This window comes from Dyella sp. SG609, assembly GCF_012275375.1.
GTDB classification, from domain to species: Bacteria; Pseudomonadota; Gammaproteobacteria; order Xanthomonadales; family Rhodanobacteraceae; genus Dyella_D; species Dyella_D marensis.
Map to the genome: position 1 here is coordinate 57,672 of NZ_JAAZQJ010000002.1, position 115,343 is coordinate 173,014.

Sequence of the window (115,343 nt, forward strand, 5' to 3'; positions counted from 1 at the left end):
ATCAAGATCAAGAACGGCGAGCAGCCGTGGACCAAGTGGTGGCAGAAACTGTGCGCCTCCGGCGACACCTCATTGACGGCCAAGCCCAATCCCCAGCCGGCGTGCTATCGCCAGGATGGAACGAAGTGGGCCCTGTACAGGGATACCCAGCGGGCATTCTGCCTTGCCTTGCGCTGGAAGATTTCCGGTGAGGAGGCTTACGCCAAGTCGGCCGTGGAAACGCTCGATGCGTGGTCATCGACCTTGAAGATCATCGGGACCGTTCCGCCAGGTTCCACCGCGCACGACGACCACACGTTCTACCTGATGTGCGGCATGCAAGGCCGCCAGTTTGCCAACGCCGCGGAAATCATGCGCACCTACTCGGGCTGGTCGGCGGCGGGCGTGGCGCGCTTCCAGGACATGCTGCGCAACGTATTCGTGGGCCCGATTTCCAAGGGACTGCACGGGCACCTGACCGACGGCGGCCTGTGGAGCTTCGCCAACTGGGACTATGCCGCACTCGTCGGCACGCTGGCCATCGGCGTGTTCTGCGACGACATCGACCTGTACCGGCAGGCGATCGACTACTACACCGGCAACAATCACGGTGACGTGCACACGCAGTTCGGCAACGGCATGGCCATGCACAGCGTGTATTTCATGCATCCGGGCCACCTCGGCCAGTGGCAGGAAAGCGGGCGCGATCAGGGCCATTCCACGCTCGGCATGTCGCTGGGCGGCGATTTTCTCGAAATGGCGTGGAAGCAGGGCGACGATCTGTATTCCGCCTTCAACAACCGCTTCCTGGCCGGCGCGGAATACGTGGCAAAGTCCAATGTGCTGGACAAGAACGGCAAGCAATACGTAATGCCGTTCGCGCGCCAGTCCAGTCCCACCGGCCTGTTCACTGCCGCGGCCAACCAGTCCGGCCCTTCGTTGCGTGGTTGCTGGGAAACCATCTACAACCATTACGTCAACCGCATGGGCATCGACGCGCCTTACATCGCGCAGATGACGCACGACACCGAGTTCAGGAACCCCGATGGCGGCAGCGACGACATGCCGTACACCACGCTGTGGAGCCGGCTGGACGACTACGCCGGATCGCTGCGCGCGCCGTTCGGCGTGTCGGGTTTCTGCAGCGAAGGCAAGGTGACGCTTTCGTGGTGGGGCGGCAAGGGTACGTTGTCCTATCTGGTCCAGCGCGGCAGCAGCGCGAACGGGCCGTTCAGCGTGATCGGCTCGGTCCCTGGGGATGCAACGCGCACCTTCAGCGACACGCCTGCACCAGGCGTGTGGTACTACCGGATCCAGGCCAGCAACGGCCTCAACCTCGTATCGCGTGCGGTACGCGTCGCGGTTCCCGGTGAATTGCGCTGCTCGATCGAGCTTACCGACGGCAGCGGCAACACGGCCATGGGCTGGGTCACCTCGCCCGAAGGCGAGCGGCTGCGCGGCGACGGCACGCTGATGAACGGTGCGAGCTGGGGCGCGGGCCGCCTGCCGGGCAGTGCTTCGCTGCTGTTCGACGGCAAGCAGTCGTACGTGCAGCTTCCGGCTGGAATGATGACGGACGTCGCCGATTTCACGCTGTCGATGTGGACCTTCGCCAATGCGCCGCTGCATTGGGATACCTGCCTGCTGTTCATGGGACTGGATGGCGGCGCCTGCATGTTTCTTGCGCCGCTGTCGGGCCGCAACGGCGGCAGGTTGCGCTTTGGCATCACCGCCTCGGGCGTCAACGGGACTCAGGCGGTCGAAGCCGATCAGGCCTTGCCGTTCCGCCGCTGGGTGCACGTTGCGGTGACCTTGCGTGGCGGCACGGCCAAGATCTATATCGATGGCCGGCTTGCTGGCCGTGACGATTCCTTCGAGTTGTCGCCGCGCCAGCTGATCGATCAGAAAAGGCTGCTCGGCTGGGATGGGGGACATGCGTCCTTCGATGGACGCATCGAGGATTTCCGTTTCTATTCCATGGCCTTGAGCGACGCCCAGATCGCGGCGCTGGCCAAGTAACCGCACGCAACACGTACAGGCGATCCCAGGGATCGCCTCTCCGCCCGGCAACGCGCCGGGCGGAGCAGGGGAACGCATGAGCAAGTTGAAGCATTCGCCGATCTGGTGCGCCCTGGCGTGCCTGTTCGGGCACGGCCACGCAGCGGCATCGGATATTCCGCTGGACCTCGTCCAGCAGCCTGGCGGCGGCACCGCGCCGGCCTATCGCCTGGGCATCCAGGTCGGGCTCAATGGCGGCGCGCCGCGGGAATACCTGTTCGACACGGGCTCCGATTCGTTCAATATCGCCGTCGGTCACGATGGCGGCGCGGTGTCATGGTTCCCCGGCTGGAAGGCGTCCGCGAGCAACTCGCCCTACGTCTTCAGCTATGGCGACGGCACCACCGGCTATTGGCAGCAGAACACCACGGCCGCAAGCGTCCAGTTCTACAACCCGGGCACGGGAAAGCAGGTGTTCGGTGCGGCGCCGCCACAGGGATTGCCGGTAGCCGCGGTGCTCGATGCGGTGATGACCTCCGACCACTTCGCGCCGAACGTGCCCGGCGGTGACACCCAGGGCGTGCCCATCGCCACCGGCATGAACGCATCGGGCCAGCCGGTGACGATGTACCAGGACCTGACCTGGCAGCAGCAACTCGACCGGGACGCGGCACCGGAACAAGGACGCTTCCACGGCAGGTTCGGCGCGGGCGACTTCCTGTATGCGGGAGACAACGGCGGCGTGCCGGGCATGCTCACCACCACGGGCTACATCGTCGAGGCCAACGGCAAACCCGGCGCGCCCGGCGGCTGCGGGCAGGCATGCTTCGTGGTTGGCCTCACGCCCGCCTTGCGTGCGCAGTTCCTGAGCGTGGTGCCATGGGTGCCGGGGACGCAGCAGGGCACGTACCAGGAAACGTTCAATGTCTCCGGCGCGCACGCGGCGCAGCAGTTCGATACCTATTTCACGTACAGCTTGAACCATGGCGCCTACACGGCGAAGTTGCAGACGGTGCTCGATTCCGGCACGTCCGGGATCTACCTCAATGACAGCGGGCTGATCGCCAGCGAAACCGCGGCAGGGCATATCAACGCCAACGGCAACGAGGTCGCCGGAGTGGCGCTCGGCGCGGCCGGCGCGGCGCCCGGCGCCAAGACGGTGGCGATCACCACCGCGGATGACGGCAACGGCAATCCGCTCCATGTGGTGGGCACGGGCAACGCGGGCGCGCAGATTCCGTCCGGCACGGCGCTGTATGGCGTGTCGTTCTTCATGAACAACGCCGTGATGTACGACCTGGAGAACCAGGCCACGGCCTATACGCCGTTCTATGTGACGGATGCGCCGCTCTCGACCGGGCTGACGGTGACGCAGGCCATGGGGCCGCTCGGACTCGCCGGCGTGATCTCCGGCTCCGGCGCGCTCACGGTGGCCAATGGCGGCATCGCCAACCTGAGCGGCGCCAACACCTATACCGGCAACACGGTGATCGAGCAGGGCGGATGGCTGGGGCTGGCCGGGCCCGTGAGCATCGCCGCGTCGGCGGGCGTGCAGGCCGATGGCGCGTTCGACGTGTCGCGCGCTGCCGGCAGCGTCAATGTCCGATCGCTCTCCGGCAACGGCACCGTCTATCTGGGCGGCAATACGCTGGTACTGACCCAGGCCGGCGGCACGTTCGGTGGCCAACTCGCGGATGGCGGCCTCGGCGGCGGCACGGGAGCGGCGCTGAGCATCGTGAGCGGCGAGGAAGTGCTGGCCGGCGACAATCTCTACAGCGGCCCCACCAGCATCGGGCCGCAGGCCTTGCTCCATCTGCAGGGCGCCGTCAGCGGCTCGGTGCTCGATGCGGGCACGCTGATCGGCCATGGCCTGGTGCGCGGCGACCTGCGGGTCTCCGGCACGGTGGCGCCGGGCAACGCCGGCGGGACGTACCAATTGCTGACGGTCGGCGGCGCTTACACGCAGGCAGCAGGGGCCACCTATGTCGCGCAGTGGAACATGGCGCAGGATGGCGTATCCAGCCAGCTGCGCATCGGCGGCAGCGCGCTGCTGCAGCCCGGCGCAGTGCTCAGCCTGGTGCCTTCGGCGACATCGGTCGCGGCGTTTCAGGGTGTCAGGCGCTATACCTTGCTGACGGCCAATGGCGGCTTGAGCGGCACCTATACGGTTGTGGGCAATGCCGGCCTGAACGCGAATCTGAAAGTGGTGCCGGTCTATGACGGCGAGCACGTCTATCTGGATGTGTCGTACGCGGATGCCGCTGCACCGGCTCCCGCTCCTGCGCCCGCACCGCCACCGCCACCGCCCGCCTTCGCCGCGGCGGCGCATACACCCAATCAGGCGGCCGTGCTGGCGGCCATCCAGGACATGCCGACCGGCAGTGCGCCGTTCATGGCGCTGAGCAGCCTGCAGGGCGATGCGCCGTTGCGCATGGCCGCGGACCGGCTCTCCGGCGAGATCTACGCCAGCGCGCAAAGCGCCTATCTGGACGACACGCGCATCATGCGCGATGCCGTGAGCCATCGGCTTGGCCAGGCCGATCCGGACGCCGATGTCGCAGGCGCCGTTTCCGGCCAGCGGGTCAGAACCCAATCGAATGGCCTGGCCTGGTGGGGGCAGTCCGTTGGCTCGTGGGGGCGCATGGACGGGACGGCCAACAGCGCGCCGATGTCGCGCACGACCGGCGGTCTCCTTGTCGGCGCGGACATGCCGCTGGGCGAGGGCGGTCGCTTGGGGATCGTCGGCGGCCGTACGCGAACCGCGCTCGGCGTGCCGCAGCGCGGCTCCTCGCTGTCCAGCAATGACGACTACGCCGGTCTTTACGCGGGCGGCTCGGTCGGCGCGCTGGCCTTGGGCGCCGGCGCCGATTACACGCGGCATCGCGCGGACACCACCCGTCGCGTGGCGGTGGCCGATGCCGGCGGCAGCCTGTACAGCAGGGCGGCAGCGCATACCGCGGAGTTCTATGGCAACGCCGCTTATCGGATAGCCGTGAACGACGCGGTCGTCGAGCCGTTCGCCCAGGCGGCCTATGTCAAGCTGGCCACGGATTCGTTCCGGGAGCGCGGCGGCTCCGTGGCGCTGGCGGTCAGGAGCAACCAGCGCGCGGTGGTCTACACCACGCTGGGTACGCGCGCGGCCACGCACTTCGTGTTCCAGGGCGATGCGTTCAACGCCTATGCCAGTGCCGGATGGCGCCATGTCTCCGGTGACCTGAAGGCGCGCAGCTCGCTGGCTTTTGCCGATACCGGTGCGTTTGCCGTGTATGGATTGCCGATCGCGCGCAACGCTCTTGCGTTGAGCGCAGGCGTCGACGTGGCGGTAAACAGGAGCGTCAGGCTTGGCGTTTCGTACGATGCGCAGCTCGCCTCGCATACGAAGGATGCGTCGCTCAGGGCACAGTTGAGCTGGCGATTCTAGAGCCGGCGCGCAGCCGCGGCACACCGAGGAGCCGCGGAGCGCGGACGAAGCCCGCACTCCGCGGCCTGGTCAGTCAGGCCGGGTCAGATCAGTTGCACAGATCGCGCTGGAAATCCGAGAGCGAACTGCTCCACTGCGAGTGGTTCATGTCGCCCATGATGTCGATGATGACGTAGTCGGGATTGGCGCTGTTGACGAAGTTCTGCTTGGCCTGGCGTGCGTTGAAGTTGAATCCGGCAGCGCGCGGATCGGTGGACTGCCAGGTGTAGTACTTGCAGGAGCCGCCCTCGCGCCGGCCCGCATCGGGGTTCGGCACGATGGACATGGTCTGGCGGCCGTTGTGCCGCGCCCAGTTGATCGCTTCCCACGCGGCCTTGGTGGCATTGGAGTCGTTCCACGGCACGCTGGCGCTGACGATCGGCATCTGGGCGGCGTTGTCGTTGTGCTGCGCCTGGGCGCCGGCCCAGCAGCCCAGGAAGTCCGGGATGCTCAGCCAGGTCTGGAACGCGGCGATGCCGCGGTCGTCGTTTTCGGCCTCGGGGTCGTTCGAGTAGGCGGTCAGCTCGCCATCGTTGATCTGCGGAATGATCTTCAGCCCGTTCAGATGGTTATGCCAGGCGTATTGGTAGCAGGTGTCCGCGCCGTTATAGCGAGTGTCGTTGAACAGCGCCTTGCTGGCGAAGAACTTCAGGTAGACCGAATTCCTGGCGCCGCGGGATGCCCAGTTCTGGACGATCTGGCCGGCCTTTTGCAGGATGTTCGGGTCCTGGATGTCGAGGATGATCATGAAGTCCCTGCTGCGCAGGATGTCGCCTCGATTGGCATTCAAGTAGCCCAGCAGGCCGTCCAGCGTCTGCATGTACGAGCTGAAGTCGCCGTCCGCGCCCCAGTTCACGATCTGGCCGTTCTTGCCGTAGACCTTGAGCTTGGTGTTCTGCCAATGATGCGCGTTGTCCTTGTCCACCCAGTGGGCGCCCGGCGGCCTGCCGCTCAGCGCACCGTCGATCGGGTTGTAGTTGCCGCCGGCGAAATCGTCGCGGGTGGTGCGATTGGCGATCTGGTCGTGCGTCACCATGACCTGGCCATCGGAGGAAAGCCGCAGATCGAGCTCGACGCCCTTGAGCCCCATGTCGTAGGCGCGCTGAATGGCGAAAAAGGAGTTTTCCGGCAGATTCCAGCGATCGGTGGCGTCGTGAAAGATGCCGCGATGGGCCACCAGATGCGAGGCCGAGGCCAGGCTGGGCGCGAGCAGCGCCGTGGCAACGGCGGCCATCAGGCATTTGCTGAACTTATTGAGCGAAAGCTTCATAAACGAACGAACTCCAGTCGGTGGATAACGGTTGAAGGTTGGTTTTCGGTCGGGCATCGGTAAAACCAGGCACGCGGACGCCCGCAACGGCGCGAAGCGTCGAAGTTCGATTTCGATAAGCGGGTGGACATCCTTGTCCTAATGTTTTGTGGCGGCCGTCATGCCCGTTCGGGCCGCTTTGCGGTACTCGATTTACGTGAGGCGGCTAGAAGCCTCGCGATTAATTCGGGTGGCGATTCCTTTAATTGTGACGAGCTTTACTGCGCAGCTATTGAGCGTTTGGAAGGTGGCTTAATTACGCGGCCGGCGACATGTCCAATCAGGTCAATATCTGCTTTGAAGCGGAAATTGCGGAGAGATGCTCAAGCGCTGTTTCTGGTCCGCGCCGTCGCTGGAAAATGTCATAATCGCGCCGCGTTGAATTCCTGGTGCAATGTCTTCTTCCGGGCCATCAATGGCCTGATGGAATATCGGTAAAACAAAAAACCTCAAGCCCGTCATTCCGGCCTGCGCCGGAATGACGCCTTGTAGCAAGTGGCCGGCCACCGCGCCATGCGCGATGGCAGCCATCGGCTCTACGTATTCACTCGAACAGCCGCTCCTTCAGCGGCACCAGCGCGGCACCGATCGCCGACGCATCGCCATTGGTTTCGGCCAGCACCAGCCTGGGGCGGTCGGGCCCCATGCCATAGCGATGGATCTCCAGAAAACAGGCGCGTTCGATCAGCATGCGGCCCAGCGGCAACGGCAACTGGCCGCCGAACACGATGGCTTCCGGATCGAACAGCCCGGCCAGCGCATTGATGGTGCGGTTGAGCGCGGGCAGGCTGCGCTGGATCCAGCGCTCCACGCCGGGCCAGGTGGGATCGAAGCGCTGGCGCAGATCCTCCACCGAATCCACCATCACGCCGTGGGCCCGCAGCTCGTCCATCAGCGAGCGCAGGGTAGGGCGGTGCATGGCTTCCTCGGTGGTGAACAAGGTGAGCTCGCCGGCATTGCCATGCGTGCCGAACAGGGGCTTGCCGTCGAGCACGATGCCCGCGCCGAAACCGTAGTTGAAGGCGAGGTAGGCGAAGTTGCGCGCCCACAAGCCGGCACCCAGCAGGCTTTCGCCGATGGCGGCGGTGGTGGCGTTGTTTTCCAGCCATACCGGCAGGCGCAAGGCCTCTTCCAGGATCGGCGCCAGCTCGATCAGCGACCAGTCCTGCAGCGGCTCGGAGGCATTGACCTGGCTGCGGCCGGCGATAAAGAAACCGGCGATCGCCACACCGGCGCCGATCAGGCGCTCGCGCGCCACGCCGTTGCGCGCCAGCATGCGCTCCAGCGCATCGACGATGGCGGCCAGCGAGGCCTTTCGATGCGTGGGCGGCGTGCGGATATGCACCTCTTCCAGCACGCGGCAGCCCAGGTCGGCCAGGCACAGCGTGATCGAATCGGTATTGATCGAGATGCCCACGCTGCAGGCCGCCTCGCGCACCAGTTCGATGCGCGGGCTGGGCTGGCCGCGCCCGTTGGGGATGGCGGCGCCGGCGCGCAGCAGGCCGCGCTCGATCAGCTGTTCGACCAGGCGATGCACCGATTGCTGGGCCAGATCGGTCTCGGCGGCGATAGCCGCGCGCGCGATCGCGTCATGGCGGCGCACGATGTTCAGGATCATGCGTTCGCTCGGCGACAGCGCCAGTTCGCCCGGAGGTTTCGCGCGCGGCGCCTTCGCCGCGGTGCCTGCCGATTTTTTCCTGGTGGTGCTCATGGCCTCAACCGACCTCCGGATGCGATAAACGTGGCGCGCCCTGGGCATGGCCGCCGGCCAGCAGGATAGACCAGCAGGGCATGGCTGCCTGCATCAAGGCCGGCGTGCCCGCGGCGACACTCACCGTGCCCGCCTCGGCGGAAACGGTGGATTCGACCAGCAGCCCGGCTTCGCGGCACAGCGCCATGCCGGCGGCGATGTCCCAGGTGTGGGTGCGATCCTCGAAGTAGCCATCGATATAGCCGAGCGCCGCGAAGCCCAGGCCCACGCTGGCGCAGCGATAGCGGGCGCAGGTCCACTGGTGCTGCCGCAGATGCGCCTCGAGCGCCGCCGTCTGCGCGACATCCCAGCGCGCATTGCCGCCGATCGCCGCCACGCGCACCTCGGGAAACGGCACCGAGCGCCTGGCCGGCTTGCCGCCGACGAACAGGCCCAGGCCCGCGGCGGCGGCCAGGCTCATGCCCAGCGCGGGATAGCAGATGGCGCCGACGACGGGCTCGCCATCGCGCACATATGCCACGGCCACGCCCCACAACGGCGAGCCGCGCAGGAAATGGCTGGTGCCGTCGATGGGGTCCAGCACCCAGCCGCAGGCAGCCGCCTCGCCGCCAAGCTCCTCGCCGACGATGGCTTCGCCGGGGACGTGCAGGGCCAGCTCGTCGCGCAACCGGCGCTCCACCGCCGTGTCCGCCTCGCTGGCGAAATCCATGCGTCCCTTGCTGCTGGCGGCCAGCTGTTCGCGCGCGCCGAAATAGCGGCGGGCGAGCTGGCCGCCGCTTTCGGCCACGCGCATGGCGAGGGTCAGGCGCGCCGGCAGGCCGATCATGCGGCGGTCTCCGCGCCATCGCCGGGGAGGCGTTCGCCGGTGGCCGGATCGAAGCGGCGGATCGCGGCCGGCGGGAAGCCCAGGCACAGCATCTCGCCGGGTCGATACGGGCGCCGGCTGCTGTCGATGGCGAGGACGCGCTGGCCGCCGATGCGCGCATAGACCACCCGATGGCTGCCGAGATCTTCCACCGCTTCCAGCGTGGCGGCGATGCCGCCCGGCACGTCCAGCACGATCGCCTCCGGGCGGATGCCGAGCACCACCGGCATCGCCTGGCCGGCGTGCTGGCGCATGCGCAGCCGGCCGCCGTGCTCGATGACGGCGTGATCGCCTTCGTGCCACGCGTCCAGCATGTTCATCGGCGGCGTGCCGATAAAGCCGGCGACGTACGCCGTGCGCGGCTGGTGATAGAGCGCCATCGGCGTATCGGCCTGCTCGACGCGCCCCTGGTTCAGCAGTACCACGCGGTCGGCCAGGGTCATCGCTTCCACCTGGTCGTGCGTGACGAAGATCGTGGTGGCGCCGATCTCGTCGTGCAGCCGGCGCAGCTCCACGCGCATGTCGTGGCGCAGCTTGGCATCGAGATTGGACAGCGGCTCGTCGAACAGCAGCACGCGCTGGCGGCGCGCGATGGCGCGGCCGATGGCGACGCGCTGGCGCTGGCCGCCGGACAGCTGCGCCGGCTTGCGTTCGAGCAGGTCGCGCAGGCCCAGCAGCTGCGCCGCCTCGCCGATGCGCCGCTCCCGCTCGGCGCGTTCGAGGCCGGCCAGCTTGAGCGCGTAGCCGATGTTGTCGCGCACGCTCATATGCGGATAGAGCGCGTAATTCTGGAAAACCATGGCGCAACCGCGGTCCTGCGGCGCCATCCGCGTCACGTCGGCGCCGCCGATGCTCACCGTGCCGTGCTCGGCTTCCTCCAGGCCGGCAATCACCCGCAGCAGGGTCGACTTGCCGCAGCCGGACGCGCCGAGCACCACGGTGAACGCCCCTGCGGCAAATTCGAGATCGAGCCGGTCGATGACCGCGCGCTGGCCGTAGCGCTTGCACAGGCCGCGCACCTGGATGGCCGCGCCGCTCACTTGCCCGCTCCGGTCACGCCGCGCACGAACCAGCGCTGGGTCAGGCCGATCACCAGCAGCGGCGGCGCCAGCGCGATCAGCGCGGCCGCCATCACCAGGTTCCATTCCGGCGGCTGGCCCGTTTCGGTGGGCAGGAAGCTGGCGATGCCAAGCGCGATGGTGCGCATCTCAGGGCGGCTGGTGGCGACGAGAGGCCACATGTAGTCCTTCCAGGTAGTGAGAAACACGATGGTGCCGAGCGCGGCGAAATTCGCCTTCGACAGGGGCAGCAGGATGTCGACGAAGAAGCGCCATGCGCCGGCGCCGTCCATGCGCGCCGCCTCGGCGAGCTCCGCCGGCACGGTGAGGTAGAACTGGCGGAACAGAAAGGTGCCGGTGGCCGAGGCCATCAGCGGCAGCGACAGGCCGGCATAGCTGTCGAGCAGGTTCAGCGACACGCGCAGGTGCAGTCCGGTGCAGGCCGCGAGCACCGCGCGCAGCGGTTCGAGCAGATCGGAGGCCACGGCGTAAGTGGGCACGATGCGCACTTCCAGCGGCAGCAGCAGCGTGGCGAAGATGCCCCAGAACACCACGTGGCGCATGCGCGAGCGGAAGTACACCACCGCGAATGCGCTGGTCGAAGCCAGCGCCAGTTTGCCGGCCACCACGATCAGCGCCACCACCAGGCTGTTCAGCAGCATGTGCCCGATATCGGCGCGATGCAGCACCGCGGCGAGGTTCTCCAGCAGATGCCCGCCCGGCGCCAGCGCCAGGCCGTGCAGCAGGATCTGCCGGCTGGTCACCGAGGCCGAGCACAGCGCCAGGTAGAGCGGCCCCAGCGCAAACACCAGACTGAGCATCAGCAGCAGCAAGGTGAGCAGCTTCAGTACGGGATGGCGTTCGATCACCGGAAGCCCTCCTGCCGCGCGCGGCGTTCCATGGCCGCGAACTGCGCCGCGATGGCGGCAAGCAGCAGGAGCATCAACAGCATCGACAGCGCCGAGGAGCCGGACAGGTCCAGCCCGACGAAGCCGTCGCGATAGGCCCGGTAGGCCAGGATGCCGGTGGCGCCGCCCGGGCCGCCCTGCGTCATGGTGTCGACGATGGCGAAACTGTTGGTGATGGAATCGACCAGGTTCATGGTCGCGACGAAGAACAGCTGCGGGCGGATCATCGGGATCTGGATATCGAGCAGCCGGCGCAGCGGCCCGGCGCCGTCGATCGCCGCCGCGGCCAGATAGTCGGCGGGAATCGAACGCAGCGCCGCCACCAGCACGATGAAGTCGAACGGAATCTGCGTCCAGGCAAAGGCGGCCACCACCAGGGCCATGGCCTGCGCGCCATCCAGATGCGGCTGCCAGACATGCGGCCACAGCCGGTTGAGGTAAGCCATCGGCCCGATGCCCGGGCTGGCGGCGGCGCGCAGGATCACGCCCAGCACGGAGCCGGCGACGGCGTACGGCCAGATCAGCAGATAGCGGAACAGCTTGCCGCTGCGGCGATGGAATTCCACCATCCATGCCAGCGCCAGCGCGGCCGCCACCGACAAGGCGACACCGCACAGCGAAAACACGGCGGTGCTGAGCAGCGATGCGTAGAGGCTGGCGTCGCCCAGTTCACGCCGGTAGTTGTCCAGGCCGACGAAGCGCGTGCAATGGCCGAACGGGCACTCCAGGTGCAAGGACCACCACAGCCCCTTCCAGCTCGGCCAATAGAAGAACCACGCGATCAGCACCAGCTGGGGCAGGCCGAGCGCCAAGGGCATCCAGCGGCCGTGGAAGCGCGCGCTGGTCTTCATGGCTGGCTCCGTGCCGTGCCGGCATAGGTGGCCTGGAAGCGCGCGAGCAGCAGATTGCCGCGCGCCTGCGCATGCGCAAGGGCGTCGTCCATGCTTTGCCGCCCGGCCAGGGCGCGCTGCACTTCCTCCTGCCAGATCAGCCGGAACAGCGACATGAAGCCCAGCCGCGCGCCGGCGCTGTAGGCATTGCCGGGCAGGGCCATCGAGGCCAGGCCGACGCGGATGGCGGCCGGCTCGCCCAGCGGCGAGGCTTCCAGCTGCCGCTGCGCCTCGCGCGTGAGCGGCAGATAGCCGGTGCGCGCGGAGAACAGCCGTTGCTGCCGCGGCTCGCGCAGATACGCCAGAAACCGCGCCGCCGCCGGATAGACGGCGGCAGGCTTGCCCTTGAATACCCATAGCGACGAGCCGCCGATGGTATTGCCGTAGCGGGCGGCGCCGGCATACGCCGGCAAGGGCCCGACCTCGGCGTCGACGATGCCGGCCTTGAGCACGATGGCATACGAGCCGGTGGAGTCGAGCGACAGCGCGCATTCGCCATCGGCAAAGGCCAGGGGCTGATCGCCGGCATGCGTCAGCACCGCGGGCAGCAGCAGCCCTTGCGCATGCCAGCGCGCCACGTCGCGCATGTAGCGGCGGTGGATGCCGTCGGCAAACGCATAGCGCGCGGCAAGACCGTCGCGCCCATTGCCGGCGCTGGCGATCGGCGCACCGGCCGCGGCATTGACCTGGTCCAGCATCTTCCAGGGCGTGAAGTCGGCGACGGCGGGGCAGCTTTCGCCATGCGCCTTGAGCGCCCGCAGGGCCTGCTCGAACGCTTCCCAGGTCCGCGGCAGCCCGGGAATGCCGGCTGCCGCGAGCTTGCCGCGGTTGCCGTACAGCACCAGGGTGGAGGTGCCGAACGGCTGCGAGAACAGGCGGCCGTCCGCGGCGGCATAGTAGCGGCGGATGCCGTCCAGGTAATCGGCGTCGTCGACGGCCTGGCCGTTGTCCTTCATCAGCGCATCCACCGGGTAGATGGCTTCGCTGTGCAGCATGTCGGCGGTGCCGATGTCGTAGATCTCCACCAGCGCGGGGGGCTGGCCGGCGCGATAGGCCGCCACTGCCTTGCGCAGGGTCTGCTCGTAGGTGCCTTGCGACAGGCAATGCACGTGGTCCTGCGGGTGGGTCGCGTTGAAACCGTCGCAGAGCTCGTCGATGGCCTGCGCGTACAGGCCGCCATGCGCATACCAGAATTCGACCTCCGCGGCCCGGCCGGCCAGCGGCGCCGCGGCGGCGAGCGCCCACAGCGCGCAGGCAAGCCGGCGTGCGGCCGCGCGGCCGATCATGCGCCGTGCTCCTGCCGCCGCAGCAGGAAACGATTGTCGAAAGCCAGCATGTCGTTGAACGTGCAGAACTCCGGGGCGCCAAGCGCGATGACGCCGAGCGGCGCCACCAGCTCGCTGTACAGCTGGCTATGCACCGCCAGGGCCTGCTTCACCGCATCCAGGCTCAGCAGCTTGATGAGATAGGAGTGCGTGATGTGGAACGCATAGCTGTCGTGCCACGGCGTGCGCATGCCCAGGTGCTGCGCCAGGCGATCGCGCAGCCCGCGCAGCTTGTGCGCTTCCGCGGCATCGGCCGGCACCAGGCGCATCGCGCCGATCATCAGCTGCTGGCCGGGTTCGTCGAGCTTCATGCGCAGGGGCAGCTCGCAGCCCAGGTCGAACGCGCGCAGCTTGCCGTCCATATGGCGCGTGCATTGGGCCATCGTCGCATTGAGCGGCAGCGCCGCCGGCCAGCGCTCGCGGGTGCGGGCAAGATCGTTGGCACCCTCGAATACCGTCATGTGGTAGCTCTCCGGCGGCAGCGTCGCCAGGGCGTCGGCATGGGGAGCGGCGCCGATCCGGTCGCGCACGGCGGTCAGCGCATCCGACAGCGGCGTGAACAGCGGCACGTGGCAGAGCAGCGTGTTGCCCGGAAAGCGCAGCACATGGCCGTGCGCATCGAACTTCTGGTCCAGGTGGGTAAGCGGCTGGTGGTACTTGCTGAGCATGATGAGTGTCTGCCGGGGTGGCTGGAGAAGCCGATGGCTTCAGGCGGCGCGGAGCGCGTTCACAGCGAATGCGGGGTGTACTTCACGCCCACCCAGTAGGTACGGCCGATCGAGAAGCTGTCCTTCAGCAGGTCGTGCGCCCGCCCGGTGACGCTGGTCACCGGCGAGCGGGTGAGGTTGGCGATCTCGAAGAAGGTCTGCACATCGCTGCCGACGTTGCGGTACAGGCGCAGGTCGATCTCCTTGCGCGCCTTCCAGTACACGTCCTGGCTGGGCAGGGCGCTGTCGACCAGGCGCAGGCTGCGCGAGGTCCAGTGATAGCCCAGGTCCACGCCGGTGCCGCCGCGGTGGTAGAACACGCTGAAGTTGCGGATCTGGCCGGGCTGGTTCACCAGGCCGTCGATGACGCGCGTGGCGCCCGACGAGGTGACGGCGTCCAGGCGTCCGCGCAGGAAGGTCGCGTTGCCGCTGTAGCCGGCGCCGGCCAGCCAGGGCGCGAGCCACTCCAGGCTGCCGTTGGCGAAGTTGAGTTCCGCGCCATTGAGCTGCGAGCGCGAGGCATTCATCGGCTGCGCAATGGCGGCGATGCGGTCGGCACCGCCGAAGAACACGCTGCCGACGCTGTTGAGGGTGTAGATCTCGTCGCTGATCCGCTTGTGGAACAGCGCCGCCGACAACAGGCTGTCGTGCGGCAGGAACCATTCCGCCGAGCTGTCCAGGTTGAGCGACTGGCGCGGCTTGATCGCCGGATTGCCGCGCGTCACGCCGATGCTGCCGTCGGTGTTCTGGCTATAGGTGGTGTTGGGCGCGTAGGCGTCGTAGGTCGGCCGGCCGATGGTCTTGCTGGCGGCAAGCTTCAGGCGCACGGCGTCGGTGGCGTTGAAGACCAGCGAGGCGGCGGGCAGGGTGAAGCGGTACTGCGAGCGCAGGGTCTGCGGCTGCCATTGCGTCGCGCCGCCCACGATCTGCCGCACGTTGCCGGTGGTCGACAGCCAGGTGTCGTCCTGGCGCAGTCCGGCCAGCACGCTCAGGCGTTCGGTCTTGTAGCTGCCCATGAGGTACGCGGCGGCGGTGTCCTCGGCATGGGAGTAATTGCCCTGCAGGCTGTTGGCGGCATTGCTGGCGTAAGCGGCGGCATGCGTGCTGGCCGCCAGCTGCGCCCAGGACTGGCGCGGGTCGATCTGCAGGAAGGGCAGGTTGCTGCCGGGCAGCGTCCCGCCGATGCTGCCGGCGCCGGCCAGCGTGTCGCCGGGCGACGTGGCGACGAACTGCTGGTAGAACTCGTTGTAGCGATGTTGCAGCCGGCGCGCATCGACGCCGGCGGCGTAACCGAAGCCGCGGGCGTCGCCGTCCAGGTTCTGGCGGAAATCCAGCTTCAGGTCGCCGACGCTGTCGTCGATGCTGATGGTGTCGTGGCGCCAGTACACCGCATTGAAGTTGTTGAGGTCGGCGAAGCCGGCCGGATTGGCCAGGCTGACGCCGGGCAGGAAACCCGAGGTGTCGTAGCTCATGGCCAGGCCGGGCGTGCCAGTGATCGCCACGCCGCCGGCGCCGTTGTACTTGAATGCGCCGTAGGCGTACTTGCTCAGGGCGACGGGATTGCGGTCGCTCGCGGAGGAATACGAGGCGCGCGCGGACAGCAGCTTGTCTTCGCCGATATGCCAGTCGAAACCGCTCTGGGCGAAGCGGTCCTCGCGCTTGAGCGTGCCCTGCATCCGGCCGACCTCCGCTTCGCCGCGCGCGAAGGCGCCGGTGCTGGCGGTCTGGCCGAGCACGGGATTGGGGCCGGTGGAGCGGCTGTCGTCCAGGAACACTTCGTTGCGAGAGGAATGGACTGCCTCGGCGTTGGCGCCGAACGACAGGAAGCCATACAGGTCCGGCGCGAACTGCGCCTCCAGCTTGCCGTCCAGGCCCTTGCGCTGCAGGTTCTCCGGAAAGCGCCAGTACTTGAACTGCTGCGGCACCGGGATCCCGTTGCCGAAGGCGGGGCCGCCGGTGGCCGGATTGTTGGCGTTGGCGCCGTTGGCGCCGTAGTAGTTGTAGAAAATGTTGTCGCTGGTCATGCGGCCCAGCGAATACAGATTGCGGTTTTCGACGTTGGCCGCGAGCACCAGGCCCAGCCTGTGGTCCGGGCCGAACGTGGCGCTGAATACCGCATCGCCTTTCCGCCCCAGGCCCTGGTTCGCCGACAAGGCCTTGCCGGTGCCGGTCGCGTGGCCGAGTGCCGCCGTCACGCTGGCATAGGTGCGCCCCTGATGGTCGAACGCGCTGCGCGTGACGATATTGATCGAGCCGCCGACGGCGTTCGGGTCCTGGTCCGGCTGCCAGGTCTTGTACACGTCCACTTCCTGCACCAGCGAGGCCGGCAGCAGATCGGTCCGCACGCCGCGGCTCACCCGGTCGGTGGTCGCCATGGGCGCGCCATCGAAGCTGATGTTGTTGTAGCTGGCGTCGAGGCCGCGGATGGCGATCTGCTGCGCCTCGTCGCGGCCGTTGACGTTGTCGGAGTTGAAGCTGGCCGAGACGCCCGCCACGCGCTGCACGGCCTGCGGGATATTCAGGCTGGGCAGCGCCTGGATCTGTTCGCTGGTGGCCGCGTCCATGACGCGGTCCTGGGTCTGCTTGGCGGCGATAGCGATGCCGATCGGCGCCAGTTCGCCGCTGACCCGCACATCGGCGAGCGTCTTGGCCTTCGACTGTTCGGGCGCGGTGCCGGGCGCGGCGCCGGTTTCGCCCGCCAGGTTCACGCCCGGCAGGGCCGCCAGAATCGCCATGGCCAGCAGGGACAGCCGGCGGCCATGCGGTCGTTCGGTGTGCTTGAGCATAAGGTTCCCGTGCTTCGGATAAGGGGCGCGGCGGTGCGGTCGCCAGCGCGGACCGGGGAACAATATCACTCATCATGTGTCATATTATTTACAATCCTGGCGGACAAGGAAAAGTCCCGCTTCACCCGCACCGAGGCCTGAAAAGACCTTGAAAAATAGCTGTGTCGATGATGTGCGCAGAACCGCCTCGGAGCGGAGTGTCGCCGTCGGGCGACCGATCGCATCGCGGCCCGGGTAATTAAGTAACTTTATGAGTAATATTGCGTCGCGCAATGTCGCGCACTTCCGGGCAGGCAAGCATGGCGTTTCGCCTCGACGATCGTTGGGTATGGGATTTCTGGTTTGCGCAGGACGGCGGGCGCACGCACCTGTTCTTCCTGCAGGCGCCCAAGTCGCTTGGCGATGCGAACAAGCGCCACTGGCACGTGTCGATCGGGCACGCCGTCTCGGACGACCTGGTGAACTGGGCGGAGCAGGAAACCGCGCTGCGGCCGGCGGCATCCGCCGCGTGGGACGACTACACCACCTGGACCGGCACCGTGCTGCGGGCGCCGCAAGGGCACTGGCTGATGTTCTACACGGGGACCTCCCGCGCAGAACAAGGCCTGATCCAGCGCATCGGCCTGGCCACCTCGCCGGATCTGCGGCGCTGGGAGCGCTCACCGCGCAACCCCGTCCTGCAATTGCCCGACAACCGGCTTTACGAAACGCTGGATCGGGACGCCTGGTACGAACAGGCCTGCCGCGACCCGTGGATCTTCCCCGACCCGGACGGCCGCGGCTGGCACATGGTCTTCACCGCGCGCGAGCCGGACGGCCCGAGCATCGGCCGCGGCGTCATCGGCCACGCCACCTCCGACGACCTGGAACAATGGACGCTGCAGCCGCCACTGTTCCGTTCGCGCGTGTTCGCGCATATGGAAGTGCCGCAGATCTTCTGCTGGCAGGGGCGCTGGTATTGCCTGTTCTGCACGGCCGCGAACCTGATCGACAGCGATTACGCCCGCGGCGCGATGTCCCGGCCGATGACCGGCACGCACTACCTGATGGCGGACCATCCGCTCGGCGAGTGGCGCCTGGTGCCGGGAGATTTCCTGGTGGGCGATCCGGCCGGCAGCCTGTATGCGGGACGGGTGCTGCCGGCGCCCGATGGCGGCCTGCGTTTCATGGCCTTTCGCAAGAACGGCGCAAACGGTGCGTTCATTGGGGAGCTGTGCGATCCCATGCCGGTGACGGTCCGCGCGGACGGAACCTTGCAGGTGGATACAGCGGCCGTTCCCGCCGCTGATAGATTTTGTAATGCCGATCCGCAAATAAGTTAATCGGCTCCTTTGCTATATATCGCCGCTTTCCGGACTGGCGGGAGAGGCGGCATGCGTCATCGGTTTCTGACATGGGCTTTGGGCGCTTCGCTATGCGCGTGCACGGCCGGCGCGCTGGCCGCCGGTTCGAACCATCGCGCCTGGGTCGACGCCTGGTCCGCCGTCCCCGATACCGCCGGCCCCGCGCTGAACGACCAGACCGTGCGCCAGATCGTGCGGATCAGCGCCGGCGGCTCGGAGTTGCGCATCCGGCTGTCCAATCTGCTCGGCAATGCACCCGTTACGCTGGGCCCGGCGCATGTCGCGCTGCATGCAAGCGGCGCGGATACCGTGCCCGGCAGCGATCGCCCGCTGCTGTTTCAGGGCCAGCCCACGGTGACGATCGCCAAGGGCGAAAGCGTCTTGAGCGATCCGGTCAAGCTGGATGTGCGGGCCCTGCAGGAACTGGCGGTAAGCCTCTATGTGCCGGCCGCCGAGCAATATCGCGCTTCGACCGCGCACAATGCCGGCCAGGCCACCGCCTACATCACCGAAAGCGGCGACGCCGGTGCGGCAGCGGCATACCCAAGAGAAGAGGTGAGCGGCATGCGCTTCTTCCTCACCGACGTGGAGGTGTCCGGGCCTGCCGCCAAGTCCACGATCGTCACCTTCGGCGACTCGATCACCGACGGCGCCGGCTCCACCCAGGACGCCAACACGCGCTGGCCGGATGCCCTGGCGGAGCGCCTGCAGGCCGAGCCCAGGCTTGCATCCATCGCCGTGGCGAATGCCGGCATCGGCGGCAACCGCATCCTGCATGACGGCTACGGACCCAGCGCGCCGTCGCGCTTCGATCGCGATGCGCTGGACAAGCCGGGCGTGCGCTGGATCATCCTGCTGGAAGGCATCAACGATATCGGCGGCTCCGGCTATGCATGGGACGCCAAGGACAAGGTCTCGGCGCAGCAGCTGATCGACGGCATGCAAGCCCTGATCGACCGCGCGCACGCCCGGCACGTGAAGATCTATGGCGCCACCCTCACGCCGTATGGCGGCAACGGCTGGCCCTACCACAGCGTTGCCGGCGAGAAGACCCGCCAGGCGGTGAACGAGTGGATCCGCCACGCCGGCGCCTTCGACGGCGTGGTGGATTTCGACCAGGCCATTCGCGATCCGGCGGCTCCGGAAAAAATGCTGCCCGCCTATGACAGCGGCGATCACCTGCATCCCAGCAGCGCGGGCTACAAGGCGATGGCGCAGGCGGTGGACCTGCGCTGGTTCGGCACGCCCTAGAGGCGATAGAGGCGATAGAGGCGAGGGGCGTTCGCCGCGGCTCAAGGCCGCACGGCAATCACTTCGATCTCGACCCGGTAGCCCGGATTGCCCAGCGCCGCGATCTGGAACGCCGAGCGCGCCGGCAGCTTCGGCTGCTGCGGCGTGCCGAAGAACTGGCGGTAGCCGGCCATGAAGCCGGCGAAATCCATGTGTCCGCCATGGGCTTCGTCGCCCACCAGGAACACCTGCATCTTCACCACGTCGCCCAGCCCCAGGCCCATGCCCTTGAGCTGCTTCTCGATCGCGGTGAGCACGCCTACGGTCTGGGTCTTGGTGTCGCCATAGGCGGCCGCCGCATCCTTGGGCGCCTTCGGATCGACCACCGGCGGCACGTTGCCGCTCACGTACACGGTGGCCTTGCCGGCGGGCACTTCGACCGCGGCCGAAATGGGGAAGTCGCTGTCGGGAATCTTGTAGCGCTTCACTTCCTGCGCGGATGCCGCCGTGGCGGCGAGCAGGAGGAGGGGCAGGGTGCAGCGGATGATCTGACGCATGGGGTGCTCCTTGGGGAATGGGGTCAGCGATGCAGCGCGGCGACATCGTCGGCGCTGATGCTGTCGGTGTACCGGTTGCCGAAATGGGTGCGGATGTAATTGATCACGCCGGCGATCTGCGCATCGCTCAAGCCCGCGCCACGCAAGAAACGCTCCTCGCCTTCCGGCGGCGGCTTGAACGAGGGCATGTCGCGCCGGCCATGCAGGATCACCGCGGCCATGTATTGCGGCGACACCAGCCGCGGATTGCCGGTAAGCGCCGGATAGCTGCCGGCACCCCGCGCGCCCTTGGCGTCGGGCATGTGGCAGCCCTGGCAGATGCCGCGGAACACGGCCTCGCCGTCGGCGGCGGCGAGACGTCCGTCCGCATGTCCGGCGTTATCGGAAGACTGTCCGCGCGCCGCGCCCGCGGCGAGCAGCACGGCAGCGCCGGCCAGCGCCATCAATCGATGCCTGGTATGTCGCTTCATCCGCTGGCTCCCGTTGCGCGCGCATGGATGCGTCCGATGGCATCCAGCGCGGAAGTGACCGCCCCCTCCTGCCACGCCGGCAGGTACGAGGCATGTTCGCCGGCCAGCACGATGCGCCCGTCCAGCTGGCACAGGTTGTCGTAGTGGCGTTCGCGCGCCTCGTCGGACCACACGCCGAAGCAGCCCAGGGTGAATGGCGAGCGATGCCAGCCCACGGCGACGCCGTGCTCGAATTCATCGCGGTATTGCGGATGGATCCGGCTGCCGTAATCGACCGCCTTGCGCACCCGTTCTTCGGGCGGCATTGCGGTGAACTGATAGGCGTCCACGCCCCACATGTACGCCCCCAGCAGCACGCCCTTGCCGCCGCTGTGAAAGCCGGTGCTCGGATAGCTGATGTTGGCGATCGGCAGGTCGGTGTAGGTGATGCCGCCGTAAATCTGCTCGTCTTCTTCCCAGAAGCGCCGCTTGAACTGCAGGCCCACTTTCACCGAGGCCGCATAAGGCACCGCGGCGATCGCCTCGGCCATGGCGGCGCCGACCTTGAGCGGCAACTGGCCCAGGATCGACAGCGGGATGGTGCACACGCACCAGTCCGCGCTTGCCGTATGCGTGGCGCCCGGGGCTTCGGCGTCTTCGTAAGCCACGGTGACGCCGCGCTCGTCCTGCTCGATGGCGGTGACCTTGGCGCCGTAGCGGATCACGCTTTTCAGTTCGCGGCCGAACGCCTCGCCGATGCGGCCCATGCCGCCGACCGGCTGGAACAAGGTGGTCTGGAATTCGTAGATCTCGCCGGCCACCAGGTGCTGCCACAGGCGCGAGCCGAGCACGTCCTTCAGTTGCAGTGGCGTGGACGGCTGCGGCCTGGCGGACAGGCCGCCGCCGGCATCGCGGTCGTAGCCGCGCCGGTTGCTGCTGGCTTCGCCGCGCGCGTAGGCGAACTGCTGGTCCAGCGCGCCCCATGCGCGCAGCGATTCCAGCAGGCGTTCCTGGTCCTCCTTGCTCACGCGCTGGTCCAGCTGTCCCTGCTGCGTGCTCTTGGCCAGCAGTTCGGCCACGTGGCCGCGGTAGTCGGCGTTGATCTCGCGATAGCGCCGCGGCTTGCCGCCGAACGCATCCGCGCCGTGCAGATAGGCGTTGTGATTGACCTGGACGAACGGCTCCAATGCCACGCCGAGTCTTTTGCAATACGAGAGGATGCCGTGGTGGTGATAAGGCAGGCGCCATGGCCCGGGATTGATATACAGGCCGTCCTCGAACTGGCAGTGCTGGGTAAAGCCGCCCAGTTCGGTGAAGCGGTCGCCGCCGCGCAGCGACCAGTTGCGGCCGCCGGGACGGCGGTTGTACTCCAGCACCTGCACGCGGTAGCCGGCCTGGCGCAGCTCGTAGGCCGCCACCATGCCGGCGATGCCGGCGCCGAGCACCAGCACGGATGCGCCGCGCGGGGCGCCTTCCAGCCGCGGCGGGCCGCGGTAGGGCGATTCGGCCGCGAGGCCGAGGCTGCTCATCGCCTGGTACATCGCCGCACCGCCGGCGGCGGCGCCGATCATGCGCAGCAGGTCGCGCCGCCTCATCGAGCGCGGGCGCTCGCCGGCGGCGGAAAGATCATCTTGCATGGATCACCTCTGACGTGGATGGGGACATGCCGCGCGCACGCGGTTCGTCTCGCCCCTCCGCGCCGGCCGGGCGCGGAGGGGATGCCGTCAGAAGCGATAGGCGACCTTGCCGTACCAGTAGCGGCCGTTGAAGCCGAACGGCGACAGCGACGAGTACTGCAGGCCGTCGGCGCGGTCCTCGTACACGTTGGCCAGCGAGGCCTTGGTCGGATACTGGTTGGTGAGGTTGTCCACGCCGGCGGTGAAGGTCCACGCGTCCCACGCATAGCTGGCGGAGAGATCCAGCAGCCAGCGCGCGGCGAACTTCTGGTCCTGGCTGCCGTCGTCGGCATCGCCGCGGCGGATCACCGATCCATAGCGCGTGAGGTTGGCATGCAGCCCGAAGCCCTGCAGCTGCCAGTCGCCGCTGAACACGTACTTGGTGCGTGGCGTGGACGCGGTGAGCAGGCCTTCGCTGGCGCGGCCGAACGCGGGCGTGGAGACTTCCAGCACCTTGGTCTTGTTGTAGTTGCCGCTGGCGGTGAGGTTCAGCTTGCCCCAGTCGTCCAGGTCCATGCGGTAGTTGGTGATCAGGTCCGCGCCGCGCGTGCGCGTGGTGGCGCCGTTGACGAAGAACTGCGCGCCGGTGACCTGGCTGTTGGGGATGCTCACCGCGATCTGGTCCGAATACAGGATCGCGTCCGCCACACGGATCTGATACAGGTCCAGGGTCGCGCTGAAATCGCTCCACGGCTGCCACACCGCGCCAAGGCCGTAGTTGGTGGACTTCTCCGGCTTCAGCGCCTTGGCGCCCAGCGCGATCGCCACCGGGTCCGACGTGCGGTAGGTGCCGATCTGCGCCAGCGTGCCGTTCTGGATCAGCGTCACCACCGACTCGTAGTTCTGCTGCGCCAGCGACGGCGCGCGGAAGCCGTTGGAGGCGGTGCCGCGCAAGGCGAACGTATCGGTGAACTGGTAGCGTGCCGACAGCTTGCCCGAGCGCGTGGAACCGGCGTCGCTGTAATGCTCGTAGCGGCCGGCCAGGCCCATGGAAAGCTTGCTGGTCACGTCCGTTTCCAGATCCACGTACGCCGCCTGGCTATGCCGGCCGAACGTGCCGGCGACCTGCGGCGTCAGGCCCGGAAACACCTGCGAGCCGCCCGCGTACGGCGTGGTGGTGCCGGGAATCAGCGTGTTGGGGTCGAAGAAATAGGAATCCGGATCGCCCGCGTCGATGACATAGGTTTCCTTGCGGTATTCCGCGCCGAACGCCAGCGTGACCGGATTGGGCAGGAAGCCGACATGGATGTCCTTGCTCAGATCCAGATTCGCCACGCTCTGCTTGTTGCGGAAAGTGCCTGCGTTGAAATACGTCGGCGAATAGCCGTTGGTGTAGTACAGGTTGGTATTGACGCTGTTGGCGATGTCGAAGGCCAGGTTGTTCTCGCCGTGATCGGCGGAGAAGTCCCAGTGCCAGCCGCCCGCCGTGGTGCCGCGCAGGCCCAGTACCGCGGCGATGTCGTTGCTGTGGTTGACGATCTGCGGCAGGAAGCCGTTCGGGTAGATCGCCGGCACGTTGCGTGCCGAGTTGTAGGCGCGGTAATAGCCGTTGGAGGTGACGTCGCGCTTGCTGCCGTTGATGTAGCCGTACAGCTCGACGCCCGAGGTGATGTCGTAGCCGAAGTTCAGCAGCAGCTGATAGGTCTTTACCGCGGGGTCGCCGTAGCGCTCGTACGGAATGCCGCTGGGATTGGCGGCGCCCGCCAGCGTGGTGGTCTTGTCGCGATTCTCCGCGCGGTTGGTGTTCATGGCGTTCTGGTAGTTCCACGCCACGCGCATCCAGCCCGGCGCCTTGCTGTCGGTACCGCCCAGCGGAATGCCCATGCTGCCCTGCACGCCGTTCTGCGCGCCGTCGCCCTTGTCCATCACGCCGCCGCTGGCGGTGACGCTGTTGCCGCCCGCCGCGCCGCCGCGCTTGAGCACCACGTTGATCACGCCGGCGATGGCGTCGGAGCCGTACTGCGCCGCCGCGCCGTCGCGCAGCACTTCGATGTGATCGATGGCGGCGATGGGAATCGAGTTGAGGTCCACCGGCGCCGAGCCGCGCCCGATCGCCGAGTTGTAATTGACCAGGCTGGTGGTGTGGTACCGCTTGCCATCCACCAGCACGAGCACCTGGTCCGGCGACATGCCGCGCAGGCTGGCCGGCCGGATCGCGTCGTTGCCGTCGTTGATGGCGGGGCGGGGAAAGTCCAGCGAAGGGAGCAGGGTGCTCAGGGCGCTGGCCAGATCGGTACTGCCGGTGGCGTTGAGGTCCGCGGGGGTCAGTACGTCGATCGGTGCGAGGGATTCGGAAGCGGTGCGGTCGGTGCTGCGCGTTCCGGTGACTACGACTTGCTGGAGCTGTTTGGCTTTTTCGGGCGATGCCGCGTCGGCGGCGGGCGTTTCGTCGGCCCAGGCCACCGAGGCGGCGAGGGCATTCATACAGCAAAGAGGTAGCAGCGCGGCCGCCGGCAGGCGCCGCTTAAGTCGTTTGGTCATCAGTGGTTTCCCCGGTCAGGCAGTCAGTAGACAGGCTCCTTGCCTGGATCTTGCGTCGCAGCAATCCTCCCCAGGGCTGCGACGATTCGAGGCTAAGCGCGATTGCTGCGGCGCGTCAATATCTGGTCATTCGCGCGTCATTGCGCTGTAATCGTCGGCCCGGTGCGTTTTTGCAACGCGACAAAATCTTGCGGCCACCGGATCGACAGAGGCCACGGGCGAGGGTTCGCCCATGGCCTCGTTGCCGGCAACAGATCGGCCTCAGCCCGCGGCCGTGATCTCGGCGACGAACTCGCGATAAGAACGCAGCGGGCGTCCCAGCATCCGGGTCAGCCGCTCGGCGTCGCCCGCCTCCGGCAGCATGCCGTCGCTGACGAAGCGTTCGGCCATCAGGCGCATTTCGTAGGCCATCCACTTCGGCAGGAAGCCGGCGGCGTTCCGCTCGAAGCCGGCCGGATCGTCGCCGCCGTACACCACGGGGCGTCCCAGCGCTTCCGACCAGATCGCCGCCGCATCCGCGCCGGTCAGCGCGTCGGGGCCGACCAGGTTGATCGTTTCGGTCGGCAGCGTGGCAGGCGCCTGGTCGCGGCGGATCAGTTCGATCGCGGCGAGCTCGGCGATGTCGCGCGTATCGATCATGGCCAGGCCCTTGCCGCCGATCGGCATCGGATAGACGCCGTGCTGAAGCACCACGTCCTTGATCGTGTGGTCGTTGTCGATGAAGTAGGTCGGACGCAGGATGGTGGCGCTGAAACCCATCTCCCGCAGCATCCGTTCGGCGCCGTACTTCACCGCGAAATGCGGCACGTTGACGAAGCGGTCGGCATGGATCACCGACAGGTACACGACGCGCTCGACGCCCGCCTCGCGGGCCAGGTTGAGGGTAAGGATCGCCTGGGTGAATTCATCGCCGGTGACGGCGTTGAGCAGGAACAGGGTGCGCACGCCGGAGAAGGCGGTGCGCATGGCGTCGAGGTCGAGCAGGTCGCCCTGAACCACCTCCACGCCGGCGGGGAAGCTGGTTTTGGAAGGATCGCGGGTCAACACGCGCACGGCTGCGCCGCGCTGGACGAGCTGGTCGACGACCTGGCGGCCGACGCGGCCGGTGGCACCAGTAACGAGGATAGTCATGGCAGTACTCCGAGTGGGTTGGGAACGTGCCGGCTATGTTATTGATCCAAATTCTGGCGAATAGCCGCTAAAATTAAACGCGCTGTCCCACTGACGAGACACTCATGGACCTTCTCGCACTGGCCGATTTCAACCTGGTCGCCCGCCACGGCGGCTTCGGCAAAGCCGCCCGCGAAGCCGGCCGGCCGAAGGCGACCCTGTCGCGGCGCGTGGCCGAGCTGGAGGCCAGCCTGGAGCTGCGCCTGTTCGAGCGCGGGGCGCGATCGCTCAAGCTCACGGAAGAGGGCCGCGCCCTGTTCGAGCGGACCGCGCTGCTGCTGACCGAGCTCGACGAGACGGCGACCGCCATCGCCTCCGGCGGCCATGCCGCGCGCGGCCGCCTGCGCATCAGCGCGCCGCTGCTTTTTTCGCAGACCGCGATGGGCCGGCTCGCCGCGGGCTTCGCGCTGCGCTACCCGCAGGTGCGGCTGGAAGTCACCGCGGAAGACCGCGCCGTGGACATGATCGAAGAGGCTTATGACCTGGTGATCCGGGTCAACCCGGAACCCGACGCCACCCTGGTCGGGCGCATCTTCCTGCGCGACCGCATGGTCGTCGTGGCCAGCCCGGCGTTGCCGCGGCCCGAGGGCGCCGCACCGGTCCCGGCGGTGACCCGCGGCCCCGTCAAGCAGGCGGAGACCTGGACCATGAAGACAGCTTCCGGGACGTCGGCCATGCTCGCCCATCCCGTGCTCGGCCTGTCATCGCTGGTGATGGTCCGCGACGCGGTGCGCATGGGCGCGGGCGCGGCGCGCCTGCCGTTGTCGCTGGTGAGTCCGGACCTGGCCGACGGAACCTTGGCGCACTGGGGCGACGTGGAAGGACCGGAAACCGCGCTCTGGGCGCTCTATCCGACCCGCCGCCTGCTGAGTGCCCGCGTGTCGGCGTTTCTGGACTATCTCAGGGAAGCTTTTCCACGAGGAACGCCGGACGAACTGGCCGCCTATGTCCGCGGCTGAGCTTGCCGCCCGGCAAGCGATTCGCGCACCCGGCGCATGGCCGAACCAAAATTAAATCGCCTCGAAAAACCCCGCTTGCCAAACGCCTTCCGCTGATTATCTTTACGCCCCGCCGATCGCTGCGGGATCGGCCTGACCACGCCGCAAAGGTGTGGCGAGTGTTCACTCCCATGTTGCTTAAAGAGGATATGGCTATGCGCACTGTGCTTGATTTTTCTTCTCTTCACCGCTCCAGCATCGGCTTCGACCGGATGTTCGAACTGCTGGAAACGGCGGCCAGCACCACGCCGGCGGATAACTGGCCGCCATTCGATTCGATCAAGGTCGCGGACGATCAGTACCGCATCACCATGGCAGTCGCCGGCTTCGGCCGCGACGACCTGCAGATCACGCTGCAGAACAACGTGCTCACCGTCAGCGGCGAGCGCAAGGCCGACCACGTCGGCGAAATCCTGCATCGCGGCATCGCCAACCGGCCGTTCACGCGCCGCTTCGAGCTGGCCGAGCACATGCAGATCGATGGAGCCAGCCTCAAGGACGGCCTGCTGGTGATCGACTTGAAGCGCGAGCTGCCCGAGGCGCTCAAGCCGCGCCGGATTCCCATCGGAAATCCGGATCAGCCCGCCATCGAACCGCGCCGGCTGCAGAACCAGGCGGCGTGATTCGCCCGCAAGAGGCGATGGCGGTTTGAATCCTGAAGTGGTTACTGGCGGCGGCAGACTTGCCGCCGCTTTTTTTATACGTGGGAATGGGCCTGGTAAAAGTGGCATTTTGGCCCCTCAATCCCTTGACTTATCCGTACTGGCAAAAGACGCGCGGGCGACGCGCAAGTCGAGCCCGCTTTTTAAGATTTTCACCAGATGGACTTAATGTTTTTGCGCGAATGTGCCTTTCATCACCATTGCCGGCGCCGCGAAAAAAAGCCAGGAAAATCAGCTGTGATTGCAGTAACGCGATGGCCAAGTCGCCGTCAACTATCGGCGCGCCTTGTGTTACTTAGCATGCACTGAGTGCGCATCAGGAACGCGCACTCGCAACAGGGGCGTCAGTCGTGCTTGCGGCGGCGCGAGTTATCCGCCGGACATCAACACATGCTTTTTGCGTCCGGTCTGCGCGGCCGGCGACGGCGGCGCTTGATCTGCGACAGGGGTACGACAGTGAACAAGCAAGACGAAGCGAGCATCGCGCTCTGGCTGCATTACCGGCGCGAGCCGGAGCTTTTCGCGCAGCTGCCCGAAGCGTGGCGGCACTCCATCGCCGAGCACTACGCGCATGCGCGGCAACGGCAGCAGCTCCGGCAGCGCCGCTCGGTGCTGCCGCTCTCCGTGCTGGCGGGGCTGGCCGCGCTGAGCGCCGCGAAGGCGCGCGCGGCCACCAACTACACCACCGTGCTCACCGGCACCAACGCGGACACCGCCTACTCGAGCAGCACCGACGCCAACGGCAACCTGGTCTATCGCCTGGCCGGCGGCGACAGCATCAGCACGACCACGACCGGCACGGACAGCGTCAGCGCCATCAGCCTGCAAAGCGGCACGCCCAAGGTGGTGCTGCAGGTGGACGCCGACGGCAAGGGCGCACTGGCAGTGTCCGTCGACCGCCCGGAGACACCCTGGCCCGGCGTGCACGGCACCGCCCATGCCATCGACATGGGCGCGGGCGAATACCTGACGGTGAACGGCAACACCTCGCTCACCGCGCAGGCGGATGACCGGGCCCGCGTCGTCAACGGGGTGTGGGTGGGTGGATCGGAGGCGCGGGGTCTGCACCTTGACCGGTCGACGGCCGTCTTCAACGGCAAGCTGGACGTTACGACCAAAGGCGCGGACTGGAGCCAGGGCCTGTGGATCTACCGCGGCTTCCTGACCGTCAACGGCGACACCAACATCGTCACGCACGGACGCGGCACCAATACCGCCGGCATCTATAACTCCGGCGGCGGCACCGGCAACGTGGTGTTCAACGGCAACCTGGGCATCGTCAGCTACGGCGACTGGCCCAACGACACCGTCCAGGGCATTTACAACGACAACGTCAACACGCGGATCACCGTCAATGGCGATCTGAATATCGCCGCCACCTCGAACGGCTCGACGGTGATGGGCATCCGCAACCAGGGCACGATCTATGTGACGGGCAACACCACCGTCACTTCCGACGGACCGCGCTCCGCCCTGGGTATCGTCGCTACCCATGCCTCCGCGCGCTTTCATGCCGGCGGCGACGTGAAAGTGACGGTGGTCAGCCACACCGACTACACGCCGTACGGATCGCCCACCGCGCTGGGCAACTCGTACGGGCACACCTACGGCTCCATGACGCTGGACGGCGCCGTCGACGCGCGCGTCAGCGGCGTCAGCACGAGCTTCGCGGTCACCAACAGTAGCGTGATGACCTTTACCAATGCCGCGAAGACGGCGGTGCTGCGCGCGAGCGTGGACTGCAAAACGTGTGACGTCTACGGCATTTACAACGACGGCGGCACGCTCACCATGGCCGGCGGCCTGGACGTGGCCGTGAGCAACACCGGCAGCGGTGCTCGCTATGCCATATGGAACATAGGGGGTGATTGGTGGCAAACCCAAAGCACGCTAAGCGTCAACCAGGCTGGCGGGCAGTCCGTCAAGTTGGATGGCGACGTGCTGACGCGCAACCTGATCAATGCCGCCGGCAAGCAGTACACCGCCACCACCCAGGTGAACTTCAACGATAGTGCGTCGTTCCTCAAGGGCATGGTGCTCGGCGGCAGCGGCGTGATCCCTGCCAGCGGCAACAGAGGCGTGTACACCTATAACGCAGGCGTGCCCATCCTGAGCTTCGCCAACGGCGCCCGCTGGATGCCCACCGGCACCGGCACGCTCGCCAGCGATTTCGGCGCCGGCAGCCTCTCGCTCGGCAACGGTGGCGCGATCGACCTGGCGGCGAGCTGGGGGGCGTTCGCGCCGGGCAGCGTGCCCGCGCACAGCCTGCGCAGCCTTAGCGTCGACAGCTCCACCGGCGGCGCCACGGTGAATCTCGCGGACGGCGCCACCTTCACGCTGCTGAGCGACATCCGCAACGCGCAGGCGGACAAGGTGAGCTTCGGCGCCGGCATCACGACATTCAACGCCACGGGCACCCAGAAGCTGCGCATCGCCTACGACCCGGTGCTGGACGACGCCTCCTGGGTGAGCGCCGCGGCATTGCAGAACGGCACCACCATCGCGGCGGCCCAGCCCATCGTCGTCGTCGACGCCAGCGCCGCGGCCGGCGGCAAGGCGGCGTTCCAATCGGTCGCCGGCGTGGCGGGGCAGTGGAGCGCCACTTACGAGAACGCGCTGGCGCGTTTTACCTACGTGCCGCGCGTACAGCTCAGCGCGGACGGCAAGCAGCTGCTGCTCACCGGTATCGATATCGCGGGCACGGGTGGTTCCACTCCCGGCGGCTCGACTCCGGGTGGATCGACACCGGGCGGCTCGACTCCAGGCGGCTCGACACCGGGAGGCTCGACCGGCGGCGGCTCCGGTAATTCTGGAACTGGAAGCGGAACCGGCAGCGGCACGCCGCCCGCCTCCGGCAATCCCGCCGGCACACCCGTGCCGCCCGCAGGGACGGGCGCGCCTCCGGCGATCACAGCTTCGACCGGAGTCCTGGTCGCTGCCGACGCCGCACTGGCCATGGCCAACCTGTGGCAGCCCGACGAGCGCGCCATCGCACGCCGCAGCGAGGCCTTGCGCACCGACGGGGCGGCAACGGACGCGACCTTCTGGGCCGATGCCGACGGCGGCGAGCTGAGAGGCGACGACAACCAAGGAAGCACCTATCGGCAGAACGCCACCAGCGCCTCGGCAGGCGTCGAATGGGGCGTGCCGTTCGACGGCGGGCACGGCGCGGTGGGCCTGCTCTACACGCATGCGCAATCGCGCGCCACCTTCCAGAGCGGCAACGCCGACCTGCGCGGCAACGCCGTGGGCGCCTATGGCACCTGGAACACGCGTGACGGCTGGTTTGCCGATGCGGCGGCGCGCGTCGGCCGGCTGCGCGACAGCTACGTATCGAGAGACAGCTTCGGCACCGCCTCCGGCCGCTACGACACGCACGCCGCGAGCGTCAGCGTCCGCGCGGGCCGCCGTTTTCAGTTGGGCGGCGGCGCCTATATCGAGCCGCAGGTCCAGGCCGCATACGGCACGCTCGGCCCCAGCAGCTACACCGCCAGCGATCGCGTGCGCTTCGAGGTGGGACACAACCGCACCTTCCAGTCGCGCGCCGGCGTGCTGGCAGGGCAGGCCTTTACCTGGACGGGCGGCGTCGGCGGCGAGGCCTATGTGCGCCTGGGCGTGGTCCACACCGTCGGCAGCCGGCCCGACTTCACCGCATCGCTGGACGGCGGCTCGCTGCCGGTGGCGCTGCCGACGCGGCACGACACGGCCGGCGAAGCCACCGCGGGCGTGCGGCTGGCGTTCGGCCAGGCATGGAGTGCCTTTGCCGAAGCGGGGCGCTCGTCGCGTACCGACGTGGTCGCCGGCGGATGGCGTGCCGCCGCGGGATTGCGCTGGCGGTTCTGATGTCAGCGCCGTCCCCTTCGCGCCTTTGCTAAATCTCGCAACAGGCGTAACGAATTTACCCAGCCGGCCGGGGCGGGGCGGCTGAACTGCCGCCCCGGCATGTTAGAAACCCGCATTCGGCCGCACGCCAGGCGATGCGGATGCCGGTGCTGACGCTGAGGGAACTTCGTGCGGAACTGCCAACTTGCCGTGCTCGGCCTGTCCTTGTCTTTCGCCGCGGCGTTCACCGCCGCGCACGCGGCGCCCGTCGCCACGCTCGACCGGCATGGCGCCTGGGTCAGCGTCGAAGCGTATGGCCCCAACGCGGTCCACATCACGATCGCCGCCGACAAGGCGCAGGCGCTGCAGCCCCCGGGCTACGGGATTCTTGCCGGCCATGCCGACGCATCGGCGTTCCGGCACATGCAGGATCGAAGCGGCGATACGTTTGCCTCTTCCGCGCTCAGCCTGCACGTGGATGCGGCGCCGCCGCCGCACACCCCCGGCACCATGGAGCGCTACTTCGCGCCCGAACTGGCGCCGGTGCGCCTGCAGGTAAGGAACGCCAGCGGCGCCACCGTCGTCGACATGACCGGTTGGGAAATGTCCCCGCACGAAGTGGCAGGCGAGGCGACCTACCAGGTGGGCGCGAGCTTCGCGGCGCCGGCCGGCGAACACTATTACGGCATGGGCCAGAACCAGGACAGCCTCGGCCCGCTCGACCTGCGCGGCCGCGTCATCGACTGCCGGCACTGGTACGACGCGCCCGCGGGCGAAACCGTCTGCGTGCCGTTCATGGTGTCGTCGAAGGGCTACGGCATCATCTGGGACAACCCTTCGGATACGCGCTTCGTCGCGGGCATCCGCGGCCGCACCAGTTTCCAGTCGAAGGTGGGCGAGCGCGTCAGCTTCTTCGTGGTGACGGGCGACACGCCCGAGGCCATCTACTCCGCCTACGCCCGGGTCACGGGCAAGACGCCGATTCCGCCGAAGGCAGCCTTCGGCCTGATCCAGTCCAAGGCGCGCTACGACAGCCAGGCCGAGATCCTGCGCGTGGCGCGGACGTATCGCGAAAAGAACTATCCGCTCGACGTGATGGTGCTCGACTGGTTCTACTGGACGCGCATGGGCCAGCTGGACATCAATCCGGCGGAGTTCCCCGATCCGGACGCCATGAACCGGCAGCTGCACGACGCGGGGCTGAAATCGATCGTCTCGATCTGGCCGCGCTTCGAGCGCTCCAGCCGCTATTTCGGCGAGCTCGATGCCAAGGGCTACCTGCTGAAGGACCGGAACGGCAGGACGGTCGACGGCCTGGCGTTCCGCTCGGATCGCGCCGGCGCGCTGCTCGATGCCACCCATCCGGCGGCGCGGCAGTGGTTCTGGGAGCATGCGCGCGACAACATCCTCGCGCATGGCTTCGACTATCCATGGCTCGACGAGACCGAGCCGGACCTGGTGCCGGACGGTTACTTCTATTCGATCGGCTCGGGCGATCGCTATCACAACCTGTTCCCGCTGGTGCACGTCGAAGGCGTGGCGCAGGGCATGCGCGCGTGGAAACCGGACGAGCGCGTGCTGATTCTTTCGCGCGCCGCCTATCTCGGCTCGCAGCGTACCGGCGCGCTGTTCTGGTCGTCGGATATCGATCCCAGCTGGGAAGCCTTGCAGCGCCAGATTCCCACCGGCCTCAACATGACCGCGTCCGGCATCGCCTACTGGGGCAACGATATCGGCGGCTGGCAGGCGCTGCCGCAGACCACCCGCGCCAGCAAGGCGCCGCTGCTCGATCCTTCCGACGCGCGCGACACGGTGGGCCGGAACGACGACTACCCCGAGCTGCTCACGCGCTGGTTCGAGTACGGCACCTTCCTGCCGACGCTGCGCCTGCACGGCGACCGCAGGCACACGGAAATCTGGGCCTTCGGCCGCCAGGCCGAAGCGATCATGGCGAAGTACGACCAGCTCCGTTATCGGCTGATCCCCTACATCTACAGCCAGGCCAGGAACACCTACGACACCGGCGCGCCGTTCATGCGTCCGCTGTGGATGGATTTCCCGCACGATGCGCAAGTCGCCGACCTGGGCACGGAATACATGTTCGGCCCCGCCTTCCTGGTGGCGCCGGTCACCGAGCAGGGCCAGACGGAGAAGGATGTATACCTGCCCGCCGGCAGCGACTGGTACAACTTCTGGACCGGCGAAAAGCTGGCCGGCGGGCGCTGGGTCAAGGTGGCCGCTCCCATCGATCAGATCCCGGTTTTCGTCCGCGCCGGCTCCATCGTGCCGCTGGGCTCGGATATCCCGTCGACCGCGACGAAACAGCCGATCGCCGAGATCCGCGTGTATCCGGGCAAGGACGCCGGCTTTGCGCTTTACGACGACGACGGCGGCACGTACGGCTACGAGCGCGGCGCAAGCACCACGACGCAGCTGCATTGGAACCAGGCGTCAGGCACTTTGAGCGCGACCGGCGGCGATGCCGCCTTCAACCGGAAAGTGGCGGGACTGGCCAAGGTCGTCGGGCGGTAAAAGCGCGGCGGCGCGGCATCCGTTTTCCGCCGGGCGCCGTAAGCAAGGGCAGGGCGCGACGGGTCGCGGCGAGCCGGCGCCTTTCCCGCCTGCGCCGCGCTACGCCATGGACCGCGCCATGCCACCCGACGCCGCTCCGACCGGACTGACCCAGGCAGAAGTGGAACTGCTGCTCCAAATCGAGCATGGTCAAATCGAGCGCGGCCAAATCGAGCATGGTCAAATTGAACGCGGTCAAATCGAACACGGCCAAATCGAACACGGCCAAATCGAACACAGCCAGATCGAGCAGGACTCGCCGCTGATCCTGGCGAGCGCGCCAGCAGCGAGCCTGCTCATGCGCGGCTACCTGATGCCCGTGCCGCCGGGCCATACGAGTTATTTTTCATACCGCATGGTGCTGGCGGGTCGCCCGCTGGCCATCCAGCTGAGCTACCGCGCGCACAAGCTCCTGCAGTCCATTCGCGATGGAGAAACCAGCCGCTGGCCATGCCGGGTTCCGCCGCGCCGCTAGAGCTTGAACAAGGGCTGCAGCGTGCGGGCCAGCCAGCCGGAAAAACGCAGCGGAGCATCGGTCGCCGCCACGCAGATGCACGGCACGCCGGGCGAGGTGACGGGCTGGTGCTCGGTGTCGCCATCGAGGTCGGCGGCATCGCCCGGCGCGAAATGCCCAAGCAGGTCGTCGTAGGCGCCGCGCAGCACCACCGTCAGCTCGTTCGCGCCATGGCTGTGCAGCGGCACGCTGCGGCCAGGGGCGATGCGCAACAGCATCAGGTCGCCGCCCTCCATGCGCGGGCCGCGGATGTGGTGCACGCCGGGACCGATGGTGCGCCAGCGCAGCCCGCTGAAGGTTTCGCCGAAATAAGGCCGCAGGGGCAAGGGCAGGCGGTCGTGATCGGACGCAGCGGCAGCCGCGGGCGGGACCGGCGGCTGCGCCGGCGGCAACTGCGCCAGCCGCGCGCGCATGGCCTCGCGCGCACCCGCGGAAAGCGGCGCCGGCTCCTGCTGCTGCATCAGCGCTCCGCCGATGCGGTCGGCCTGGCGCAGGCGCTCGCGGCAGACCTGGCAAAGGCTCAGGTGGGTGGCGGCCACCGCCATGAAAGCCGCCGGCAGGGCGCCGGCCGAATAGCCCAGCAGCGTGGCGGCATCGAGGTGATGATTCGGCCTCACGGCACGCCTCCCAGGCCGGCCTGCAGCTTGGCGAACGCGCGCCGCAGCGAGGACTTTACCGAACCCAGCGGCATGCCAAGCTCGTGCGCGATCTCGCTGTGGCTCTTGGCTTCGAAATACGACATGCGGATAAGCCTGGCCTGCACCGGCGGCAGGCTGTCGATGGCACGCTTCAGGCCGGCGTGATCGGCGAATGCCTCGGCGCTGGAGCCGGCATCGGCGGGCGCCTGCTCGTCCAGCCAATCGAGGCCTTCCTGCATCGGCAGCCAGTGCGGTTCGCCGCGCAGGCTGTCGATGTACAGATTGCGCGCCACGCGGAACAGCCAGGTCGCCAGGCCGGCCCGCGCCGGATCGAACGATTCGGCGCGCCGCCACAGGCGCAGCAGCGCCTCCTGCACCAGTTCCTCGGCGCGCGCCGCGCTCACGCCCATGCCCAGCAGGTAGCGCTGCAGGCGCGGCGCGAAGTGGTCGTAGATGCGCATGAAGCAATCCATATCCCGGCGCAGGGCCACGGCCGCCATCTGTTCGGCCCAGTACTGCGCATCGGCATTGGCTTGGCTGGCTGGCGTGGACAAGGATCGTTGCGCCCTCAGAGGCGTCACCTTCGTGGTTGCCGGATCGCTGCTCATCTTAACCATGGGGCTGGCTGCCTGGAGGCGGCCGCGCGGGCCGCCGTCGCTGGCGGCCCGCGCGCAGGCCGCTTTCTCCTTCTACGCCGCCGCGCCGCTTCTGGATGCAGTCCCTGGCCAGCGCGCTCACTGCGCCGGCCAGCGCTGCGGCACGCGGCGCAGCCTGGAAACGTCGTAACCCATGGCAGCGACGCGCCGCACCAGCGCGGCGTAGCGCGCGTCGTCCAGCGCGGGTGTGCGGGCCATGATCCAGACGTAGTCGCGCTTGCTGCGCGCGACGATCACCTCGCGGTAGCCGGGGTCGAGCCAGGCGATCACGTATTGCGCCTTGACCGGCCAGACGAACTGCATGCCCCATTCGGCCCGGCCGGTTCCGGCCCGCACCGTGCCGACCGGATGCATCGCCTTCGCGGCGCCGCCGAAGCCGCCGGCGCGGTAGCGGAAGGTGGTCTGGATGCGGCCGTCCGGCAGGCGGGCGTACGACTCCACCGCGTTGTATGCATCGCGCTCCAGCCAGGTCGGGATCGAGGCGATCACGTACCAGTCGCCCATGAAGCGGTCCAGGTCGACGTCGGCGGCACGCGGCAGCGGTGGCTGCGCCACGCAGCCGGGCAGAGCGACCGCGGCCACGCAGGCGGCGAACAGGGCGGCGATGGGGATGCGCATCGGATGCTCCGGCGGCGTCAGGCGTCGCGCACGAAGCGGTAATGGGCCACCAGCCAGGCCTGGCCTCCCGCGTAGCCGAACAACTCCGCGCAGGCCATCCAGAACATCCGCCAGCGCTGGAACCACAGCGGCGCGGCCGCCTTGCCGTAAGCGCCCTGCAGGATGCGCAGCACCGGTTCGTGATGCCGGTCCTGGTTGGCCAGCCAGTGCTCGGCGGTGCGCTGGTAATGCGTGCCGTCGAGCAGCCAGCGCCGTTCCAGATGCAGCCCGCGCTGATAGTGCAGCAGCGTGTCCACCGCGGGCATCAGTCCGCCGGTGAAGAAGTGGCGCCCCATCCAGTTGTCCTCGCCCTCGGTATCGAACGGATAGGCCGTGTCCCGGTGCGCGAAGATGTGCACGAACAATTTTCCGCCCGGACGCAGCCAGGAGGCGATGCGGCGCATCAGCAGGCCGTGATTGCGCACGTGCTCGAACATTTCCACCGACACGCAGCGGTCGTAGCTGGCCGCTTCCAGCGCAAGGCGGCTCACGTCGCAGGTCAGCACGCGCACATTGCGCAGGCCGCGCGCCGCGCAGCAGGCTTCGATATGGGCGCGCTGCGAGCTGGAGTTGGATACGGCGGTGATGCGTGCGCGCGGATAGCGCGCGGCCATCCACAAGGTGAGCGAGCCCCAGCCGCAGCCCAGTTCCAGGATGTCCTGGCCGTCGCGCAGCTCGGCGCACTGGCCGTAGCGCTCCAGCATGCAGGTCTCGGCCTGCGCCAGCGTCTCGCTGCCTTCGGGGTAGTAGCAGCTGGAATATTTCAGCTGGGGCCCCAGGCAATACTGAAAGAAAGCCGCGGGCAGCTCGTAATGCTGGGCATTCGCGGCGTCGGCATGGATGGCGATCGGCCCTTCGCGCCAGGTATCCAGCAGCAGCGTCTGCCGTGCGTGCGCCACTTCCACGCTGCCGGCATGCAGTTCGCGCAGGCGCTGCGCGCACAGGCGGCGGATGCCGGCGCGGATCAGCGCGTCCGGCAGCAGGCCGCGCTCGGCCAGTCCCAGCAGGCCGGGGGCGGGGCGGTCGGCGGCCAGTTCGCGGGTATCGAGCACGGAGGCGCTCATGATTCGCTCCTGCGGTCAGGTGAACGGGGAAACCAGGGAATGAGCATGGGCGTGCGGCGCTGGTAGTCGCGATAGTCCTCGCCGCGCGAGCGCAGCGCCTGCGCCTCGGTGAACGGCACGCCGCTGAACCAGCGCAGGAAGACATACATCACGACCGGCCCCAGCCACGCCGCCCAGGCCCAGGGCGAGCCGGCGGCGAGTGCCGGATAGGCGAACCAGTGCAGCCATTCGAAGAAGTAATTCGGATGCCGCGAATATCGCCACAACCCCTCGCGGCAGGTCTTGCCGCGGTGGCGCGGATCGGCGCGGAAGCGGGCCAGCTGGCGGTCGGCCACGCTTTCGCCGAGCACGCCGGCCACCCATAGGGCGACGCCGCCGGCGAACCATGGCGAGAATCCGTCCGCGGGCGCCGCGGCGACCGCCACGAACGGCAGCGCGAACAGCAGCACCAGCAGGGCCTGCGCCTGGAAGAACAGAAAGAACTTGCCCTGGTGCCCCTGCCAGTGCGCGCGCAGATGGCGGTAGCGGCCGTCCTCCGGCTCCTTGCGCACCCGGCGCCACAGATGCCACGCCAGCCGGCAGCCCCAGCTGCCGCCGAGCACGGCCGCGGCCAGGCGAGCGGTCGGCGAGCCGCTGCCGGTCGCTCCGGCCAGCAGCGCCGCGAACGCAAGGCCGCCGGCCCACAGCACGTCGACGATGCCGGCGTTGCGATGGCGCCGCTGCCAGCGCCAGCCCGCGGCCATCAGCAGCGCCATCGCCGCCGCCAGCACGCCCAGCTGCAGCCACGGCGACCACGCCGGCGCGCTCATGGCGCCCCCGCCGCGGCGCGCAGCGACCATTGCCTGGCGCGGCCGGCCAGCAAGGGCAGGGCGATGGCCCAGCCCGCGGCGAGCCAGAGCCAGGCGCGCCAGGACGGCTCCGCTACCGTCAACGCCCGCCCCGACGCGGCGTAATAGGCGGCGGGCGCGCCCAGGCCTCCCAGCACGGCCGCGAGCCAGGCGTGCCGCTTGGCGATGGCCAGCGAGCCGTTGAGGGTCATCGCGAAGGCGGCCCACAAGGCTTCGATCCACAGCGGCGCTCCGGGCGGAAGCGCCGGCGAGGCCGCGGCATAACGCACCCAGACGCAGTACGCCATGACACCGTCCACGGCCAGCCCGCAGGCCATGGCCAGCGCGGCAAGCCGCCATTCGACCAGCGGCTGCGCGGAACCCAGCGCCTGCCACGCCACGAACGCGCACGCGCCGGCCACGCCGGGCCAGGCCCGCCCATGCGCCGCGCCACCCACCGCGAGCAGCCACACCAGTTGGTAGCCGAGCAGATTGCCCCAGAAGCTCATGCCGGCCCGTCCTCCGCGCGCGCGCCCCAGCGCGGCGCCGGCGGCCGCGCGCCGGGCTTGGCCAGCAGCAGGTGGGAGACGCCGATCGAACGCTCCAGGAAACCGCCTTCGCAATAGGCCAGGTAAAACTCCCACAGGCGCAGGAAGCGCTCGTCGAGGCCCAGCGCGCGCGCGTCGGCCAGGCGCGCCATGAAGCGCTCGCGCCATGCGTGCAGGGTCATGGCATACGACAGGCCGAAGTCCTCCTGGTGCACCAGCGCCAGGTCGGCCGCGCGGCTCTTGGCCTGCAGCATGGCGGCCAGCGAGGGAATGAAGCTGCCGGGGAAAATATGCCGCTTGATGAAATCCACCGAGGCCAGCGCCTGTTCGTAGCGGTGGTCTTCGATGGTGATGGCCTGGATCAGCGCCATGCCGTGCGGTTCGAGCAGCGCGCCGAGCCTGGCGAAATAGGTATCCAGATACTCCGCGCCGATCGCCTCGATCATCTCGATCGAAACCAGCTTGTCGTAGCGCCCGGCCAGGTCGCGGTAGTCGTCCAGCCGCAGCGTCACGCGATCCTGCAGGCCGGCCTCGGCGATGCGGGCGGCCGCCAGCGCATGCTGCTCGCGCGAGATCGTGGTGGTGGTGACGTGGCAGCCGTAGTGGCGCGCCGCGTGCAGCGCGAAACCGCCCCAGCCGGTGCCGATCTCGATCACGCGGTCGCCCGGGCGCAGGTCCAGCTTGCGGCAGATCACCTCCAGCTTGCGGGTGGACGCCTGCTCGAGCGTGTCGTCCGGCTGCGTCCACAGCGCCGATGAGTACATCAGGTCCGCCGACAGGAACAGGCCGAAGAAATCGTTGCCCAGGTCGTAATGCGCGGCGATGTTGCGCCGGCTGCCGGCCCGGCTGTTGGCGCGCAGGGCATGCCATGCGCGCAGCAGCAGGCCTCCCAGGCGGGCGGTACCGCTCTCCATGCCGTCGAGCAGGTCGCGGTTGCGCACCAGCAGCCGCACCAGCGCGACCAGATCGTCGCAATGCCATTGCCCGTCGCCGTACGCTTCGCCGGCGCCGACGCTGCCTTGGAAGGCCAGGGCGCGGTAGAAACCCAGGTCGCGCACTTCCACCTGCACGCTGAGCGCGGGACGCTCCGCCACCGGCTCGCCGCACTCGGTGCTGCCCAGCGCGTCGTGCACCACCAGCCGCCCATGCCTCAGCCCGCGCAGCGCATCGAGCAGGCGGCGGCGCAGGAAGCGGTCCGTGGCGGTGGCGCCGTCGGCCGTGGATGCCGGCGCGGTCCTGGCAAGTTCGTTCATGGCGAGTCTCCGTGGACAGGCGTAGCGATGCGCTCGCGCAGGCGCGGGTGGTCGTGCACAGGCATGCGCTTCAGCCACAGGCGCAGCGCCTGCCAATGGATCGCCCCGATCACCTGGGCCGTCATCAGCGGGTAGCGCCACAGCACGCGCGCCAGCGCGCCGCCGTCCAGCGCACGGCGGCGCAGATCCAGCGTGGCGTCGAACTCGCAGGCGGGCCCGCGCCGCACCTTCATGTGCACGCGCAGGTCGTCGGCCGGCGCGGTGAAGCGCCAGTCGTACTCGCGCTCCATCGCCATGAAGGGCGACACGTGAAAACGCTTGTCGAAGGACCAGCCCAGGCTGCGGCCGCGCCGTTCGGCGAGGCGCGCGTCCAGCACGTAGGCATGGCGTTCGCCCCAGGGCGTGTTGGTGATCTCCGCGACGATGCCATCCAGCGTGGCGCCGTCCTCGGCATAGCAGTAGTAGAAGGCGACCGGATTGAACACGTAGCCGGCATAGCGCGGATGGGCCAGCATGCGCACCGGGCCGCGGACCTCGCGCCCGCTGGCCCGGCTCAGCCGCCCGCGCACGGCCTGGGCGAGCGAGGGAACGTCCGGATCGAGGTAATCCTCGCGCCGCCACTCGGCCAGGTTGCGGCGCCCGGCGGACCACAGCCAGCGGCCGCGGAAAGCGGCGTCGATCTCGTCCAGGTCCAGGTAAAGCTGGGCCATGCGGTAGCGGAACATATGGCGCCGCGGCAACAGGCGCCGGTGCGTCACCGCACCCTCGTAGACCGCACTGGCGAGCGCGCCGGCCATGTCAGGCGGGCACCGCGGCGGCGGGCGCCGGAACGGTCCGGCCGCCAAGCGCGCGCGCCACGTCCACCGCGCTGCGCATGCCGTCTTCATGGAAGCCCCAGCCCCAGTACGCGCCGGCGAACCAGGTGCGCCGCTGGCCCTGGATTTCCGGCTTGCGCCGCTGCGCCGCGACCGATGCCGCGGTGTACACCGGATGGTGGTAGCTCATCCGGCGCAGGATCTTGGACGGATCGATGGCGCTGGTGCGATTGAGCGTCACCACGAACGGCTCGCGCGAGCGGATGCCCTGCAGCAGGTTCATGCAATAGCTCACCGTGCATGCCTCGCCGGCCGCGGCCGGCACGTGGGCATTCCACGCGGCCCAGGCCTTCCTGCGGCGGGGCAGCAGCCGCGCATCGGTATGCAGCACGGTGTCGTTGGCCTGGTAGGCGATGGCGCCCAGCACCTCGCGCTCGCGTTCGCTGGAATCTTCCAGCAGCCGCAAGGCCTGGTCGCTGTGGCAGGCCATCACCAGCTGGTCGTAGAGCTCCACGCCATGGCGATGGCGCACCTGCACGCCTTGCTCGAGGCGCCGCACGGCAAGGACCGGGCAGGCGAGGCGCTCGCGCACCGTCCAGCGCCGGCGCAAGGCGTGGACATAGCTGGCGGACCCTCCTTCCACGACGCTCCATGCCGGCCGTCCGCTGGCCTGGAGCATCTGGTGGTTGGCCATGAACTGCACCAGGTAGCGCGCCGGAAAACGCAGGATGTCCTGCGCGGGGGAGGACCACAGCGCGGACGCCATCGGCACCAGGTGATCGTCGCGGAAGGCCGCGCCGTAGCCTTGCCGTGCCAGATAGTCGCCCAGCGCCAGGGCGTCGTCGCCGCCGTCCAGCAGGGCCGGCGCCTCGCGATAGAACCGCAGCAGGTCGCGCAGCATGCCCAGGAAGCGCGGCGACAACAGGTTGCGGCGTTGGCAGAACAATCCGTCGAGGCTGCCCGCGTTGTACTCCAGGCCCGTGCCGGCGTGCTGCACGGAAAAACTCATGGTGGTGGGACGCGCGGCCACTCCCAGTTCGTCGAACAAACCGTGCAGCAGCGGGTAATGCGCGCGGTTGAAGACGATGAAGCCGCTATCCACCCGGTAGCGCTCGCCGTCCTGCTCGACCTCGTGCGTATGCGTGTGGCCGCCGAAGCGGTCGCCGGCCTCGAACAGCGTGACGTCATGCGCGCGCGACAGCAGCCACGCGCTGGCCAGCCCGCTGATGCCCGAACCGATCACCGCGATGCGCACACTCAGTACCTCGCCTTGCGGGCTACCCAGGCGGGCACCGGCTTGAGGTCCCGCACCAGGCCCAGCTGCTCCAGCAGGCACAGGCCGTACCAGGTCAGGTCGATCTCCCACCAGCGGAAACCCTGGCGGGCGGAGCCCGGAAAGTAGTGATGGTTGTTGTGCCACCCTTCGCCGAACGTGAGCAGGGCCAGCCACACGTTGTTGCGGCTGTCGTCGCGCGTGTCGAAACGGCGGCGGCCGAAGCGATGGGCCAGCGAATTGATGGTGACCGTCGCATGAAACAGCACCACGGTGGACACGAAGAAACCCCACACCAGCATCTGCCCGCCGCTGGTGCCGAGTCCTGGCGCCACCGCGTGCAGCAGGGCGCCCAGGCCGTACAGGCCGGCCGCCAGCAGCACCGGCACGACGGTGTCGTAGCGGTCGAGCCAGCGCAGCTCCGGGTAGGCGGCCAGGTCCGGCACGCGCTCCAGCTCCGTGCGGAACGCGCCGCGCGTGAGGAACCAGCCCACGTGGCTCCAGACGAAACCGAACACGCCCGGAGAGTGCGGATCCAGCGCGGTGTCCGCATGGGCGTGATGGCGCCGGTGGTGGGCCGCCCACCACAGCGGCCCGCGCTGTACGCAGGAGGCGCCAATCAGGGCGAACGCGAACTGCACGGCGCGCGAGGCGCGGAACGTGCGGTGCGAGAAATAGCGGTGATAGAAACCGGTCAGCGCGAACATGCGCACGGCGTACAGCAGCGCGGCGGTCCACAGCGCCACCGGGGATACGCCGACCCAGAACACGGCCGCGCAGGCCAGATGCATCGCGATGAAGGGGGCCGCCCGCAGCCAGTCGATACGCGCGGCTTCCTCGTCCGTCACCTGCGCCGAGGTATCGACCCAGCGCCGCAAGGCGGTCGCCCATCGGCCGGCGCGGGCAGGGGCGGCTGCGGAAGATGGCGCGATCGGATGCATGGTCGATCCCTGGTTGGTGACTTCTATACGCCGCGGCGAGGCGTTCGGATGCATGGCTCAGGCGCCGCAGCGCGTCACCAGGGGCACCGTCCGCGCCGCCGCCACCTCGCCCGGCTGCGGCGCGGCGCGTTCGAGCGAACGGGGAAAATCGATGCGCACCCACGCATGGCGCCCCCGCTCGTCGCGGATCGTGCCGATGCCCTCGAAGCGCAGCAGGTGGCCATCCATGGTGTAGGTAAGATCGATCGCCGGGGCGAGCGCGCCGAGCAGGCCGCCAAGGCCCAGCCGGAACCGGCGCACGGCGACGCCGTCCAGCCACGCATCGCGCGCATCGCCCAGGCGCAGGCGCAGATAGTCCTGCCGGCTGGGCATCACGAAGGCGATGTCGCGCCGCGTGGCGCCGGCAAGGCTCGCCCAGTGTTCCCGCACATAGGCATCGAAGCCGGCGTCGACCACCATGTCCGGCATGGCCTGCAGCAGGCGGGTCTGCATGGGGGCGTCGCCGCGCTCGCGGGCATAGACCAGCCAGCGCTCGCCTTCGCGCCGCACGCCTTCGCGGTAGCCGTCGCGTCCGTCCTCGAAATCGAAATCGGGCGCGGCCGGATCGCCGCGCTCGTAGACCAGCTTGCGTGCGAAGGGCTCGCCGGAAGGGCAGCGATACAACACCAGCCGGGTGGCCACGCCGTCGGCGCGGAACAGCCAGTGCTCTTCGCGGTAGCGAACGGCCGAGCCGTTTTCCGCGCTGGCGACGCCAAGGTAGTGCCGGTCCTGCGCATGCGCGCGGAGCGGGCAGGCGCCGAGCACGGCGAGAAGCAGGGCGGCCTCGGCGAAGCGGCATCGCCGATGGGGATTGCGCCAGCTGATCGATGCCATGGACGCCCCGGCGTTCACTGATGGCTATCGATACGCGAACCGGTGGCGATTGGATCCGCGCCGCGGGATCTTCAGCCTGCGACGCCCAAGCCGCGCCCCATGATCCTGAACGCCACGGAAGGGGCGCCGGGCAGGCGCTCCGGAAGTTCGAGCCGCAGGCCCTGTGTGTCGCGCTTGAACCGCAATGGCGCTTGCATGCCAAGCAGCTCTACCCGCTCGACGCTGCCCGGCATGGCCGACCCCAGCGACTTCAGTACCAGCTGCGGCGAAGACGGGCGCCCGAGCGTGATGGCGAACAGCACGTCGCCCTTCACCGTGTAGCGGATGTCGTCGCCGGTGAAGGCGCCCGCCTTGTCCTCCGCGAACATGCCCGCGGCCACCTTGGTGGGCCCTTCGCCGAACGTTCGCCACGGGCGCGTGCCGAAGATGGCTTCGCCATTGACCTTCATCCAGGCCGCCAGCTGCTCGAGCACGTCGCGCTCATCCGCATCGATGGTGCCGTCGCCGCGCAGCGGAATGCTGAGCAGCAGATTGCCGTTCTTCGAGACGATGTCGCACAGGCGCGCGATGACGGTGGCGGCGCTTTTGTAACCGTGCTGCTCGAACAGCCGCCGCGAATAATGCCAGTCGCCGATGCAGGTGTCGGTCTGCCAGGGCAGGGGGCGGATCGCATCGCTGACGCCGCGCTCGATGTCTTCCACCATGGCGGGCACCTGTCCGGGCGCCAGCCCCTTGGCGTTGAGCACGGCCTCGAGCCTGCCGTCGTGCCATTGCCGGTTCGCGTTGTAATAGTAAGCGGCGATGTCCAGGCCCGCCTGCCCGAGCGGCAGTCCGGTGTCGTCGAAATACAGCAGGTCGGGGCGGTACTTGTCGAGCAGCTCCTTGCAGCGCAGGAACCATTGCCGCACGAACCGCGGGTTCTGCGGCGGCGGGTTTTCGTTCCAGGGGCGGTCGTGCTGCTCATGCCATTGCCTGACGGCCGCCGCGCCGCGAATGCCATCGGGGATGACGATGTTGGGGCCGGTATACAGCTCCTGCGGATCCAGGCCCTCCCACCAGGTGCCGCGTCCATCCGCCTTGGCCAGGCGTGCGGCATCGTAGCGCTGTCCCGCGCGCGGGCCTTCGCCGTCGTAGCCATAAGCCGTCTGGAACCAGTGCCAGGCATGCGCGGAGTGATTGCTGACGCCGAACCTCAGCCCATGCTCGCGCGCCGCGCGCGCCCAGCCGCCGACGATGTCCTTGCGCGGCCCGACCTTGACCGAGTTCCAGGCGTGATGGCTGGAATCGTAATTGTCGAAATTGTCGTGGTGATTGGCCAATGCGACGAAATACTTCGCGCCGGCCGCCTTGTACAGGCGCATCAGCGCATCCGGATCCCAGTGCTCGGCTTTCCATCGATGGTCCAGCTCCATGAAGCCGAATTGGGATGGATGGCCATAGGTACGGCAGTGGTATTCGTACTGCGGCTCACCCTGCAGATACATGTTGCGCGCATACCAGTCGCCTTGTTCGGGCACGCATTGCGCGGTCCAGTGCGCCCAGATGCCGAACTTGGCGTCGCGGAACCAGGCGGGCGCGGCATAGCCGCGCAGGGAGTCCCAGTCGGGGTGAAATGGCGCCGGGGCATCGGCTGCGGCACGGCCGAGGCGGGGAGTCCAGCAGGGCGCGGACAATCCGAGCGTCATTCCCAGCAGAAAAGAGCGGCGAGACAGCGGCATGGCGATTCCCTATGGCATGTACGCATGTGCCTGCCGACCGATATCGCCGTGCAGGCTGGTCCGGGCCCTGCAATGAGCGCTCGCGGGGCGGTGGCCGAGTCTAGGGTGGTGCCGATGGCCGTCCAATAAGCAATCGTGACGTTTCGATATGCGCTCGGATATCGCAGCGGAACATCTCCCGCCGCGTCAGCAAGATGCGCGGCGGGATGCGGCAAGCGCAAACGAAGAATCGTTCAATGGATTATCTGATTTCGTAAAAAACAGGCATCGCCTTGTGCCGGACACTGGGTGCTTCGATGAATTCAGTGGATAAGGATGTTGTCTCCGTGACGCGAAAGCCATTTCTCTGCGCCTGCATCGCATTGCTGCTGGTCTGGCGAATCGATACCGCGATCGCCGGTGACGCGCCTTTCGTGCTGGAGCGCCACGGCCGGACGATCGCCATCGAGCCTTATGCGCCGAATATCCTGCGGGTGACGCTGAGCGTCGACCGCGCAGCCGCGACGGCATCGCCGGGCTATGGGTTCGAAGCCAGGCCTTCGTCCCCGGGATGGACTCATGCACGCGATGAGGCCGGCGGCGATGTCTTCCGCTCCTCGAGGATGGTGGTTCGCATTGCGCCGGAGCGCCCGGCCACGCAGGGACTCTCCCTGGGCCTGCCCCTGGACGCCCTGAACCATGCATTGCGCGAGCAATACTTCGGAGGATGGAAAGACCCGAACAAATTCGACGACGCCCTGAGCATCACCACCGCGGAGGGCAAGCCGCTGTTGCGCATGCGTACCTGGAGCATGGTGCCGGGGCAGCCGCCGGCGGACGCGGGAGCAAAGAGCTTCCGCAGCGCCGCCACCTTCGATTCGCCCGGCAACGAGCACTACTACGGACTGGGACAGCAGCAGCAAGGATGGATGGACCTGCGCGATCACGAGGTCCGCTGCTGGCACGACTATGGCGCGCTGGGCGGAGAGAATGTCTGCGTACCCTTCATGGTGTCCAATCTCGGCTACGGCCTGGTCTGGGACAACCCGTCCAAGACCACCGTGCAGCTGGGCTTCAATGGCCAGAACGTGTGGTCATCGGAAGTGGGCGACCGGATCTCTTATTTCGTCATCGCGGGAAACAGCACCGACGAGATCTACCAGGGCTACCGCCTGTTGACCGGCGTCACGCAGATGCTGCCCCGCACGGCCTACGGCTATATCCAGAGCAAGGCGATCTATGCGACGCAGGAGGAGATCCTCGCGGTCGCCGAGGAATACCGCCGGAAGAACCTGCCGCTGGGCGTGATGGTGGTCGATTTCCTCAATATGACCCGGCAGGGCAATCTGGATCTCGATCCCGCGCGCTGGCCGGACCCGGCCGCGATGAATAGCCGGCTGCACGCCATGGGCGTGGACTCGCTGCTGAGCGTGTGGCCGCACTTCTCCGAAGGCTCGCTGTTCTACGACATGCTCGACAGCAAGGGCTGGCTGGTGCGCGGAAGAGACGGCAAGCCCGACAAGGGGTGGTACAAGACGATCATCGGCCCGAACATCGACACCACGAATCCCGAAGCGGCGAAGTGGTTCTGGCAACAGATTCGCGACCGCTACATCAAGCCGCAGGGATTCGATTACCTATGGCTGGACGAGACCGAACCGGATGTCGATCCCGCCAATGACGTGTTCTGGATCGGCCCGGGCTCGCGCTATTACAACGTCTACCCGTTGTTCCATACCGCCGCAGCCTATGAAGGATTCCGGCGCGATTTCGGCGATGCGCGCAGGGTCATGATCCTGGCGCGGGCCGCTTACCTGGGCGCCCAGCGCAACGGCACCGTGTTCTGGTCGAGCGACATCGCCGCGAGCTGGGACATGCTCAAGCGATCCGTTCCGGCGGGACTCAATTTCACCGCCACCGGGCTGCCGTATTGGGACACCGATATCGCGGGCTTCATGTCGCCGGCCATCCCCGCCGACTACAAGGCAACGCGGCAACCGCTGATCGATGGTTCCGATGCGCGCGACACGATCGGCAACTATGAGGATTATCCTGAGCTGTTCGTGCGCTGGTTCGAATGGGCGACCTTTCAACCGGTCATGCGCGCACATGGAGAAAGGAAACACAACGAAGTGTGGTCGTACGGCAAACAGGCCGAGCCGATTCTGGCGAAATACCTGAAGCTGCGCTACCGGCTGCTGCCGTATACGTATTCGGCGGCCTATCGCAGCTACCAGACCGGCGCGCCCTACATGCGCGCGCTGTTCATGGATTTCCCCAACGACCCCAAGGTCGCGGACATTCCCGACGAATATATGTATGGCCCCGCCTTCCTGGTGGCGCCCGTGACCGAGCAGGGCGCGACCCACCGGACGGTGTATTTGCCGGCAGGCTGCGACTGGTACAACTACTGGACGAACGAGCGCCTGCGTGGCGGCCAGACGATCGAGGTGGATGCGCCCATCGATATCCTGCCGCTGTTCGTCAGGGCGGGCAGCATCGTGCCGCTGGGTCCGGACGGGGCAGGGGCGCAGCAAACGCAGAAGGTCGTTGCGGTGCACGTGTATCCGGGAGCGGATGCGAAGTTCACGCTCTTCCAGGATGACGGTACTTCCTATGGCTACGAGCGCGGCAAATACGCCGTTACCACGCTGACATGGGATGAGGCCGGGCATCGATTCGGGCACGATGGCGGAAAGACCTGGCATGGCGCGGATGCCCCGGTCGTGTCCGTGATCGGGGATAAGAGCGCCGGCCGATAAGCTGACATCAGCACCATCGCGATCGAATCGGAAACTTGCAGGGGCGCCGCGCCATCGTGAGGACAGTCATGCGAATCAGGCCGATTTTCCTGGCCATCACTCTGGTGGCCACGCAGGCCGTGGCCGGGTCCTGGCCCGACGGCAAGCGGGCGGCGGTGGTGCTGACCTATGACGATACGCTCGTCTCGCAGCTCGACACCGCGATTCCGGCGCTCGATGCCGCCGGCTTCAAAGGAACATTTTTCCTTATCGGCAGCAGGGTCACCCCTGAGCAGATAGCGCGCTGGCGGTCCGCCGCGGCCGAAGGCCACGAACTCGGCAACCACACCATTCGCCATGCCTGCCCACAGGCCAATTATTCGCCCGCGAAGAAAATCGACACCAGCGAAACCTATGACGTCGACACCATGCTGGCGGAAATCCGCACGATGAACACGATGCTGACGGCGATCGACGGCAAGCCGCAGCACAGCTATGCCACACCGTGTGGCCAGCACCTGGCCGGAGGCGTCGATTATCTTCCGGCGCTGCGCACCAGCGGACTGGCGCTTTATACCCGTGCCGCGGACCCGGCAGAGCGCCCCTTCGATCCGATGGATGTGCCGACCCATTTCTTCCCCTCGAACGCAACCGGCGCCGATCTGATCGCCGCGGTGCGGGAAGCCGAGCGCAAGGGCGGGATGATCGTGCTCGGCTTCCACGGCGTGGGCGGCGACTACCTCGCCGTGTCCGCGCAAGCCCACGCCCAGCTGCTCGCCTATCTCAAGGCGCATGCCGGCACCCTCTGGGTGGCGCCGTTCTCGACGGTGATGGGTTATGCCACCAGCCATCAGGCTCATTGACGGCCAGCCTCGAGCGCTTCTACTGCGAGCAGGGGCAACTCAATGAAAATGAAGGGGCCGGTCACTCATCGGCCGTCACCCTAAATTGCGCATTCTTGGTATATGGGGGCAGGCGTTGCGCCCCTAAGAACCACCTACCACTGATGCAAAGGCTCATCGCCTAAGGACTCATGTTGCGTCATGCGCGACTGCAATCTGTTGCGCATTTAGCAGGTTGATCGCGCAACGCCCTGAGATCCCAATCGACATGGATGACGCCACAGATCGCGCCGGATGCCGCGACCTCGGCCCAGCAGGCTTTGAGAATGGGTACCTTGGACCATCCGCACCTCATCGTTGAGCACCGGTCGGCCAGAAAAGAGCGCCAACCTCGATAAAGTGATTATAAATCCAATACTTATAGAAATGGCCGCGACTCCCTGATATCCGATTGCGCCGTCGCGCTGCGCCCAACCGCCGCGTTCGTAAAACTTGCGAAATTTCGAAATTTCGCTAAGATTCGAACCCATGGATGAGCACAAGACCCCCGGACAACTTATCGAGACCCTTCTAAGCGAGCGCGGTTGGACGCAGCGACTGCTTGCGGCCGTGCTCGACATAAGCGAATCAACCACAAATAAGCTGATTTCAGGTAGCCAAGCAGTAACAGCTGAGATTGCTCTTGCCTTAGAAGAGGTGTTTGACGTTCCCGCCGAACGGTTCCTAAACCTTCAAAAGGATTACGATTTAGCACGAGCTCGTCTTATCGTTCGCCCAGATCAAGGCCGAGCGGCGCGTGCAAAGATCTTTAGCGGTCTGCCTATAGCCGACATGATCAAGCGAGGCTGGCTAGATGCCGCAGACATTAGAAACATGTCCGCAGTGGAGGCGTCGCTCGCCAAATTCTTTGGAGTGCGATCCATTAAAGAGGTCGAATTCTTAAATCATGCCGCTAAAAAGACCGACGTCGGCAATGATGCAACACCATCACAACTGGCCTGGCTATATCGAGTAAAGCAGGTCGCCAAAGAAGTTCTTGCGCCGGCTTACAACGAAGAACGAACAAAGATGGCACTCTCCAAGCTGAAGTCGTACTTGAGCGCACCGGAAGAAGCCAGGCACGTCCCTCGCACGCTTATGGAATGTGGGATCAGATTGATTTTCGTTGAAAGCCTCAAGGGATCGAAGATTGATGGCGCCTGTCTCTGGCTGAACGAAAAATCGCCAGTTATTGGTATGACATTGCGATATGATCGCATGGATAATTTTTGGTTTGTACTTCGCCATGAGCTGGAGCATGTACTTCAAGGCCATGGACAAGCCAAACCGATGCTAGATGTTGATCTAAATGCCGAGCATTCGACAGAGCAAGAAGAGCGCATCGCCAACGCTGCCGCCTCTGAATTCTGCGCTCCCAAAGCCAAGATCGATAGTTTTATTGCCAGGAAAGCCCCCCTTTTTCCAGAGAGAGACTTTCTTGGATTAGTAAAAATCCTCGGCATTCATCCAAGTCTTGTTGCTGGGCAAATTCAGTTCAAAACAGGTCGCTATGAACTGTTCAGAGGACATCTGGCAAAAATTCGCGCGCACGTCTTGCCAAATGCCATTGTCGATGGATGGGGCGACATTGCCCCTATCAGCTGAGTAGGCACTCATGACACGAAACGAGCAATACCAAGCACTAATGCAGCTCTATAAGAAGGAGACTGCAAACAAGGTCGTCGATATGGAGGCCATGGCAGACTGGTGCATCAGTCGCGGCGTCACCCTTCCAAAACCAAAGTCGGCGCGCGACCTTCTTGTCGCCCAACTTTCAGACGCAGCAAGAGCTGAATATCGCCAAGACCCCAAGACCGGCTTGTCATATCGAGCAAATCATGCGCTTCGCATGACTAAAGCCGATGGCAGGCAGCTTACCCTCTGGGTCGACATCGAGGATGCGACGAGACCGCAAATGCTTTTGTCGTTAACCAATCGCCGACAGCAGATGGTCGGGGACGCAGTCCACCTCAAAATCGATGAAATGATCTGGAACAATCACCACCCTGACGAAGAGCCGATCCAGCAGGTAATGGACTTCACGGAAGACGTTGAGGAGCGATTGAATTCGCCCGGCTTCGGTTCTAATGACGCTGCGGCCTAGCAATTTAGTGACGCGACACCCAAATTCGTCGTGATCAGTTTCTGCATCAAAGTTTTCTGCCTCAATCATTGACCGATACAAGCAGCACTTCGGTATGCAGTGACGCGGGACGGAAGAGCGTGCGGCGCTCCCTAAGATCAGTCGGCATGACCCACGATGCCGTGGCTGAGAGACACCATCAGCACCGCGCTGCAGCAGTGATAACGCATCTGAATGCGACCGAACACCTCACACACATTCAATGCCGCAGCAAAGCACCAGGCCGAGTGATAGGCTTCGTCAGCTAAACGCGCCCGATTGCGATCTGCGAAGCAAGCTCTTCAGGAGATCACGGTCGGCCTGGGTGACCATGAATTCAACTGGTCTTCGCCAGCCAATAGCCGGTAGTGGTGCTGCCAACCATTCAGCCACCCACGATTCCGCATCAAAGTGATGCTGATCACCGCTCTCACTGCATGCGACCTACTCTCCAGCGACGTGGATGGAGTTCGACTGATTGGCGACCTGAAAGAGCGCGTCGATTCCAACTGGGAGCCATACCGTTTCGATGAAATAATCCAGCGCTCGGCAGGCCTCTTAATGTGCAGGCATTTGGATCTAATGGAGTTCAGAAAGAGAAACTTAGATGCACTGCGGACGGCAGTTAAACGAGCACCACTGGCGGAGCGGGCAAGGGCGGCCGAACTTGCTGTAGAAGCGAGGCTTCTAGGTGAAGTGGCGAGCACGCTCTCTATGACTGCTTCGGAGATAAACGAAAAGCTTGCCTTTAGATCACCTGAGGGATTGGTCATGTCCTTACTACTACTCCAGAAGATCCCTCCAAACACTGAAACACTTCCGTCATTGCTCGAGCGAGTTGCGAGGGGGTTCGTGCAAACGGATCCGATCTCACCAAGCGGCTCGCTGGACACACCATCCGCCAAAGGCTCATGAGTCGCCGCCACTATCGGCTTGAACATCAAGCATAGACATTGTGTCTATGGATATAGTCAGTCGTGACTAGCAGTCAGCACCCCAGGCCGTTGAATCAATGCCTTCAATCGAGCCGGGCAGGGGAGTGCCCAGATGGCGATCCCGCACCAGACCAGTTAATGCGCATCATGAAGTCGCCTGGCAAGATGGTAAGTAACCAGACCCCCACTTACGCAGAGACCGTCATCCTGAAGGCGGGGCGGGCAGGGCGAGCGAACATCAGGCTTACTCGCAGGCGCCGCGGGCAGCCCCTGCGGCACACCTCAAGGTAAGATCGGCAAAATAACCAAAAAGCGGGCATGGATGAGCGGGCCTGCTCCGCATTCTTACGGCATAGAGGTCCTTCTGGAGCGCACCGTCCACGCATCAAGGATTGAAAATCCAACATGTTTATATCCAGGCTGGTCGTCAGAAATTTTCGCAACCTTCGCTATATCGACACGCCACTCCACTCAGGAGTGAATGGCATTGTCGGCGAGAACAATAGCGGAAAGTCGAACGCGATACTTGCGCTCAGAACCTGCCTGGATGTCGACCTTCCTTCGCGACTTCGCACGCTGGTGCCGTCAGACGTGCACACGTCAGTGGATCTCGCGAAGCCCTTCCAAGTCCTGATTGGCGTGGAATTCGCGGACTATTTGGGGAATCTAAGTGAGCTAGCGCTGCTGCACGCGTGCCAAATTTCTGCCGACCGAGCCCGAATCTTCTACCGATTCCGGCCAAAGAGGCTGGCACGAGAGATGATCGCAAACGGGGAACGGGTCGCAGAAGACCTTCAGCTTGAGGACTATGGATGGGAGATCTGCGGCGGCGGCAATCCCAAGGTCGACCTCAAGGACTTAGAGTGGGATGAGGACACCGGCGAGTCGATCAGGTTCTCCGATCTCCAGTACTTCCAGGTGGTCAGTCTGCACGCGTTGCGGGACGTGGAGCAAGATTTGAGGAATGGACGAATCTCTCCGCTGGTCAAACTTCTCGAGACTAAAAAGGTAACTGCGGAGGAACAGAACGAGTTCATTCGCCTGCTAGTTGCCGCCAACGCCGCCATCGCTTCCGCGGACTCGTTAGGGCAAACGGCCAAGGGCATCGAAAAGGCGCTGCGAGAGGTTACGGGTCCTAGCTATGGCATTAGCACATCCATTGGGGTGGGTGACCCCACGTATGAATCGATCCTTCGGTCACTGAAGATCCTTCTGTCCGAGGAGGAGGGCCTGGCGAATGCCGATCCATCCAAAAACGGACTCGGCCTCAATAACGTTCTCTACATCGCGATTTGGCTTGAGTACCTTCGCGCCCGAACAAAGCGTGCCGGCAGTGCCGGACAGATCATTCTTATTGAGGAGCCGGAAGCGCATCTGCACCCCCAGCTTCAGCTGAGCCTCGTGTCTGCATTGAGCCAGATCGCAATGCAGACCATCTTGACCACACATAGCACACACATCACAGCGCGCCTTCCGCTTTCCTCCCAGGTGGTGATGACAAGGAAAGGTGGCGAGATAACGAGCCACGCGATTTCACGCAACGCCGCCCTTTCTCCTGAAGACCGAAGGGATCTGGAGAGATACCTCGACGCGACCAAATCAACACTTCTCTTTGCCCGCAAAATTATTCTCGTCGAAGGAGCTGCCGAGCTCATTCTTCTACCATGCTTAGTCCGGGAAATGATGGAGATTGACCTCGAAAAGCACGGCATCTCGGTGATTCCGGTAAACGGCAGACACTTCGCCCCCTTCATGAAGCTCCTCGAAGGCGGAAAGCTTGGCAAGCGCTGCGCAGTCGTCGGCGACGCAGACCTCCCTCCCGCGATCGACGAGGAGGAAGACCAAGATGTAAGCGAGACTCGGGCCGATCTAAAGGCGCTGGAGGGATCGGCGGTTAAGGTGTTTTTCGGTCGTACAACGTTCGAGCGCGAACTTGCGGACGTGCACAACGCGAAGATGCTTGTCGCGGCAACCAAGGAGTCAGGCCTGAAGGTGGCCAGTGAGAAGTTGGCCTCGCTAGCCACAAAGGTAAAGGCGCTTCCCGAGGAGGATGCCGGCCGACATCCCTTAGAGGAGGAGTTTCGTGACAAGGTATTAAGGGTGGCCATTCGCATCGGGAAAGCGCGATTCGCTCAGCTGTGCGCAGCCCACATCAACCAGGCCGTCCTTATCCCCGACTACATCTCCGACGCCGTGGATTGGCTGATTGAAGAATGAACCTCACGGATCAACAGCGTCGAGCGACTGCGATTGATGGGCACACGTATATCGAGGCTTGCCCGGGAAGCGGAAAGACGCGTGTACTTACGGCCAAGTCGGTGGCGGAGAGTCTGCTCGTCGCGGACTCCCCGCGAAAGGTCGCTTGCATTACTTTCACGAATGCTGCTGTTGACGAACTTCAGCATCGCTTAGCCACACAGCTCAACGAGAAGCAACTGCAGTCCATCGAAGTGTGTACGATCCACTCGTTCTGCCTAAATCATATCTTCAAGCCCTTCCGCTATCGCTTAGACAGCTACGCAGATCGCTTTGAGCTCGTCGCAGCAGAGGAGGATAGGGCGCGTCAGTTGCTGAGCGAAGTCGCCCACCAATCAGGCTTCTCCGCGCCAAGCCAGAAGATTTTCGAGGCGTTCGCCCAAGTAAATATTGACGCCATGGGAAATCCTGTCGTCAACGGCAATGACCACTTTCTGCTTCGTTGCATGCCGAAATACTGGGATGCCTGCAGAGAACGCGGATGGATCGACTTTTCCCTTCTTGTCTACGAATCACTCAGCATCCTTCAGCACTTCAAGGAAGCACCCAAGAGTCTGTCGGCGAAATTCAGGACCATTCTTGTGGACGAATTCCAAGACACCTCGGAGATACAGCTAGCCGTCTTGAGGCAAATCAAAGGAGCGAATGAGTCGACGTTCTTTTTAGTTGGAGATCCGCACCAATCCATCTACCGTTTCGCGGGTGCCTCACCAGAAGCGGCCGCACAGTTCATAGATGCGATAGGCGCAGACGCGAGCTGCCCGTTGTATGGCAATTTTCGATCCTCCGATGAAATCGTCTCAATGTCAGACCGACTCATGCCGCGCAGGCCGGCCATGAGAGCTATTGGAGACAACGCAAAAAAGGGAATTAGCGCAGACGTCTTCCACTCACCAAGCATGCCGAGGGCGATCGTTGAGCACTTCGTTCCGCAAGCATCGAGCTCCGGCCTGGAACTTGGCTCATGTGCCGTTCTTGCAGCGTGGTGGATAGATTTGCTTCCCATCGCCCGTGCGTGCACGCAAGCAGGCATTCCTGTGGTTGGACCTGGCGCCAGGCCCTATAAACGCGGCCGCCTGATAGTGCCCGTCCTAGAGAACTTGGCAGCGGCCTCTACAAACTCCATAGCGCTTGCGAGTACCCAACGCGCATTAGCACGAGCGCTGGTTGAGCTCGGAAGCCCGGGAGGCGGGGAAGAGGTGCAGGGGTGGGAGGGACGCCTACTGGCGCTGGTGATTCAGAAGAAAGCGCAAGCTCTGCTCGGCAGTAACCCCAGCGCCATCGCATGGATCGGCGCCATGGGCGAGTCCGTTGACCAGATTCTCGGGCAACATGGCATTGATTCGCGGCACGCGTTCCAAATGTCCGCCAACGATGTCATAGCCGACCTTCGGGCACGCGAATCAGGCGGGCACCTTGATTTATCGAAACTTACCGTAAGCGGACTAGGACTTTTCGCCAGCCCGGAGCGTGCCTTGAAGCTGCTGACGGTACATCAGTCAAAGGGGCGAGAATTCGAAGCCGTAGCCATCGTCGGTATGAATGAGGGGCGCTTTCCACACTTCAGTGCCAAGACAGAACCTGAGATTGAAGATGGTCGCAGGTCTGCCTATGTTGCGTTTACTCGAGCCAAGCGCCTTCTGAGCATTTACGTGGACACATCAGACCGTAGAAATCCTGAGTCCCGATTCATCGCCGAGATGAGCAGCACTCGCTAGAAGTAGGCTCCGGAGTACATCCAGCGAAGCCAGCCATCCAGCGCTCCAGTCTTTGGTCGCAGGCAACTGTTGCGCCATGCGCAGGCAATCGGGACATCGCCCCGCAACACCTAAGAATATACCTCTAGTGCGCATAATGTATATTATGTAAAATTACATTTGTACGTAGGAACAGCCCTTTGCCGAGCTGAAGCCAGTTTTAGCCACCGGCGCCCCTAACCCCTCCGCCCCACCGCTGGCCGGTTTTCAGCCACCCATAGCCCTCGATCTCGCCAGCCTTGGCCAACACCCACACAACCGCCCACGAACTGCGCAACCCTCAAAACTGCGACACCCGGTGCGGAACCGTACTCGCGAAGACACCATGATCCATGCCGCTCAGACGACAGCACGTCTGTCGCCGACTGAGCATTCCCCGGGGCTCATCAACGCACGCCCCTTTTTTGGATCACCAATTTAGATCGATCTACATCAATCCCGGATCACCGCCCACGGTCCGGCAACAGATGGATTGGATTCCCCATCGCATTCGTGGGCATCCGATAGGAGCGCTTCTGATCATGAATCTCGAAGCCGTACGCGTACGAGTCCGGACACTGCTGGCCGTGATCGGCCTGACCGTGGCCGCCGCAACGCCTTCCTTTGCAGCCGAGCAGGCATCGCCCGCCAATCCTCGAACCGATGGCCCGACCGCCGTCGCCCGCGCACGCGTGGCGGCGGACGTGCTGATGAATTCGTACGATCCCGGCAAGGCCTGGTTTCCCTCCAGCTGGTGGAATTCCGCGGTCGCCCTGCAAACCATCGCCGATTACATGCAACGCACCGGCGACCGCCGTTATCTCGGCCAGCTGGACAACACCTTCGAAAAAGACAAAGGCGTATTTCCACCGGGAGTGCTGTCGGGCGATCCCTTGCTGGGCAATTTCACCAGCCGGGCCATCGACGATTCGGAATGGTGGGGTTTGACCTGGCTGCAGGCCTACGACCTCACCAGGAATCCCAAATACCTGGATATGGCGGTCACCATCGCCAACTACGTGAATAACTATTGGGATGCCGGTAGCTGTGGCGGCGGCGTCTGGTGGAATGCCGAGCGCACTTATAAGAATGCCGTCACCAATGGATTATGGATCCGGCTTACCGCGGAGCTGCATAACCGCATCCCCGGCGACCAGTTGTGGCTGGGCCGGTCGCGCACCGCATGGGACTGGTTTCAGCACAGCGGCATGATCAACGCCAGCGGCCTGGTCAACGACGGCCTTACCGATGCCTGCACCAACAATGGCCAGAACGTGTGGACGTACAACCAGGGGCTGGCGATCGGCGCCGGCCTGGAATTGTGGCGAGCCACCAGGGACCCAGCCATCCTGGCCAGCGTGCGGCGCCTCGCCGATGCAGCCATTGGCCCGGGTGCGCTGGCCACCGATGGCGTATTGACGGAATCCTGCGACGCCATCACCCAGACCTGCGACGACAACGGCAAGCAGTTCAAAGGCATCTTCATGCGCTATTGGACCGACCTGGTCGACACCACGCGCGACCGCCGCTACGCCGCATTTCTAAGCCAGCAAGCGGAAAACATCTGGAACAACGACCGCGACGCGGCTGGCCGCCTCGGCACACGCTGGTCCGGCGCCACCGATAACGACCACCCCAATGTGTTCGACTGGCGCACCCAGGCCAGTGCGCTCAGCGCACTGATCGGCAATGTGCCGATACCGCCGCCGCTGGAATCGCTGGCCGCGACGATGTCGCCGGCGCAGCCGGTGATCATGCCGTCCGCATCCGGCGCCACGCCTGTCGCCATCGATCTCGGCATCTCGGCCACGGGATTCATTCCGCTCCGCGCACTGGCCTCAATCGATGCACCTGCCGGCTGGAATGTTTCACCGCGAGCCGCCCAGATACCCCTGCAGCCGCACGGCAATGCCATCCCAGTCAACGGCGCGCTTGCGCTGAAAGTTGCCGTGCCGAGTTCGGCCACCGATGGCCATCACCTGGTCACCGCGAACTTGATGGCGGCCGGGTTGCGCTTCACCACCCAGGCCGATGTGCTGGTCGCGCACAAGATCGATTTCGACACCGGCACCGTCGACGAAAATCCCTGGCTGTTCGATCCGGATGGATCGCAGAGCAACGGCGTGCAGAATCGCTTTGCCGACGGCAATGCCCACTTCACCTATCGCCTCCCCTTCCCCGCCGATACCACCGCCGCGAATGTCACCCTGACCATCGACGCCGAATTCCTGGTGCAGGTCAGCAACGACAACCAGCACTGGACGACCGTGCTGCAGGAAACCCGGCGCATTACCGATGGATCGAACAAGGCGGATCGCAGCATCGACCTGACGCCCTATCTCGGCCCCGCCGCGAATGGTGCGCGGCCGATTTACGTAAGGGTGTCGGATGCCTTCCCTGACGATGGCTGGGGCGGGCGCGTCTATCACGTCGCCGCGACTATCGTCGAATAAGCCAGGCGATGCCTCCGCCCTGCTTACCTCGGGGCGGAGGCATCCACCATCGGCGATCAGTCCAGCGCCGGAAACGCCGCGATGCGCAGCTTCGCTCCGGCATAAGGCACCAGCGTAATCGCCTGGACGTCTTCGTCGCCCGATGGCTCCGCCTTGGCCGGCACGGGCTCGGCATTGCCATCGGAGGCTTTCCATGCCGGCACATAACGCCCCTGCATCGCCAGTTGAACCGCGGGCGCCGCGCCGGCGAAGGGCCTCTCCGCCACAGGATGCTCGGTCACAGCGACCTGCACGTCCGGCCTGATGCCGAGATTCCAGCGGGAGCCGGGATAGACCTGCCAATCGCTGGTCATCTCGCGCTTGCGCCAGACCACCCAGTGCTCCTCGATCGGCAAGGCATAGAGCAAGGCGCCCCGGCTGAAACTCAGCGCACCGTTGTAGCCACGCTCGACCTTTACCGCTGCACCAAACGTCAATTCGACCGTGTCGCCCGGCGCCCAGGTGCGCTCGATCGTCGTAAAGCCCGGGGAAACCTTGACCGGCTTTCCATTCACCGAGAGATGCGTGCCTTGCGACCATGCAGGTATGCGCAACTTCAGCGGAAACGCGATGGCGCGCTCCGGTTTCAAGGTCATGCTGACGGCTTGCCGGAATGGATACTCGCTGACCTGCTCGATGACCACGCGTACGCCGCGCACCTCGGTGGTCACCGTGCAAGGCGCATAACTCATCGCCGCCAATCCCCGATCCGCCGTCGCCATCCACAGGCTGTTGGCGAACTTCGGCCAGCCCTGATGGAAATTCGCGGTGCAGCAGCGGAAATTCGGCTCCAGCCCGAACAGATTCGATTCCGGCCCGTCCGTGGTCCAGGGCTCGCGATGCAGGCTGCATTCGACCTGGTTGGGTTGCTGGTTGTATTGGTGCGCCCACATGTCGTCGGTCAATGCGGCAGGCAGCGCATTGAAGGCGATGCGCTCCAGGCGGTCGCCCAGGCCGGCATCCCCGGTAACGGCCAGCGCCACCTCCAGCGAGAACATCGCCTCCACCACGGTGCACAGTTCCGTGCCTTGCGAAGGGCTGCGGCCGGCCAGATGCTCGTCCGCGGAGAACATGCCATTGGGCAGGCCGTGATAGGTATCCAGCATCCGCAGCTGATGATGGATGGCCTCGCGATCGGGCGCACCGCCAGACACGACGGACCACATCGGCGACGCCTTCAACGACTGCGCGATATTGACGCCGTGCACCTGCAGGCCGAGGTCCTGCATGAACGCGTCCGACGCACCGGCCTGCTTGCGCAAGGCTTCGGCATCGGTCTTTTCCTTGAACGGAAAATGCGCATACATGCTCTGCCAGTCGTAACCCTGCTGCCTGAGCAGATGCGCCAGCTCCAGCAGCTTCGCATCCTGCGTGCGCTGATACAGCCACAGCACGGAAAGCAGCTCGTCCTGCCAGCGCATCCGGCCCCAGTCGCGCAGCGGGCGGGCCGGCAATGCCTGCAACTGATAATGGAAATACCGCGTCATCAGCGGCATGACGCGCGCATCGCCGGTCAGCTCGTGATACTGCGTCAGCACCTTGAGCATGACCATGCGCGGCCACCAGTCGTCGTTGCCGCGCGGACCGAACATGCCGTTTTCCCAGGGATGGTCCAGCGTCCAGTCGATAAAGCGCATCGCCTTCGCCTTGAGCTTCGGCGAATCGAGCTGCCACGCGAGCGGCACCAGGCCATCGAGAAAATACGGGCCGTCCTCCCACGACTCGCCCTTCCCTCCCGACCACCCGCTATCCGGACCCACGATCGGCCAGAACTCATCGAGATGACCACCCAGGCCATCGGCCTGGATCTGGAGCTGCCGCAACAGCCATCCGCTCGCCTTGATCGAGCCGGCCGGAAGCAAGGCAAAGGGTTGCTGCGCCAACGGTGCCTGGGGAAACAACGGAGCATGCTGTGCGCGGCCGGCTGTTTCCGCGGGCCGCGCAGCTGCCGCATGAAGCGGACGGAAGGTCAGTGTGCCTGCCACTCCAGCCAGGGCCATCCCTTGCAGAAAGGACCGGCGGCTTATCGAAGACAGCGAAGGCATGCGCGCACTCCCGAACCGTGACGATCCGCAGAGTGTTGTCTAATTGTCAGACAAATTCAAACCAACCAGGAAATCGCCCCTGCCGACACCAGCCCATCAACCCTTCGGATCCTCGAAAGCCAGCTGCGTCTGCAGCATCACCTGGTAGACGCGCCGCCCCATGGGCGTCAAGCCGTGCACCCGAAGGTCGATGGTCCGATAGCCGGAGGCATCGGCGATGATCTCGCAGTGGATCAATCCATGCTTATGCAAGGTACTGAAACCACCCAGCACCTGCGCGCGCGAATCGCTTCCGCCCGCGTCGTACTCGGTGGCGAGCAAGGGCGCGCATAAGGCGGTTGCGTGCAACAGATCGAAGATCAGCGCTATGTCAGCGAAGGACATGAGCACCTCCTGCGCCGGCCGGCGCCCGCATGGACCGCGCGGGCGCCCTGCCATCGCCCATGCGCGCGGCGGCTTCGGACAACGCCGGCGAAATAAGCAGCGTCTCCCGCAAAAACCGATGCATGCCGCGCCCGCATTCGCTGGCGCCCTCATCGAACGAGATGATGCTGTCCTCGCCGGCGGCAAAACTGACCACCGGCGGCTCGATCATCCGCTCTCGCCACAGCATGCAAAGACAGGAAAGGATTTCCGAACGGGTGTATTTGCCATCGCGCCCGTAATGAACGACGTCGAGCCGCCCTCGCGCGATCGCGGCGCCCAATAAATCATAGACGAGAAAAATATCTGCATAAGGCATGCGGAAAACCCCTAATCAGAGGCCGCCAGACTAGGAATGCGACAGGGCCTTACCAACAGGAAATTTCTCGTACTCCCCCCGCACCAATGCGGTACGCGAAAAAGCCCAGCGAACTGGACGATTCTGGACGGAATGCGGAGCCTCACGCGCTGGAATGATGCTGCCCGCGAATCAAATCCGCGGGCCATTCAAACATCACCAGAGAGGTATGCCATGACCTTGCTTCGTTCGATGATATGGATCGTATCCTGCACCCTCGCCTCGGCAGCCGCTTGTGCGGCGGAATCGCGCGCCATCAGCGTGCACGTGCTGGATCAGGTGCGAGGACAGCCCGCCGCCACCGTGGGCGTCACGCTGGAGGAACAGTCAAAGGGAGCGGACAGCTGGAAGATGGTCGCGCACAGCACTACCGACGAGCACGGACGGGTCGCCAGCCTGCTGCCCGCGGACAAGCCCCTGCACAAAGGCGTCTACCGCGTCACCTTCGCCACCGGTGAATGGTTCGCCGCGCATCACCAGGCCACGTTCTTCCCTTCCGTCACGGTGACCTTCAGCGTCGACGATCCCGCCCAGCCATATCACATCCCATTGCTGCTCAGCCCCTTCGGCTATTCCACTTACCGCGGAAACTGAATGCGCACGGGCACCGGAGCCGACGAACGGCTCCGGTGCCCGGCATCGCCGGACATTAAGAAGGTCCCCTCCACCGGCCATCCGCCGCGCCAGGAGCCCAGGGGGTGACAGACCGCTGGCGCCGGATGGAATGTCCATCCGGTGGAGAGGAGAGACGGGAACACCAAAGTCAAGCGCGAAGCACGATCATCGCCTCGATGCAGAACACATTAGCGAGCAAGAGCACCACCGGTTAACCGGATTATTCCAGCGACAAGACCCCACCCTCACGGCGCCCGCCCACGCGATACCGACGCTCCGCCACAGGTCGCCTGCAAATAGGCATAGTCCCTCGCCCCATGCCGCGCCGCATCCACCGCCGGCAATCGATAATGGAAGCTGCACACGCGCCCCTCGTCCATATGCACATCCAGGCGCCCTTCGTCGGCGATGCCGCGCACCAGCGCGCGCCCGCCTTGCGACACCACGCCGACGACCCGGCCTGCATCGTCAAACACATCCGAGCCGAACGGAATCGCCGCGCTGTCCGCGGGACTGAGATCGATCACCGCCACCCGCCCCTTGCGCGTCGCGAACGCCGCCATCACCACGGCGCCGTTGCGTGGCACCACTTCGTGGCTTCCCGTAAGCAGTTCCACTTCGCTGGACAGTCCTTGCGGATTGAGCTCGATCTGGTTGCGCCGATACGGAGTCAGATACGGCACGATCGCGTAGCCGCGTCGGTCGAGCTTGACGCCTGGGTACGAGCTGACAGCAGCACCTGCCGCATCCGGCGCCTTGATCAGCGCCACCGTATCGCCCAGCCCCTGACCGAAAGTCACGCCGCCCGGATGCACCAGCATCGCGCCGGAGGCGCCGAATGCGTATTGCCGATAGCCCGGCCCGAATGCCAGCGAGCCGTTCAGCAACGCATACGGATGGCGATAGGTGCCGCTGCCATTGAATGCGGTACTGCCCTGCGCATCGCGCGAAACCGACGCGCCGTAACTGATGCGGTCACCTCGCGAGCCGCTGTATGCCACCTGTTCGCTATGTCCTTCGCGGCCGAAGCCGATGCTGGTGTCCACGGTGTCGCGGCTCAGCGGAATGGAAAACGTGGCGTAGACCCGGTTATCCGTCCGCCCTGCTCCATCGCGCTGCCTGGCCGCGGAGACCGAGTAATTGAACCAGCGCGTGCTGCCGTTGTAGCTAAGCTGGTACTGCACATCCGAACCGGCACCGCCCCAGTAATTCTGGGTCGAGCCGGTCAGGTTCAAGCTCCCGCTGCCGCCTACCGACTGGCTGAGCGTGATCTGCGCGGAGTTGCGCCGGTGCATGGCGCCGATACCCATCGCGGACGTACTCAGCACCGCATCGCGCAGGCTGTAGTAATCGCGGGTCGAATAGCGATAGGCCGCCACCGATAGATTGGTGCCGGTGGCGTTGAGATTCTTGCTGTAGCTCAGCCGCAGGCTATCTCCTGAAGCAACGCGCCCACCGCCGAATGCACCATCGCCGATGGCAGCATCCTTCGGCACCAGCGCCGGCGCGCGCAGCACGGTGCGCGCATGGGTCAGATCCAGGCCGAACGCGCCATACGGTGTATTCAACGCGGAACCGAACTGCACCGCCTGGTAATGCTTCGATATCACGGCGCCGGCATAGCCGGTGATGCGGTTGGACAATCCGCGCTGCCAAGTGGCCTGCGCCACCCACGGATGCACGTCCACTCCGGCTTCGCGGTAAACACCCGCCGCGGCACTGAAGCGCGTCGACCCTGGGCGCAGCATGCGCGTCACCGCCGCATAAGGCACGGTGAATTTCTGCTCGCGGCCATCGGCCTCCAGCACGCTGACTTCCAGGTCGCCACCATAGCCGGTCGGATACAGATCGTCGATGCGGAATGGGCCGGCCGCCACCGTCGTTTCATAGATGACGTAACCGTTCTGGCGGATGCTCACTTTCGCATTGCTGGCGGCGATGCCGCGCACCACCGGCGCGTAGCCCTGCTGCGAATCCGGCAGCATGCGTTCATCCGTGGAAAGCTGGACGCCACGCAGGGCCACCGTATCGAACAACTCACCGCTGGTGCTGAAATCGCCGGCGACCAGCTGCGACTTCAGCGCGGTGATATCCCGCTGCACATGGTTGCGCAGGTTCTGCCACTGCAAGCCATCGCGCCTGTTCCATTGCAATGACGACTGATGGCGGAAACGCCACGCTCCCGCATTGAAACCGCCGGTAAGCCCCAGATAAGCCTGGCCGTCCTGACTGCCACCGCCCTGTCGCTGAAACCAGTTGAACTGATAATTGAGCAGGCCGGCGGTGATGCCGTTGTCCCAGCGCGAAGGATCGACATAGCCGCGCGCACTGCGCCGCATGGCCGCCTGCGGAATGCTTACATCCAGGCGCTGCTCGCCCAGATCGAAACGCACGCTCGCCGATGGCACCAGCGAGGCCAGATCGACGCAAGGCTGCGCGGCAGCTTCCGGCGGAAGCTTGTCGACCAGGCCGGATACGAAAGCGTAAGGCAGGCATGCCGTGGCATCGCGTTTGTTCGGGCCGGCCTTGAACACAATGCTCTCGCTGCCGTGCAGCAGCTCGTTGACGTAGATATTCACGCGGTACGTGCCCGGCGCCACCTGCTCGCCCTGGCTGAACTTGGCCAGGTCCGCGGAGCCGACGCCGCCCGGCAGGAACACCGGATCGAAATCCACCGCATGCGCGCCTTCGGCGGCCGGCGCTTCCACGGCGCCAGCGAAAACCGGACTGATCACCAGCACGCCGCCAGCCAGCGCGCGCATCATCCATAAATGAAGAATTCTGGGCCGCAATCGTCCAGCCCCGCCTCCTACGAGGCAGGTCGTCGCCTTGCTCATAAGTCGTTCCTGAAGGGTGGTGGGCAGGGATATCAGGGGGCGGGCGTCGCCGTGTACTCGCGGCTTGCGCCGTAGTCGTCGATGGCGACATAACTCACGCGCGGATGCCCAGGCTGCGCATGCAGATCCTTCAGCGCGAAGCGCTTGCGGCCTTGAGGCTCGATCATGCCGTCGCCGCCCTGGATATCCTTCGCGCCGTCCTGCAGCACCACGCTGCTGAGCGACACGTGATACGGGCTGCGGTTTACCGCCTCCAGCAGATAGCCATCGCCATCGCGCACCATCGACCAGGACAGCCCGGCCGCCGCCTCTTCCGGCTTGCCCTGGATGCCGTCGGGACGGAAGAACAGCTTGATGCGCGAACGGATGGCGAATTGCAGCATGTTCTGCTGCGAGTCCTTATTGGCCTTCGGCGGAATCTCCAGCACGTTGAGCCAGAACACCGACTCCTTGTCCGCCGGCAGCGGATCGCCCGTGTACACCAGCCGCACGATCTGGCTGCGTCCGGCATCGAGCCGCGCCATCGGCGGCATCAGCACGAACGGCACGCGGATGGCATCCGGTGCCTGCCGCGGATCGCCCAGGTCGAGCCAGGACTGCACCACCACCGGCTCGGCGCCCTCGTTGCGCAGGCGCACGTCGACTTCCTTGCTCTGTGCCGGATATGCGCTTGCCACCGACATACGCGCCCATGAATCGGCGGACCGGCATCTGCCGATTCTCGCCCTGACCGCCAGCGCCCTGCCCGATGAAGCCGAACGCTGCTCGCAGGCGGGCATGGACGCGCTGCTGGTCAAGCCGACGGGGCTCAGCGAGCTGCAGGAGGCGCTGCATCGATGGATGCCCGCCGCGGCCGGCTTGCGCCGGAGCAAGGAGGCGGCGGAACCGGCGTTCTCGCCCATCGAGGCGCTGACGGAATTGTTTGGCCCATCCGCGCGGCTGGACGAACTGCTGGACGGCTTTCTGGCGACGGCGCGCGACGACCTGGCGGTATTCGACGAGGCCTTGCGGGCGGAGGATATCCAGGCCATCGCCGGCTGCATCCATCGCATCGATGGCGCCATCAAGATCTTCGGCGCGGCCGGCCTGGCCGATACGGGCGAACATATCCGCACCGCCTTGCTCGCGCAGCAGCGGGTCGATGGCCAGGAAGCGCCGCTGCAGCACTATCGGCAGGACCTCGTAAACCTGATCGATACGCTGGCCCGCCATCGGGCCGGGCTTCACATCAGCGCGGATCACGCCACCCGCTGATGGCGGGCGGCTTCCACGCCAAAAAAAAGGCCCCAGCGGGGCCTTGGCGGGAAACGTACGTGAACGATAACGCCCGGAGCATCTGCCATCGACCCTGCATGGCCAGCAAAATCCCGCGCGCAGCCCGCCGAAACAGGGAGATCTCGCAAAGAGAAGGCCCTCATTGCTGAGGGCCTTCGGGGTGACTGCCACAGCTTGTGGCGGTCGGGTGCCAGTGAGAGGAACGTTTTCACGGGCTGGCTCGAGAATGATCCAGTGGCCCAGGGGGAAGAGAGCTTGGAGTCATGTGTGTCGAGCCGTGTACAGATTGCCGGACGGCCTGCCCGATGTGGACTGGAAAATTCTGAAAGCGGCAACCCGCATCAGATTTCCATCAGCTGATCGAACACCGTGCCGCCTTCGACCGGCATCGCGATCACGTTCTGCAGCACGCGGCCGGGGAAGATGTTGTCGCCCTGCCCCAGGATGTTGGCCGGGTTGTACATGTGCGGCGCGTGCGACCAGCAGCGGTAGCCGAGCTCCTTGATCGCGCGCACTTCCGCCAGCGCCTGCTCCGGCTCCAGCCGCGCGTAGATCACCGGCCGATGCTTGCGCACCATCTCGACCGCGCCGTGCAGCAGCGGAATGGTCGAACCCGGCACGTTGATCTTGAGCAGGTCCAGGCCATCCAGGCCCAGGTCGTCGACGGCGACCGGACGCACCACGTCGTCGGTCTCGCAGCGCAGCGATGCGCCGCCCGGCAGCGCGCTCAGCGGCGCCGCCGCGCCGGTGCGGCCCAGCCACTGGTTGAGCGTATAGACATTGGTCAGGCCGTTCAGCGCCGCGGTGGCGCACAGCTGCTGGAAGCCGATGCGCGCCGGCTCCGCCACGTAGACCTTGCCGGCCTCGCCCACCACGCGTGCCAGCCACAAGGTGTGCGCGCCGTATTCGCCGCCGAACTGCAGGACGGTGTGCTGTTCCTGCAGCACGGAGCTGAGCAGATCGATTTCCGCTTCGGCCCATTCGCCGTAGAGCTGCAGCGAGCGCGCGGCCGGATGCTGCGAAGCGGTGGCGCTGACGACGCCGTAGCGCACGGTCCACAGCAGCGGCGGGACGGGTTCTTGAGCGGCGGCATTGAAAACGTTCATGGGTAGTTCCTCTTGGATGGTGATGACAACAGATGGATGGAAAGTGGATGGAGCGAGAAAGCGAGCGGCGAATCCGCTCAGGCGCTCGCCGCCTGCGCCGGGCGAAGCGAAGCCGCCAGCGCCGCGGCTTCCGCGCGCTTGGCCTTGGCGGCCGGACCGAGCAGCGCATCGGCCCATAGATGGAGAAGGCGGATCCTCGCCTCGATCACTTCAGGCGCGCCGTCGCCGGCGCAGGCGTCGTCGAGCGCGCGCAGCTCGAGCAGGCGCCATGCGCCATTCATGGCACCGAGCCGGTCCAGCCGCAGGTCGACCCAATGGGCCTGCCAGGCGCCGCGCGACGCGGCCGGCACGCTGCGCACCATGCGTTCGGCCAGCGCCTCCACGGCATCCAGCCAAGGGGCGCGCGCGGCCGGCGGCAAAGCCGCGGCATGGGCGGACAGGCGGCGCGATGCGCCCCACAGCTCCGCTTCGAGTTCCGGCGCGGGCTGGCTTTCCCAGGCCTTGAGCAAGCTGCCGAGACGAGAGAGCCAGCTTGTGCCGGACTGTTCTTCCTGCGGTGCGGCGGTGATGTCGCAGGCGACCGGCGCCACGGCTTCGACGATGGGCTGGCGGCTTTCCGGCTCGGCATCCATCACCCCGGATGCAGGCGGCTCGTCCGCGACGGGCATGGGCGATGAAATTTCCGCAGGCAGGTCCTGCGCATCGTCATGCTGCACGGCCTGATCCTCCACCGGCACAGCTGCGAGATCGGAAGGAGATACATCGAAGACGATTTCCGCCGGCTGCCCGGGCGCTGGCGCAGGCAACTGCGCGAACGCCTCCACCGGCGCCTCGACCCGTCCGGCGTCCACCTCGAACACCCATTCGAGCTGTCCGCCGACCATCGAAGCCTGCAAGGCATCGCCATGGATGCTCAGGCCCAGCCGGCACCATCTCGCCAGCGTTTCGGCCGCATCGCCCGCAAACGGCAGGTAATGCCAGTCCGGACGGAACGACAGCAACGGCCGCGGCCGCGCCACCGCCCTGCGCCAGCCGGCGAACTGCGCCGCACTCGGCGCGATGCGGCCGGCGATGGCGAGCAGCAGGCGCCAGTCGCCGGAGATGCTCAAGCCGATCGAGTCCCAGCGCTGCAGGAAGGCATCCGAGTCGAACTGGCCTGGGTCGTAGTCCCAGTGCGGACGGATCAGCTTGGGGCCGCCCCAGCGGATCGGCGTCCATGCTTCGCGCCGCCGGCGCCGCTGGCGTTCGCGCCGGCGGCGCCAGAGGATGAAGGCTCCGAGCACGCCGCAGCTGGCCACCACCAGCCACGCCACCGGATTGGCGCCGGCCTCGGCGCCGGGAGGAAGCGAGGGCGCCAGGTTCGGCGTAGCCACTTCCTCGGTCGCGAGCGGATCGACCCATGCGGTGGCAGGCGCCGTCTCCACCGCCGGCGTTTCAGCGGCCTCGGGCGGCGTAAGCTCCGGATCTTCAAGTGCAGGCGTATCGGGCGTGGGCTCTGCCTGCTTTGCGCGCCGCGCCTGCCGCGACGGCAGCGCGGACGCGGCCCGCGCTTTTCTGGCCTTGCGCTCCGCATCGACCGGCTCGATCGGAAAAGTCTGCGCCGGCATCGGCGCCGGCGCCGGCGGCGCATCGCCACCCTCGCGTTGCGCCGAGGCGGCGTCCCGGCCCGACGGCCGCTCCTGCCACGGTTCCACGCCGCAGGCGCCCATCGTCGAGGCGATGAAAACGGCGAGCACGGCCGGATGCAGGCGGCCTGCGCGACGGCGCACCGTCTTGGGCGCCGGCTCTGCCTGCGCATGATCGACGCCGTGCATCGTGGTGGCTGACATCTTGCCGAAGCCCCCTTCCGACACACTCGCCCGGCTTGGACGGATCGTTCCCATGACCGCCAGCGTATGAAAGCGGACCAGTGCGCTGAACCTGAATTTTCCGGAGCTGGGACCTGGCGCCACGCCGCGGTTGCGTTCCGGACTCATCTGCCGAGGCGAAGGAGGAGGAATGTCGGCGAAAAGTCTTATTCCAGTACGCAGGCTTCGGTGACGGCGAAAGCGGGCAAATTTCTGGATAAATCCCATTCAAGCGATCGTGGCGGATCGCTAACTTGATCCGGCACCACTCCACACGAACGGCAGGAACTCGCATGAGCATCAGACTGGGTGTCGGCGTCCTGCTTGCCTGCATGGTCACGGTGGCGCTGGCCTGGCTCGCGGTGGCGCGCCCCTTCGCCGCGCACCCGCCGCACCGTCCGCCCGCGCTGATCGCGCACCGCTGCGGCACCGCGGACGCGCCGGAGAACACGCTCGCCGCCTGCCGCCTGGCCATCTCCTACGGCGTCAAGAAACTCTGGGTCAGCGTGCAGGTCACCCAGGACGGCATTCCGGTGCTGTATCGGCCGCGCGATCTTTCCGCGCTCACCGACGGCACCGGCGAAGTCGCGCAAACGCCCTATGCGGCGCTGGTGAAACTCAATGCCGGATGGCAGTTCAAGGAAACGGGAGCCTCCGGCGCCGTGACCTATCCGTACCGGGATACTCCAGTGCATATACCGGCATTGGAGGACCTGATCGACCAGCTGCCGGAAGACGTCGAGCTTTTCATCGACATCAAGACGCCGGACGCCGCACACGCGGCGCAAGCCATCGCCGGGGTGCTGCAGCGCCGGCATTTCTGGAGCAGGACCTGGCTCTATTCGACCCAGGCGGACAACCTGCAGGCCTTCGGGCCCCATGCGCAGGCCCGCCGCTTCGAGGCGCGCGAAGCCACCCGCCAGCGGCTGCTCAGCCTGCTGCTGGAACAGCGCTGCCCGGGAAGCCCGCCCGCCGGCGCGCAGGTCGGCTTCGAACTGCGCCGCGACCTGGAAGTCACCGAGGCGCTGACTCTGGGCAAGGGCACCAGCAAGGTCTCGGCACTGCTGTGGAACGACCACGCCATCGCCTGCTTCAACGCGGCCGGCGGCACCCGGATCGTCCTGTTCGGCATCAACAGCGAGCCCGATTACCGGCTTGCCGCCGGGCTCGGCGCCGACGCGGTCATGGTGGATTCGCCCAAGGCGGCCTCCGCGTATCGGCTGCGCGACCGCGGCCCGCTGCGGCGCCTGCTCGCCCGCTGGGGCTGGCCCGGATCCTGACCTTTTCCCGCCGTCGATGGCGGCTGTAACTTTCTTGTTATCCCGCCATCGGAAACGATGTTCTGTGCTAATTTCCATCCGGACAATGGGACCAGTCCTATTCGTCCAGCAGTCTCTCGAGCCGCATCGCCCCCTTCGCCGGGCGGCATGTCCAGCCAACTGACGGGAGCAGCACAGCGATGGCACTTACACGTCGCGAGTTCATCAAGATCACCGGCCTCGGCCTGGCAGCATCGGGGTTGGGCGTCCTGGGCTTCGGCGCCTCCGGCGAGGCGCAAGCCGCCGCCGTCAGGCCGTTCAAGCTCACCCACGCCACCGAGACGCGCAACACCTGCACCTACTGCTCGGTGGCCTGCGGCATCCTGATCTACAGCATGGGCGACCGCGCCAAGAACGCGCGCTCGAACATCATCCATATCGAAGGCGACCCGGACCATCCGGTGAACCGCGGCACGCTCTGCCCCAAAGGCTCGGCCCTGCTCGACGTGGTGCATGCGCCCACCCGCCTGAAAGCGCCGCGCTACCGCGCCGCCGGCGGCACCGAGTTCAAGGAAGTCTCCTGGGACTTCGCGCTGGACCGCATCGCCCGGCTGATGAAGGACGACCGCGACAAGAACTTCATCGCCAAGAACCCGGCCGGCACCACGGTGAACCGCTGGACCACCACCGGCATGCTCGCCGCGTCGGCCTCGTCCAGCGAAACCGCCTACCTCACCTGGAAGGTGGCCCGCTCCCTCGGCATGGTGGTGTTCGACAACCAGGCGCGCGTCTGACACGGACCGACGGTGGCCAGTCTGGCCCCATCATTCGGTCGCGGTGCGATGACCAACACCTGGCAGGACATCAAGAACGCCAATGTCGTGGTGGTGATGGGCGGCAATGCCGCCGAAGCGCACCCGTGCGGCTTCAAGTGGGTGATCGAGGCGAAGATCGAGAACGGCGCCAAGCTCGTGGTGGTCGATCCGCGCTTCACGCGCACGGCCTCGGTGGCCGACTACTACGCGCCGATCCGCCCCGGCACCGATATCGCCTTTCTTAATGGCGTGATCCACTACCTGCTGGAAAAGGACGCGATCCAGCACGAGTACGTGCGCGCCTACACCAATGCCAGCCTGATCGTGAAAGACGGCTTCGGCTTCCAGGACGGCCTGTTCAGCGGCTACAACGAGGAAAAGCACAGCTACGACAAGTCCAGCTGGGACTACGAACTGGACAAGGACGGCTACGCCCAGTCCGACGACAGCTGGCAGCACCCGCGCTGCGTGATCAACCTGCTCAGGCAGCACGTGTCGCGCTACACGCCGGAAATGGTCTCGCGCATCTGCGGCACGCCGCAGGACAAGTTCCTGCACGTATGCGAGCTGTTCGCCAGCACCGCCGCGCCGGACAAGGCCATGACCAGCCTGTTCGCGCTGGGCTGGACCCAGCATTCGGTGGGCGCGCAGAACATCCGCAACATGGCCATGGTGCAGCTGCTGCTGGGCAATATCGGCGTGGCCGGCGGCGGCATGAATGCGCTGCGCGGGCATTCCAACATCCAGGGTTTGACCGACGTCGGCCTGCTCTCCAACCAGATGCCCGGCTACCTCACCCTGCCCAACGACCGCGAAACCAGCTTCGACGAATACATGAAGACGAAGCTGTACAAGCCGCTGCGCGCCGGCCAGACCAGCTACTGGCAGAACTACCGCAAGTTCGTGGTGAGCCTGCAGAAGGCGCTGTTCGCCGACGCGGCCACCAAGGACAACGACTGGGCCTACGACTGGCTGCCCAAGCTCGACGTGCCGCTGTACGACATCATTCGCGCGTTCGAGATGATGAACAACGGCCAGATGAACGGCTATATCTGCCAGGGCTTCAATCCGCTGCAGGCCTTCCCCGACCGCGGCAAGATCCGCCGCGGCCTGGGCAAGCTGAAGTTCCTGGTCACCATGGATCCGCTGGACACCGAAACCTCGCGCTTCTGGCAGGACTTCGGCCCGCAGAATCCGGCCAAGTCCGCCGAGATCCAGACCGAAGTGTTCCAGCTGCCCACCACGTGCTTTGCCGAGGAGAACGGTTCGCTGGTCAATTCCGCGCGCTGGCTGCAGTGGCATTGGAAGGCGGCGGATGCGCCGGGCGAGGCGAAATCCGACATCTGGATCATGACCGGCATCTTCCAGCGCCTGCGCGAGCTGTACCGCAAGGAAGGCGGCGCCTTCCCCGATCCGGTGCTCGGCATGAGCTGGAAGTACACCGATCCGCGCGAACCGGATCCGGAAGAACTGGCCAAGGAAATGAACGGCCGCGCGCTCACCGACCTCATCGACCCGGCCACCAATGCGGTGGTTACCAAGGCCGGCACCCTGCTCGACGGCTTCGCCCAGCTGCGCGACGACGGCAGCACGGCTTCGGGCTGCTGGATCTTCAGCGGCTGCTTTACCGAAAAGGGCAACCAGATGGCCCGCCGCGACGCCAGCGACCCGCGCGAGCAAGGCATCGCGCCGAACTGGGCCTGGGCCTGGCCGGCCAATCGCCGCATCCTCTACAACCGCGCCAGCGCGGACCCGGACGGCAAGCCGTGGAATCCGGCCAAGCCGGTGATCTCGTGGAACGGCAGCAAGTGGGTGGGCATCGACGTGCCCGACTATGGCCCCACGGTGAAACCGTCCGACGGCGTCGGCCCGTTCATCATGAATGCCGAAGGCATGGGCCGCCTGTTCGCCCGCGACCTGATGGCCGAAGGGCCGTTCCCCGAGCACTACGAGCCGCTGGAATCGCCGGTGGAGAACGTGCTGCATCCGAAGGTCAGCAGCAATCCGGTCGCGCGCGTGTTTGCCGATGACCGCGCCTCGTTCGGCAGCCCCAAGCAGTTCCCCTATGTGGCGACCACCTATCGGCTGACCGAGCATTTCCACTACTGGACCAAGCACGCACTGATCAACGCCATCCTGCAGCCGGAGGAATTCATCGAGATCGGCGAGGTGCTGGCCAAGGAGAAAGGCATCGAGCAAGGCGGCTGGGTGAAGGTGAGTTCCAAGCGCGGCGAGGTGATCTGCAAGGCCTACGTGACCAAGCGCATCAAGCCGATGACGGTGGACGGCAAGCCCACCCACGTGATCGGCGTGCCGATCCACTGGGGCTTCACCGGGCAGGCCCGCAAGGGTTACGGCGCCAACACGCTGACGCCGTCGGTGGGCGATGCCAATACGCAGACGCCGGAGTTCAAGGCGTTCCTGGTCAATGTCGAGCGCACCACGGCACCCGCGGCCTGAGGACTCCAGTCATGTCAGAACTGCAATCGCAAGACTACGTCCGCATCTCCGCCACCACCATGACGCCGCCGATGGCGCGCAGCCATGAGGACCAGGTCGCCAAGCTGATCGACGTCAGCCGCTGCATCGGCTGCAAGGCCTGCCAGTCCGCCTGCATGGAATGGAACGACCTGCGCCCGGAGATCGGCCACTTCGAAGGCTCGTACGAAAACCCGGCGGACCTGGGCCCCAGCGTATGGACGCTGATGAAGTTCGCCGAGCACGAGAACGAACAGGGCAACCTCGAGTGGCTGATCCGCAAGGACGGCTGCATGCATTGCGAAGACCCGGGCTGCCTGAAGGCCTGCCCTGCCCCGGGTGCGATCGTGCAGTACGCCAACGGCATCGTGGATTTCATCAGCGACAAGTGCATCGGCTGCGGCTATTGCGTGAAGGGTTGCCCGTTCAACATCCCGCGCATCAGCAAGCAGGATCACAAGTCGTACAAGTGCACGCTGTGCTCGGACCGCGTGTCGGTCGGGCTGGAACCGGCCTGCGTCAAGGCCTGCCCCACCGGGGCCATCATGTTCGGCGCCAAGACCGACATGCAGCAGCAGGCGCAGCTGCGCATCGTCGAGCTGAAGACGCGCGGCTTCGAGAACGCCGGCCTGTACGACCCGCAGGAAGTCGGCGGCACTCATGTGATGTACGTGCTGCATCATGCGGACAAGCCTTCGCTGTATTCGGGCCTGCCCGACAAGCCGCGCATCAGCGCCACCGTCGACCTGTGGAAGGGCTTTATCAAGCCGCTGGGCCTGGCCGGCATCGCGCTCGCCGCGCTGGCCGGCTTCTTCCACTGGATCAGCGCCGGCCCCAACGAAGTCACCGAGGAAGACGAGGCCGAGGGCGAGCGCGTGCTGCGCGAAGGCGAGGAGAAGCTGTCATGAGCCGCCCGAAGAACGCCATCGTGCGCTACACCCTGGCCAACCGCGTCAATCACTGGATCACCGCGATCTGCTTCGTGCTGCTGGTGCTGTCGGGCCTGTCGATGTTCCATCCGATGCTGTTCTTCTTGTCCGGCCTGTTCGGCGGCGGGCAATGGACGCGGGCGGTGCATCCGTGGATCGGCGTGGTATTGCTGGTGAGCTATCTGGGCCTGATCGTGCAGTTCTGGCGCGAGAACCTGCTGAACCGGGACGATGCCGCGTGGATGAAGTCGATCGACGCGGTGATCGTCAACGACGAGGAGCACACGCCGCCGGTCGGCCGCAACAATGCCGGCCAGAAGCTGGTGTTCTGGTCGATGACCTTGCTGATTCCGGTACTGTTTTTCAGCGGGCTGACCCTGTGGGAAGTGTACTTCGGCAGCGCCACCTCGATTCCGGTGCAGCGCGCGGCGGCGCTGATCCATAGCCTGGCGGCATTGGCCGCAATCATCATCTGGATCGTGCATGTCTATGCGGCGATCTGGGTGCGCCATTCGGTGCGCGCGATGACCCAGGGCTATGTCACGCCAGGCTGGGCGTGGCGGCACCACCGCAAATGGCTGCTGGAACTGGCGCAGCACGGCAAGCAAGACGGCGCGATCGTCAGCACCAGGAAACCACGCACGTGAGACAGGCCGAAGCGCCGCCCAGCGGCAAATGGACCGGACCTTCGCATGCCGGCGTCAAGGCGCCGGACCCGATCCTGCTACCCGATCCTGCCCGGCGCTTCGCCGCCACCGCGCAACGGCTGGAACAATTATCGGCGGGACATCCGATGGAAGCGTGGCTGCGCTTCGTCGCCGTGCTGGCGCGTGCGCAGCACGAGGTGGCGACCACGCTGGCGCCTGCCGCCACGCTCGATCCACCCAGCGTCGCGCAATCGATCGAAGCACGCTTGCCGCCGCTGGCGGCCGACGGCCATCGCCGCGACGTGTCCTGGCGCGAAGGGTTGGCGCTGCTGCTCGACCGCATCGATCGCAACAGCTTGCCCCCTCCGGCGCTGGCTGTCGTCGATGCCTTGCTGGGCTGCGAAGCCGCGATGCAGGAGCGCCTGGCCGACCAGTTCCTGCGCGGCGGCCTGTCCACCGCCGATGCCGGCGCGGCGATCTATGTCGCCGCCGCGTTGCAGGTCTACTTCACCTGCTCCGCCGCGCGCCTGAAAGCCGATGAGCTGCGACTGCTGGAAGAACGCGGACTGTGCCCCTGCTGCGGTTCGCCGCCGGTCGCCGGCATGGTCGCCGCCAGCGGCAGTACGCCGGGGACGCGCTATCTGTACTGCTCGCTGTGCTCCACGGCATGGAACCACGTGCGCGCCGTCTGCATCACCTGCAGCGGCACGCGGCATCTCGCCCTGCAAGCTATCGAGGGCGATCCCGGCGTGGTGAAGGCCGAGACCTGCGGCGAATGCCAGACCTACGCCAAGCTGCTCTATCAGATTCACGACATGAAGGCGGACCCGTACGCGGACGATCTCGCTTCGATCGGCCTCGACATCCTGGTCGCCGAAGCGGGTTTCTCGCGGCACGCGCCGAATCCCCTGCTGCTGGTCGCCTAGCGCAAGGCCAGCCACGCGGCGACGGCGCCGCCGAGCAGGCCGCAGCCAACCACCGCGGCGGCTACCGCCAGCAACACCCGCCATGGAAACGAGCGCGCCAGCATCGCCAATGACGGCAGGCTCACCGGCGGCAAGGTCAACAGCAAGGCCGCCGCCGGCCCGCTGCCCATGCCCAGCGCCAGCATCGCCTGCACGATGGGCACTTCGCCGGCGGTCGGAATCACGAACAGCATGCCGGCCAGCGCCATCGCGGCGATCCAGTACCACTGGTCGCCGATGGCCGGTCCGATCACGGGAAACATCCAGGCGCGGAACGCGCCCAGCAGCAGCACGATCACCAGGTATTCCGGCAGCAGGCGCAGCGCCATGCGTCCGAAGATCGCGGCCCAGCGCTTGCCGACTTCCGCGAGCGAATGCGGCTCGGGCTCGACGGTTGGCAAATCGGCGGGCGATGACTCATTCGCGGGTGCCGTCATCCGGCCGGCCAGATAGCCCAGGCCGAACACCAGCGGCACGCCGAAGCACAGGCGGAACACGGTCCAATGCCAACCGAGCACGAAGCCGGTGAACACCAGGGTCGCCGGATTGAGCACGGTATTGCCGAGCCAGAACGCCAGCGCCGGCCCCGCCGCGGCCTGGTGCCCGCGCATGCCCACCACCACCGGCGCCGCGCAGCAGGTGCACATCATCCCGGGCAACGCGAGCAGGCCGCCGGCCACCACGCCACCCATACTGCTGCTGCCCAGCACGCGCCGCACCCAGCTCGCCGGCAGCAGGGCCTGGATGCCCGAACCCAGCAGCAGGCCCAGCAGCATCGCCTGCCAGATCGCCTTGCCATAGGCCAGCGCATAGCCGATGGCCGCCTGCCACGACGGCGACGGCGCGCTCGCCGCATCGCCCATCAGGATCGAATGGCCGATCGCATGCCCGGCCGCGGCGACGAAGGCGCGGTCGTAGTACGGATGCCACTTCACGTAGAACAGGCCGGCGACGGCCAGCAACAGGAACACGCACAGGCGCGCAGCACGCGCAGCCGGCAAGGCGGTGGACATCGCTATCCCAACCCATGGCTTGGATGTAGCGGCCCTACAGGGCACGAAGCTGCCGACCGGTGCCGCAGGATGCAGGCGCTGCGGCGGGGGCAAGACATGCGCAAAAGGAGATCTCCTGCGCGCTGCGCAGAATGCTATGGATCTCGCGACTGCGTAAAGCCCCTCTCCCCCTGGGAGAGGGGTTGGGGTGAGGGTACGGGCGGAGCGCAAGAATGATGTGCACCGCTCCGCCCGGACCCTCATCCGGCTGCCGCCACCTTCTCTCCCACGGGGACTACCTTCGGGTCGCCGAAGGGAGAAGGGTTCCAACTTGAAGATTTGAGGAATACCGGAGCGCTGAACCCCTCTCCCATCGGGAGAGGGGTTCCACCTTCACTCACGCCTTGACCCTGCCCCGATCCGCGACGCAGCATAGGTCCCGCTGCGCGGCCTGAACTGTCACGCCAGCTTCGCCAGCGCGCGCTGTAATCGGATACCCGGCAATGCCCATGGACAAGCAATGTGACCGGCCCTGAGGCCACTTCCCTGCGCCACCTCCCCGCGGTTGCCACGGTATTGGCCACCCGCGAGGCCCTAGTCCTGGTCGAGCGCCATGGCCGCGTGGCCACCACGGACGCCATCCGCGCCGCGATCGATGAAGCACGCGACATCATGCGCGCCACGTCTTCGAGCGCACCCGGCGCCGACGAACTGGCGCAACGCGCCGCGGCGCGGCTGGATGCGCAACGGCCCAGCCTGCGCCCGCTGTTCAATCTCACCGGCACCGTGCTGCACACCAACCTCGGCCGCGCGCTGCTGGCCGAAGCCGCCATCGAAGCCGCCACCGCGGCGATGCGCCATGCGGTGGCGCTGGAATACGACCTGGACGAAGGCGAACGCGGCGAACGCGACGACCACATACGCGGCCTGCTGCGCGAACTGACCGGTGCCGAAGACGCCACCGTGGTCAACAACAACGCCGCCGCCGTGCTGCTGTGCCTCAACACCTTTGCGCTGGGCCGCGATGCGGTGGTCTCGCGCGGCGAGCTGATCGAGATCGGCGGCGCCTTCCGCCTGCCCGAGATCATGGCGCGCGCCGGCGCGCGCATGATCGAAGTGGGCACCACCAACCGCACCCATCCCGCCGACTACCGCGAAGCGCTCGGCGAACGCACCGGCCTGGTGCTCAAGGTGCATACCTCCAACTACCGCATCCAGGGCTTCACCGCGGAAGTGGGCGCGCGCGAACTGGCGGGCATCGCCGATGCCGCGGGCGTGCCGCTATTGAACGACCTGGGCTCCGGCATGCTGGTCGACCTGGCGCGCTACGGCCTGGCCAAGGAGCCGACCGTGCGCGAAGCGGTGGCCGAGGGCGCGCGGCTGGTCACCTTCTCCGGCGACAAGTTACTGGGCGGCCCACAGGCCGGCTTTATCGTCGGCGACCGCGCACTGATCGAACGCATCAACCGCAACCCGCTCAAGCGCGCGCTGCGCGTGGACAAGCTGCGCCTCGCGGCGATCGAAGCCACGCTCAAGCTCTATCGCGATCCGGACCGCCTGGCCGAACGCCTGCCGACCTTGCGCTTTCTTGCACGCACGCAAGCGGCGATCGCAGCCCAGGCGCATCGATTGCAACCGGCGGTTGCCGAACGGCTCGGCAACCGCTTCGACGTGGCGGTGGGCGATTGCCTCAGCCAGGTCGGCTCCGGCGCACTGCCCCTGGATACGCTGGCCAGCGCCGCACTGCTGATCCGTCCGCACGGCAGCCAGGCCGTGCTGGAACGCCTGTCCGCCGCCATGCGCGCCTTGCCGCAGCCGGTGCTCGGCCGCATTGCCGACGGCGCGCTGCGCCTGGATCTGCGCTGCCTGGCCGAGGCGGACGAAGCGGACCTGCTGGCCAGCCTGGCCTGGCTCGATCTCGACGGACTCCACGCGGGCACTCCATGATCGTCGGTACCGCGGGCCATATCGATCACGGCAAAACCTCGCTGATCAAGGCCCTGACCGGCGTCGACGGCGACCGCCTGAAGGAAGAAAAAGCCCGCGGCATCACCATCGACCTCGGCTTCGCCTACCTGCCGCTGGGCGACGCCGGCACGCTCGGTTTCGTCGACGTGCCCGGCCACGAGCGCTTCGTGCACACGATGGTGGCCGGCGCCAGCGGCATCGATATCGCCCTGCTGGTGGTGGCGGTCGACGATGGCGTGATGCCGCAGACGCTGGAACATCTGGCGATCCTGGACCTGCTGCAGATCCGCCGCGGCGTGATCGCGCTGACCAAGGTCGACCTGGCGCCACCGGGAAGGCTGGCCGAAGTAGGCGCGCAGATCCGCGCCGCCACCGCGGGCACGGCGCTCGGCGATGCCGACATGTTCCCGGTTTCTTCCGCCACGGGCCTTGGCATCGACGCGCTGCGCGAGCGCCTGGCCACCGAAGCGCGGACGCTGGGCGAACGCGCCGCCGATGGCCGCTTCCGCCTGGCAGTCGACCGCGTATTCACCCTGCCCGGCATCGGCCTGACGGTGACCGGCACGGTGCTGTCCGGCACGGTGCGCGTGAAAGACCAGGTGCTGCTCAGCCCTTCCGGCTTAAGCGCGCGCGTGCGCTCGCTGCACGCACAGAACCGTGCGGTGGAACTTGGGCGCGCCGGCGACCGCTGCGCGCTCAACCTCAGCGGCGAGGACATCGCCAAGGATGCGATCCGCCGCGGCGACATGGTGGTCGATCCGTTCCTGCATGCGCCGGTCGAACGCATCGACGCGCGCCTGCGCCTGCTGCCCGGCGAACCGAAGCCGATGAGCCAGTGGTTTCCCGCGCGCCTGCACCACGGCGCCAGCGAGGTGGGCGTGCGCGTGGTGCTGGTCGAAGGCGAGCAGCTGGCGCCCGGGGAGGCGGCCGACGTGCAACTGGTGCTGAGCCGTCCGATCGCCGCCGCCGCGCTGGACCGCTTCGTGCTGCGCGACGTCTCCGCACAGCGCACCATCGGCGGCGGCCAGTTCCTGGACCTGCGCGGTCCGCCGCGCCAGCGCCGCACCGCCGAGCGCCAGGCGCAGCGCGCAGCGCTGCTGATGAGCGATCCGCTGCAGGCGTTCGCGGCACTGCTCGATGCGCCGCCGTTCGCCTGGGACCTGGCGGCATTCGCAAGAGATCGCGCCTTATCTGCTGCCCGCGCGGACGATATTGCCGCCGCGCTGGCGCCCGTCATCTTCGCCGATGGCGCCGAACGCATCGCCATCGGCCAAGTGCATTGGCAACATTTCGTGGCGCGGCTGCTCGAGTTTCTCGGGGCCTTCCATACGGCCAATCCGGACCTGCAAGGCATCGGCCGCGAACGCCTGCGCCTGGCCCTGCAGCCGCGCCTGCCGGCGTCCGCCTTCGCGCAGGCGCTGCAGCATCCGGATCTGGCCGGGCGCATCGTCCGCGACGGCGCCTTCGTGCGCCTGCCCGGCCATACCCTGCGGCTGAGCCCCGAACGCGAAGCGCTGTGGCAGGCCATCGCCCCGCTGCTGGATGGCGAGGCCCGCTTCCGCCCGCCGCGGGTGCGCGACCTGGCCTGGGCGCTGGGGCGGCAGGAGCCTGAAGTGCGGCAGCTGCTGCGCTTCGCCGCGCGGCTGGGCCGGGTCGACGAGGTGGCGCACGATCATTTCTTCCTGCGCGCGACCATGCACGAGATGGCCCTGATCGCCGCCGCGCTCGCAGCCGAAGGCACGGACGGCCGCTTTACCGCCGCGCAGTTCCGCGACCGGCTGGACAATGGTCGTAAAGTGGCGATCCAGATCCTAGAATTCTTCGACCGGCAAGGCGTGACGCTCAATCGCGGCACCTTGCGCCGGGTGCAGGCGCGGTATCTGGACCTGTTCGCGCCGGCGGCAAACGCAGCGCATGGAAGAGAATCGTCTCCGGTGGGGCGTCCGGACTTCAAATCCGGGTGAGGCAGATCAGACTGTCTCGGGTGGGTTCGACTCCCACTCTCTTCCGCCAACGTCGTTCGGCGTGGCGGTATCGCCAGCGTTGAATTGGCTCGTCATCCCGGCGCAGGCCGGGATGACGAGCATGGGACGACGGCGCACATACCAGCTGCCTCAAACCACGTCGATACCAGGCAGCCCTTTTTCCACTGTTCCGATGATGCTCGCCCGCGGATATCCCGCCGCCTCGATCGTTGCGCGTATTTCCTCGGCCCTGCCGGCCTTGCAAGCCACCAGCAAACCACCGGAAGTCTGTGGATCGGTCAGCAGCGCACGCCACCATTCCGGTACATCGGCAGGCAGCACCACACCGTCGCCATAGCTGCTCCAGTTGCGTTTCGATGCACCCGTTACGTAACCCGCTTCGGCCAGGGCTTCCGCGCGCGCGAACAGCGGCAGGCTTGCCAGCTCGATGCGGATCCGCGCACCGCTGCCGCGCGCCATCTCCAGCGCATGCCCGAGCAGGCCGAAGCCGGTGACATCGGTGAGCGCGTGCACGTCCTCGTCCTGCGCCAGCTCGTGGCCCACGCGGTTGAGCAAGGTGGTGGAAGCGAGCATCTCGTCATACGAATCCATCGGCAGCATCTGCTTCTTGAATGCCGCCGAATAAATGCCGACGCCGATGCCCTTGGTGAGAATCAGCGCATCGCCTGGCCGTGCCCCCGCGTTGCGGCGCACCTGCGCCGGCGTGCACAGGCCGATCGCCGCCAGGCCATAGATCGGCTCGGCCGAATCGATGGAATGGCCACCCGCCACCGGGATGCCGGCCTGCGCGCAGATCGACTCGCCGCCGGCGAGAATGGCGCGCACCGTGTCCACCTCCAGCTTGCCCAGCGGCATGCCCAGAATGGCCAGGGCCATGATCGGCTTGCCGCCCATGGCGTACACGTCGGACAGCGCATTGGCCGCGGCGATGCGGCCGAAATCGTAAGGGTCGTCCACCACCGGCATGAAGAAATCGGTGGTGGCGATCACGCAGGTGCGTTCGTCCACCTGCCATACCGCCGCGTCGTCGCTGGATTCGGTGCCCACCAGCAGTTGCGCGAACGGCTGCAGCGCAGGCTTGCCGGCCAGCAATTCCTGCAGCACCGCGGGCGCCAGCTTGCAGCCGCAACCGCCACCGTGGGCCAGATCGGTCAAACGTTCAGAGGCCATGCCGCATCCCTTGAAGAGCCGCTGGCCCGAGGCCGGGCCGCGGCCAGCATAACGGAACGATTACCCACTTTCCGTCACACGGCGGGGCTATAGTCGGACGTCCATTCCGCCAAGCGCTTACGTCCATGCCGAACTTTTCCCGCCTCGCCTTCGCCCTGGCCCTCGCCGCCTCCGCCCTGTCCGCCTCCGCGGCGGAGCTGAAAGTGATGAGCTTCAATGTCCGCACCCTCGCCGCCCAGGACGGACCCAATGCCTGGGACAAGCGCCGCGAACTGTTCGCCGAAACCATACGCCAGGTGCATCCGGACGTGATCGGCACGCAGGAACTGTTCAAGCAGCAGGGCGACGACACCGTGCAGCGCCTGCCGGAATACACCTGGTTCGGCCGCGACCGCTTCGGCAAGCATGCCGAGGAGCACATGGGCATCTTCTATCGCAAGGATCGGCTGAAGCTGGTGAAGTCCGGCGACTTCTGGCTGTCGGATACGCCCGACAAGGTGGCCAGCATCACCTGGGGCAATGTCTTTCCGCGCATGGTCAACTGGGCGCTGTTCGAGCGCCTGGACGACCACAAGCGCTTCTATCTGCTCGACACCCATTTCCCCTACCGCGACCAGGACGAGGACGCCCGCACCAAGGGCGCGCGCGAAATGGCCGCCTGGATCGCCAAGCTGCCGGCCGACGTACCGGTGATCGTCACCGGCGACTTCAATACCGAGCCGAGCAGCGAAGCGCACAAGGTGCTGACCGCGGAACTGAAAGACGCCTGGGACACCGCGCCCAAGCGCGAAGGCCCGGCCAAGACCTTCCACGACTTCACCGGCCAGCCGACCGTGCAGATCGACTGGATCCTCTATCGCGGCGTGAAGGCCGACGCGGTACGCGTGCTGACCACCTCGAAGGACGGACGCTATCCGTCGGACCATTTCCCGATCGCGGCCGATTTCACCTTGTAAGCCGCGCATCGCAACCATTCGCCGCCGCGGGGCGACTCAGTAGTGATCCAGGGCATCCGGCCCTGGCGAGCGACCGTCGCCCCGCCCATGAACGCACCGCAGCTTCGTCCCGCCGCCGGCCCGGGCCTCCTGGGCGATACCGTCGCCCGCGATTACTCGCACAAGCTACGGCTGTTCAATGCCTACGCCGAACCGGAACTGCGCCAGGCCATCGCCGCCCTGGACCTGCAGCCGGGCATGCGCGTACTGGATGCAGGCTGCGGCACCGGCGAAGCGCTGGGCTGGCTGGCCGCCAGGGTTGGCCATGCGGGCATGGTGGTGGGACTGGACCTGGCCTCGGCGCATACCTCGGCGGCGCGCACCTGTGCGCCGCGCGATGCCTGGATCATGCAGGCCAACCTGCTGATGGCGCCGCTGGCGCGCGAGACCTTCGACCTGGTGTGGTCGGTCAATACGGTCAACCACCTGCGCGATCCCGAACAGGGCGTACGCGCCCTCGCCGCCCTGCTGCGCCCGGGCGGCCGCATCGCGCTGGGCCAGAGTTCGCTGCTGCCGGACATGTATTTCGCCTGGGACTCGCGCCTGGAGCGCGTAACCAACGAAGCCGTGCGCCAGTACTACCGCGACCGCTACGGCCTGCACGAGCGCGATCTCGCCGCGGTGCGCTCGCTGGTCGGACTGCTGCGCCGCAGCGGCCTGCGCAACGTGGCCGTGCGCACCTGCCTGATCGAGCGGGTGGCGCCGGTGAGCGCGGCGGACGAGGCGTATCTGGTCGAAGCGATCTTTCGCGGCAGCTGGGGTGAGCGGCTGCGGCCTTATCTGTCGGATGGGGATTACGCCGCCCTGGTGCGGCTGTGCGACCCCGAACATCCGGACTTCGCCCTGCGCCGTCCGGATTTCCATTTCCTGCAGAGCTTCACCCTCGCCGTCGGCGCGATCTGATCGACAGAATCGGCGGCGGCGCCCCATGCCGCCCGCAGGCCATGTGTTAAGGTCGGCCGCCTAACGGGTACAGGACATTTATATGGCTATCAATCTGAAGTTGCTTTCCGCCGACCAGCTGGCAACCCTGATCTCCAATGCCCGCTCGCAACTGGAACAGTCGCGCAGCCAGCAGATCGGCGAAGTGCGCGGCAAGATCGAAGCGCTGCTGAAGTCCTCCGGCCTGACCCTGGCCGAGGTGTTTCCGCGCCAGGTCGGCAAGGGCAAGGCCAAGGGCACGGTGGCGGCCAAGTACCGCAACCCGGAAGACCCGAGCCAGACCTGGTCGGGCCGCGGCAAGCGCCCGCTGTGGCTGGTGGCCCAGCTGAAGAAGCGCGGCGTCACGCTGGACAGCCTGCTGATCGACGGCACGGCCGCACCGGCCCGCAAGAACGTCGCCGCCAAGCGGGTGGCCAAGAAGGCCGCCGGCAAGAAGACCGGCAAGCGCGCACCGGCGCGTGCCGCGAAGAAGGCCACGAAGAAGACCGTGCGCCGCGCCCGCAAGGGCTGAGATCCTGCCGCATGGCGTGGCGCTTGCCGCGCCGTGCACTGCCGCTCGATGGCTTTCCCTGCTGATTCGGCATGAATCCCCCTTCGACCGGACGGCGCCCCCGCACCGCACCCGATCTCAGCGCACGAGATCACCGGTTTCCGTGACATAACCCGCAGTGGCCGCAGCCACGCAGGTTCCGTAACGCAAAGTGCCCCGCAAAGGCGGGGCACTGGATGCTGCATCGAAGCCGCCGGTGGCGCTTACTGGTGCACCTGCACCGGATTGCAGCTGGGCGAGCTCAGCGTCGGCGGCGAGGCCAGCAGGCCCGGGGTCTGCACCGACGAGCAGTTGAACACGCGACCCTTGGTGGTGGTGGCGGTATAGGTCAGCTGCTGGGCGCCGAGCTTGTCCGGCTCGCCCGCCTTGACGTTGGAGATGGTCAGCTCGTCCGACGAGGCCAGGCCGATCATCTTCGCCGTCTCGGTCTGCAGCGGCACGATCGCCTCATTGACGCTCATGGTGGAGCAGCCGGCCAGCGCCAGCATGGACAACAGGCTCAAAGTCTTCCTCATGATTCCCTTTCCTTTTCCATGGTCGGTGTGGTCCCGCCGCCGTCGCGGACAAACGGAGGAACGCCAGAAGCGCGCGGGGTGGATGGTCTTGCCGGTATCCCCTGAGCAGCGTGGAATCTCCCTTTCGACGCCGTAGCGCTTCGCGGCAAGATCCCTTTTCCGCCGACCGAGACACCGGCAATGCGACCGATCCGACAGGGTGTTCCTGGATCGGACGCATGACCGGCGCGCCTCGCCGCCGAGGATAGCACGCAGGTATTTGCGTACCAGACGCGGATCTCGGCCAGCGGAAATCCGTCACGTAATGCGCCCGTACCGGCAATGCAGGGCAGTGGCGCACGCACCGGCACGGAGCACCATCGGCGCATCGGTCACGTCACGCAAAGCCGATGACGCGGCACCGTCACGCTCGCCGCGGCAACACCCTAGGTATCGAGAGCGTCTTCCTCGCGCCGGCTTGCCGTCGCCGCGACCAGCGACTCCAGCTCGTAGCGAGCCATCCCCGTATCGCCCTGCTCCAGATAACCGAGCGCCTTCTGCAGGCGCTCGCGCAGCACCTGTGCCTGCGCTTCGCGGCGGGCACGGAAACGCGCCTGGCGCTGGGCACCGGTGAGCGGACTTTCCTTGCGCGGACGACCGCGGCTGCGCTTGAACGCCAAGGGCAGCTGCAGGGTGCCGGGATCGCGTGCGTCGACCATGTTCGTGCTCCTGGTGAGATGGCGGGTATTTTAAGTTACGTAACTATAAATAGCAAGCGAAAATCCATCATTTCTGGAAGAAATTTCCAGATAAATAAGTTCTTTAAGAAATTTTCTTAGAGTGATTTGTCTTGCCGTGGCGCGATCTTTTGCCCAGCCGAGGGCGCCGGGCAGACGTCACGTAACGTCGCCTCGCATCGCCAGGAAAAAGGAGCACCCACCCTTCAGGCCGCGCGCATCGGGCCGGCCCGTCTGATTTTGCAAACGCCGGTCGCGGATACCGTAAGCGCGACTTTGTTATACAAACTCCCCCGATCACCCCAGGCAAAGGATCCGGCATGCACCGTCACCTCCTGCAGTTTTTCCTGGCCGGCGCACTGTGCGCCCTGCTCGCCCCGGCCCTCGCCGCCCCCGCAAAAGACGCGCATTGGGTGGCCGCCTGGAGTGCATCCATGGATTCGCCGGGGCCGCGGCTGTCGGACCAGACCGTGCGGCAGATCGCCCGCGTCAGCATCGGCGGCAGCGCGGTGCGCGTGCGGCTATCCAATCTCTATGGCGACGGGCCGGTGACGCTGGGGCCGGTGCATGTCGCCGTGCGCGCCGAGGGTTCTTCGACCGTGGCCGGTTCCGATCGCGAACTTCGCTTCGGCGGCAAATCCACCGTCACCATTGCAAAGGGCGGCAGCGCCCTGAGCGACGCCGTGACGATGGAAGTGAAGCCGCTGCAGGAACTGGCGGTAAGCCTCTATGTTCCCGCCGGCGCCGCGCCGGGCCCGTCGACGTTACATAACGCCGGCCTCGCCACCGCGTATCTGACCGAGCACGGCGACGCCACCGCAGCCACCTCATACCCCGGCACCGAAGTGCACGGCAGCCGCTTCTTTCTCAGCGACATCCAGGTCGCCGGCCCTGCAGAACGCCACGCCGTAGTGGCCTTCGGCGACTCCATCACCGACGGCGTCGGCGGCCAGCAGAACACCTACGAGCGCTGGCCCGACCAGCTCGCCGCACGCCTGCGCGCCGACCCGGCGCTGGCCACGGTGGCGGTGGCGAATGCCGGCATCGGCGGCAATCGTGTCTTGAACGACAACTTCGGCCCCAGCGCGCAGAAGCGCTTCGACCGCGACGCGCTGGACCAGCCCGGCGTGCGCTGGATCGTGCTGCTGGAGGGCATCAACGACATCGGCGGCTCCGGCCAGCCGGCCACGCCGAAGGACGACGTCTCCGCCGAGCAGATCATCGAAGGCATGAAGGCATTGATCGCCCGCGCGCACGCCAGGGGCGTGAAGATCTACGGCGCCACGCTCACCCCGTTCGGCGGCGCGGGCTGGCCGTATCACTCGTCACGTAACGAGCAGAAACGGCAGGCGGTGAATGCGTGGATCCGCAGCGGCGGCGCCTTCGATGGCGTGGCGGATTTCGACCAGGCCACCCAGGACCCGGCCCACCCGGACCGCATGCTGCCGGCCTACGACAGCGGCGATCACCTGCATCCGAACGGGGCGGGGTTCGAGGCGATGGCGAAGGCGGTCGACCTGAAGTGGTTTGCGCACTGATCTGACATCCATCCGATAGCCACCTCTCCATCAAACGTCATCCCGGCGCTGGCCGGGATGACGTAGCGGGCCCTGGTCGATTTCCGGAAACTCCATTCGTCGTTCCCGTACAAGCCGGATGCACCGGCCCGACCTGGAGACCCGATCATGCGACGCCTTATCCTGAAAATGTCCATCTCGCTCGACGGCTTCGTCGCCGGCCCCAACGGCGAAGGCGACTGGATGGTGCCCAGCCGCGACGAAGGCGGCCGCGAGTGGGTCGGGGAGACGCTCGCGCAGGCCGGCCTGCATCTGATGGGGCGCAAGTCGTTTTTCAGCATGGCCGGTTATTGGCCGACCGCCGGCGACGCTCTCGCCGTGCACATGAACGAGATTCCCAAGGCGGTCTTTACCCGGCAGGACGCGCTGGATGTGAGCTCGGCCGGCTCGGGCAACTGGCCACAGGCCGAAGTGATCCGCGGCGACCTGGTGGCCGAGGTCAACCGGCTCAAGCAGCAGCCGGGCAAATACATCCTGGCCCAGGGCGGCGTCGAATTCGCGCAGCACCTGGCGGCGGCCGGGCTGATCGACGAATACCGGCTGGTGGTGCACCCGGTGGCACTGGGCTCGGGCCAGGCGCTGTTCGCCCGGTTACCCAAGCCGCTGCATCTGCAGCTGCGCTCGTCGACGGTGTTCCGCTCCGGCGCCATGGCCCAGGTTTTCCGGCCCGCCTGATGCCGCTCAGCCGGGCGGCGCGAGCTTCCCGGCGGCCGCTTCCAGCGCAAGGCACAGCTCCGCGGCGGCCTGGGTGGTGCTCAAGCCGGATGCTGTTTCCCGCACCCCATGCAACGCCGGTAGCGCCCCCAGCGCCCTTCGCCCACGCCGCCGAGCAGGCAGCCGCAGACATAGCAGACCGCGCCGCGCCCGCGCCGCCAGCGCAGCAGCCGCCCGGCCTGCACCGCATACAAGGCCACGCTCGCCGCGCCGCCGGCGACGATCAGATACGAAGGAAGATCCAGCGCCGACACGCCATGCGCCACGCGCGGAAGGCCGAGCAGGCTTTCCGTGCCCCATGCGAACAGTGCGCCGCACAGGGCCGGCAACAGGCAGGGCGCCATCAGGCGCAGGCACATCCGGTCGACGTACGACATGGCGGGCTTTCCGGGGACGAGTCGGAAAGCGTCGCCCAGGCACATCTCAGGGATTGAGACCGGCCGGCCGGGCGGCCCGGCCAGGCGGTCGGCTAGACGGCATGAATCAGCGGCCGCCCCTCGCCATCGCGCGCGCAGGCGAGGGCCACGCCATAGATCTTCGACAACACCTGCGCATCCAGCACCTGATCGCGGCCGCCATGGCGCACCAGCCGCCCCTGCGCCAGCAGGGCGACATCGTCGGCGTAGCGCGCGGCAAGATTGAGCTCGTGCAGCACGGCGATCACGCCGAAGCCCTGCCCCGCCAGCTGCCGCGCGTGTCCAAGCAATTCGTGCTGGTGGGCGATATCCAGCCCGGCCTCCGGCTCGTCCAGCAACAGCCAGCCCGGCGCCTCGCGGCAATCCCAGATCTGCGCCAGCACGCGCGCCAGCTGCACGCGCTGCTGCTCGCCGCCGGACAGCTCCAGGTAATTGCGCTGGCGCAGCTCCCAGGTACCGGTGGCCCGCAACACCGCCTCGACGATGCGGCGATCGGATGCCTGCGGCGACGCGGCGCCATGCGGACTGCGCCCCAGCATCGCCACTTCCTCCGCGCGAAAACCGAAACCCAGCTGCACGCGCTGCGACAGCATGGCGCGCCGCCGGGCCAGTTCCGGTGCCGGCCAGCGCGCCAGCGACACGCCATCGAGCATGGCCATGCCCAGCGAAGGCCGCAGCAGGCCGGCCAGCACGCCGAGCAGACTGCTCTTGCCGGCGCCATTGGGACCGATCAGCGCCAGCACACGCCCCGGTTGCGCACGCAGGTTGACCGCTTGCAGCACGCGGCGCGAGCCATAGTGCAGATGCACGTCGCGCGCTTCGAGCACGCGTTCGTCCGCGCCGGATACGGCGCGCCAATCCACCGCGAGGTTCATCCCGCCTCTCCCGTGCGCAGCCGCGACAGCAGCCATAAGAAGAACGGCCCGCCCAGCAGCGCGGTGATCACGCCCACCGGCAATTCCGCTGGCGCCACCGCGACACGCGCCACTGCATCCGCGCCAATCATCAGACCGGCCCCGGCCAGCGCCGAACCCGGCAGCAGCAGGCGATGGTCCGGCCCCCACACCAGCCGCAGCAGATGCGGCACCAGCAGGCCGACGAAGCCGATCACGCCGCACATCGCCACCGCCGCACCCGTCGCCAAGGCCACTACCGTCACCAGCCGGCGGCGCAGCTTTCGCGGTTCGAAACCGAGCAGGCTGGCCTCGCGCTCGCCGAGCAGCAGCGCGTTCAGTGCGCGCGCCTGGGTCGGCAACCACAGCAGCGGCAGCAGCAGCAGCGGCGCCACCGCGCCGAGCCGCGCCCAGCTGGTGCCGCCGAGGCTGCCCAGGGTCCAGAAAGTGAGATCGCGCAGCTGGTGCTCGTTCGCCAGATAAGTAAGCACACCCACCCCAGCCATCGCGATCGCATTGATCGCCACGCCGGCGAGCAGCAAGGTGGCGACGCCGGGGCGGCGGCTGCCGAACCGATAGACCAGGAAGGTCGCCAGCAAGCCGCCACCGAACGCGGCACCCGCGATGGCGAACGAACCGAGCAAGGGCGACAGCACCGCGGTCACCGCACCGCCGAGCACGATCATCCCGATCGCACCCAGCGCCGCGCCAGCCGACACGCCCACCAGTCCCGGTTCCACCAGCGGATTGCGGAACAGGCCCTGCATGGTGGCGCCGCTGCACGCCAGGGCCGCGCCGACCAGGCTGGCCATCAGCACGCGTGGCAGGCGCAGCGTCAGCACCACCGCGTCCTGGCCCTGCATCGGCAGGCCATCCAGCCAGCGCAGCAAGGCGCCGAGCACTTGCGTGGCCGACAACGGCATCGCGCCGACCGCCATGCCGCCGATTGCCGCAACCGCCAGCAGCGCCGCCAGTCCGCCCAGCGCCCAGGCGCGAGCGCTCAGGGCATGGCGGCGAGGCAAGGCAATGCTGTTCACGGCTGCACGCCGGCGAAGACGCGCTGCAGCTCCAGTTCGTGTTCGGCGTTGCGCGGACCGAAACCGAGCAAGGCCTGGCCGTCGACGAAGACGATGCGGCGCGCCTTGCCCGCGGGCGTCAATGCCACGCCGGGGAGTTGCAATACGCCACTCACGCCGCCCACCTCATCCGCGCGCTCGCGCATCAGCAGGATCACGTCCGGCGCCAGAGCGACGAGCGCTTCGGCGGAGACCGGCTTGTAGCCGGTGAAGCCGTCCGCGATCTGCGTGCCGCCGGCCAGCACGATGGCGCTGGCGGCGGCGGTCTCGCGGCCGCCGGCCTTGGGACTGCCTTCGGTGGCCATCAGGAACAGCACGCGCGGGTGGCTTTTCATGCCGGCGACGGCTTTCGACAGTTCGGCGTATTGCGTTTCGATCCGGTGCGCGATGGCATCGGCTGCCGCCTCGCGCCCCAGCGCGCGGCCGATCTCCCGTACTTTCGCCACCACGCCTTCGGGCGTGCGCGTGGCCGGCATCAGCTCGATGCGCACGCCCGCCTCGCGCAACTGCGCCATCACCGGCGGCGGACCTGCATCGTGCGTGGCGAGAATCAGGTTCGGCCGCAAGGCCAGCACGCCCTCGGCAGCCAGTTGCCGCACATAGCCCACGTTCGGCAGCTCGCGCGCCGCCGCCGGCCACAGGCTGGTGCTGTCGACGCCGACCAGGCTCTGTTGCGCGTCCAGCGCATACACGGTTTCGGTGATGTCGCCACCGAGTGCAACCACGCGCGGCGCGTCAGCAGCCGCCACCTGCGCGCACAACGCGAGCGCCACCGCGCCCAACCAGCAACGGCTGCGCTCAAACATGCGGCACCTCCGCATCGGCCAGGCCTTCGGCCAGTTCGCGCCAGGCCGCCAGTTCCGGCGTACCGGGTTTGCGCTTGCCAAAGAACTGCACGATCTGGCCACCGCCGCCGTCGTACAGCTCCAGCGAAGTGACCTGCCCTTCCGGGCTGGGCTTGCGCACCATCCAGCTCTCGGCGATGCGGTCCTCGCGCAGATGCAGGTTGAAATCCTCGTCCAGCACGTTGAGCCAGGGTCCGACGGTTTTGATGTTACGTACCGGACCGGTGTGGATCTGCACGACACCGGGCGAACCGACAAACACCATGACCGGCAGGCCGCTGGCCGCGGCACTGTCCAGCACCGTGCGCACCGCGCCGCCATCGACGCGCCGCGCGAATTCGGCGCCGGCCAGGCGCAAGGCCTGGGTGCGCGTCACCTCGTGCTTCTTCAGCAGCGCGAAGAAATCGTGCGGATCGCGCATGCGGCGCCATTGTTCGCGCAGCGAGGCGACGTCCACCGCCTCGTCGTCGCGGCGCAGCGGCAGCGGGTCTTCCACCGCCGCCAGCTCCAGCAAGGGCGACTGCACCGGCGCCGCGAAACGCGCCACCAGGCCGGACCAGGCATCCTGCAGGCTCTGTTCGGTGAGATACACCTTGTGCACCGCGCGCCCGTCGCCATCGAAGAACTGCAGGCTGCGCAGCCAGCGCCCGCGCGATTCCTCGCGCACCGCAAAGCCGAATACCCAGTGGCGCAGGAACAGGCGCAGGTCGATAGCCTCATCCAGCACCACGCCCATGCTGCCGCCGATCTCGATGTTGGCGAACGCGCCCTTCTTCTCGTGCACGCAATGCTCGTTGCGGGTCAGCACCATCACCGGGCCCAGTTCCGGCAAGGCGCGTATCAGTCCGGCCCACGGACCTTGCAGGCGGGTAACGCCGTCGCCGCAGCGGCTGGCGACCAGCTCGGCCTCGCTCACGCCCAGCCGTTCGGCCAGGTCGCGGGCGCGCAGTTGCGGCTGTTCCTCGCGCAGGCGGCGCCAGGCCTCGAGCAGTTCCGGCAGCGAGGGCGCGGCGGAAGCGGAAGTGATTTCGTTCAACATGTGCGGCACTCCTTTCAGAACGCGATGCGCGCGGCCACGCTGAAGCTGCGGCCGGGCATGGAGAGGCGGTCGGCCGGGATGCCGCCGGTGCCGGCGTCGTTGATCCCGTTGCCGGTGACGAGGTTGCCGAGCGCGCCGGTGTTCAAGCCGCCCCAGCCCCAGTACTTGCGGTCGGCCAGGTTGCTGATGCCGGCATACAACTCGACGTTGGCGAGCGGCGAGTAATGCGCGTACAGATCCAGCGTGGCGTAGCCGCCGGGGCGGAAGGCGCCGGGATCGCTCAGCCGGCTGTGCCGGCGCACGCCGGTGCCGATCAGTTCCGCGCCCCACCGGTTGGCGTCGTAGGCGATGCCCACCACCAGCTTGGCCGGATCCACCGTATTGAGCGGGCGGTAGCCGCTCGCACCGGGTTCGATCAGGCGCCCGCTGGCCACCGCCGCGCTGCCGCGCACGGACCAGCCCTGCAAGGCTTCGTTGAAATAAGCCAGCCGCAGCGCGCCGCTGGCTTCGGCACCCTTGATATAGGCCTTGCGCGCATTCACCGCCTGATAGAACAGGTTCATGCCGGGGTTGACCTGCACCCAGTCCGGCACCTGGCTGGCCTTGAGCTGGTAGCCCGACCAGATGAAATCGCGATAGCGGTTGTAGTAAGCGGCGACGTTGAACCAGCCCGCCTCGCCCTTGCCGCGCAGGCCCAGCTCCAGCCCGCGGCTGGTCTCGGCCTTGAGCTTTTCGTTCGGCAGGAAGGCGATATTGAAGCCGGGGAACGGCTGCTCGTTCCAGGCGCCGGCGATCTCGCTGTACAGCGGTGGGCGAAAGCCCTGCGCGTAGTTGGCATACGCACTGAGCACGCCGTTGAAATGCCACAGCACGCCCAGCTTGGGCGAGGCGTGGGTCTTGCTGTAGTCCTGCCGCACGTAGCCGGGGTTGTAGGCGGCGTAGAGCGCGTCGTCCTGCGGCTTGTACGAGTAGCGGTCCACGCGCACGGCCGGCGTGAGTTCCAGCCTGCCGCCGAGCAGGCCGATCTCGTCCTGCGCGAAGGCGGAGTAGCGATCGGTTTCGCTGTCCGGAATCAGATGCAAGGGATAGTTGCCCGGCATGAACGGCTTGCCGCTGCCGCTCGCGCCGGTGCGCTTGTTGACGCCATAGCCGCCGGCGTACGACTGCGCATCGGTGCGCGACAGCTCCACGCCATAGCTGATCGCCTGCGTGACCGGCCCGCCCTCGCCCAGCTGCTTCACCGCCACCAGCTTGCCGCCGAACACCTTCTCCTGCAGCGGCAGGCTCTGGTAGTAGCGCGTGAGCGTGGCGGTTTCGGTCTGCGTGCTGGTGCGGGTGCGGCTCTTCTGCCAATACACGTTCCAGTCCAGCGTGTCGGCCAGCGCGCTGCCCAGTTGCGGAAACCATTGGCCGGCGTTGGCGCGCACGCGCATGTTCTCGTCCTGCGAGCGGTAATAGCCGGCGGCCGGCGTCACGTTCGAGAGCGAATTGGTGCGCGTGCGCGTCTGCGAGCCATCCACGCCGATGCGGTCGGCGCGGCCGCTGTCGGCGGTGTGCACGTATTTGCCGAGGAAACTGTCCAGGCTGTAGCTGCGCGGATCCGGCCGCGTGCGCGCGGCGCCGGTACCGCCGGCCTCGCCCTGGTTGGCAAGCTCGCTGCCCTCGCGGTGGTTGCCGACAAACAGGATGCCGTTGCGCTTGTCGCCACCGGCCAAGGTCACCGTGGAGGTGAGGCTGCGGTCGCTGCTGTCGTACAGCTCTTTCAGCGAGACATAGGTATCGCGCCCGTCGCGCAGATAGTCCGCCGGATCCTTGGTGCGCAGGCTGACCACGCCGCCCAAGGCGTCGGAGGGATACAGCACCGAGGCCGGGCCGCGCACGATCTCCACGGATTTGAGCTGATCCAGGTCGACGAAGTTGCGTCCCGCGCGGAAACTGCCGCCGGCCACGTCGGCGCCGAACGACGCCGGCATCGACACACCGTCGATCTCGATGCGCGTGCGGTTGCCGGACAGGCCGCGGATATTGAAGCTGTCCAGCCCGAAGCGGCCGCCGCTGCCGATCACCGACACGCCGGGCTCGTAGCGCACCAGGTCGCGGATGGACACATTCAGATGCCGGTCCATCTGCGCGCGGTCGATGGTCGACACCGTGCCGGGCACATTGAGCTGGATCGACGGCGCCAGCGCGGTGACCTGCACGCGCGGCAGATCGGTGGCGTCGGCGGGCGCGGCCGACTCGGCGGCCACGGCGGGAACAGCAAGCAGCGCGCCGATCACGGCGGCCAATGGGGCGATGCGAAGCATGGGCGAACCAGTCCTTTGCCTGAGCGTGGAATCACGCGGCGGGCTGGCAAAGGAAACGGAACTGCGGTCCCTGAGGCTGGCGGCCGATCGATGGAAAGCGGCGGGGCGCTGAGGCCGCCGCCAACAAATGAGAATCTATCTCATTTGGAAAACGGATGTCCAGATGAGCCCGCTGGAGCGCGGCGAGTGGGGCCGCCGTGGCTGCAATCTGCCGCCCAACGTCACCTGGAACGAGACAAATGCCATGCCGTTTTCCGCTGACCAGGCATCCGATAAGCCACGAATGCCGGCCCATGGAGGATGCGCATCTCCATACAAACGCGTTTCGACGCAGCCATCAGGCCACTGCAGTTACCCGGAAGAGCGAAATTCACACCGCAACCACATCGCTGAATTTGCCGAGCCAGAAAAACGTGATGCAACTCACACGTGATCTGCGCATCTGGCCCAGCCCCTGCTTACCTGCCATCGAGGCCAGAAGCCTCGGCTTTGCAGGGGAAATCAATATGGAACAGATCGTCGAATGCCTGATCGCCGGAGGTCCGCAGCATGGACTGGTGCGCCGGCAACTGTGGGATCCGGACTACCCGGTAGCGCCGGTGCTGGCCTCCGCCGACGGCGAACTCTGCACCGCCGCGGCACGCCGCCCCGCCGGCCCGTGCAGCAACCGCTATCTGCTGCTGCATCCGCGCGCGACCGGCTCGGAAATCCTGTCCATGATGGCGGTGCTCGCCGGGCAGGCCGACAGCGCCTATATCTGCATCAAGCACTGAGCCGGCGATGCAGCGGCCTCAGGCCAGCATCTGCATCAGCACGGCCTTGTCGATCGCCTGCATCAGTTCGGCGCGGCCATACGGCTTGGCCAGGCGCACCACGTTTCCAGGCAGATCCTTCGGCGTTTCCGAATAGCCCGACGCCAGGATCGCCGGCAGCTGCGGCCACTGCGCACGCACCTGCAGCAGCAATTGATGGCCCTGCACGCCCGGCATCATCTGGTCGGTGATCAAAAGGTCCAGCTCCACGCCGCCGAACAGCGCTTCCAATGCTTCGTTCGCCGAGGACTTCTCATAGGTGAGATGGCCCATGTCCTCCAGCACCGCCGCGGTGGTGGCGAGAATCAGCGGGTCGTCATCCACCAGCATCACGCGCAGCTGGCCGTTGCGCGAAGGCTCGTCCATCGGCGAGGGCGGCGTCTCCATCTGCGTCTCCGTCGGCGCCACCGGCAGCCACACTTCCGCGCGCGTACCCTGCTCCGTTTCGCTGTGCAGCACCAGCCGGCCGCCGGACTGCTCGGCCAGGCCATGCACCATCGACAAGCCCAGTCCGGTGCCCTTGCCCACGCCCTTGGTGGTGAAGAACGGCTCGGTGGCGCGTTCCAGCGTGGCCGCATCCATGCCCTGCCCCTCGTCGGTCACCGACAGGCAGACATAGCGGCCGGGCGCCAGGCCCACCGCATGGCCTTCGTCCACCTGCACCGACTGCGCGCCCAGCGTGATGCGTCCGCCTTCCGGCATCGCATCGCGCGCATTCATCACCAGGTTGAGAATAGCCAGCTCCAGCTGGTTGGCGTCCACCAGCACGCGTTCCAGCGAGATCGGAAACGCCAGGTCGACGCCGATGCGCGGCCCCAGCGAACGCTCCATCAGCCCGACCAGGTTGCGCGCCAGCGGACGCAGATCCAGCGCCGCGGGTTTCAGCTCCTGCCGCCGCGCGAAAGCCAGCATGCGCTTGGTCAGCGTGGCGCCGCGCTCGGCGCCGGACAGCGCGTTGTTGAGCAGGGCGAGGCTGGAAGGATCGTGCTGCAGGCGGCGGGTGAGCAGTTCCAGATTGCCGATGATCGCCATCAGCAGATTGTTGAAATCGTGTGCGACGCCGCCGGTAAGCTGGCCCACGGCTTCCATCTTCTGCGCGTGGAACAGCGCCTCGCGCGTGTTCGCCAGCTCCTGCTCGGCCTCGCGCCGGGCGGTGATGTCGCGGGTGATCTTGGCGTAGCCCACGTGCCGGCCGTGGTCGTCCAGGATACGGTCGATCACGATATGCGCCCAGAAGCGGCTGCCGTCCTTGCGCACGCGCCAGCCTTCGTTCTCGAAGCGGCCGATCCGCGCGGCGGTGGCCAGGCCCTTGGCCGGCAGCCCGCGTTCGCGGTCCTCGTCGGTATAGAAAGTGGAGAAATGCTTGCCGATGATTTCGCGCGGCGCATAGCCCTTGATGCGCTGCGCGCCGGCATTCCAGCTGGACACCTTGCCTTCCGGGTCCAGCAGATAGATGGCGTAGTCGGTCACGCCCTGCACCAGGATGCGGAACTGCTCCTCGCTGCGCCGCAGGGTTTCCTGCGCCTGCTTCGCGGCGGTGAGGTCGCGCGCCAGGATGGCGTAGCCGGCCTGCTCGCCGTCGTCGCCGCAGGCCGGATCCACCGTTACCTGCGCCCAGAAGCGGCTGCCGTCCTTGCGCAGCTGCCAGCATTCCAGGTCGTGGCGTCCTTGTTCCCGCGCCTTGGCGAGAATCTCCGCGGGCAAGCCCAGCGCGCGGTCTTCGGGCACGAAGAAGGTCTCGAAGGGCGCGCCGAGGATCTCCTGCGCACCGTAGCCTTCGCAGCGTTCCGCCCCCCGGTTCCAGCTGCGCACCGCTCCGTCGGTGTCCAGCATGTAGATGGCGTGATCGATGGTGGCGTCCACTAGCAGTCTGTACTTGTTCTCTTCGGTGAGGGGCATAGATCGGCTCTGTCGCATCGGCAGCGCACCGCGGCAGCGCCGCGGCGTCGCATGCCAGAGGTTGGCATCGGACCGATAGTGAAACCTTTGACCGCCCCTTCGCAAGCTTTCGCAAAGCTCGCCCCTGCAATCTGCATGGAACGCGTCAGGCGATTTCGCGCGGCAGCGTAGACAGCGCGAAGTGATGGGGGCGTGACCCGGATTCGCTGCTTGCACTCACTCCTGCGCGGCATCGTCAACGATCTGGTCCATGCGTGTTTCACGGCATGCGTGGCGTGCGCCTGCCGATACTGCGAAGACGAGCCCGACAGCGCGCGATGCACTGCGCGGCACGCGATCGCAGCGCCACGGAGAGTCCATGAGCAGCACTCGTCTTCACGCCATGCAGGGTCGCGCTATACGCGTGCTTGATCGAGGCATGCATAGCCTGTGCCTGCCGGATGCTCCCTCATCCGCGCTCCCCGACCGGCTTCTGCCGCTGCCTGGCCGCACGCATCCCGCGGCCGCGGTGTCCTACGCGAGATAAGTGCCCATGCCCTTCCAGCACAAGGATCCCCTGCCTTCCCACCGCCACGGCGAATCGCTGGCCCGCCGCGTGCTGACGGACCGCCATCGCCATGCGCGCCCCACGCGCATCGCGCCGACGCCGCCCTCGCGCGTACTGTTCGTCACCACCGAGATGACCGACTTCGTCAAGACCGGCGGCCTCGGCGACGTCGCCGCCGCGCTGCCGCGCGCGCTGCGCTCGATGCTCGACGTCCGCGTGCTGCTGCCTGCTTACCCGAGCGTGCTCGACAAGGCGCGCTCGGTGGTATGGGAAGGACGCACGCAAGCGCGCGCCGGCCTGCCCGCCTGCGAGATCGGCCGCATGCAGACCGAAGACGGCCTCACCATCTACGTGCTGAAGCAGCCGGAACTGTTCGAGCGTCCCGGCTCGCCGTACGTCAGCCCCGTCGGCGCCGACTGGAGCGACAACGCGCTGCGCTTCGCCACGCTGTCCATGGCCGCGGCGCAGATCGCCGCGGGCCGGGCGCACCTGCCCTGGCAGCCGGAGCTGCTGCATCTCAACGACTGGCCCACCGCGATGGCCGCCGCCTATGCGCGCTGGGACGGCTGCCGGATACCCACGGTGCTCACCCTGCACAACCTCGCCTATCAAGGCTATTTCCCGCTGGCGCTGCGCAGCCTGCTGGACATTCCGCCGCATGCGGCGGAGGCGGAAGCGCACGGCCAGCTGTGCTTCCTGCGCGCCGGCATGGCGCATGCGGATCACCTCACCACGGTCAGCCCCAGCTACGCCCGCGAGATCACCGAAGGCGCGCACGGCATGGGCCTGCACCAGCTGCTGCGGAAGAAGGCCGCGCTGGGGCAGCTGGCCGGCATTCTCAACGGCATCGACGACAGCTGGGACCCGGCGGTCGATCCGGCCTTGCCGGCGCCGTTCACCGCCCATCGCAGCGAGGCCCGCGCGGAAACCGCCCAGCGCGTGCGGGTGGAACTGGGCCTGCGCGACAGCCGCGGGCCGCTGTTTGCGATGGTCGCGCGGCTGGTGCACCAGAAAGGCATCGACATGGTGTGCGAGGCCGCGCCGCAGATCGTTGCCGCGGGCGGCCAGCTGGCACTGATCGGCTGCGGCGATCCGGGCATGGAGCGCGAAGTCGCGCGGCTGGCGCGGCGCTTTCCCGGCCAGGTGGCCGCGCATGTCGGCTTCCGCGAAGCGCTGGCGCGGCGCATGTTCGCCGGTTCCGATTTCCTGCTGATGCCCTCGCGCTTCGAACCCTGCGGCCTCAGCCAGATGTACGCGCAGGCCTATGGCAGCCTGCCGATCGCCTATGCCACCGGCGGCCTGCTCGACACCGTGGAAGACGGCGTCACCGGCCTGCTGTTCCGCGAGCCGAGCGTGGCCGGCCTGCGCCGCGCGCTGCAGCGCGCGTTCCGCATCCACGAGGAACCGCGCCTGCTGGCCGCGATGCGCCGCGCGGCGATGCTGCAGCGGCACGACTGGAGCCGCTCGGCGCACGCCTATGCCGCGCTGTACGCGTCGCTGCTGCCGCGCCGCTCCGCGGCGGCCTGAACCGATGGAACACCGGCGCTCCAGCACCGCCGCGCCCGCGCAGGAGGAACACACCCGGAGCGAGCCGCGCGAACACGCGCACGCCAGCGGCCTGCTGGCGGCAGGCCGCCACCACGATCCGTTCGCCTGGCTGGGCCCGCATCGCGACGGCGCGGACGACGTGGTGCGCATCTGCGCCCCCGGCGCACTCGGCGTGGACGTGCTGCATGCGGACGGCCGGATCTGGGCCGCTGCGCAGCCGGCCGATGCACACGGCATCTTCGCCGCGCGCGGCCGCGCCCTGCCGCCCGGCTACCTGCTGCGCCTGCGCTGGCCCGGCAGCGTCGAGGTGGTGGCCGACGCCTATGCGTTCGGCCCCTTGCTGGACGAATCGGCGCTGGATCAGTTCCACCGTGGCAAGCTGCTGCGTCCGGGCGAGGTGTTCGGCGCGCATCCGGTCACGCTGAACGGCGTCGGCGGCGTGCGCTTCGCGGTGTGGGCGCCGAATGCGCGGCGCGTGTCGGTGGTGGGCGACTTCAATGGCTGGGACGGCCGCCGCCATCCCATGCGCTGCCGCCACGCCGCCGGCGTGTGGGAAATCTTCCTGCCCGGCGTCGTGCCCGGCGCGCGCTACAAGTACGAACTGCTGGACCGCCATGGCCGCCTGCTGCCGCTGAAGGCCGATCCGTATGCGCGCCAGATGGAACACCCGCCCGCCTCCGCCTCGGTGGTGGCCGCGCCGCTGCGGGTCAAATGGCACGACGCGCACTGGATGGAACGCCGCACGCGGCATGCGCGGCGCGACGCGCCGCTGTCGATCTACGAAGTGCACGCCGGCTCCTGGCGCCGCGCCGAGGACGGCTCCGGCTACGACTGGCCGCGCCTGGCGCGCGAACTGATTCCCTACGTGCAGGAGCTGGGCTTCACCCATATCGAGCTGCTGCCGGTGAGCGAGCATCCGTTCGGCGGCTCCTGGGGCTATCAGCCGGTGGGCCTGTATGCGCCCACCGCGCGCCTGGGCAGTCCGGACGACTTCGCGCGCTTCGTCGACTCCTGCCACGTCGCCGGCATCGGCGTGATCGTGGACTGGGTCGCCGCGCACTTCCCCGACGACGCCCACGGCCTGCAGCGCTTCGACGGCACCGCGCTGTACGAGCATGCCGATCCGCGCGAAGGCTTCCATCACGACTGGCACACGCTGATCTACAACTACGGCCGCCGCGAGGTCAGCCAGTTCCTGCTCGGCAATGCGCTGGAATGGCTGGAGCGTTTCCACGTCGACGGCCTGCGCGTGGATGCGGTGGCCAGCATGCTCTACCGCGACTACAGCCGCCGCGAGGGCGAATGGATTCCCAATCATCAAGGCGGCCGCGAAAACCTGGAAGCGATCGGCTTCCTGCGCCATCTCAACCGGCGCGTGGCCGAGCACTGCCCCGGCGCGATGCTGATCGCGGAAGAGTCCACCGCCTGGCCCGGCGTGACCGGCAGCGCCAGCGACGGCGGCCTGGGCTTCGCCTACAAATGGAACATGGGCTGGATGCACGACACGCTCGGCTACATGAAGCGCGATCCGATCCATCGCCGGCATCACCATCACGAGCTCACCTTCGGCATGACCTACGCGTTCGCCGAGCGCTTCATCCTGGCCCTCTCGCACGACGAAGTGGTGCATGGCAAAGGCTCGCTGCTGCAGCGCATGCCCGGCGACGAATGGCAGCGCTTCGCCAACCTGCGCGCGTATTACGGCTTCATGTGGGCGCATCCCGGCAAGAAACTGCTGTTCATGGGCGGCGAATTCGCCAGCCCCTGGGAATGGAGCCACGATGGCGCGCTCGACTGGAGCCTGCTGCGGTATCCGCTGCACGAAGGCGTGCGCCGCCTGCTCGCCGACCTCAACCGCCTGCTGGTGGTGGAACCGGCACTGCACGAGAACGACGATCATCCGCGCGGCTTCTCGTGGGTGGTGGCCGACGATACGGCGCAGTCGGTCTACGCCTTCCTGCGCTTCGGCCAGCACCAGGCGCCGCCGCTGCTGGCGGTATGCAACTTCACCCCGGTGCCGCGCCACGGCTACCGCGTCGGCGTGCCGCATGCCGGCACCTGGCGCGAGCTGTGCAATACCGACAGCGCCGCCTATGGCGGCAGCAACCTGGGCAACGGCGGCATGCTGGCGAGCGAGCCGGTGCCCAGCCACGGCCACGCCCATTCGCTATCGCTGCTGCTGCCGCCGCTGGCCACGGTGATCCTGCGCGCCGAAGGCGATTGAGATGGCGGCGCAGGCCTGCCGCTACGGCGCCATCCTCACCGGGCGCGGCGTGCGCTTTCGCCTGTGGGCGCCGGCGGCGCGGCGCGTGGAGCTGATAATCGGAGCGCAAGCGCACGCGATGCGCGCAAAGCCGCACGGCGAGTTCGAACTGCTGCTCGACGTGCCCGCGGGTACCGCGTACCGCTATCGCATCGATGGCGCCAGCGAAGTGCCGGACCCGGCTTCGCGCCGCCAGCAAGGCGATGTGGACGGCTATAGCGTGGTGGTCGATCCGCACTATCCATGGCGCCATCCCGATTGGGCCGGCCGGCCGTGGAAAGAAGCCGTCATCTGCGAACTGCACGTGGGCTGCCTCGGCGGCTACGACGGCGTGCGCGAGCGCCTGGCGTCGATCCGCGCCGCCGGCTATACCGCGATCGAACTGATGCCGGTGGGCGAATTTCCCGGCCAGCGCAACTGGGGCTACGACGGCGTGCTGCCGTATGCGCCGGAGTCCTCGTACGGCACGCCGGACGCGCTCAAGGCCCTGGTCGACGCCGCGCACGGACTGGGCCTGATGGTTCTGCTCGACGTGGTCTACAACCACTTCGGCCCGCACGGCAACTATCTGCACGCCTATGCACCCGCATTCTTCCGCGGCGACCAGGCCACGCCCTGGGGCGCGGCCATCGATTTCCGCCGCGCACAGGTGCGCCGCTTCTTTATCGACAACGCGCTGATGTGGCTGGAGGAGTTCCGCCTGGACGGCTTGCGCCTGGATGCGGTGCATGCGATCGCCTCGCCCACCTTTGTGCCGCGGCTGGCACAGGCCGTGCGCGAGCGCCTGCCGCGCGGCCGCCACGTGCATCTCGTGCTGGAAAACGAGCGCAACGACGCCGGCCTGCTGCGCGGCGCGGCCCGCGCGCAATGGAACGACGACGGCCACAACGCGCTGCACGTGCTGCTGACCGGCGAACACGAGGGCTACTACGCCGACTATGCACGCGATCCGCTGGGCCGGCTCGCCCGGGTGCTGTCCGAAGGCTTCGCCTTCCAGGGCCAGCGCGACCGCCACGGCCGCCGCCGCGGCCAGCCCAGCGGCGACCTGGCGCCGACGTCGTTCGTGCTGTTCCTGCAGAACCACGACCAGATCGGCAACCGCGCACTGGGTGAACGGCTGAGCGCGCTGGTGCCGCCGGCGCGCTGGCGGGTGGCGATGGCGCTGGTGGCGCTGAGCCCGATGGTGCCGCTGTTCTTCATGGGCGACGAATGGGGCTGCGCCACGCCGTTCCTGTACTTCACCAGCCATCCGGCGGAGCTGGGCGCGAAAGTGCGCGAGGGCCGGCGCGCGGAGTTCGCCGCGTTCAGCGCGTATGCGTCGGCGCAGCAGCGGGCGCGGATTCCCGACCCGAATGCGCGGGCGACGTTCGAGGCTTCGGTGCCGCGCGTGGACGATGCCGGCGCTGCGGCGGCCGCGCGTGCATGGTTCCGCGGCCTGCTGGAGCTGCGCCTGCGCGTACTGGTGCCACGGCTGGAACCTTGCCGCGCGCTCGGCTGCGAACGCCTGGGCGAAGCCGCGCTGGCGGCACGCTGGGAGCTTGCCGATGGTTCGCTGTGGACGCTGGCGTTCAATCTCGGCGAGCGCGCGGTCGCTTTCGCCGCGCCCGATGGCAGCCGCCGCGTGCATGGGGAAGACGCGCATGGCGCCGCATCCGGCGATGGCCTGCCGCCCGGCAGTTTCGGTGCCTGGCATGGACCCGGCCATGCCGCGTGACGGCCTGCAGGCACGGGCGGCGGCGGCCGGCATCCGGGTGCGCTGGACCGATGCGCAGGGCAAGCCATGCCGTCTCTCCGACCGTACGCTGGAAGGACTGCTGCATGCACTGCCTCCGATCGACGCGCATGAAGAGCCTTGTCTTGTGCTTCCCATCGGCGGCGAACTGCCTGGCGGCGGCGCGCGGCATGCCGTGGACGAGGCAGGCCGCCGCATGGCATTGAAGGACGGCTGCGCACCGTCGACGCCCGGCTATTACAGCTGGCGGTGCGGTGCCCGCACGCTGACGCTCGCGGTGGCGCCACCGCGCTGCTTCGGCCCGGCCGATCTCGCCGGCCGCCCGCCGCGCCTGTGGGGTCTGGCGTCGCAGGTGTACAGCCTGCGGCGCAGCGGCGATGGCGGCCTGGGCGACAGCCGCGCCGTCGGCGAACTGGGCACCCGGGTCGGCGCGGCCGGCGGCGATGCGCTGGCTTTGAGTCCGCTGCACGCGGCCGCTCCGGTGACCGGGCTGCACAGTCCTTATGCGCCGTCGCATCGCGCGTGGCTGGACTGGCTGCAGATCGATCCGGCCACCGTCTTCGGCGAAAGCGCCTTGCACGATGCCATCCGGCACGCCGGCGCCGCCGAAGCCTGGGCGCGCGCCGAACGGGCGCGCCTTATCGACTGGCCCGCGCAGTACGCGCTGCGCCATCGCGTGTGGTGGCAGTTGTTCGAACGCCATGGCGAACGCGAACCCGCGCTGGCCGGGCTGCGCCGGTTCGTGCGCCAGGGCGGCGCCGCGCTGCGCGCCTACGCCGGCTTCGCCGCCTATCAACGCTGGCAGCTCGAACGGGACGGCACCCCCGATGGGCGCAGCGGGCGCGACCCGCGCGGCCTCGATGCCGCCGTGCGCGCCTTCGCCCGCGCGCATCCGCCGCGCATCGCCTTCGAGTGCTTCCTGCAATGGCTGGCCGCCACCTGCTGGGCGCATGCACACGCGCAGGCGCGGCAGGCGGGGCAGCGCCTGGGGCTGGTGTGGGATATCGCGGCAGGTTTCCAGCCGGGCGGCGGCGAAGCCTGGCAATCCCGCGACCTGCTGATGCAAGGCGCGCAACTCGGCGCGCCACCGGACGCCTTCAATGCGCAGGGCCAGGCCTGGGGCCTCGCCGCCTACGCGCCGCAAGGCCTGCGCGCCAGCGGCTACCGCCCGCTGATCGACCTGCTGCGCGCGGCGATGTCGCGCGGCGGCGGCGTGCGCATCGACCATATCCTCGGCTGGTCGCGCGCCTGGCTCATTCCTGCCGGCCTCGACGCGAACGAAGGCGGCTACGTGCGCTATCCGCTGCGCGAGCTGCTCGGCCTGCTGGCGCTGGAATCGTGGCGCCACCGCTGCGTGGTGATCGGCGAAGACCTCGGCACCGTGCCCGCCGGCCTGCGCGCCACGCTGGCCCGGCACGGCGTGCTGGGCCTGGACGTGCTGCTGTTCACCCGCGATGCGCGCGGCCGCTTCATCGACCCCGCGCAATGGCGCCGCGGCGCGGTGGCGATGAGCACCACCCACGACCTGCCGCCGCTGGCCGGCTGGCGCGACGGCGTGGACCTCGACGTGCTGGCGCGTGCACAGCAATGGCCCGCCGGCGCGCAGCGCCGTGCCCACGCCGCGCGGCGGCGCGAGGCCGCCGCGCTCGATCGCGCCGCCGCGCGGCGCGGCCTTTCACCGGCGCGCGCGGCCATCGCCATGACCCTGCGCGCGGCCTCGCCCCTGGCGCTGATTCCCCTCGAAGACCTGCTCGAACGCCGCGAGCAAGTCAACGTGCCGGGCACCGTGGCCGAACACCCCAACTGGCGCCGCCGCCTGCGCTGGCAAGGCGTGCGCCTGCGCGAGGCGCTGGACTGGCTGTCGCGCGAACGGAGTCCCGCATGAAACCCTGGACCGCCACCGCGCGCCTGCAGCTGCGCCCGGAATTCGACCTGCGCGCCGCCGCCGCGCAGGTGCCCTACTACGCGGCGCTGGGCATCAGCCATCTGTATCTGTCGCCGATCGCGCAGGCCCGCACCGGTTCCACGCACGGCTACGACGCGGTCGATCCGACCCGCGTCAGCGCGGCGCTCGGCGGGGAGGAGGCCCTGGCCGCGCTGGTCGAGGCGCTGCATGCGCACGGCATGGGCCTGCTGCTGGACATCGTGCCGAACCATATGGCCGCGTCCGTCGAGAACCCCTGGTGGCGCGACGTGCTGCAGCACGGACGTGAAAGCCGCTACGCCGGATGGTTCGACATCGACTGGAGCTCGCCCGAAGCCGAGGGGCGCGTATGGCTGCCGGTGCTGGCCAAGCCGCTGGCCGAGGTGCTGGACGAAGGCGGCCTCACGCTCACGCACGCGGGCGAAGCGGACAGCGAGCTGGCCTATGGCGAACTGCGCCTGCCGCTGGCGCAAGGTTCGCTCGAACATCTGCGCAGCCTGGGCCTGCCGCTGGACCTGCCCCTGCCGCCCGCGGCGATGCGCCGCCTGCTGGAACTGCAGCACTACCGTCCGGCGTGGTGGCGCAGCGGACCGGACGTGATCAATTACCGGCGGTTCTTCGATATCGACGCGCTGGTGGCGCTGGACATGGACCACGGCGAGGCCTTCGACGCCGTGCATGCGCTGCCGTTGGCGCTGATCGCGCGCGGCTGGGTCGATGGCCTGCGCGTGGATCACGTGGACGGCATCGCCTGCCCGCGCCTGTATCTGCGGCGCCTGCGCACCGCGATGGACGAGGCTGCCGCGCAGTCCGGCCGTCCGGCGCAGGCGGTGCGCCTGTATGTGGAAAAAATCCTCGCCCCCGGCGAAACATTGCCGCGCGACTGGCCGGTGGAAGGCAGCACCGGCTACGACGCGATGGACCTGATCGGCGCCGTGCAGCACGATCCGCGCGGCCACGCCGCGCTCGCACGCCTGTGGCAGGCCTGCACCGGCCACGCGCCGGACTTCCGCCGCGAGGAACGCCGCGCGCGCCGGCTATGGTTGCGCTACGGCCTGCGCAGCGATTTCATCCGCTGCCTGCGCCAGTGGGAAACCTATCTGGCCACCCAGCCGGAAGACGGCGACCTCAGCGCCGCCGCGCTGGCGCGCGCCTTGTACGGCGTGCTCGCGCGCCTGCCGGTCTACCGCAGCTATCTCGGCCCCGCGATCGCCACCGCGGCGGACAGCGAGGCGCTGGTCATCGCCTTCGAACGCGCCGCGCGCGACGGCCGCAGCGACGATCGCCCCGCCCGCGAATGGCTGCGCCGGCAGCTGCTGGAACGCGTGCCGTCGGCGATGCCCGGCCTGGCCGGCGTGGCGCTGAAGCGCGCGCGGCAGCGCTTCGAGCAGCTGGCTGCGCCGCTGTGCGCCAAGGCGGTGGAAGACACCGCGGGCTATCGCTATGGCGTGCTGCTTTCGCGCAACGAAGTGGGCAGCGATCCGGCCATCTTCGCGCTGGCGCCGGAGGCTTTCCATGCGGCCATGCAGCGCCGCGCCGGGCAATGGCCGCACAGCCTCAACGCCACCGCCACGCACGACCACAAGCGCGGCGAGGACACCCGCGCGCGGCTGGCCGTGCTGAGCGAGCTGGCCGGCGACTGGAGCGTGCGCGCCGATGCGTGGATACGTGCGCTGCAGGCGCGTTGCAGCATCGATGCCGGCGATCTGTCGATGCTGCTGCAGACCATCGTCGCCGCCTGGCCGCTGGAGCTGCAGCCGCGGCAAGCCGCGGCGCTGGCCGCCTATCGCGAGCGCATCCATGCCTGGTGGATGAAAGCCTTGCGCGAAGCGCGCCTGCGCACCAGCTGGACCGCGCCGGACGAAGCCTGCGAAGGCGCGGCGCAGGCGCTGCTGCAGGAGCTGTTCGTACCCGACGGCAGGTTGCTGCACGAGATCGCCGCCGCGGCCCATGAGCTGGACGTGCCGGGCGCGGCGAAAGGTCTGGCGACAGTGGTCCTGCGCAACACCATGCCCGGCCTGCCGGATCTCTACCAGGGCACCGACTACTGGGATCAGTCGCTGGTCGATCCCGACAACCGGCGCGCGGTCGACTACGCGGCGCGCAGCGCCACGGCGGCCGCGGAAACACCGGTGGCCGAACTGCTCGAACGCTTCCGCGACGGCGCGATCAAGCAATGGCTGCTCGCGCGCCTGCTGCATCTGCGCCGCCGCGTGCCCGTCGTGTTCGATGCCGGCGGCTATCGCCCCGTGCCGGTGGAAGGCGCCGCGCGCGAACGCGTGCTGGCCTTCGAGCGGCGCTGCCATGGCCACCGCCTCGTCGTCGCCGTGCCGCATCTGTGCGCGGACTGGCTGCGCGGCGCGTGCACGCCGCGCATACCGCAAGAACACTGGGGCGACGGCAGACTGCGCCTGGAAGACCCGCCGCCCGGCGGCTTCATCGACGCGCTGGACGGGCGTCGCGCGATGCCCGGCGGCGCGGCGGCAGGATTCTGTTCCGCCCTGTTCGCGCAGCTGCCGCTGGCGGTGCTGTACGCGCAGGACCAGGAGGCCACATGAGCGACACAGCGAGCGGCGACGAGGAGCGCGAGCAGCGCATCCGCGAACTCGCCCACCATATCTGGGAAGCGGAAGGCTGTCCGGCCGGACAGGAGCTGCGCCACTGGTACGCGGCCACGCGGCTGGTGGAAGCGGAGGAAAGCAGCGGTGGCGACGACGATGCCCCCTGAAGAGCGCCGCGCCAAGCCGGTGGATCCGCACGACGCCGCGCCGCACCCGGCGCGCCGCCAGTCGCGCGTGCGCGAAGGCCTGCCCTATCCGCTGGGCGCGACCTGGGACGGGCTGGGCGTCAACTTCGCCTTGTTCTCCGCGTATGCCACGCGCGTCGAGCTGTGCCTGTTCGATCGGGACGGCAAGGAAACCGAACGCATCGTGCTGCCCGAGTACACCGACGAGGTATGGCACGGCTATCTGCCCGATGCGCGCCCCGGCCAGATCTACGGCTACCGCGTGCACGGCCCCTACGAACCGGACGAAGGCCATCGCTTCAATCCGAACAAGCTGCTGCTGGACCCTTATGCCAAGCACATCGTCGGCGAACTGCAATGGCACGACGCCGTGTTCGGCTACACGCTGGGCCATCGCGACCGCGACCTGTCGTTCGACACGCGCGACAGCGCGCCCTACGTACCCAAGGCCCGCGTGATCGACCCGGCCTTTACCTGGGGCCGCCACCGCGCGCCGCGGGTGGCGTGGGAAAACACGGTGATCTACGAGGCCCACGTGCGCGGCTACACCATGCGCCACCCCGGCATCGCGCCGGAACTGCGCGGCAGCTTCGCCGGCATGGCGGCGCAGGAGGTCACCGACTACATCCGCTCGCTCGGCGTCACCTCGGTGGAGCTGCTGCCGGTGCATGCCTTCGTCGACGACAAGCACCTGCTGGAGAAGGGCCTGCGCAACTACTGGGGCTACAACACGCTGGCGTTCTTCGCGCCGCACCCAGGCTATATGAGCGTGCACAGCATCGACGAGTTCAAGTCGATGGTCTCGCATTTCCACGACGCCGGACTGGAGGTGCTGCTGGACGTGGTCTACAACCACACCGCCGAAGGCAACGAACTCGGACCCACGCTGTCGCTGCGCGGCATCGACAACCGCAGCTACTACCGGCTGGCCGACGATCCGCGCCGCTACATCAACGACACCGGCACCGGCAACACGCTCAATCTCAGCCATCCGCGCACCCTGCAGCTGGTGACCGATTCGCTGCGCTACTGGGCGCGCGACATGCGCGTGGACGGCTTCCGCTTCGACCTGGCCACCATCCTTGGGCGCGAATCGCACGGCTTCGACCAGGACGGCGGCTTTTTCGACACCTGCGGGCAGGATCCCATCCTCAGCCGCGTGAAACTGATCGCCGAGCCCTGGGACCTGGGCCCCGGCGGCTACCAGAGCGGCGGCTTCCCGCCCGGCTGGGCCGAATGGAACGACCGCTTCCGCGATACCTTGCGCGCGTTCTGGCGCGGCGACGAAGGCATGATCGGCGAACTGGCCACGCGCCTTACCGGTTCGGCCGACCTGTTCGACCGGCGCGGGCGCCGGCCGTATGCCTCGGTCAACCTGGTCACCGCGCACGACGGCTTCACCCTGGCCGACCTGGTCAGCTACGAGCAGAAGCACAACGAAGCCAACGGCGAAGACAACCGCGACGGCAACGACCACAACCTCAGCCGCAACTACGGCGTGGAAGGTCCGAGCGGCGACGAAGCGATCGAGAGCGTGCGCCGCAAGCAATGCCGCAACCTGCTCGCCTCCCTGCTGCTGGCGCGCGGCACGCCCATGCTGGTGGCGGGCGATGAATTCGCGCGCACCCAGCAGGGCAACAACAATGCTTATTGCCAGGATAACGAACTGGCCTGGCTGGACTGGCGCGGACCGCGCGCCAACGAGGAGCTGGTGCGCTTCGTGCGCAAGCTCACCTCATTGCGCAAGCGCCACACCCTGCTGCGCCGCAACCGCTTCCTGACCGGCGAGCCGGACGACGTGTTCGGCGTGCGCGACGTGACCTGGCTCACCGCCGCCGGCACGCCCATGCAGGAGGCCGACTGGCACGAAGCTTCCAGCCGCAGCCTGGGCATGCTGCTCGACGGCCGCGCCAGCCCCACCGGCATCCGCCGCATGGGCGAGGACCTCAGCCTGCTGCTGATCGTCCATGCCGGCGAAGAGCCGCTGCGCTTCCAGCTGCCGGCGGTGGAAGACGTGCAGGAATGGCGGCTGCTGCTGTCGACCGACGCCTCGCTGCAGGAAAACAGCCGCTACGACAGCCCGGGAATGCTGACGGTGCCTGGGCGCACCCTGTGCCTGCTCAGGGCGCGCAGCCGGCGCGACGCATAAGAAGGGTTTCCCTCTCGCGGCGTTCGGCGCGAACATAGCCTGATTCCCGGAGCCCATCATGCCCATCGCCACCCTGGTCCACGCCCCCCAGATCGCCTTCGACCTGGGCGAACTCGACGCCCTGCTCACCGGCCTGCCCGGCGATTTCCCGCCTCCGCTCTACCGCACCCTCGAGGAACTGCACACCCGCCTCAGCGACTACCACCGCCTGGCCGGCACCATCGTCCCGCGCGACGAACTGGCCGCCCTGTACGAAGCCATCGTGGCCCCGCTGGACGAAGTGGAAGCGCAGTCGCGCGCCCGCGTGCTCAGCGAATCGATGGAACACTGGTGCCACGAAGTGAATCGCCAGATGACCCCGCTGCGCGAGGCGATCACCGGCGAAGCCACCGATATCGCGGCGTTCGACGACGAAGGCTGGGACGCCTGAGCGGGCTGACGCAGGTTTTTTCGGCGAAACTGACTGGCGGCGAAACCATCGCGTGATGTATCGCGGCTTTTTTGACAGCCTCTTCACCGCGCATTTCAAAAATTCCGGCATCGGCCGTCTTGGCTTCCGTTCAAGCGGCTTGGACCGGAATCCTCATGAAGGCAGCAGTACACGAAGAGTGGCTGGACGCAGCCCCTGCGGCGCTAGCGCCGCGAGCGGGAGCGCTCTTGCTGCTGCGGTCGTTCCAGGGGCGCTGGGACCTGGGCTACACCCCCGCACCGCGCCAGATCCACGGCTATCTGAGCCACGCCCGCCATAGCCTCGCCTATCTGCCGCGCCAGCTGGACTGGCTGCGTTTTCTCGACGGTTCCGAAGAAATGCGCCAGGCCGTGCGCAGCGACCCCGGCCTCTACAGCCGCTGGCATGCGCCCTTTATTTCGCGCGAACTCGATGCCCCGGCACGCCTGCGCATCCTGCAGGCGCATTACCGGTTCCTGCTCGAACGTTTTCCGCCGCGCCTGCGCGACAAGCTGCTGCGCGGCCACGACGTGCGCATCGGCACCCTGCGGCTGCGCAACGGCGAAGCCGTCCATCTGCATCTGCGCAAGCCCGCCGTGCGTGCGATGGGCGAACTGGGGCTCTATCTGGTCACCGGCAGCAAGGAAGTGCTGTCCTCGTGCATCTTCACCTTCGGCGGCGAGGACGGCCTGCTGATCGGCGCGATGCAGGGCTCGTGGTCGTTCCTGGGCCGCGCGCCGATCCGCGAGTTCACCCGCGGCAGCCACGGCGTGCGGCCGAAGAACCTGCTGCTTACCTTGATGCGCGTGCTTGCGCGCCTGTACGGCATCGAGCGCCTGCGCGGCGTGGCGCAAGCGGCGCATCCCTTCGCCGCGCGCATCCACGCCGACTACGACAGCTTCTGGCAGGAAAACGGCGGCATCCCCGGCAAGCACGGCTTCCACGAACTCCCGCGCTTCGGCGCCCGCCGCCCGGTACGCCTGCTGCCCAGCAAGCGCCGCGCCGCACGCCGGCAGCGCGAACAGTTCCTGGATGAAGCGCGTGCCGTGTTCCTGCGCGCGCTGGACTGGCGCCGCCCTTCGCAACCCTCGCCCGACGATCAGCGCGATGCTTCGCGGCTGCCGCCAGCAGCACTGCACCCGCGCGCCTGGGCCTGAGGTTCAGCGCAAGGCGTGCAGCGCCTCGCGCAGCACGGCCTGCAGGCGCGGATCGCGCAACATCGCCTCGTTCACCGCGCTGACCACGCCTGCAAAGGCCGGATCGCTCTCCACGTCCTCACCCCACTCATGCTGCAGGATGCAGCGCAGCAGCTGGGGCTGGATCGCGCGTAAGGCTTCCTCGCTGTCGATATCTACGCCCGCCGCAAGGCTGCGCAGTTCGCCACGCAGATCCGGTGGCGCGGTATCGCCCGCCGCAGCGCCCGTTTCTGTGTCCGCCGCGCCCGCTTTCGACCTGGAAAGCTTGCGCAGCGCATCGATCAGGGCCGAAGTCTGGGTAGGGCGTATGCGATCCATCGGGAGACCTGGTTGGGCCGGGCAAGCCGGCAGCTAAAGCACGAATTGCCAGGCGTCCGCCTGCATCAGCGATCTTAACCGTTCGAGTCCCTGTCGATGCAGCTGGGAAATCCTGCCCTTGGTCAGCGCCAGCGCCAGGGCGATCTCCACGAAGGCCATATGCTGCAGATAATGCAGCTGCAGCACCAGGCGCTCCCGCTCAGGCAGGCGGGCCAGATGGCGATGGACGCGATCGCTCAGCTGGTGGCGCACCGCCTCGTCGTAGGGCGTGGGCACGCTGCTGTGTTCCGGTTCGACCGGCACCGACAAGGCATAGCCCGCACCCAGCGACGCCACCAGCCGCACCAGGCGCTCGACCGGATCGTCCTCGGTTTCTTCCAGCAGGGAATCGATGCCATCGGCGCGCACCTGCTGGCGCACCTCGTGCGTGCCCGCCAGCGCGCGCAATCCGTTGAACACCGCGCCGCGCACGCGCTGCCTGGCATAGGCCTCGAACGGCACGCCGCGCCGGTGGTCGAAAGCGTCGATGGCTTCGATCAGGCCGATCGAGGCGTTCTGCACGTAATCCGGCCAGTCGGCGCTGCGTCCGCGCACGCGCATAAATACGGCGCGCGCCAGCTTGCGCGCCCAGCCCACGTAGTGTCCGAGCAAGGCCTCGCGCGCCTGCATGTCCCCGGCCACGCGCCAGCGCGTCCACAGCTCGGCGCCGGGTTCGGCGGCGTGCTCCTGCGCTGGATACGGCATGGCGGCCATTTCAGTGCCTGTAGCTTCCCAGCAGGGCCTGCGCCACGAGCACCCAGCCGTTGATCAGCAGGAACAGCAGGACCTTCAGCGGTAGGCTCACCGTGGCCGGCGGCACCATGATCATGCCCAGCGCCATCAGGATCGCCGCCACCACCAGGTCGATCAGCAGAAACGGCAGGAAGATCACGAAGCCGATCTGGAAGGCTGTGCGCAACTCGCTCAGCATGAAGGCCGGAATCAGGTGCAGTGCCTGTACGTCGGCCAGCGACTTGGGCTGCGCCGCGCCGGCCATGTCCACCACCGCGCGCAGATCGCCTTCGCGGGTCTGCCGGATCATGAACTCCTTGAACGGTTGAAAGCCCTGCGTCACCGCCGTTTCCGTGCTGATGCCGTTGGCCAGCCACGGATCCAGCGCATGGTCCTTGGCCGACTGCAGCACCGGCATCATCGAAAACAAGGTAAGGAACAGCGACAGCGTGATCACCACCGCGTTCGGCGGCGTCTGCTGCAGGCCCAGCGCCGTGCGCAGCATGGACAGCACGATCACGATGCGGGTGAACGAGGTCATCGCGATCAGCAGCGCCGGCAGCAACGACAGCGCCGTGAGCACCGCCACCTGCCGCAGCGCGGGCGCGAGATCCGCACTGTTCTGGTTCACCGCATCGCGCAGCGGATCGATCGCCGCGGCCGCGGGCAGGCAGAACGCTACGCCGAGCACTGCCGCGAAAGCCAGCCACACATAGCGCCGCAAGCGCGCCTTCATGGCGCTGCTCCATCGTTGGCCGTTGACGCAAGCGGACGCAGCGCAGTTACCTGCACACCGCTGCGCGCCTCCACCACCAGCAGCCGCTCGTCGCCATCATGCAGCACATAGGCCGAACAACCGGGCCCCAGGCGCAGCCGTTGCGCAACGCTGACGCCGGGCGCTTGTGTGCGCGGCCCATTGATCAGTGCGCCACCTTTCCAGCCGCTGCGCTTGAGCAACCATAAAGCGGCAAACGCTGCGCCCAGCAATAAAGCGGCAACCAGCAGGCTGCCACCTCCCGAAGCGGCAGGCGCGCTCTCATGGCTGAAAGGAATCGGCGCGGCCGGCGCGACCGAAGCCGCGACCGCTGGCATGGCAACATCCACATGCATGGGCTTACAGCACCTGCACGATCTGCACGCCGAAGTGATCGCCCACCGCCATCAACTGCGCGGTGGCCACGGGCTTGCCGTTGAGCTGCAGAGTCACCGGCTCTTCCAGTCCTTGTCCCAAGGTAAGCACCTTGCCTGCCTTCAGCTCGAACAGTTCGGCCAGGCTTACTTCGGTTTCGCCGAGCACGGCGGTCAGGCGCACTTTGACGTGGCCCACCAGGCTCAGATCGGGCGCCGCGGCACGAGCGGATGCGCCTTCGTCCGCTTCGGCATCGGCGAGCGGCGGCAAGACGAGCGGTTCAACCAGTACGGAATTCATGGTGCGGACTCCAGATGTTCGGTGGACGCCAGGCGCAGGGCGCGGCGTCCGCCGCGCTCGCCCAGCAGTCCCTGAAAGAGCGGCCGGTCGACGCCGGCCACGGTGATATCCAGCGGGCGCGACAGCGGCGCCAGCGTGGCAATCACGTCGCCGGGCGCCAGGCCTTGCAGTTCGTCGAGCGAGATCTCGCCCAGATCGAGCGACGCGCGCAGTTGCGCGGACGCCGGCGCAATCGCTTCGATCCGCGGTACCAGCGCAGCCACGCGCGGCGCGGAAGCCGGCGCCCAATGCGCCGCCGCACGCCGGTCCAGCCACAGGCGCAAGCGCAATCCGCCGATGCCAAGCACCAGCGCACAGCCGCCCCAGCGCGGATCGGCCAGCGTGTCCGG

Annotated in this window: 93 protein-coding genes and 1 tRNA gene (2 of these 94 cut by a window edge); 43 read left to right on the top strand and 51 right to left on the bottom strand. The window is 67.1% G+C overall.

Annotated features, from left to right (window positions below; translation table 11 throughout):
* Both FHW85_RS03640 and FHW85_RS03645 read left to right on the top strand, forming a co-directional pair.
* Positions 1 to 1,998: the 3' portion of a LamG-like jellyroll fold domain-containing protein gene (locus tag FHW85_RS03640; protein WP_168647374.1), read on the top strand. 261 nt of this gene lie to the left of the window's left edge; only the last 1,998 of its 2,259 coding nucleotides appear in the window; its start codon lies off the left edge, out of view; its stop codon occupies positions 1,996 to 1,998.
* Positions 1,999 to 2,074: 76 nt separating this feature from the next.
* On the top strand, positions 2,075 to 5,398 hold the full coding sequence (locus tag FHW85_RS03645) for an autotransporter domain-containing protein (protein ID WP_168647375.1): 3,324 nt from the start codon (positions 2,075 to 2,077) through the stop codon (positions 5,396 to 5,398).
* 88 nt (positions 5,399 to 5,486) lie between these two features.
* Here FHW85_RS03645 and FHW85_RS03650 read toward each other — a convergent pair whose 3' ends face one another.
* The 10 genes from FHW85_RS03650 to FHW85_RS03695 all read right to left on the bottom strand — a co-directional run bounded on the left by FHW85_RS03650 (position 5,487) and on the right by FHW85_RS03695 (position 16,996).
* On the bottom strand, positions 5,487 to 6,707 hold the full coding sequence (locus FHW85_RS03650) for a glycerophosphodiester phosphodiesterase family protein (RefSeq protein ID WP_167257336.1): 1,221 nt from the start codon (positions 6,705 to 6,707) through the stop codon (positions 5,487 to 5,489).
* 324 nt (positions 6,708 to 7,031) lie between these two features.
* On the bottom strand, positions 7,032 to 7,277 hold the full coding sequence (locus tag FHW85_RS03655; RefSeq protein ID WP_168647376.1) for a hypothetical protein: 246 nt from the start codon (positions 7,275 to 7,277) through the stop codon (positions 7,032 to 7,034).
* A 13-nt stretch (positions 7,278 to 7,290) separates the two neighbouring features.
* Positions 7,291 to 8,457 (bottom strand): ROK family transcriptional regulator, encoded by a 1,167-nt coding sequence (locus FHW85_RS03660; RefSeq protein ID WP_167257334.1) that lies wholly within the window; start codon positions 8,455 to 8,457, stop codon positions 7,291 to 7,293.
* Positions 8,458 to 8,461: 4 nt separating this feature from the next.
* The gene (locus FHW85_RS03665; RefSeq protein ID WP_168647377.1) at positions 8,462 to 9,283 is read right to left on the bottom strand and encodes an inositol monophosphatase family protein; all 822 of its coding nucleotides are present in this window, start codon (positions 9,281 to 9,283) and stop codon (positions 8,462 to 8,464) included.
* Entirely contained in the window at positions 9,280 to 10,362 is a 1,083-nt protein-coding gene (ugpC, locus tag FHW85_RS03670) for a sn-glycerol-3-phosphate ABC transporter ATP-binding protein UgpC (RefSeq protein WP_343203665.1), read from the bottom strand. Before ugpC ends, FHW85_RS03665 begins: the two co-directional genes overlap by 4 nt.
* The gene (locus FHW85_RS03675) at positions 10,359 to 11,249 is read right to left on the bottom strand and encodes an ABC transporter permease subunit (RefSeq protein WP_167257331.1); all 891 of its coding nucleotides are present in this window, start codon (positions 11,247 to 11,249) and stop codon (positions 10,359 to 10,361) included. Before FHW85_RS03675 ends, ugpC begins: the two co-directional genes overlap by 4 nt.
* Positions 11,246 to 12,139, bottom strand: a complete 894-nt coding sequence (locus tag FHW85_RS03680) for an ABC transporter permease subunit (protein ID WP_168647379.1) — start codon at positions 12,137 to 12,139, stop codon at positions 11,246 to 11,248. The genes FHW85_RS03675 and FHW85_RS03680 overlap by 4 nt, the downstream gene beginning before the upstream one ends.
* On the bottom strand, positions 12,136 to 13,464 hold the full coding sequence (locus FHW85_RS03685; protein ID WP_168647380.1) for an extracellular solute-binding protein: 1,329 nt from the start codon (positions 13,462 to 13,464) through the stop codon (positions 12,136 to 12,138). The genes FHW85_RS03680 and FHW85_RS03685 overlap by 4 nt, the downstream gene beginning before the upstream one ends.
* Entirely contained in the window at positions 13,461 to 14,171 is a 711-nt protein-coding gene (locus tag FHW85_RS03690; RefSeq protein ID WP_167257328.1) for a DUF1868 domain-containing protein, read from the bottom strand. The genes FHW85_RS03685 and FHW85_RS03690 overlap by 4 nt, the downstream gene beginning before the upstream one ends.
* Positions 14,172 to 14,230: 59 nt before the next feature.
* Positions 14,231 to 16,996 carry a TonB-dependent receptor gene (locus FHW85_RS03695; protein ID WP_168647381.1) on the bottom strand — a complete coding sequence of 922 codons (2,766 nt, stop codon included), beginning with the start codon at positions 16,994 to 16,996 and terminating at the stop codon, positions 14,231 to 14,233.
* A gap of 299 nt (positions 16,997 to 17,295) precedes the next feature.
* Here FHW85_RS03695 and FHW85_RS03700 point away from each other — a divergent pair, with 299 nt between their 5' ends.
* Together FHW85_RS03700 and FHW85_RS03705 are read left to right on the top strand one after the other, a co-directional pair.
* Complete coding sequence (locus tag FHW85_RS03700; protein WP_168647382.1) at positions 17,296 to 18,318, top strand: levansucrase; 1,023 nt, start codon at positions 17,296 to 17,298, stop codon at positions 18,316 to 18,318.
* 51 nt (positions 18,319 to 18,369) lie between these two features.
* On the top strand, positions 18,370 to 19,590 hold the full coding sequence (locus FHW85_RS03705; RefSeq protein WP_168647383.1) for an SGNH/GDSL hydrolase family protein: 1,221 nt from the start codon (positions 18,370 to 18,372) through the stop codon (positions 19,588 to 19,590).
* A 41-nt stretch (positions 19,591 to 19,631) separates the two neighbouring features.
* Here FHW85_RS03705 and FHW85_RS03710 read toward each other — a convergent pair whose 3' ends face one another.
* The 5 genes from FHW85_RS03710 to FHW85_RS03730 form a co-directional block, all read right to left on the bottom strand.
* A complete protein-coding gene (locus FHW85_RS03710; protein WP_167257324.1) occupies positions 19,632 to 20,126 on the bottom strand; it encodes a RidA family protein in 495 nt (164 codons plus the stop codon).
* Positions 20,127 to 20,149: 23 nt separating this feature from the next.
* On the bottom strand, positions 20,150 to 20,596 hold the full coding sequence (locus tag FHW85_RS03715) for a cytochrome c (protein WP_208399853.1): 447 nt from the start codon (positions 20,594 to 20,596) through the stop codon (positions 20,150 to 20,152).
* Positions 20,593 to 22,170 carry a flavin monoamine oxidase family protein gene (locus FHW85_RS03720; RefSeq protein ID WP_168647697.1) on the bottom strand — a complete coding sequence of 526 codons (1,578 nt, stop codon included), beginning with the start codon at positions 22,168 to 22,170 and terminating at the stop codon, positions 20,593 to 20,595. Before FHW85_RS03720 ends, FHW85_RS03715 begins: the two co-directional genes overlap by 4 nt.
* Before the next feature lie 129 nt (positions 22,171 to 22,299).
* The gene (locus tag FHW85_RS03725) at positions 22,300 to 24,732 is read right to left on the bottom strand and encodes a TonB-dependent receptor (RefSeq protein WP_243868176.1); all 2,433 of its coding nucleotides are present in this window, start codon (positions 24,730 to 24,732) and stop codon (positions 22,300 to 22,302) included.
* 261 nt (positions 24,733 to 24,993) lie between these two features.
* Positions 24,994 to 25,863: an NmrA/HSCARG family protein gene (locus tag FHW85_RS03730; RefSeq protein ID WP_168647384.1), complete on the bottom strand. Its 870-nt coding sequence runs from the start codon at positions 25,861 to 25,863 to the stop codon at positions 24,994 to 24,996.
* 104 nt (positions 25,864 to 25,967) lie between these two features.
* Between FHW85_RS03730 and FHW85_RS03735 the strand changes: the two genes are divergently transcribed.
* The 5 genes from FHW85_RS03735 to FHW85_RS03755 all read left to right on the top strand — a co-directional run bounded on the left by FHW85_RS03735 (position 25,968) and on the right by FHW85_RS03755 (position 34,430).
* Complete coding sequence (locus tag FHW85_RS03735; RefSeq protein ID WP_168647385.1) at positions 25,968 to 26,861, top strand: LysR family transcriptional regulator; 894 nt, start codon at positions 25,968 to 25,970, stop codon at positions 26,859 to 26,861.
* Between the two features lie 194 nt (positions 26,862 to 27,055).
* On the top strand, positions 27,056 to 27,523 hold the full coding sequence (locus FHW85_RS03740) for an Hsp20 family protein (protein WP_168647386.1): 468 nt from the start codon (positions 27,056 to 27,058) through the stop codon (positions 27,521 to 27,523).
* 495 nt (positions 27,524 to 28,018) lie between these two features.
* Positions 28,019 to 31,405, top strand: coding sequence for an autotransporter outer membrane beta-barrel domain-containing protein (locus FHW85_RS22535; protein ID WP_168647387.1), 3,387 nt, complete (start codon positions 28,019 to 28,021; stop codon positions 31,403 to 31,405).
* 168 nt (positions 31,406 to 31,573) lie between these two features.
* Positions 31,574 to 33,916: a glycoside hydrolase family 31 protein gene (locus FHW85_RS03750; protein ID WP_168647388.1), complete on the top strand. Its 2,343-nt coding sequence runs from the start codon at positions 31,574 to 31,576 to the stop codon at positions 33,914 to 33,916.
* Positions 33,917 to 34,034: 118 nt separating this feature from the next.
* Complete coding sequence (locus tag FHW85_RS03755) at positions 34,035 to 34,430, top strand: hypothetical protein (RefSeq protein WP_168647389.1); 396 nt, start codon at positions 34,035 to 34,037, stop codon at positions 34,428 to 34,430.
* On the opposite strand, the gene FHW85_RS03760 is transcribed toward FHW85_RS03755, so the two are convergent.
* From FHW85_RS03760 to FHW85_RS03815, 12 genes are all read right to left on the bottom strand, one after another.
* A complete protein-coding gene (locus FHW85_RS03760; protein WP_168647390.1) occupies positions 34,427 to 35,086 on the bottom strand; it encodes a ChrR family anti-sigma-E factor in 660 nt (219 codons plus the stop codon). The two genes, FHW85_RS03755 and FHW85_RS03760, sit on opposite strands and share 4 nt — an antisense overlap.
* Positions 35,083 to 35,715, bottom strand: a complete 633-nt coding sequence (locus FHW85_RS03765) for a sigma-70 family RNA polymerase sigma factor (RefSeq protein WP_167257362.1) — start codon at positions 35,713 to 35,715, stop codon at positions 35,083 to 35,085. The genes FHW85_RS03760 and FHW85_RS03765 overlap by 4 nt, the downstream gene beginning before the upstream one ends.
* Before the next feature lie 126 nt (positions 35,716 to 35,841).
* Positions 35,842 to 36,381, bottom strand: coding sequence for a lipocalin family protein (locus tag FHW85_RS03770; RefSeq protein ID WP_168647391.1), 540 nt, complete (start codon positions 36,379 to 36,381; stop codon positions 35,842 to 35,844).
* A 17-nt stretch (positions 36,382 to 36,398) separates the two neighbouring features.
* Positions 36,399 to 37,484: a class I SAM-dependent methyltransferase gene (locus FHW85_RS03775; protein ID WP_168647392.1), complete on the bottom strand. Its 1,086-nt coding sequence runs from the start codon at positions 37,482 to 37,484 to the stop codon at positions 36,399 to 36,401.
* On the bottom strand, positions 37,481 to 38,293 hold the full coding sequence (locus tag FHW85_RS03780) for a DUF1295 domain-containing protein (RefSeq protein ID WP_168647393.1): 813 nt from the start codon (positions 38,291 to 38,293) through the stop codon (positions 37,481 to 37,483). Before FHW85_RS03780 ends, FHW85_RS03775 begins: the two co-directional genes overlap by 4 nt.
* On the bottom strand, positions 38,290 to 38,820 hold the full coding sequence (locus FHW85_RS03785) for a DUF2878 domain-containing protein (protein ID WP_168647394.1): 531 nt from the start codon (positions 38,818 to 38,820) through the stop codon (positions 38,290 to 38,292). The genes FHW85_RS03780 and FHW85_RS03785 overlap by 4 nt, the downstream gene beginning before the upstream one ends.
* Positions 38,817 to 40,112 (bottom strand): cyclopropane-fatty-acyl-phospholipid synthase family protein, encoded by a 1,296-nt coding sequence (locus FHW85_RS03790; protein WP_168647395.1) that lies wholly within the window; start codon positions 40,110 to 40,112, stop codon positions 38,817 to 38,819. Before FHW85_RS03790 ends, FHW85_RS03785 begins: the two co-directional genes overlap by 4 nt.
* The gene (locus FHW85_RS03795; RefSeq protein ID WP_168647396.1) at positions 40,109 to 40,909 is read right to left on the bottom strand and encodes a DUF1365 domain-containing protein; all 801 of its coding nucleotides are present in this window, start codon (positions 40,907 to 40,909) and stop codon (positions 40,109 to 40,111) included. The genes FHW85_RS03790 and FHW85_RS03795 overlap by 4 nt, the downstream gene beginning before the upstream one ends.
* A 1-nt stretch (position 40,910) precedes the next feature.
* Positions 40,911 to 42,182: an FAD-dependent oxidoreductase gene (locus tag FHW85_RS22280; protein ID WP_168647397.1), complete on the bottom strand. Its 1,272-nt coding sequence runs from the start codon at positions 42,180 to 42,182 to the stop codon at positions 40,911 to 40,913.
* Between the two features lie 2 nt (positions 42,183 to 42,184).
* Positions 42,185 to 43,141, bottom strand: coding sequence for an acyl-CoA desaturase (locus FHW85_RS22285; protein ID WP_168647698.1), 957 nt, complete (start codon positions 43,139 to 43,141; stop codon positions 42,185 to 42,187).
* 57 nt (positions 43,142 to 43,198) lie between these two features.
* On the bottom strand, positions 43,199 to 44,014 hold the full coding sequence (locus tag FHW85_RS03810) for a hypothetical protein (RefSeq protein ID WP_168647398.1): 816 nt from the start codon (positions 44,012 to 44,014) through the stop codon (positions 43,199 to 43,201).
* Positions 44,015 to 44,085: 71 nt separating this feature from the next.
* Positions 44,086 to 45,732, bottom strand: coding sequence for an alpha-L-fucosidase (locus FHW85_RS03815; protein WP_168647399.1), 1,647 nt, complete (start codon positions 45,730 to 45,732; stop codon positions 44,086 to 44,088).
* A 296-nt stretch (positions 45,733 to 46,028) separates the two neighbouring features.
* Here FHW85_RS03815 and FHW85_RS03820 point away from each other — a divergent pair, with 296 nt between their 5' ends.
* The 8 genes from FHW85_RS03820 to FHW85_RS03860 all read left to right on the top strand — a co-directional run bounded on the left by FHW85_RS03820 (position 46,029) and on the right by FHW85_RS03860 (position 58,835).
* A complete protein-coding gene (locus tag FHW85_RS03820) occupies positions 46,029 to 48,473 on the top strand; it encodes a TIM-barrel domain-containing protein (RefSeq protein WP_168647400.1) in 2,445 nt (814 codons plus the stop codon).
* A 68-nt stretch (positions 48,474 to 48,541) separates the two neighbouring features.
* Positions 48,542 to 49,315, top strand: a complete 774-nt coding sequence (locus tag FHW85_RS03825) for a polysaccharide deacetylase family protein (protein WP_168647401.1) — start codon at positions 48,542 to 48,544, stop codon at positions 49,313 to 49,315.
* Positions 49,316 to 49,822: 507 nt separating this feature from the next.
* Complete coding sequence (locus FHW85_RS03830) at positions 49,823 to 50,938, top strand: HigA family addiction module antitoxin (protein ID WP_168647402.1); 1,116 nt, start codon at positions 49,823 to 49,825, stop codon at positions 50,936 to 50,938.
* A gap of 10 nt (positions 50,939 to 50,948) precedes the next feature.
* The gene (locus tag FHW85_RS03835; protein ID WP_168647403.1) at positions 50,949 to 51,437 is read left to right on the top strand and encodes a hypothetical protein; all 489 of its coding nucleotides are present in this window, start codon (positions 50,949 to 50,951) and stop codon (positions 51,435 to 51,437) included.
* Between the two features lie 432 nt (positions 51,438 to 51,869).
* Positions 51,870 to 52,370 carry a hypothetical protein gene (locus tag FHW85_RS03845; RefSeq protein WP_168647405.1) on the top strand — a complete coding sequence of 167 codons (501 nt, stop codon included), beginning with the start codon at positions 51,870 to 51,872 and terminating at the stop codon, positions 52,368 to 52,370.
* A gap of 425 nt (positions 52,371 to 52,795) precedes the next feature.
* The gene (locus FHW85_RS03850; protein WP_168647406.1) at positions 52,796 to 54,607 is read left to right on the top strand and encodes an AAA family ATPase; all 1,812 of its coding nucleotides are present in this window, start codon (positions 52,796 to 52,798) and stop codon (positions 54,605 to 54,607) included.
* Positions 54,604 to 56,364, top strand: a complete 1,761-nt coding sequence (locus tag FHW85_RS03855; RefSeq protein ID WP_168647407.1) for an ATP-dependent helicase — start codon at positions 54,604 to 54,606, stop codon at positions 56,362 to 56,364. Before FHW85_RS03850 ends, FHW85_RS03855 begins: the two co-directional genes overlap by 4 nt.
* Positions 56,365 to 56,807: 443 nt before the next feature.
* Positions 56,808 to 58,835: a glycoside hydrolase family 76 protein gene (locus FHW85_RS03860; RefSeq protein WP_246866650.1), complete on the top strand. Its 2,028-nt coding sequence runs from the start codon at positions 56,808 to 56,810 to the stop codon at positions 58,833 to 58,835.
* A gap of 56 nt (positions 58,836 to 58,891) precedes the next feature.
* On the opposite strand, the gene FHW85_RS03865 is transcribed toward FHW85_RS03860, so the two are convergent.
* From FHW85_RS03865 to FHW85_RS03875, 3 genes are all read right to left on the bottom strand, one after another.
* Positions 58,892 to 60,697, bottom strand: a complete 1,806-nt coding sequence (locus tag FHW85_RS03865) for a beta-L-arabinofuranosidase domain-containing protein (protein WP_168647408.1) — start codon at positions 60,695 to 60,697, stop codon at positions 58,892 to 58,894.
* A gap of 318 nt (positions 60,698 to 61,015) precedes the next feature.
* Positions 61,016 to 61,303, bottom strand: coding sequence for a hypothetical protein (locus FHW85_RS03870; protein ID WP_167257292.1), 288 nt, complete (start codon positions 61,301 to 61,303; stop codon positions 61,016 to 61,018).
* Positions 61,290 to 61,661, bottom strand: a complete 372-nt coding sequence (locus tag FHW85_RS03875; protein WP_167257291.1) for a hypothetical protein — start codon at positions 61,659 to 61,661, stop codon at positions 61,290 to 61,292. The genes FHW85_RS03870 and FHW85_RS03875 overlap by 14 nt, the downstream gene beginning before the upstream one ends.
* Positions 61,662 to 61,874: 213 nt before the next feature.
* Between FHW85_RS03875 and uraH the strand changes: the two genes are divergently transcribed.
* Positions 61,875 to 62,294 carry a hydroxyisourate hydrolase gene (gene uraH, locus FHW85_RS03880; protein WP_168647409.1) on the top strand — a complete coding sequence of 140 codons (420 nt, stop codon included), beginning with the start codon at positions 61,875 to 61,877 and terminating at the stop codon, positions 62,292 to 62,294.
* Between the two features lie 266 nt (positions 62,295 to 62,560).
* Here the strand turns inward: uraH and FHW85_RS03885 are convergent, their stop codons facing one another.
* Complete coding sequence (locus FHW85_RS03885; RefSeq protein WP_168647410.1) at positions 62,561 to 65,080, bottom strand: fimbria/pilus outer membrane usher protein; 2,520 nt, start codon at positions 65,078 to 65,080, stop codon at positions 62,561 to 62,563.
* 104 nt (positions 65,081 to 65,184) lie between these two features.
* A complete protein-coding gene (locus tag FHW85_RS03890; RefSeq protein WP_168647411.1) occupies positions 65,185 to 65,790 on the bottom strand; it encodes a fimbria/pilus periplasmic chaperone in 606 nt (201 codons plus the stop codon).
* Between FHW85_RS03890 and FHW85_RS03895 the strand changes: the two genes are divergently transcribed.
* The gene (locus FHW85_RS03895) at positions 65,777 to 66,406 is read left to right on the top strand and encodes an Hpt domain-containing protein (RefSeq protein WP_168647412.1); all 630 of its coding nucleotides are present in this window, start codon (positions 65,777 to 65,779) and stop codon (positions 66,404 to 66,406) included. The two genes, FHW85_RS03890 and FHW85_RS03895, sit on opposite strands and share 14 nt — an antisense overlap.
* Positions 66,407 to 66,768: 362 nt before the next feature.
* On the opposite strand, the gene FHW85_RS03900 is transcribed toward FHW85_RS03895, so the two are convergent.
* Together FHW85_RS03900 and FHW85_RS03905 are read right to left on the bottom strand one after the other, a co-directional pair.
* Positions 66,769 to 67,533 (bottom strand): FkbM family methyltransferase, encoded by a 765-nt coding sequence (locus FHW85_RS03900; RefSeq protein WP_168647413.1) that lies wholly within the window; start codon positions 67,531 to 67,533, stop codon positions 66,769 to 66,771.
* Between the two features lie 77 nt (positions 67,534 to 67,610).
* Entirely contained in the window at positions 67,611 to 69,608 is a 1,998-nt protein-coding gene (locus tag FHW85_RS03905; RefSeq protein ID WP_168647414.1) for a hypothetical protein, read from the bottom strand.
* A gap of 65 nt (positions 69,609 to 69,673) precedes the next feature.
* On the opposite strand from FHW85_RS03905, the gene FHW85_RS03910 reads away from it, so the two are divergent.
* The 5 genes from FHW85_RS03910 (at position 69,674) to fdhE (ending at position 76,434) form a co-directional block, all read left to right on the top strand.
* Complete coding sequence (locus FHW85_RS03910; protein WP_168647415.1) at positions 69,674 to 70,660, top strand: glycerophosphodiester phosphodiesterase family protein; 987 nt, start codon at positions 69,674 to 69,676, stop codon at positions 70,658 to 70,660.
* 179 nt (positions 70,661 to 70,839) lie between these two features.
* Positions 70,840 to 73,914: a formate dehydrogenase-N subunit alpha gene (fdnG, locus tag FHW85_RS03915; RefSeq protein ID WP_168647416.1), complete on the top strand. Its 3,075-nt coding sequence runs from the start codon at positions 70,840 to 70,842 to the stop codon at positions 73,912 to 73,914.
* Positions 73,915 to 73,925: 11 nt separating this feature from the next.
* Entirely contained in the window at positions 73,926 to 74,840 is a 915-nt protein-coding gene (fdxH, locus tag FHW85_RS03920; protein WP_168647417.1) for a formate dehydrogenase subunit beta, read from the top strand.
* Positions 74,837 to 75,508, top strand: coding sequence for a formate dehydrogenase subunit gamma (locus FHW85_RS03925; RefSeq protein ID WP_168647418.1), 672 nt, complete (start codon positions 74,837 to 74,839; stop codon positions 75,506 to 75,508). The genes fdxH and FHW85_RS03925 overlap by 4 nt, the downstream gene beginning before the upstream one ends.
* Positions 75,505 to 76,434 carry a formate dehydrogenase accessory protein FdhE gene (gene fdhE, locus FHW85_RS03930; RefSeq protein WP_343203666.1) on the top strand — a complete coding sequence of 310 codons (930 nt, stop codon included), beginning with the start codon at positions 75,505 to 75,507 and terminating at the stop codon, positions 76,432 to 76,434. The genes FHW85_RS03925 and fdhE overlap by 4 nt, the downstream gene beginning before the upstream one ends.
* Here the strand turns inward: fdhE and FHW85_RS03935 are convergent.
* Entirely contained in the window at positions 76,431 to 77,486 is a 1,056-nt protein-coding gene (locus FHW85_RS03935) for a permease (RefSeq protein ID WP_168647420.1), read from the bottom strand. The genes fdhE and FHW85_RS03935 overlap by 4 nt on opposite strands.
* Positions 77,487 to 77,987: 501 nt before the next feature.
* Here FHW85_RS03935 and selA point away from each other — a divergent pair.
* The 3 genes from selA (at position 77,988) to FHW85_RS03950 (ending at position 81,446) form a co-directional block, all read left to right on the top strand.
* Positions 77,988 to 79,412, top strand: a complete 1,425-nt coding sequence (gene selA / locus FHW85_RS03940; RefSeq protein WP_168647421.1) for an L-seryl-tRNA(Sec) selenium transferase — start codon at positions 77,988 to 77,990, stop codon at positions 79,410 to 79,412.
* Positions 79,409 to 81,397 carry a selenocysteine-specific translation elongation factor gene (selB, locus tag FHW85_RS03945; protein WP_168647422.1) on the top strand — a complete coding sequence of 663 codons (1,989 nt, stop codon included), beginning with the start codon at positions 79,409 to 79,411 and terminating at the stop codon, positions 81,395 to 81,397. Before selA ends, selB begins: the two co-directional genes overlap by 4 nt.
* Positions 81,350 to 81,446 (top strand) — tRNA-Sec (locus tag FHW85_RS03950). The genes selB and FHW85_RS03950 overlap by 48 nt, the downstream gene beginning before the upstream one ends.
* 101 nt (positions 81,447 to 81,547) lie before the next feature.
* On the opposite strand, the gene selD is transcribed toward FHW85_RS03950, so the two are convergent.
* Positions 81,548 to 82,588: a selenide, water dikinase SelD gene (gene selD / locus FHW85_RS03955; RefSeq protein WP_168647423.1), complete on the bottom strand. Its 1,041-nt coding sequence runs from the start codon at positions 82,586 to 82,588 to the stop codon at positions 81,548 to 81,550.
* A 125-nt stretch (positions 82,589 to 82,713) separates the two neighbouring features.
* Between selD and FHW85_RS03960 the strand changes: the two genes are divergently transcribed.
* From FHW85_RS03960 to FHW85_RS03970, 3 genes are all read left to right on the top strand, one after another.
* Positions 82,714 to 83,544, top strand: a complete 831-nt coding sequence (locus tag FHW85_RS03960) for an endonuclease/exonuclease/phosphatase family protein (RefSeq protein WP_168647424.1) — start codon at positions 82,714 to 82,716, stop codon at positions 83,542 to 83,544.
* Positions 83,545 to 83,631: 87 nt separating this feature from the next.
* Entirely contained in the window at positions 83,632 to 84,486 is an 855-nt protein-coding gene (locus tag FHW85_RS03965) for a methyltransferase domain-containing protein (RefSeq protein ID WP_168647425.1), read from the top strand.
* 82 nt (positions 84,487 to 84,568) lie between these two features.
* The gene (locus FHW85_RS03970; RefSeq protein WP_168647426.1) at positions 84,569 to 85,036 is read left to right on the top strand and encodes an H-NS histone family protein; all 468 of its coding nucleotides are present in this window, start codon (positions 84,569 to 84,571) and stop codon (positions 85,034 to 85,036) included.
* Between the two features lie 242 nt (positions 85,037 to 85,278).
* Here FHW85_RS03970 and FHW85_RS03975 read toward each other — a convergent pair whose 3' ends face one another.
* Both FHW85_RS03975 and FHW85_RS03980 read right to left on the bottom strand, forming a co-directional pair.
* The gene (locus tag FHW85_RS03975; protein WP_167257272.1) at positions 85,279 to 85,590 is read right to left on the bottom strand and encodes a hypothetical protein; all 312 of its coding nucleotides are present in this window, start codon (positions 85,588 to 85,590) and stop codon (positions 85,279 to 85,281) included.
* A 425-nt stretch (positions 85,591 to 86,015) separates the two neighbouring features.
* Entirely contained in the window at positions 86,016 to 86,288 is a 273-nt protein-coding gene (locus FHW85_RS03980) for a hypothetical protein (RefSeq protein ID WP_167257225.1), read from the bottom strand.
* Between the two features lie 338 nt (positions 86,289 to 86,626).
* Here FHW85_RS03980 and FHW85_RS03985 point away from each other — a divergent pair, with 338 nt between their 5' ends.
* Complete coding sequence (locus FHW85_RS03985; RefSeq protein WP_168647427.1) at positions 86,627 to 87,844, top strand: SGNH/GDSL hydrolase family protein; 1,218 nt, start codon at positions 86,627 to 86,629, stop codon at positions 87,842 to 87,844.
* Positions 87,845 to 87,991: 147 nt separating this feature from the next.
* Positions 87,992 to 88,558: a dihydrofolate reductase family protein gene (locus tag FHW85_RS03990; protein ID WP_168647428.1), complete on the top strand. Its 567-nt coding sequence runs from the start codon at positions 87,992 to 87,994 to the stop codon at positions 88,556 to 88,558.
* An 80-nt stretch (positions 88,559 to 88,638) separates the two neighbouring features.
* On the opposite strand, the gene FHW85_RS03995 is transcribed toward FHW85_RS03990, so the two are convergent.
* The 6 genes from FHW85_RS03995 to FHW85_RS04020 all read right to left on the bottom strand — a co-directional run bounded on the left by FHW85_RS03995 (position 88,639) and on the right by FHW85_RS04020 (position 95,172).
* Positions 88,639 to 88,974, bottom strand: a complete 336-nt coding sequence (locus tag FHW85_RS03995) for a hypothetical protein (RefSeq protein WP_167257269.1) — start codon at positions 88,972 to 88,974, stop codon at positions 88,639 to 88,641.
* A 92-nt stretch (positions 88,975 to 89,066) separates the two neighbouring features.
* Positions 89,067 to 89,888, bottom strand: coding sequence for a heme ABC transporter ATP-binding protein (locus FHW85_RS04000; protein ID WP_168647429.1), 822 nt, complete (start codon positions 89,886 to 89,888; stop codon positions 89,067 to 89,069).
* A complete protein-coding gene (locus tag FHW85_RS04005) occupies positions 89,885 to 90,943 on the bottom strand; it encodes an iron ABC transporter permease (protein WP_343203667.1) in 1,059 nt (352 codons plus the stop codon). Before FHW85_RS04005 ends, FHW85_RS04000 begins: the two co-directional genes overlap by 4 nt.
* Positions 90,940 to 91,788, bottom strand: a complete 849-nt coding sequence (locus FHW85_RS04010) for an ABC transporter substrate-binding protein (RefSeq protein ID WP_168647430.1) — start codon at positions 91,786 to 91,788, stop codon at positions 90,940 to 90,942. Before FHW85_RS04010 ends, FHW85_RS04005 begins: the two co-directional genes overlap by 4 nt.
* Positions 91,781 to 92,866 carry a ChuX/HutX family heme-like substrate-binding protein gene (locus tag FHW85_RS04015; protein WP_167257266.1) on the bottom strand — a complete coding sequence of 362 codons (1,086 nt, stop codon included), beginning with the start codon at positions 92,864 to 92,866 and terminating at the stop codon, positions 91,781 to 91,783. The genes FHW85_RS04010 and FHW85_RS04015 overlap by 8 nt, the downstream gene beginning before the upstream one ends.
* Positions 92,867 to 92,880: 14 nt before the next feature.
* The gene (locus FHW85_RS04020) at positions 92,881 to 95,172 is read right to left on the bottom strand and encodes a TonB-dependent hemoglobin/transferrin/lactoferrin family receptor (RefSeq protein WP_168647431.1); all 2,292 of its coding nucleotides are present in this window, start codon (positions 95,170 to 95,172) and stop codon (positions 92,881 to 92,883) included.
* 163 nt (positions 95,173 to 95,335) lie between these two features.
* Here FHW85_RS04020 and FHW85_RS04025 point away from each other — a divergent pair, with 163 nt between their 5' ends.
* Together FHW85_RS04025 and FHW85_RS04030 are read left to right on the top strand one after the other, a co-directional pair.
* Positions 95,336 to 95,605 carry a hypothetical protein gene (locus FHW85_RS04025; protein ID WP_168647432.1) on the top strand — a complete coding sequence of 90 codons (270 nt, stop codon included), beginning with the start codon at positions 95,336 to 95,338 and terminating at the stop codon, positions 95,603 to 95,605.
* Between the two features lie 73 nt (positions 95,606 to 95,678).
* On the top strand, positions 95,679 to 95,945 hold the full coding sequence (locus FHW85_RS04030) for a hypothetical protein (RefSeq protein ID WP_167257263.1): 267 nt from the start codon (positions 95,679 to 95,681) through the stop codon (positions 95,943 to 95,945).
* A gap of 18 nt (positions 95,946 to 95,963) precedes the next feature.
* Here the strand turns inward: FHW85_RS04030 and FHW85_RS04035 are convergent, their stop codons facing one another.
* Positions 95,964 to 97,883 (bottom strand): PAS domain-containing sensor histidine kinase, encoded by a 1,920-nt coding sequence (locus FHW85_RS04035; protein WP_210427705.1) that lies wholly within the window; start codon positions 97,881 to 97,883, stop codon positions 95,964 to 95,966.
* Positions 97,884 to 98,415: 532 nt separating this feature from the next.
* Between FHW85_RS04035 and glgA the strand changes: the two genes are divergently transcribed.
* The 9 genes from glgA (at position 98,416) to FHW85_RS04080 (ending at position 112,397) form a co-directional block, all read left to right on the top strand.
* Positions 98,416 to 99,957 carry a glycogen synthase GlgA gene (gene glgA, locus FHW85_RS04040; protein ID WP_168647434.1) on the top strand — a complete coding sequence of 514 codons (1,542 nt, stop codon included), beginning with the start codon at positions 98,416 to 98,418 and terminating at the stop codon, positions 99,955 to 99,957.
* 4 nt (positions 99,958 to 99,961) lie between these two features.
* Positions 99,962 to 102,202 (top strand): 1,4-alpha-glucan branching protein GlgB, encoded by a 2,241-nt coding sequence (gene glgB / locus FHW85_RS04045; protein ID WP_168647435.1) that lies wholly within the window; start codon positions 99,962 to 99,964, stop codon positions 102,200 to 102,202.
* A gap of 1 nt (position 102,203) precedes the next feature.
* Positions 102,204 to 103,955, top strand: coding sequence for a malto-oligosyltrehalose trehalohydrolase (treZ, locus tag FHW85_RS04050; RefSeq protein WP_168647436.1), 1,752 nt, complete (start codon positions 102,204 to 102,206; stop codon positions 103,953 to 103,955).
* Positions 103,945 to 105,858, top strand: coding sequence for a 4-alpha-glucanotransferase (gene malQ / locus FHW85_RS04055; protein ID WP_168647437.1), 1,914 nt, complete (start codon positions 103,945 to 103,947; stop codon positions 105,856 to 105,858). The genes treZ and malQ overlap by 11 nt, the downstream gene beginning before the upstream one ends.
* Positions 105,855 to 108,455, top strand: coding sequence for a malto-oligosyltrehalose synthase (treY, locus tag FHW85_RS04060; RefSeq protein ID WP_168647438.1), 2,601 nt, complete (start codon positions 105,855 to 105,857; stop codon positions 108,453 to 108,455). The genes malQ and treY overlap by 4 nt, the downstream gene beginning before the upstream one ends.
* Entirely contained in the window at positions 108,452 to 108,625 is a 174-nt protein-coding gene (locus FHW85_RS04065) for a DUF2934 domain-containing protein (protein WP_167257256.1), read from the top strand. Before treY ends, FHW85_RS04065 begins: the two co-directional genes overlap by 4 nt.
* Entirely contained in the window at positions 108,615 to 110,792 is a 2,178-nt protein-coding gene (gene glgX, locus FHW85_RS04070; protein ID WP_168647439.1) for a glycogen debranching protein GlgX, read from the top strand. Before FHW85_RS04065 ends, glgX begins: the two co-directional genes overlap by 11 nt.
* A 58-nt stretch (positions 110,793 to 110,850) precedes the next feature.
* Complete coding sequence (locus FHW85_RS04075) at positions 110,851 to 111,222, top strand: hypothetical protein (protein WP_167257254.1); 372 nt, start codon at positions 110,851 to 110,853, stop codon at positions 111,220 to 111,222.
* A 227-nt stretch (positions 111,223 to 111,449) separates the two neighbouring features.
* Entirely contained in the window at positions 111,450 to 112,397 is a 948-nt protein-coding gene (locus tag FHW85_RS04080) for a DUF535 family protein (protein WP_168647440.1), read from the top strand.
* A gap of 3 nt (positions 112,398 to 112,400) precedes the next feature.
* Here the strand turns inward: FHW85_RS04080 and FHW85_RS04085 are convergent, their stop codons facing one another.
* The 6 genes in view from FHW85_RS04085 to FHW85_RS04110 are tightly spaced (at most 33 nt apart) and all read right to left on the bottom strand, a layout consistent with a single transcriptional unit that may run on beyond the window.
* A complete protein-coding gene (locus FHW85_RS04085; protein WP_168647441.1) occupies positions 112,401 to 112,754 on the bottom strand; it encodes a hypothetical protein in 354 nt (117 codons plus the stop codon).
* 33 nt (positions 112,755 to 112,787) lie between these two features.
* A complete protein-coding gene (locus FHW85_RS04090) occupies positions 112,788 to 113,498 on the bottom strand; it encodes a sigma-70 family RNA polymerase sigma factor (RefSeq protein ID WP_167257251.1) in 711 nt (236 codons plus the stop codon).
* Positions 113,499 to 113,508: 10 nt separating this feature from the next.
* Complete coding sequence (fliP, locus tag FHW85_RS04095; RefSeq protein WP_168647442.1) at positions 113,509 to 114,261, bottom strand: flagellar type III secretion system pore protein FliP; 753 nt, start codon at positions 114,259 to 114,261, stop codon at positions 113,509 to 113,511.
* Positions 114,258 to 114,635, bottom strand: a complete 378-nt coding sequence (locus tag FHW85_RS04100) for a hypothetical protein (RefSeq protein ID WP_168647443.1) — start codon at positions 114,633 to 114,635, stop codon at positions 114,258 to 114,260. Before FHW85_RS04100 ends, fliP begins: the two co-directional genes overlap by 4 nt.
* 4 nt (positions 114,636 to 114,639) lie before the next feature.
* Positions 114,640 to 114,954, bottom strand: coding sequence for a FliM/FliN family flagellar motor C-terminal domain-containing protein (locus FHW85_RS04105; RefSeq protein ID WP_168647444.1), 315 nt, complete (start codon positions 114,952 to 114,954; stop codon positions 114,640 to 114,642).
* Positions 114,951 to 115,343, bottom strand: partial view of a FliM/FliN family flagellar motor C-terminal domain-containing protein gene (locus tag FHW85_RS04110; RefSeq protein ID WP_167257247.1) — the 3' portion only. Its footprint extends 327 nt past the window's final position; the window shows 393 of its 720 coding nt (coding positions 328-720); its start codon lies off the right edge, out of view — the gene reads right to left on this strand; it ends in the stop codon at positions 114,951 to 114,953. Before FHW85_RS04110 ends, FHW85_RS04105 begins: the two co-directional genes overlap by 4 nt.

Bases quoted from the DNA above. Each gene is read 5' to 3' on its own strand.
- FHW85_RS03965 (WP_168647425.1), top strand. From the start codon at position 83,632: ATGAACGCACCGCAGCTTCGTCCCGCCGCCGGCCCGGGCCTCCTGGGC.
- FHW85_RS03830 (WP_168647402.1), top strand. From the start codon at position 49,823: ATGGATGAGCACAAGACCCCCGGACAACTTATCGAGACCCTTCTAAGC.
- FHW85_RS03995 (WP_167257269.1), bottom strand. From the start codon at position 88,974: ATGTCGTACGTCGACCGGATGTGCCTGCGCCTGATGGCGCCCTGCCTG.
- treY (WP_168647438.1), top strand. From the start codon at position 105,855: ATGAAACCCTGGACCGCCACCGCGCGCCTGCAGCTGCGCCCGGAATTC.
- FHW85_RS03685 (WP_168647380.1), bottom strand. From the start codon at position 13,464: ATGATCGGCCGCGCGGCCGCACGCCGGCTTGCCTGCGCGCTGTGGGCG.
- FHW85_RS03960 (WP_168647424.1), top strand. From the start codon at position 82,714: ATGCCGAACTTTTCCCGCCTCGCCTTCGCCCTGGCCCTCGCCGCCTCC.
- FHW85_RS03810 (WP_168647398.1), bottom strand. From the start codon at position 44,014: ATGGCATCGATCAGCTGGCGCAATCCCCATCGGCGATGCCGCTTCGCC.
- uraH (WP_168647409.1), top strand. From the start codon at position 61,875: ATGACCTTGCTTCGTTCGATGATATGGATCGTATCCTGCACCCTCGCC.
- FHW85_RS04015 (WP_167257266.1), bottom strand. From the start codon at position 92,866: ATGTTGAACGAAATCACTTCCGCTTCCGCCGCGCCCTCGCTGCCGGAA.
- FHW85_RS04100 (WP_168647443.1), bottom strand. From the start codon at position 114,635: ATGCATGTGGATGTTGCCATGCCAGCGGTCGCGGCTTCGGTCGCGCCG.
- FHW85_RS03855 (WP_168647407.1), top strand. From the start codon at position 54,604: ATGAACCTCACGGATCAACAGCGTCGAGCGACTGCGATTGATGGGCAC.
- FHW85_RS03780 (WP_168647393.1), bottom strand. From the start codon at position 38,293: ATGAGCGCGCCGGCGTGGTCGCCGTGGCTGCAGCTGGGCGTGCTGGCG.
- FHW85_RS03650 (WP_167257336.1), bottom strand. From the start codon at position 6,707: ATGAAGCTTTCGCTCAATAAGTTCAGCAAATGCCTGATGGCCGCCGTT.
- FHW85_RS03825 (WP_168647401.1), top strand. From the start codon at position 48,542: ATGCGAATCAGGCCGATTTTCCTGGCCATCACTCTGGTGGCCACGCAG.
- FHW85_RS04025 (WP_168647432.1), top strand. From the start codon at position 95,336: ATGAGCCCGCTGGAGCGCGGCGAGTGGGGCCGCCGTGGCTGCAATCTG.
- FHW85_RS03665 (WP_168647377.1), bottom strand. From the start codon at position 9,283: ATGATCGGCCTGCCGGCGCGCCTGACCCTCGCCATGCGCGTGGCCGAA.
- FHW85_RS03755 (WP_168647389.1), top strand. From the start codon at position 34,035: ATGCCACCCGACGCCGCTCCGACCGGACTGACCCAGGCAGAAGTGGAA.
- FHW85_RS03695 (WP_168647381.1), bottom strand. From the start codon at position 16,996: ATGCTCAAGCACACCGAACGACCGCATGGCCGCCGGCTGTCCCTGCTG.
- FHW85_RS03910 (WP_168647415.1), top strand. From the start codon at position 69,674: ATGAGCATCAGACTGGGTGTCGGCGTCCTGCTTGCCTGCATGGTCACG.
- FHW85_RS03700 (WP_168647382.1), top strand. From the start codon at position 17,296: ATGGCGTTTCGCCTCGACGATCGTTGGGTATGGGATTTCTGGTTTGCG.
- FHW85_RS04085 (WP_168647441.1), bottom strand. From the start codon at position 112,754: ATGGATCGCATACGCCCTACCCAGACTTCGGCCCTGATCGATGCGCTG.
- malQ (WP_168647437.1), top strand. From the start codon at position 103,945: ATGCCGCGTGACGGCCTGCAGGCACGGGCGGCGGCGGCCGGCATCCGG.
- FHW85_RS04075 (WP_167257254.1), top strand. From the start codon at position 110,851: ATGCCCATCGCCACCCTGGTCCACGCCCCCCAGATCGCCTTCGACCTG.
- FHW85_RS04000 (WP_168647429.1), bottom strand. From the start codon at position 89,888: ATGAACCTCGCGGTGGATTGGCGCGCCGTATCCGGCGCGGACGAACGC.
- FHW85_RS03795 (WP_168647396.1), bottom strand. From the start codon at position 40,909: ATGGCCGGCGCGCTCGCCAGTGCGGTCTACGAGGGTGCGGTGACGCAC.
- FHW85_RS03730 (WP_168647384.1), bottom strand. From the start codon at position 25,863: ATGACTATCCTCGTTACTGGTGCCACCGGCCGCGTCGGCCGCCAGGTC.
- FHW85_RS03680 (WP_168647379.1), bottom strand. From the start codon at position 12,139: ATGAAGACCAGCGCGCGCTTCCACGGCCGCTGGATGCCCTTGGCGCTC.
- FHW85_RS03820 (WP_168647400.1), top strand. From the start codon at position 46,029: ATGAATTCAGTGGATAAGGATGTTGTCTCCGTGACGCGAAAGCCATTT.
- FHW85_RS03790 (WP_168647395.1), bottom strand. From the start codon at position 40,112: ATGAACGAACTTGCCAGGACCGCGCCGGCATCCACGGCCGACGGCGCC.
- selD (WP_168647423.1), bottom strand. From the start codon at position 82,588: ATGGCCTCTGAACGTTTGACCGATCTGGCCCACGGTGGCGGTTGCGGC.
- fliP (WP_168647442.1), bottom strand. From the start codon at position 114,261: ATGAAGGCGCGCTTGCGGCGCTATGTGTGGCTGGCTTTCGCGGCAGTG.
- FHW85_RS03850 (WP_168647406.1), top strand. From the start codon at position 52,796: ATGTTTATATCCAGGCTGGTCGTCAGAAATTTTCGCAACCTTCGCTAT.
- FHW85_RS03970 (WP_168647426.1), top strand. From the start codon at position 84,569: ATGGCTATCAATCTGAAGTTGCTTTCCGCCGACCAGCTGGCAACCCTG.
- FHW85_RS03975 (WP_167257272.1), bottom strand. From the start codon at position 85,590: ATGAGGAAGACTTTGAGCCTGTTGTCCATGCTGGCGCTGGCCGGCTGC.
- FHW85_RS03900 (WP_168647413.1), bottom strand. From the start codon at position 67,533: ATGAACGTTTTCAATGCCGCCGCTCAAGAACCCGTCCCGCCGCTGCTG.
- FHW85_RS03690 (WP_167257328.1), bottom strand. From the start codon at position 14,171: ATGCTCAGCAAGTACCACCAGCCGCTTACCCACCTGGACCAGAAGTTC.
- glgX (WP_168647439.1), top strand. From the start codon at position 108,615: ATGCCCCCTGAAGAGCGCCGCGCCAAGCCGGTGGATCCGCACGACGCC.
- FHW85_RS03720 (WP_168647697.1), bottom strand. From the start codon at position 22,170: ATGAGGCGGCGCGACCTGCTGCGCATGATCGGCGCCGCCGCCGGCGGT.
- FHW85_RS03715 (WP_208399853.1), bottom strand. From the start codon at position 20,596: ATGAAGCGACATACCAGGCATCGATTGATGGCGCTGGCCGGCGCTGCC.
- FHW85_RS03875 (WP_167257291.1), bottom strand. From the start codon at position 61,661: ATGCCTTATGCAGATATTTTTCTCGTCTATGATTTATTGGGCGCCGCG.
- FHW85_RS03885 (WP_168647410.1), bottom strand. From the start codon at position 65,080: ATGATGCGCGCGCTGGCTGGCGGCGTGCTGGTGATCAGTCCGGTTTTC.
- fdxH (WP_168647417.1), top strand. From the start codon at position 73,926: ATGTCAGAACTGCAATCGCAAGACTACGTCCGCATCTCCGCCACCACC.
- FHW85_RS03905 (WP_168647414.1), bottom strand. From the start codon at position 69,608: ATGGGATTTATCCAGAAATTTGCCCGCTTTCGCCGTCACCGAAGCCTG.
- FHW85_RS03870 (WP_167257292.1), bottom strand. From the start codon at position 61,303: ATGTCCTTCGCTGACATAGCGCTGATCTTCGATCTGTTGCACGCAACC.
- FHW85_RS03980 (WP_167257225.1), bottom strand. From the start codon at position 86,288: ATGGTCGACGCACGCGATCCCGGCACCCTGCAGCTGCCCTTGGCGTTC.
- glgB (WP_168647435.1), top strand. From the start codon at position 99,962: ATGGAACACCGGCGCTCCAGCACCGCCGCGCCCGCGCAGGAGGAACAC.
- FHW85_RS03710 (WP_167257324.1), bottom strand. From the start codon at position 20,126: ATGCGTCAGATCATCCGCTGCACCCTGCCCCTCCTCCTGCTCGCCGCC.
- FHW85_RS03660 (WP_167257334.1), bottom strand. From the start codon at position 8,457: ATGAGCACCACCAGGAAAAAATCGGCAGGCACCGCGGCGAAGGCGCCG.
- FHW85_RS04010 (WP_168647430.1), bottom strand. From the start codon at position 91,788: ATGTTTGAGCGCAGCCGTTGCTGGTTGGGCGCGGTGGCGCTCGCGTTG.
- FHW85_RS22285 (WP_168647698.1), bottom strand. From the start codon at position 43,141: ATGCATCCGATCGCGCCATCTTCCGCAGCCGCCCCTGCCCGCGCCGGC.
- FHW85_RS03985 (WP_168647427.1), top strand. From the start codon at position 86,627: ATGCACCGTCACCTCCTGCAGTTTTTCCTGGCCGGCGCACTGTGCGCC.
- FHW85_RS04020 (WP_168647431.1), bottom strand. From the start codon at position 95,172: ATGCTTCGCATCGCCCCATTGGCCGCCGTGATCGGCGCGCTGCTTGCT.
- FHW85_RS03725 (WP_243868176.1), bottom strand. From the start codon at position 24,732: ATGACCAAACGACTTAAGCGGCGCCTGCCGGCGGCCGCGCTGCTACCT.
- FHW85_RS04035 (WP_210427705.1), bottom strand. From the start codon at position 97,883: ATGCCCCTCACCGAAGAGAACAAGTACAGACTGCTAGTGGACGCCACC.
- FHW85_RS03775 (WP_168647392.1), bottom strand. From the start codon at position 37,484: ATGAGCGCCTCCGTGCTCGATACCCGCGAACTGGCCGCCGACCGCCCC.
- FHW85_RS03705 (WP_168647383.1), top strand. From the start codon at position 18,370: ATGCGTCATCGGTTTCTGACATGGGCTTTGGGCGCTTCGCTATGCGCG.
- FHW85_RS03740 (WP_168647386.1), top strand. From the start codon at position 27,056: ATGCGCACTGTGCTTGATTTTTCTTCTCTTCACCGCTCCAGCATCGGC.
- FHW85_RS03925 (WP_168647418.1), top strand. From the start codon at position 74,837: ATGAGCCGCCCGAAGAACGCCATCGTGCGCTACACCCTGGCCAACCGC.
- FHW85_RS03845 (WP_168647405.1), top strand. From the start codon at position 51,870: ATGCTGATCACCGCTCTCACTGCATGCGACCTACTCTCCAGCGACGTG.
- FHW85_RS04065 (WP_167257256.1), top strand. From the start codon at position 108,452: ATGAGCGACACAGCGAGCGGCGACGAGGAGCGCGAGCAGCGCATCCGC.
- FHW85_RS03735 (WP_168647385.1), top strand. From the start codon at position 25,968: ATGGACCTTCTCGCACTGGCCGATTTCAACCTGGTCGCCCGCCACGGC.
- FHW85_RS03655 (WP_168647376.1), bottom strand. From the start codon at position 7,277: ATGGCTGCCATCGCGCATGGCGCGGTGGCCGGCCACTTGCTACAAGGC.
- FHW85_RS03990 (WP_168647428.1), top strand. From the start codon at position 87,992: ATGCGACGCCTTATCCTGAAAATGTCCATCTCGCTCGACGGCTTCGTC.
- FHW85_RS03815 (WP_168647399.1), bottom strand. From the start codon at position 45,732: ATGCCGCTGTCTCGCCGCTCTTTTCTGCTGGGAATGACGCTCGGATTG.
- FHW85_RS04030 (WP_167257263.1), top strand. From the start codon at position 95,679: ATGGAACAGATCGTCGAATGCCTGATCGCCGGAGGTCCGCAGCATGGA.
- treZ (WP_168647436.1), top strand. From the start codon at position 102,204: ATGGCGGCGCAGGCCTGCCGCTACGGCGCCATCCTCACCGGGCGCGGC.
- FHW85_RS03645 (WP_168647375.1), top strand. From the start codon at position 2,075: ATGAGCAAGTTGAAGCATTCGCCGATCTGGTGCGCCCTGGCGTGCCTG.
- FHW85_RS04090 (WP_167257251.1), bottom strand. From the start codon at position 113,498: ATGCCGTATCCAGCGCAGGAGCACGCCGCCGAACCCGGCGCCGAGCTG.
- FHW85_RS03835 (WP_168647403.1), top strand. From the start codon at position 50,949: ATGACACGAAACGAGCAATACCAAGCACTAATGCAGCTCTATAAGAAG.
- FHW85_RS03765 (WP_167257362.1), bottom strand. From the start codon at position 35,715: ATGAGCAGCGATCCGGCAACCACGAAGGTGACGCCTCTGAGGGCGCAA.
- FHW85_RS04105 (WP_168647444.1), bottom strand. From the start codon at position 114,954: ATGAATTCCGTACTGGTTGAACCGCTCGTCTTGCCGCCGCTCGCCGAT.
- FHW85_RS03770 (WP_168647391.1), bottom strand. From the start codon at position 36,381: ATGCGCATCCCCATCGCCGCCCTGTTCGCCGCCTGCGTGGCCGCGGTC.
- FHW85_RS03785 (WP_168647394.1), bottom strand. From the start codon at position 38,820: ATGAGCTTCTGGGGCAATCTGCTCGGCTACCAACTGGTGTGGCTGCTC.
- FHW85_RS03935 (WP_168647420.1), bottom strand. From the start codon at position 77,486: ATGTCCACCGCCTTGCCGGCTGCGCGTGCTGCGCGCCTGTGCGTGTTC.
- selB (WP_168647422.1), top strand. From the start codon at position 79,409: ATGATCGTCGGTACCGCGGGCCATATCGATCACGGCAAAACCTCGCTG.
- glgA (WP_168647434.1), top strand. From the start codon at position 98,416: ATGCCCTTCCAGCACAAGGATCCCCTGCCTTCCCACCGCCACGGCGAA.